Here is a 115,343-nt window from a genome sequence, read left to right as displayed (position 1 = left end):
GCGCTCGCCGTCCAGGCGACGCCGAGCGACGGCACCCACAGTTCGCGGGGGAGCGCCGGGAGGGTGCGCAGAACGGCGTTCGGGGCGGTGGCCGCGTGGACCAGCATGACGCCGTTGCCGTGGCCGTAGTCGAGATAGTGGTGGGTGGCGGCCCGTACCAGCGCGGCGAGCTGCTCGCGGGCCTCGTCGGGGTTCTGCGGCGCGCGCAGCGACTCGGCCGCGGCCAGCCAACCCTCCGTGCCGGGCAGCTGGGCCAGCCCGTCGATGACCGTCGGCTGCTCGTTGGGGACGCGTGGGAGGGCGGCCAGTGCGTCGGCGGGGGCGGTGGTGCCGCTGGGGCGCACGGACATCGGCAGGGTGGCGTGACGCGCCGCCCAGTAGCCGAGGGCGTGCGCCAACTCCGCGATCCGCGGCTCCTCTTCGCCCTGCTCCATGAGGGTGCGCACGGCGTGGCCGACGCGGATCACCGGGTGGGTGGCGGCGCCCGCGATGCCGGGCAGCAGCCGCGGCCACCACTCCACGAGCACCTCGCGCCAGGGGCGTTCGGCCACCTGGCGGGTCATGTACGCGGTCCAGTCGGTGACCCGGCGCGGATCGCCCAGCGCCTCCTGCCAGTTGGCGTCGGTGATCGTCGTCCGGCTGCTCGGTACGTCCTCCAGGCGGGTGGCGTAGTCGTCGAGCCAGCGGTGCACGGTCGCCGCCTGGCCGTGCCGGATCAGGGCCTCGACGGCCATCGGGGCGTGGTTGCTGAGGTATCCGTTGAACTCGGGGCCGGTGGTGTGGAGGCGTTCCAGGGCTTCGTCGAGGGTGCCGCTCGTCGTATCCATGCCCCGAGGCTAGGTACGCGCTCAGGGGCCGGGTAACGGACCGCGGGCGGATCCTGAACGGGCCTGTGGGACTACGGCGGTGGTCCTACCGGCCGGGGGCGGTTGCCGGGTGGTCGCGGGCCCGGAGGCGGGCGTACGGGCGCGGCTGTGGGACGTGCGCAGGGGCGTGCGGCGGGACGCGCGACGGGACGCGCGGTGGGCGTGCGGCGGGGCGTTGTCAGTGGCGGGTGGCACGCTGAAGTCGAGGGATTCGGAGGGTGGTTGGACGGAGCCACGGAGTCACGAAACCGCAGAACCGCAGAACCGCAGAACCGCGGAACCGCGGAGTCACGGATTCACGGAACCAAGGAATCGGAATACCGGACAGGAGGTGTCGGATATGGGCGGGAGCCTGGTCGCCATGACGAGCGACAGTGCGCATCGGAACGGGTGCAGGGACGGGCAGGAGAACGGGTGCGGGAACGGGCCTGACGGCGGGCGCGGGAACGGCGCGGCCGGGTGGGCCGCAGTGGAGGCGGCGGTACCGGAGTTCGCGGCGGCGGTGCGGGCGCGGTTCGGGGCGTATCGGCATCACGTCCTGGCCACGTTGCGCAAGGACGGCGCGCCGCGGCTGAGCGGACTGGAGGCGGATTTCCGGTACGGCGAGCTATGGCTGGGCGTGATGATCGACTCGCGCAAGGCGCTGGATCTACGGCGGGACCCACGGTTCGCCCTGCACGCCAACCCGGGCGGCGGGACGGACCTGGCCGACAGCGATGTACGGGTCGCCGGCCGGGCGGTCGAGGTGACCGACCCCGGACCGAAGGCGCGGTACGCGGCGGCGGTGAAGCCACCGGAGCCGTTCCACCTCTACCGGGCGCTGCTGACGGAGGTGGTGCGGACGTCCACCGAGCCGCCGTTCATCAAGCTGGAGATATGGCGGCCGGGCCGGCCCCTGCGGACGATACGACGGACGTCGGACGGGGCCCCGCCGAAGTATCCGGAGGCCCTGGAGGAGCGGGAGTAGCCGGGGGCGGGAGTGGTGGGGCGCAGGAGGCCCCGCCGCGCCCTCCCACCCCGTCCGGGCAATCGACCGTGCGGGGCGTGGGAGCGGCAGTGGCCGTCGTCCGGGCGCGGTGCGCGGTACGAGGCGTGTCGCCTCCGTGCGCGGCGCGCGGCATGCCGGTTCAGCGCCCATGCCCGTGCCCGTGCCGCTGCCGGCGTCAGTGCGCGGCGTGCGGAACGTGGGGCCGTCGGGCCGTGTGTGCCTGGCGGGGGCGGTGCAGGCCGTGGGGCTCGCGGTCGCGGTGGGTGCGGAAGACGTAGAGCGAGGCGATGAACATCACCCCGAACATCATCAGTCCCCAGATCGTCGACTTCAGGACCGAGGGGGTGCTGCCGCCGAGGGAGTAGAGCCAGCCCATCGACGCGCCGAAGAGCGCGCCGTACGCCAGGGCCCGTGTCTCGGTGATCATCGTCGCCTGGAAGTGCACCAGCGTCACCCCCAGTACCCCGGTGACCACCGCCGCGATCAGCCCGAGGAGCGCGGCCTGGCCGCCCTTGGCGCCGTTGGTGTGGTCCATCCAGATCGTGTAGCAGCCGAAACAGAGCGCCGCGACGATCGGGAGCACCAGGGCGGGCCGCATACGGGGGCCGGCCGCCTCGGGGGCGGTGCGCTCCACGGGGCCGGAGAGTGTTGCGCCGTGTTCCGGCTCGACGGTGCCGTGCGAGCGGGCGGCCCGGGCCTCGGGCCGCCGTTCCCCGCCGGTGCGCGGGTCGCGGTGCGCGTGCGGGTCCATGACGGGCTCCTCTCGTTCGCCCTTTCCTGTCCAGGCGACACCCGGGTGTGGGCGGCGTCAACTGGATCAGCGCGTGCCCCGACGGGATCGGCCATGCCCGACGCGATCAGCCCGTACCCCGTCGGGATCGGCCCGGGCTCCTCCCGTCATCGCCCCGGGCCCTCCCGTCGGTGCTGTCGCAGGTCCTTGTCCTTGTCGGTGCTACCGCAGGTCCTTCTGGTACCAGGCGACGTCCCAGTAGCGGTCGAACTTCCGGCCCACCTCCGTGAACGTGCCGATGTGACGGAAGCCGAAGCGCGCGTGGAGGCGGACGGACGCCTCGTTGGGCTGGGCGATCCCGGCGTAGGCGCGGTGCACGTCCTCCTCGGCGAGCGCCGCGAAGAGCGCAGAGTAGAGCAGCGTGCCGACGCCGCGGCCGGCGGCGTCCGGCGCGCAGTAGACCGTCGTCTCCACGGAGGTCGCATACGCGCCCTTGGGGCGGAACGGGCTACTGGTGACATACCCGAGCAGGTGGTCCTCGGCGTCCCGCGCAACCAGAAGGCGGTGCGGGCCGTCTTTGGGGTGGGAGAGCAACCACGGGCGACGTCGCTCGGAGCTGAAGGGCTCCGTGTCGAATGTGATGGGTGTCTCGCGGACGTAGTGATTGTAAAGATCCGTAAGGGCTGTGAGGTCCGTCTCTGCGCCCGCTCTGACCTGCACGTCCCCCTGCTCAGGTGCCATCTGTCCTCCTTCGTGGCGGCGCAGGGTACTGCATGATCAGAAAAATAGGGGCGCGGCATGGGAATTCTGTCCGGATTCCAGCCGTTGTTTCCTTCGGACGGGTCAGCTGGTCGCCACTGGAAGTCCACAGAGACAGAGCCAGAGGCAGTCACCGACCGATGATCCGCTCCACTGTCCCGCGACCGACTCAGCGCAAAGGGAGCATCCGCATGGCAACCCGTGCCGTCGCCCGTCGTCAGGCCAGCACCACCGGCTCTGGCGAGGCCAACAGCGTTCGCGCAGCAGGCGGAGACATCGCCGACCGCGACCTGGTGGGCATGTATCTCGACGAGATCGCGCGCACGCCACTGCTGGACGCCGCCAAGGAGGTGGAGCTGTCGCAGACCATCGAGGCCGGGGTCTATGCCCAGCAGATCCTGGACGGCGAGATCACCGACACCGACGCCGCCGGCGCGAGCCGCGCGGAGCTCGAAGCGCTCGCCGCCGAGGGTGAGCGGGCCAAGGACGTCTTCATCCGGTCCAACCTCCGCCTGGTCGTCGCCGTGGCCCGCCGGTATCCGCGCTCCGGCCTGCCCCTGCTGGATCTGATCCAGGAGGGCAACGCCGGCCTGGTGCGCGCCGTCGAGAAGTTCGACTACGCCAAGGGCTTCAAGTTCTCGACGTATGCGACGTGGTGGATCCGCCAGGCCATCACGCGTTCCATCGCCGACCAGTCGCGCACGATCCGGCTCCCCGTCCACCTCGTCGAGGAGCTGGGCCGGATCCGTCGGGTCCAGCGCGAGTTCAACCGCGAGAACGGCCGCGACCCGGAGCCCGAGGAGGTGGCCGGCGAGCTGGGTTCCACGGCGGCCCGCGTCACCGACGTCCTGGACTGGGCCCGCGACCCGGTCAGCCTCAACATGTCGGTGGACGACGACGGCGACACCCAGTTCGGCGACCTGCTGGAGGACACCTCCGCCGCCTCTCCCGAGCAGTCCGTGCTCACGCTGCTGCGCAGCGAGGAGCTGGAGGATCTGATCGACCGCCTCGACCAGCGCACCGCGTCGATCATCAAGGCGCGCTACGGCATCGAGGACGGCCGCGAGCGCACGCTGACGGAGGTCGGCAAGCAGCACGGCCTGACCCGTGAGCGGATCCGCCAGATCGAGAAGCACGCACTGCTGGAGCTGAAGCGGATGGCGCGCGACACCGGGTTCGACGCGGCGGCCTGAGCCGCCGCGCCCCCCGGGCGGAGCCGGCCGTGTACGGCAGCCGTACGCGGGCGGGCGAGCCGGGGCGCGCCGTACGGCGGTGAGGCGTGCCGCGAGCGCGCGCGGTGACGTGGCGCGCGGCGGCGTGCCCTGAGCGTGCGGTGCGGGTGCCGGCGTGGGATGTCGGCGGAACGTTGTGGCCGGAATGTTGTGGATGGGGCGAGCCCCGATGCCGTGGTGGCGTCGGGGCTCTTGTGCGTGCGGACGGGCACCCACCGCGACTCGGACGGGCACCCATGGCGACGTAGCCGCTCACGCACAGCTGACCACCCACCGACAGGTGACCACTCACTCCCAGGTAACCACCCACAAATTAGTGGGTACTTGTCCGGAACTGCGCCCCCGCCAAGACTGATCACCAAGAGCTCGACAAGAGACCGGCTCAGGCCGGCAAGAGGTCAGCAAGACCTCGGTCGGACCTCGGCAAGAGATCAGTACGAGAAAGAGGCGGGAGCGCAGTTCCGTTATGGCGGCGGGGAATTCGATGGAGCACTCGGTGGGGAATGCGGCGCGGACGAACGTCAGCGTGCTGGGCCTGGGAGACATGGGTACGGCCCTGGCGGCGGCGCTTCTCGCGGCCGGTCACCGGGTGACGGTGTGGAACCGTACGGCGCGCAAGGCCGACGCGCTGGTGGAAAAGGGCGCCCGGCGTGCGCTCACTCCGGCCGAGGCGATCGCCGCGGGCGAAGTGGTGATCGTCTGCATTCTGGACTACGCCGCCGTCGGCCCGCTGCTGGCCGACGACGGTGCAGGTGAGGCGCTCAAGGGCCGGGTCGTGGTCAATGTGACCAACGGTTCGCCGGCCGAGGCGCGGGAGCTCGCGGAGCGGGTTTCCGGGCTCGGCGCGGATTATCTGGACGGCGGCATCATGGCCGTCCCGGAAATCATCGGGCAGCCGCAGGCATTCGTGCTCTACAGCGGTGCCGAGGTAGCTTTCCGGGCGTATCGCGAGGTGCTGGACGCCTTCGCCCGCAGCGTTTATCTGGGGGCGGACCCGGGCCTGGCGCCGCTCAACGACCTGGCGTTGCTGAGCGGAATGTACGGCATGTTCGGCGGTTTTCTGCACGCGGCCGGCCTGGTGCGTTCGGCGGGCGGCAACGTCGCGGAATTCACCCGGGAACTCCTGGTGCCGTGGCTGCGGGCGATGGCCGACAGCCAACTTCCCGCGATGGCGGAGCAGGCGGACTCCGGGGATTACGGCGCCACCGGTTCCAACCTCGCCATGCAGGTCTCGCACGATGCCATCGGCGACGTCAGCCGGGCGCAGGGCGTCAGTACGGAGCTGTTCGGCCCGCTGTGGGAGCTGATGAAGCGGCGGGTGGCGGACGGCCATGGCGCGGAGAGCGTCGGGGGAGTGCTCGAACTGGTCCACCCCCGCGGCGGCGGGGCGTGAAGCCGGCCCGATAGGCGAGCCCCCTGCCTCCGGCCCCCGTAGGCAGCCCCGGCCCGCAAGCACAAGAGGCGGTGACCGCCCCTCCCGGAAGGAGAAGCGGTCACCGCCTCGTATGCGTCAGCGCCAGCGGGGCCGGCCGTCAGGAGTCGCTGCCCGCCGTCCACGCCGACCACGACATGTTCCAGCCGTTGAGGCCGTTGTCGGGCTGGACGGTCTTGTCCTTGGAGTTCTTCACGATGACCACGTCGCCGATCAGCGAGTTGTCGTAGAACCACTTGGCCGGGGTGTCGCCACCGCCGCCCTTGTTGTCCTCCAGGCCCACACAGCCGTGGCTGGTGCCGGTGCGGCCGAAGATCGACGAGTTGCCCCAGTAGTTGCCGTGTATGAAGGTGCCGGACGACGACAGCCGCATGGCGTGCGGCACGTCCTTGATGTCGTACTCGCCGCCGAAGCCGACCGTCGAGCCGTCCATCCGGGTCTGCTCGAACTTCTCCGAGATCACCATCTGGCCGTTGTAGGTCGGGTGGTCGGGGCTGCCGCCGGAGATCGGGATGGACTTGATGACCTTCCCGTCCTGCTTGACGGTCATGGTCTGGGTGTCCATGTCGACCGTGGAGACCTGCGAGCGCCCGATGGTGAACGACACCGTCTTGGACTGCACGCCGGTGATGCCCGGGCCGCCCTTCACGCCGTCCAGCGCGATCTTCATGGTGACCTTGGAGCCGGCCTTCCAGTAGTCCTCCGGCCGGAAGTCCAGGCGCTGGTTGCCGAACCAGTGGCCGACGACCTTCTGGCCGCTGCTGGAGGTCACCGTGATGTGGGAGCGGACGTCCTTCTGGTTGGTGATCGGCTTGTCGAAGTTGAACGACACCGGCATGCCGACGCCGACCGTCCTGCCGTTGTCGGGCGTGAACGAGCCGATGAAGCTGTGCGCCGACGAGACCGTGGTGAAGGTCGCGTTCTCCGTCGCCGGACGGCCCTTGGCGTCCTTGGCGTTCGCCACGAGCTTGTACTTGGCGCCGCGGTCCAGCTGCGCGCCGGGCTTCCAGGACGTGCCGTCCGGCGATATGGCACCGGCGACGTCCTTGCCGCTGTCGACGGCGGTGAGCTTGACGTCCGTCAACTTGCCGCCGGTGACCTTCACCCCGGTGTCGTTGATGCTGGCGTTGGTGGCGCCGTCCTTCGACGAGACCTGGATCTTGGCGTCGGAGGCGTCCTTGGCGGCCGCGGCGTCCGCTCCGGCCTGCCCGTTCTTGCCGTCGCCCTGGCCCGCCTCGGCGTCGCCGCCGCAGGCCGTCAGCGACAGCGCACCCGCGGCGAGCAGCGCGGTGAGCGCCAGGGCGCGGCGGGTACGGCGGGTGCGACGGGGCGCGGCGGAATCGCGTGACTCGGTCTGAAGCTGCTGGTGGGGGGTGCGGGACGGGGCGGGCGGGGGGTTGTCCAGCGATGTCACGAGCTGCTCCATACAGGGGTGTTGTGATTCCGTGCTGGTAAACAGCACCTACGGGTGGATTTGGTTGCGGGTACGACCACGTTGTGACGAAGGTCACATTCGTGGCGGCAGGGGTCGGTCGCCCGGCCCTGATAGCCAGGTTCGCAGTGCCGTGCCGTCTTCGTCCAGGCCGGGTGGCGCCGTCGGTTGTACCACCGGCGTGCCCGACAGGCGCAGCGGGCTGGCGACTTGGGGGATCCGGTCCGCGCCGACCGGGACGACCGGGTCCAGCCCCAGCCGCGCCGCCAACTCCAGCGCCTCGGAGAGGCTGTTGACCGGGCCGCACGGCACCGACACCGCCGTCAGCCGCTCCGTCCAGCCCCGCGGGGTGTCGGCGGCGAGCCGATCCTCCAGCGCTCTGACCAGGTCTGTGCGGTTCCGCACCCGATCCTGGTTCCGCCGGAACCGTATGTCCTCCGCCAGCTCCGGCACCCCCAGCGCCTCGGCCAGCGCCCGGAACTGACGGTCGTTCCCCACCGCCACGGCCAGCAGCCCGCCCCGGCAGGCGAGCGTCTCGTACGGGGCGATGCTCGGGTGCCGGTTGCCCATCGGCCCCGGGTCCCGGCCGGTCGCCAGGTGGGCGGACACCTGGTTCACCAGCGATCCCAGGAGCGAGGAGAGCAGATTGACCTCCACCGCCTGGCCCGCGCCGGTCCGGTCGCGGTGCCGCAGCGCGGCCAGGATCCCGGTGGCGGCGTCCTTGGCCGTCAGCACGTCCACCAGCGCCACCCCCGCCTTCAGTGGCGTCCCGCCGGGTTCCCCGGTGATGCTCATCAGTCCACCCACCGCCTGCACCACGAAGTCGTAACCGGGCAGCGCGGCGCCCGCGCCGGAGCCGAAACCGGTGATCGTGCAGTGCACCAGCCCCGGGTTGGCGGCCCGTGTGGCGGCCGGGTCCAGGCCGTACTTCGCCAGCGCGCCGGGCCGGAAGTTCTCGATCAGGACGTCCGCCCGGCGCGCCAGCTCCCGGGCCGCCGCCGCGTCCCCGGGGTCCGCGAGGTCCAGCGCCAGGCCCCGTTTGGAGCGGTTGGCGGCGTCGAAGTACGCGGCGGTCCCGTCGGCGGCGAACGGCGGCCCCCAGGAGCGGGTGTCGTCACCGGAGCCCGGCCGCTCGACCTTGATCACGTCGGCGCCGAGGTCGGCGAGTGTGGCGGCGGCGAGCGGACCGGCCAGCACCCGGCTGAAGTCGGCCACGAGGATGCCGTCGAGGGCGCGCGGGGCGGTCCGGTGGTCCTGTTGGGGCACGGGCGTACTCCTCACGTCGCGGACGAGGTGCCGTCATCGTTCGCGACGGCCGGCGGCGGAGGGAAGGTGCCGGGGTGTCCAACGCCGGCCGCGGCAGTGCGCCGGTGCGGCCGGTGGTGCGCCGCCGCCGGCCGGGCCCGGAGGGCTCACATCCGGACCGCGACACACAAGGGACATACGCAAAGGACACACACAAGGGGCACACGTGTGGTGTCGGGAATGCGGGGAAATGTCATAGGAGATGTGTCACTTCGGGATTTGTGGCCCAAGATCCCCTGTTGGAAGGCCAGACGTGTGGTGTCTACTGGACCTAGGTGTTCTGTCCACGGAGATCCGTCAGAAGCGCCCTAGCCCAGCGCCCACTTGTTCGGGAGGAACAGCATGCTCCCCTCCGTTTCGATTCTCCAGCAGATCGGCCTCGGCGTACTGCTGGTCATCGTCGTCCTCTGGGCGGTCGGCCTGATCAGACTGACCCGCCGCGGGCACTACGGCGCCGGCGCACCGTTCTCCTTCCGGAGGCGGCCGCCCCGCGCCCGGATCCGGCTCGACGCCGTACCGCGCCAGACGGGGCCCGGCGGGCCCGCCTCGGAGAACGTCGACCTCACCCCCGCCGAACGGCAGGCGTTCGACGACCTCGTGCGGCAGCTCAGCAGCCGCAGTTGATCCTCCGTCAGCCGGGTGGTGCGCCGGACCTCCGGCGCGCCCGGCTCACCGCACCGGCCCCAGCTTGAGCAGCGCCAGCGCCGCCAGCATCTGCACCGACACCGCCGCCGCCGACTTCCGCGTCGACAGATGGTGCTGACCACGTATGAGCAGCACCGCGAGGAAGTAGCCGAACCCCCAGGTCGTCCATGTCGCGGCCTGTACGAACGTGGAACTCGCCGGCAGCCATGCCGCGATGAGCAGCCGCGGCAGGTCCGTCACCCAGAAGAGCACCACGAACAGGCTCGCCGTCGGCGCGAACCGCCCGTTGCCGCCGAGCGTCCGCGCTATCGCGTGGGTGACCGCCCCCAGCCCCAGACTGGCCAGCAGCAGCACCGCCTCGGCCATCCCGACCAACTGCAGCGCCGCCGTGGGGCCGGCCGCCCACTGGGCGCGGAACGCGTCCACCGACACGATCCCGATCCCGCCGCTGATCAGGCACAGCAGCACCGCCGCACTCCACGCGCTGCGGTCCCGCGCCTCGTCGAAGACGTCCACCGGCCGGTACCAGAGCCCGAATATCAGCCGGTGCCACCACAGCCGCCGGTGCGGCACGGGCTCCCGGCGGGCCGGCGCGGGCGCGGGCGGCGGCTGCACCAACGTGGGCGGCGGCGGGGGCGGCTGGGCACCCGCGGGCGGGGCGGCGCGCCGGCCGCGCCGCGGGGGCGGAGGTGTGGGGGGCGGCGATGCGGACATACGGCCGTTTCTACCACCGGCCGCGCCGGCCCGACGCGCGGGCGTCGGGCAGAACATGAGACCGGTCGCGGCACCCGGATGAGACGCTCGACCGGTGACGCTTCAGACACCGGAGCACGACGAGGCACACGGCGGCGGTCTCGGCAGCCGCCTCAACTGGCTGCGCGCGGCGGTCCTCGGCGCCAACGACGGGGTGGTCTCGACCGCCGGACTCGTCGTCGGCGTCGCCGGCGCCACCGACTCCCGCAGCACCCTGCTGACGGCCGGACTCGCCGGACTGCTGGCCGGCTCGATGTCCATGGCGGCCGGCGAATACGTCTCGGTCTCCACCCAGCGCGACTCCGAGAAGGCCGCACTGGCCCTGGAGAAGCGCGAATTGGCCACCGAACCGCAGGCCGAACTCCTGGAACTGACCGCACTTCTGGAGGGCAAGGGCCTCAGCGGCGAACTGGCGCGGGAAGTGGCCGAGCAGCTGACGGCCCATGACGCGCTGCGCGCCCACGCCGAGGTGGAGCTCGGCATCGACCCCGACGAGCTCACCAACCCCTGGCACGCCGCGGGCGCCAGCTTCCTCGCCTTCACCGCGGGCGCGCTGCTCCCGCTCCTGGCGATCGTGCTGCCGCCGGCCGCCCAGCGCCTGTGGATCACCGTCCTGGCGGTCCTCGGGGCGCTGACCCTGTGCGGCTGGACCAGCGCCCGCCTGGGCACCGCCCCCGTCGCCCCGGCGGTCCTGCGCAACGTGGCCGGCGGCGCCCTGGCCATGGCCGTCACCTACGTGGCGGGGACCGTCCTGGGGGCGGTGGGGGCGTAGACCTTTCGTCCCGTCAGAAGCGCCCTAGCCGTCGCGCGGCTCGGTCGCCCCGTACAGCTCGGTGTACGACGGGAAGCGGCCGCCGGGGCCGTCCACCGGGGTGGCGGCGCGGGCGGCCTTGACGATGGCGCGGGCCAGGACGTCGGCGCCGGTGGCCAGGAGGTCGTTCAGGGCGCCCGCTTCCAGGTGGACGGCGAAGACGGGGTTGGCCAGGGCCTCCGCCTCGGCGAGCGGGCGGGCGCCGGTGGCCAGCGTGAAGACCGTGTCGCCGTCGTTGAGGAGGTGGACGGGGCGCAGCGCGCGGGCCAGGCCGTCGTGGGCGGTGCCGGCGAGCTTGTGGGCCTGTGCCCGGGTGAGGACGGCGTCGGTGGCCACCACCGCGAGGGTGGTGTTGAGTGGCGGGTGGACGGAGGCGGCCGACCGGGCCGCGGAGATCTCCCGGGCCTCGGCGAGGCGGCGCCGGGCGGCGGCGTGGACCTCCGGTGCGGGCAGCGGGCCGGGCGCGCCGTAGAGGGCGCCGGTCCGCGGGTCGGCGAAGGAGCCGGCGGAGTTGACGGCGGCCAGTGCGGCGACGGTTATCCCGGAGGGCAGGACGGCGCTGGCGGTGCCCACGGCGCCCTTGAAGCCGCCCGCGACCGCGCCGGTGCCGGCGCCGACGACGCCCTGGCGGACGGGCGCACCGGGCGCCGTCCGGGCGGCCTCCTCGACGGCGGCGCGCCCCAGGGCGGCGTCCGGACGGGCCCGCCAGTCGCCGCCGCGCCCCAGGTCGAAGAGGGCGGCGGCGGGGACGACGGGGACGACCTGGGCCGGGTCAGGGCCGACCCGGAAGCCGCGGCCGTGCTCCTCCAGCCAGCCGACGACACCGGACGCGGCGTCAAGTCCGAACGCCGAGCCGCCGGTCAGCACGACCGCCTCGACACGCTGGACGAGGTTGCGGGGGTCGAGGGCGTCGGTCTCCCGGGTGCCCGGGCCGCCGCCGCGCACGTCGACCGCCGCGACGGCGCCGCCCTCGGGGGCCAGGACGACGGTGGTGCCGGTGAGCCAGCCGCCGCCGATGCGCTGGGCGTGGCCGACCCGCAGGCCGGGGACGTCGGTCAGGGCGTCGTGCGGGCCCGGGGGGTGGGGGGCGTCCCACCCCCCGGGATGCCGCTGGTGCTGCCGCGTGTCGGTCATGGGGCATGCGTACCACGCGGGCCCCGCCCGGTGCGGCCCTGAGCGGCCTAGTGGCCGACCGGGCCCATCACGATGACCGGGTGGAGGGCCGGGTCGAGGGTGCGCAGCAGTGCGCGCATCACGTCGGGCTTGAGGCTGACGCAGCCCTGGGTGGGGCCGTCGTGGTCGACGTGCAGCCAGACGCCGCCGCCCTTGGCGTCGCCCAGGGGCCGCCGGCCGTCCAGTGGGGAGGAGCCGGGGACGCGGTTGTAGTTGATGGCGATGACGTAGTCGAAGGCGCCGGCCAGCGGCTCGCCCTCGACGCCGGTGCCGTGCGCGACGAAGCTGCTGTTGTGGTCGTAGGGGAGCTTGGTGCCCTCGGGTGCGGGCAGCCGGCCGCCGGCGTCGGTCAGGGTGTAGACGCCCTGGGGGGAGCGCAGGTCGCCGTAGCGGTGCTGGGTGGTCCATCCGTGGGCGGCGTTGTGCGCGGACCAGGCGGGCCCGGCCTCCCAGTAGTCCGAGCCCTCCGCGCGGGTGTAGAGGACGACCCGCGAGTCGTACGAGTCGGCGCCCTTGCCGGTGACGACGAGGACCTGGCGGGCGTTGGCCGGTATGCGCTTGCGGGCGGCGTAGCTGAGATCCGGGATGGCGCGCAGTCCGCGGGCGGCGTCCGGCGCGGCCTGATGGGGCGCCGGGGTGTTCGGGCCGGCGACCGTCCGGGCCGCACCGCTCTTGGCGTCCGGCCGGCCGTTGTGGTCGTCGCCCGAAGCCGGCCAGGCCCACAGGGCGGTGCCGACCAGCGTGGAGAGCGCGAGGCCGCCGACGGCCTTGCTGCGCCGGGACAGTCTCCTGCGCGCACGGGACTGGGCGTGGCGGGCTGCCATGTCTGGCGTCTCCTCAGGTACGGACGGGTGGACGGCCCGTGGGCCGCTGCGGGACCGCAGAGCCCCCAGGCATAAAAAGGGCAATCTGCACCCTACCGCGTTCCCGTGGGACCGCTTCCGCGGGCCGTGGTGAACGGTAGAGGGCATGAGGATGACGCCGCACGCCGCGTGGACCTTTGGTAGGGGAATGCGGGGATTGGTCGCGAGCGAGGGCTATGTGACGTGCCGCGGAGGGCGTGGCGGGGTGCCCCAAAGTTGGCCGGAAGGCGACCCAAGTCCGCTCTGTGAAGGGTGAGTTGACGGGAGGGGCCGCCGGGCGTGCCGGGGGCTTTCCGGCCGCTCGGGCGGTTGGTCCGGCGGACGGGCGCGGCGGGTGCGCGTACGGCCGTTCGGCACGCTTACGGGGGACGGCGCGCCGGGCCGGTGCCGCTCACACCCGTAGCCGGGATGGGCCGACCGGCGGCCGCTACTCCTCCTCCAGAGCGGTGCCCTGGCGGGCCGTCAGGGTGACGCCCACCGCCACCGCGGCGGCCGCCACCAGACCCGCCAGCGGGACCGCGACACGCCCGGCGGGCGTACACGCCAGGACCAGAGCGGCGGACACCGGCAGGACCAGTTGCTGGGCGAGCCCGCGCTTCTGGTGGCGGGAGTGGATCAGCCACACCGTGAACAGGTAGAGCGCGCCCGGCACCGTGACACAGGCCGCCGCCCCGTACGCCGGGAGGCGCGTGCCGCCGGCCGACTCCTCCACCGCGATCTCGATCCCCGCGCCGATCGCCGCGGCCGAGCAGAACACCAGGTAGTGGCCGTAGCCCCACAGGAACGCCTGGCGGTTGGAGCGCAGGTGGAGGTGGATGGGGACCGCGAAGTAGATCCAGTACGCCGCGAAGACCAGCAGCAGGCCGCCGGCGGCGATCGGCAGCAGCGTGCCCAGGTCGTGGTGCTCGTCGAGCGCCGACTGCACGGCCACGGTCGCCGCGGCGACCGTCTCGCCCAGCACGATGAGGGTGAACAGGCCGTAGCGCTCGGCGATGTGGTGCGGGTGCCAGCTCGTCCGCCGCCGGCGTTCGGCGAGCATCGGGACCGACAGCTCCAGCAGGCCCATCACGACGAACACCCACGGCGCGTCGCCCGGGGGCAGGAACAGCAGCGCCAGCCAGCCGACCTGGCAGAGCGTCACCCCGAGCGCGTAGTGGAGCGCGGTGCGCCGCTCGACGCCCCGGGCGCCGTGCGCGGCCCGCAGCCACTGGCTGACCAGCGCCAGCCGCATCACCAGATAGCCGAACCACACCACCCGGAAGTCGCCGTCGTCGAAGGCCCGCGGGACGCCCGCGGCGAGGATGAGGACACCGGCGATCTGAACGAGCGTCACCACCCGGTACAGCACGTCGTCGGTGTCGTACGCCGACGAGAACCAGCTGAAGTTGACCCACGCCCACCAGATGGCGAAGAACAGCATCAGATAGCCGACCACGCCGTGCCCCGTATGCCCCTCGGCGAGGGCGTGCACCAGTTGGCGGCCGGCCTGGGCTACCGCCACCACGAAGCACAGGTCGAAGAACAGCTCCAGTGGGGTGGCGGCGCGATGCGCCTCGCCGCGGCTGCGTGCCTGCATCAGAACCGTCACGTCGTCCCAGCCCCTCTCGTCGGCCGCCGGTGGAGTGGCCCTCAGTAGAGCGCGGGGCCGGCGGCGACGGGGGCAACGGGGGCGCGGCGTGTCGGGGGGCCGGGGCGGGCCGGGCGGTCCTAGTCGGCCACCGCCTCCACGATCGAGGCGAAGCCCGGCGTCGGGAGCACCCGCGTCAGCCGGAAGTCGGCGGCCGCCAGCAGCGCCGCGAACTCGTCCGCGTTGCGCTCCCGGCCGTCGAAGACCGTCAGCATGGCGATGTCCATGGTCTTGCCGAAGTGCGGGGCGTTCCCCGGCGGCAGTACGCAGTCGACGACCAGGAGGCGGCAGCCGGGCGCCATCGCCGTACGGCAGCTGCGCAGGATGCGGCGGCAGGCGTCGTCCGGCCAGTCGTGCAGCACGTGTTTGAGGACGTAGAGGTCGCCGCCCTCCGGGACCGCGGTGAAGAAGTCGCCCTCCTGGGTGCGCCAGCGGCCCTTGAGCTCGTCGGCGTCCAGCAGGTGGTGGGCCAGCGGCGGCGCCAGGTCGAAGAGGACGCCGGTCAGCTGCGGGTGGCGGCCCAGCACCGCACGCAGCAGACCGCCGCGGCCGCCGCCCACGTCCACGACGGTGCCGGTCTCGGGGAAGGGATAGACGGCGGCCACCGCGTCGTCCACCGGGGCGGCCAGCGACGCCGTCCCGTCGTCGAAGAGCGTGCGCCTGGCCGGATCCGACTCCAGATGGGCGAAGAGCGGCGCGCCGAAGAGCCGCTCGAAGGCCGCGCCGCCGTGCCGTACCGCCTCGGTCAGGCCGGCGGAGGTCCGCAGGAACAGGTCGTCGGTGAGCATCATGACGGCCGGGTGCAGCGAGTCGGGCACGTCGGTGCGCAACTGCCGGGCGGCCGGCGTCAGTTGGTAGGCGCCCGCGGTGTCCTCGCGGAAGATGCCGCGGGCGGCGAGGTAGCGCAGGACGCGGCGCAGGTGCGGGGCGTGGGTGTCGGTGGCGGCGGCCAGTTGCTCGGGGGTGCGCGGGCCCGCGGTGAGCCGGTCGGCGATGCGGTAGTGGGCGGCGGTGCGCAGCGCGGCGGAGAAGAGATGGCCCATGGCCTGGTCCATGAGGTGGGTCGCGAGATCGGCCGGCTCGTCCGCCGGTCGGATGGGAGAAGTGGCCAACGTCAGCCTCCGGTCGTCGGCTTGGGGATGCGCTGCGCCACGTCGCAGCCATGGTGATCCACGGTTGCAGGCGGGGGCGGTGGTGTCACGGGGGGCCGGGCGCCGACCCGCTGCGTACCGGCCAGCTCAGGACGGCCCGGCCGGCGGGAACGGAACCGGGCGCGCCACGGGAACGCGCCTGCCCGAGCGGCGGACGGCGGCGTCCGCACATGGTCGAATGCGCGTATGAGCGACCGTGACCAAGCCCTCCCCTCCGCCGTCCTGGCACCGCTCGACGCCCGCCTCGCGGACCTCGTGGCCCTCTACGAAGACCTGCACCGCCACCCCGAACTCGCCTTCCAGGAGACCCGTACGGCCGCCGAGGCGGCCCGCCGGCTGACCGCGTACGGCTACGACGTGACGACCGGCATCGGCGGTACCGGCGTCACCGGGGTGCTGCGCAACGGCCCCGGCCCGGTGGTCCTGCTGCGCGCCGACATGGACGCACTCCCGGTCACCGAGAACTCCGGGGTGCCGTACGCCTCCACCCTCCCGGGACGGATGCACGCCTGCGGGCACGACGTCCACGTGACCTGTCTGCTCGGGGCCGCCGACCTGCTGGCCGCGGGCCGCGCGCACTGGTCGGGGACGCTGGTGGTGCTGTTCCAGCCGGCCGAGGAGGCCGGCAACGGCGCCCGCGCCATGCTCGACGACGGCCTGTACGGCAAGGGCCTGGTGCCCACGCCCGACGTGGTGCTGGCGCAGCACGTCGCCCCGTTCGGCGCGGGGCTGATCGCGTACTGCCCGGGGGCCTGCATGGCCGCCGCCGACACGCTGGAGATCACCTTCCACGGGACCGGCGGCCACGGGTCGCGGCCGGAGACGACGGTGGACCCGATCCTGATGGCGGCGGCGTTCGTGCAGCGGGTGCAGTCGGTGGTGGCGCGGGAGATCGCCGCGAAGGAGCAGGCGGTGGTCACGGTCGGCTCGTTCCACGCCGGGGACACCGCCAACGTGATCCCGGACCGGGCCGTCGTCCGGCTCAGCGTCCGCAGCTTCGACCAGAACGTGCGGACCGCCGTACTGGCCGCCGTCGACCGGATCGCGCGGGCCGAGGCGGCCGCGTCCGGCGCGCCGCGGGAGCCGGAGATCAAGGCGCTGGACGCGTTCCCGGTGACGGTCAACGACACGGCGGTGCTGGCGGAGGTCAACGAGAGCTTCACCCGGCTCTTCGGTGAGCAGCGGGTGTTCGCGTACGAGCCGGCGACCGGCAGCGAGGACGCGGGGCTGCTGGCGAGCGCCGCCGAGGCGCCGCTCTACTACTGGTGGCTGGGCGGCTGGGACCCGGACGAGTTCCGCACCGCGCTGGCCGCCGGGCGGCTGGCCCAGGACATCCCCTCCAACCACTCGCCGCAGTTCGTCCCCGTGCCCCGGCCGACGCTGGAGACGGGCGTGCAGGCGCTGACGGCCGCGGCGCTGAACCGGCTGGACGGGGTGTAACCGGGACGGTCCCCGCACCCGGGGAAGAGGACCGTTGACCTTGTCCCTGGGGGAAGGCCCAGCATCGGCGGGGCCGGGCGAGGTGCCCGGCACGAGGAGGACGGCCGCCGCCCGCCGGCGGCGACGGCGCGTGGAGGAGCACCAAGTGGACGGGGCACACCGCAGAGACGGGGAACTGCTGACGATCGGGGCGTTCGCACGGGCGTCCCGGCTCTCGCCGAAGGCACTGCGCCTCTACGACGAGTTGGGTCTGCTGACCCCCGTCCACGTCGACCCCTGCAGCGGCTACCGCCACTACGCCCCGGCCCAACTGGAGCGCGCCCGGCTGGTCGCCTGGCTGCGCCGGCTCGGCATGCCGCTGGCCCGCATCCGCGAGGTGTGCGCGCTGGCGCCGGGCGCCGCGGCCGGGGCGGTCGCCGCGTACTGGGCGCAGGTCGAGGCCGATGTCGCCGACCGCCGGGACCTGGCCGCCTTCCTCGTGGACCAGCTGAAGCGGAAGGACACCGCGATGACCCGACCCCTGGACCCCGCGACCCCGTTGACGATGCGCTGCGCCGCCCTCACGGACCGCGGGCTGGTGCGCACCGCCCAACAGGACGCCGCCTACGCCGGCCCGCACCTACTGGCGGTCGCCGACGGCTACGGCCCCCTCGGCGGCCCGGCCGCCACCGCCGCCATCGAGGCGCTGAAGCCCCTGGCGGACCAGGTTCTGACCGCCGCCGACCTGCTCACCGTCCTGGAGGAGGCGGCCCGGGACGCCCACCGCACCGCGCCGACGGCCGACGAGCCGACCGGCAGCACCCTCACCGCGCTGCTGCGCTCCGGCCCCCGGCTGGCGCTGCTGCACATCGGGGACTCCCGGGCCTACGTCCTCCGGGACACCGGGCTCGTCCGCCTCACCCACGACCACAGCCTGGTGCAGTCCCTCATCGACGAGGGCCGGCTCACGCCCGAGGAGGCGCCGTCGCATCCGCAGCGCGCCCAGCTGCTGCGGGCCCTGGACGCCGGCGCCGACTTCGCCCCGGACCTCCAACTCCTCGACGCCCGGCCCGGCGAGCGCTATCTGCTCTGCACCGACGGCCTGACCGGCGTCGTCCCGCCCGAGGCGATCCGCGAGACCCTCGCCGGCGCCGCCACCCCGCAACAGGCCGTCGCCGAACTGGTCCGCCGCACCCACGAGGCCGGCGCGCCGGACAACGTGGGGTGCGTGGTGGCGGATGTGGTGGTGACGGGGGAGGAGGGGGACGCGGGGGCGTAGTGGGGCGGCCCTGGGGCCTGTCCCTTCGGGGCGGCCCCAGTCGTGCGGCGTTCCGCCCTGGTCGCGGTCGGCGCCGCACCGGCCGCGGGCCAGGGCGGCGACCGCCAGGCCCCTACGCGCGCCCCTTCAGCATCCCCTGGAAGTAGAGCTGCGGCAGGCCGTAGCGCTTGAGGAACCACATGTCGGTGCGTTCCCGGGTGGTGTCGAGGAAGGGGATCGAGGGCGTGGGGCGCAGGTCGTAGTCGAACTCGGCCAGCAGCATCTTGTGCCGGGCCGTGACGAGCGGGCAGGAGGTGTACCCGTCGTAGCGGCCGGTGGCCGGGCGCCCGCGGAGCCCGGCGAGGAGGTTGGCGACGAGCACCGGGGCCTGTTTGCGGATCGCCGCGCCCGTCTTGGACGTGGGGAGGTTGGCGACGTCCCCCAGGGCGAACACCTCCGGGAAGTCAGGGTTCTGGAGCGTGTGCCGGTCCGCCTTGACGTACCCGTAGGGGGACTCGGGGTCGGCCAGCGGGCCGTCGGCGAGCCACTGGGGCGCGCGCTGCGGCGGTACCGCGTGCAGCAGGTCGTAGTGGACGGTCTCGGTGCGGCCGGTGGCGTGGTCGGTCAGCACGGCCGCGCGCTCCGCGCCGTCCACACGCGTCAACTCGCTCTGGAGGCGCACCTCGATGCCGTACCGGCGCGCCGTCTGCTCCAGGGCCCGCGCGAAGACCGGCACCTTGAAGAGCGTGGGTTCGGGGAGGACGAGAAGGGTCCGGATGGCGCCCAGGACCCCGCGCTTGCGCCAGTGGTCCGCCGCCAGATACGCGATCTTCTGCGGCGCGCCACCGCACTTGACCGGCCCGGACGGCATGGTGAACACGGCCGTGCCGCGCCGCATCCGCCGGATCAACTCCCAGGTGTACGGGGCGAGATCGGCCCGGTAGTTGCTGCTCACCCCGTCGTGGCCGACGGCCGACGCCAGCCCCGGCACGCCGCCCCAGTCGAGGCTCAGCCCGGGCGCCAGAACCAGCCGCCCGTAGGAGAACACCCGACCCGTGGCGGTGGTGACCGTACGGGCCACCGGGTCGACGGCGGTGGCACGCTCGCGCAGCCACCGCACTCCGGGCGGGATGACCTCGGCCTCGGGGCGCAGCGCGGCCCGCAGCGGCGCCTGGCCACCGCCGACGAGCGTCCACAGCGGCTGGTACCAGTGCGTCTCGGCGGGCTCCAGCAGGGCGATGTCCCGAAGGCCGGCACGGCGTAACCGGGCGGCGACCGTGATGCCCGCGGTACCGCCGCCGACGATCAGTATCTGGTGGTGGACGGGGGCGGGCGCGGGCGTGGACGCGGAGTCCGCGTCGGCTGCGGACCGGGTCATGTCTTTCTCCTGACTTCGGGATGGGTTAGGGGTGTTGGGGGTCGGTTGGGGTTGGGGCTCGAGGGGCGGGGCAGGCGGGAGTTCGGACTCGCTCATCTAGAGGTCGGGCAGTGTGGCAGCCGCCATGGCCAGGGCCAGGACGGTGACGAGGGCGGCGAAGGACGTCGTGAGGGTCCGCGGGCGCAGGCGGCCGGCGAGGCGGTTGCCGAGGTGGCTGCCGACCGCGGCGCAGGCCGCGAGGGTGGCCAGCAGGGGCCAGTCCAGCGACCCGGTACCGGCCCGGGTCGCCAGCGCGGCCCCGGAGTTGATCAGTATCACCAGCAGCGAGGTACCGACGGCGACCGGCATCTCCAGCCCCAGGACGAGGGTGAGCGCCGGCACGACGACGAAGCCGCCGCCCACCCCGAAGAACCCGGTGAGCAGCCCGACGGACGCGGCGGTCACGGCGGTACGCAGCGGCCGCGGGCGCCGGGGCTGTTGGGGCCGCTGAGCCCGTTGAGCCCGCTGCTCCCCAACGCACCCCCCTAAGGACTTGCACACCACATCCCCTAAGGACGCCACCCGGGCCAGCCCCTTCGGCCCCGGCCGCATCAGCCGCCCCTTCGGCCCCGTTCGCGTAGTCGCCGCCCGCTCGTTCCCCCGAGCGCCGCGCACCACCATCCCCACCGCCACCACCAGCATCAACCCCGAGAACGCCACCATCAGCACCCCCGGGTCCAGGGACGCGCTCCAGCGGGAGCCGGCGAAGCTGCCGGCCGTCCCCAGGGCGCCGAACGCCGTGCCCGCGCCCCACCGGACCCGGCCCGCGCGGGCGTGGCAGACCAGTCCGCTGACCGCGCCGACCGCGACCACCACCAGGGCCCCCGCCGTCGCCGCGTGCGGGGACTGGCCCAGCAGATAGACCAGGGCCGGCACCGCCAGCACCGAACCGCCGCCGCCGAGGGCACCGAGCAGCAGGCCGATCAGCAACCCGCAGGGCAGCGCCGTCGCGGCTATGAGAACGGACACGGCGGCCGGCTACGCGGACGGCGCCGCGGCGCGCGGCGCGAGCGCGACCGCCCGGCTGGCGTCGGACCACTCGGCGACGAACGCGAAGCGGTCGCCGCGGACCACCGTCTCGCGCCACTCCACCGCCCGCTCCCCGGCCCGCCCGACGCGTTCGATGGCGAACGCCGCCTCCCGGTCGGCCAGCCCGAGCAGCCACGCCTGCCGGATGTCGGGCAGGAACGGAGCGATCCGCTCCCGCCCCCCGGTGACCCGTACCCCGCAGCGCCGGGCCAGCTCGCCGTAGAGCGACGTGTGCCCGAAGTCGGCCTCCACCAGGGGCTCGGCAAGGTCGGCCGGGACGTAGGCGGTGTCGTGGGCGAGCGGTTCGCCGTCCGCGAGCCGCAGTCGCTCCAGCACGACCAGGGGCGCGTCCGGCACGAGCCCCAGGTGGCCGGCGACCGTCGCGTCCGCGGTCCGCTCCAGCCGCAGTACCTCGCTGCGCTGCTCCACGCCCTGGGCCTCCAGGTCGCGGAAGAGGCTGTAGAGGGAGCCGAGCGGCTGCTGTATGCGACGGGTGTCGAGGCGGCTGGCGCGGCCGCGTTCGGCGATCACCAGGCCGTCGGCGCGCAGCTTGCGCAACGCCTCCCGGACGGTGTGCCGGCTGACCTCGTACTCGCTCGTCAGCCGGTGCTCGGCCGGGAACTCCTCGGTGAACGCGCCGGCGTGCATCCGGCGCCGCAGATCGTCCAGGAGCTGCGCCCAGAGGGGCAGCGGGGAGCCGCGGTCCAACGGGCGGGGCCCGTAAGGGGCGTGGTCGCCGGCGTGCGGGGCCGGTCGGCGGTGCGCGCCCGGGTGTTCGGGCTGGGGCGGCGTCATCTCGGTCCGGTCCTCTCGTTCCGTCGTCCGGCCCGCGGGGGAGGGGCTCGGCTTGTCCCCCCGCCAACCGGGTACCTAATGTACGTACATCCGTGCATCCGCACAACGGAGCGGCATACACGGCGCAGTCAGCCGCCCACGCCGCCGGCCCGAACAGGCCGACCGCCGCGCCCGGGCGCCGCACCCCTGGAGGCCCGACCGTGCACTTCGCGCAGTACTACCTCGACTGCCTGTCCCAGGCGTCGTACCTGATCGGTGATCAGAACACCGGGCGCGCCGTCCTCGTAGACCCGCGCCGCGACATCGACGAGTACCTGGCCGACGCCGAGGCGGCCGGCCTGCGCATCGAACTCGTCATCGAGACCCACATCCACGCCGACTTCCTCTCCGGACACCTGGAGGCGGCCCGGGCGACCGGCGCCGAGATCGCCTTCGGCGCGGCCGCTGAAACCGGCTTCCCCATCAGGCGGTTACGCGATGGCGAACGCATCTTCCTGGGCCGCTCGGGCTCCGATCCGCAGCCCCGCCCTGGGGCGCAATCCGGCTCGGAGTCAGGGACGGAGCCCGGGGCCGAGTCAGGGGCGGAGCCCGGGGCCGAGTCAGGGGCGGAATCGGGGGCCGCGTCAGGGACCGAATCGGGCTCGGACCCCGCTCCGCGATCCGGTGTGACCCTCACGGTCCTCGCCACCCCCGGCCACACCCTGGAATCCATCTGCCTCGTCATCCGGGAAAACCCCGATGACGACGTCCCGTTCGGCGTCCTGACCGGCGACACCCTCTTCATCGGCGACGTCGGCCGCCCCGACCTGCTGTCCGCCGCCGGGCACTCCCCGCAGGACATGGCCGCCCGCCTCTACCGCTCCCTGCACACCAAACTGCTGGCCCTCCCGGACGCGACCCGGATCTTCCCCGCACACGGCGCCGGCTCGGCGTGCGGCCGCAGCATCTCCACCGAGACCAGCTCCACCCTCGGCGACCAGCGTCGCCTCAACTACGCCCTCCAGCCCATGCCGCAGGACGCCTTCGTCCGGCTGGTCACCGCCGAACAGCCCGCCACACCCGGGTACTTCGCGCACGACGTGGCCCTCAACCGCGACGGCCACCCCCTACGGGACCCGGCCCCGCCCGCCCCGCTCACCCTGGACGAGGCGCTCACCGCCCGCGACACACAGGGCGCCGCACTGCTCGACTGCCGTCCGGCCGCCGACTACGCCCGCGCCCACCTCGCCGGTTCCCTGCACACGAGCCTGGACACCCGGTTCGCGGAGTACGCGGGCAGCGTGGTGGCCCCCGGCACCCCGCTCGTCCTCCTCGCCGCCTCGGGCAAGGAGCACGAGGCTCGCCTCCGGCTCGCCCGCATCGGCTACGACCGGGTCCTCGGCCATCTGCCCGACCCGGCCGGCGTCCTGGCCGCCGCCCCCGAACTCACCCGCCGCAGCAACCGCCTTGGCATGGCCGACCTGCTCGACCGGCTGCCCCTGGACCCCGTGGACGGCCTCCAGGTGATCGACGTCCGCAACCCGGCCGAGTACGCCGCGGGCGCCCTGCCCGGCGCCCGCAACATCCCGCTGGCCGCCCTCGCCGACCGGCTCGACGAACTGGACCCGGCGCGCCCGGTCATCCTCTACTGCCGCAGCGGCAACCGCTCGCTGATCGCGGCGGCACTCCTGGAGGCCCACGGCTTCACCGACGTCAGCGACATCTCAGGCGGCTACACCGACCCGGCCAACCCCGCCTGACCCCTAGGGAGGGCCGGGAGCGCATCCCCGGCCCACCAACCGGCCCTCCCCTCACTCCTCACCTGACACTCACTCGCCCGCGCTCCCTCTCCCTCTTCCTTCCCATCCCCCTCGTATCGCCACCAGCGCGACCAGTACCGCCCCCACCAAGCACCCCACCGCCGGCACCACCAGCGACGGCAACGGCGCCAACGACGCCAAAGGGGCCGACGGCGCCAATGACGCATCCGAGGACACCGCCCCGCCACCCACAGGCACCGCCCCACCGCCTCCCGGACCCGTAAGGGCCAACCCCAACCCCGCCGTAACCGTCAGAACCGCCTTCGTGACGCCCGAAGCCTCCCCGGCCCGTTCCCGACGCACCACGGCCTGCGTCCCCGTAAGGGTCAGCCCGCCGGCCACACCCAGCGCCGTCGCGGCCCCCGTCGAGGCCACCAACAGCCCGGCCACCGCCCCTGTGAGCGTCCCCGTAAAAGCCCTCGTGGCCCACAACGCGCCACCGGCAGCCGCCAGGCACAGCGCCATCACCGGCACCCCCGCCCCGGGCCGCACCCGCCCGGCCACCGGACCTCCGACCGCCAGCGCGGCCGCCGGCGCGAGAAACCCCAGCCCCGCCTCCCCCACCGTCCACCCGCGCCCCTGTTGGAGCGTCAACGGGACCACATACAGCAGCGCCACCGTCGCCGCGTTGGCCACCGCCCCGGCCGCGGTCAGCGTCACATACGGCAGATTCCGGAACAGCGCGAGATCCACCAGCGGCGCCGACGCCCGCCGCTCGGCCCGTACGAACAGCGCGCCCAGTAACGCCGCACCCACCGCCCAGCCCCAGGCACCGACATGTTCCAGCCACCACGCAAGGCACACCAGTGCGCCGGTCGCGGTCACCGCACCGGCCACGTCGAGGGGGTGCTCCGCGGCGGCCGGATCGCGGGACTCGTCCGCCCGGCCGGCACACCACACCGTGGCCGCGGCACACGGCACCGTCAGCCAGAACACCGCCCGCCAGGACGCCGATTGGGCCAGCGCCCCACCGACGAACGGGCCGCAGACGGTGGCGAGCCCGGCCAGACCCAGCGCGCGCCCGGTCGCCCGGCGCGTCTCGCCGGGCGGGCAGGCGTTGGTGAGCAGCGCCAATCCGGCAGGCATGATCAGCGCCCCACCCGCGCCCTGTGCCACCCGCGCCGCCACCAGGAACGGCAACGACGGCGCCAGCGCGCAGAGCACGGCGCTCACCCCGAACACCGCCGCCCCGACGACCAGCATCCGCCGCCGTCCCCAGAGATCGGCCAGCCGCCCGGCCACCGGCATCAACGCGCCAGCGGCAAGCAGATAGCCACCGACCACCCACGGCACCGCGGCCGGCGGCCCGGCCAACTCGGCCCGGACGACCGGCAACACTGCGTTCAATGCGAACGAGTCCAACTGGACGCAGAACGCCCCGACAGCCAACGCCCACCGCGCCCAACGACCTTGCGACGTAGGCCCGTTCGTTGCCCACACAGCCGTGATCACGCCAATCCGCCCCTCTTTCACGCACGCAAACGGAAACCACTGAACGAAGAAGTAGGAAGTAAGGAGAAGCAGAGAGAGGGAGGGGTGAAGCGCACCGGACCGGGGCAGGAAGAGACGAGGACGTTCCGCGCTGCCGTGCGGGGTGCGAGAAGGGTCCGGCGCCGACCCCGTGGAGCCGCGTGCGGCGCCGAGCGGGCCGTACAGCGGACGTTCAGCGATCGTTGATCGCCGATCTCCATGCTGAAGCGCATGTTGCGCCGTGTGATCTCAGAGCATGCCGATGACGCCCGGGAAGTGCAAGGGCCCGAAGCGTCGCAGATCGCCCTTACGTGGAACGGAGAACCGGGTCGCGTGGAGGAGCTGACGCACGGCGCGCTCCTGCAGCAGGCCGAACGGGCGGCTACCGCACTCGCCCGCTTCGGGGTGCGCGCGGGGGACCGGGTCGCGGTGCACCTGCCGCTGGTGCCCGAATCGGTGATCGCCACCCTCGCCTGCGGCCGGCTGGACGCGATACGGACCACGCTGCCGGTCTCGCTGACCGTCCCCGAACTGGCCGCGCGCCTGGGGGAGTCGAGAACCGGCGTGCTGATCACGGCGGACGCGGCGTTCTGGGACGGTTCCGTGCGGCCGGTGAAGCCGGTGCTGGACCACGCCCTGGCGCGGAGCACCGCCACTGCCACCGGCGCCGGCCACCTGCCGCACACCGTCCTGGTCGTGAACCGCTGCTCACGCCCCGTCTCCTGGAAGCCCGGCCGCGACAAGTGGTGGCACGAGGCCCTCGCCACCGACTGACCACACCGCGGCCCGACCACTCCGGGGACTGGCCACGGCCAAGACTGGCCGCCGCGAGGTTCGATCCCGGTGAGAACCGGCATCCGGGAGGACTGGCCACTGCGAGGACCGATCCCCGGTGAGGACCGACCCTGCGAGGACCGATCACCTGCGGGGACTGGCTACGGCCAGGACCGGCCGCTGCGGGGACTGGCCACGGCGAGAATCGGCCGCCGCCATGACCGGCCGCTGCGACGACCGGCCCGCCGAGAGGGCTGGCCCCTGCAAGGCCCGCCCCTGGCGCGGACTGATCGTCGTCCGCCCCGCCCCCCGCCCCCTCCCCTCCCCTCCCCCCACCACCCCGATGGCGCAACCGACGGGCCACGCGCCGCAGGCGCTCCTAGCGTGGGAATTCCCGCCCCCGCAACGGAAGCCCGATAGCCATGCCGCACCGCACAACCCGTGGGCACTCCCCCCACCCCCACCCCCTCCCCGGTTCCGAACGCGACCGGCCGCTTGGCCGTGGGCGCGGTCACGCCGAGCACGGACCTCCCACCCGCCCGCACGGCACCCACCGCCCCCACCCCACCCCCACCCACGACACCGCCACCTGGAACCCTTAGCCCCACTTCGAACCGACCACCCAGCTGCCCTGGACCACTCGCACTCGCCGGCCCGTCGCCCGCAGCACCATCGGTCACCGCCCCCGGGGCTCCCTGAGGACAGCCCGGCCCGCCCGACGGCGCCGCCGCCCCGCCCCGCGCTCTCCATGGAAGCCGGGGCCTGCCCCTCTCCCATTGGCTTCCACCCAGACCCAGCCCCCGCGCGGGACGCCCCCGCCTCCCCCTACCGCTCCCCCGTACCCTGAAGACGTGAGCACCGAGTCCCAGCCGCAGCAGCCCCAGCCCGAGCCGCCCGCCCGGGCCGGTCAGGAGACCCCCGCCCCGGACGCGGCGAACACCGCCCCGGACACCGCGGATGCCACCCCGGCGGCCGAGGCCGACGTTGCGGCGGTGCCCGCCCCGACCACGTCGACGGCCCCCACGACGTCGACCGCCGCCACCGCGTCCACCACATCCACCGCCGCCAAGCGGGCCGGCGGGAAGGCCGCGGCCCTGATCTTCGACGACCCGCTGAGCCAGCGGTCCTCGGATGACACCGATCGCGGCTGGGGCGAGCGTCCCACCGCTTCGGGCAGTGCGGCCGACCTCGCGCGCTTCCTCGACGAAAAACCGCCCCACCACCTCTGAGCGAGGCGACGGGGCGGCGAGGGCCGACCGTGGTGCCCGCTCCTACTTCTGGGCCTTCTGCGCAATGATCGTCGCGGCAGCCGCCCCCGGAACCGCTCCCGTCCCCGGGACTGCTGCGGCTCCTGGAACTGCGGAGTTGCCGTCGCGCTGGGCGATCAGGGCATCGCGGATCTCGGTGAGCAGTTCGATCTCGGTCGGCCCCGCCGGAGTCTCGTCGACCGGCTTCTTCGCGTCCTGGCGGGCCTTCCACTTGTTCATCGGCAGGATCATGAGGAAGTAGACGACGGCCGCCGTGATCAGGAACGTCAGCGCCGCGCTGAGCACCGAGCCCCACAGGATGTAGATCCCGTCCACGTACTGGCCGGTCTTCTTGTCCACCGAGCAGGTGGTGAGGCAGGTCTGGTAGTTGTCGAGGTTCTGCGAGCCGAGGGCACCGACGATCGGGTTGATGACGCCCTTCACGACCGCGTTGACGATGCTCGTGAACGCCGCGCCGACGACGACCGCCACCGCGAGTTCGATGACATTGCCGCGCATCAGGAATTCCTTGAATCCCTGGAGGACGCTCTTGTGCTCGCTCACCTGACAGCCTCTTTCCACGCTTGCTCTGGACGGTGCACCGACAATCAGCACCGCAACTTACGGCAGGGCGGGGCAGCGGTGTCCAATCGCGCCACACGGACCGGCGAGCGACCGGCGCACCCCTACGGATACCGGTGCGGAGACCCGTACGGGGGCGGCGGATCCCGGAGGCCGGGACCGTGACCGGGCCGTGCGGAGGTCGGCTCGCAGGAGACGGAGGGATGGCCGGACGGAAGCGGGGAGCCGCGGGGCAGCGGCGGATCCGTCCGCTCGGCAGGGCCCTCGCGGCGGCGATCGGTGCGGCGGTGCCGATAGCGGCATCGGTATCGGTGGTGCGGGCGCGCCCTCGTAACGGGCGCGCGGCAGGTGCCCCGCCACTCGGAGAAGTCTCGCGTCCCCGGACGAGGGACGCCACTCGATCTTGACGCGGTCCCGGCACCGTCACCACCCCCCGCAGGGTGCCGCGGCGGGACGGGCGGAGGGAGCGGACGCGGTGTGGATCGGGTCGTGCGACAGGCCGGTGGCCAGTGCTGCGGCGGTTGCGGCGAGGGCGGCGGCGAGCAGGCGCCGGCGGGCCGGCCCGCGCCATCGGGTGCGGATGCCGCCCACGCGGACCGGGGCGAAGTGCGGCACTTCACACCGCGGGGGAGTGGGCAGGGGCGGGGTCGGGGTGGGCGAGGGCATGGTCATCACCGCCTGGGGTGCGGAAGCGGGCCCGCGGTTCGGACCCGGCGATCACCACCGTGCCGCACTCCGCCGCCGCCCGCTCCGGCCTGTGGACGGCCCCGCAGCTGTGGACAACTCCGTCACCCGTCAGGGTGAACCTGCCCTAACCCTGGCCCCGCACCGAACGGACAACCGCCCACCGCTACGGCAGCTCGATCCCCAGATCCCACCCCTGGTGCGCGTCCGTGCACGGGCAGGCGCGGTCGGCGGTGGCGGGCAGTGCGGCGACGGTGTCGAAGAGCACCTCGCGCAGCCGGCCGATGTTCTCGCCGAAGACCTTGAGGACCTCCTCGTGGGAGACGCCCTCGCCGGCCTCGGCGCCCGCGTCCAGGTCCGTGACCAGCGTCAGCGAGGTGTAGCACAGGCTCAGTTCGCGGGCCAGGACGGCTTCGGGGTGGCCGGTCATGCCCACCACCGACCAGCCCTGGGCGGCGTGCCAGCGCGACTCGGCGCGGGTGGAGAAGCGCGGGCCCTCGATCACCACGAGGGTGCCGCCGTCGACCGGCTCCCAGTCGCGGCCGCGCGCGGCACCGAGGGCGGCCCGGCGGCCGGCGGGGCAGTACGGGTCGGCGAAGGTGAGGTGGACGACGTTGGGCACGCTGCCGTCCGGGAGCGGCTCGCCGTCGAAGTACGTCTGGACGCGGGCCTTGGTGCGGTCCACGAGCTGGTCGGGGACGAGCAGCGTGCCGGGGCCGTATTCGGGCCGCAGACCGCCGACCGCGCACGGGCCGAGGACCTGGCGGACGCCGAGGGACCGCAGCGCCCAGAGGTTGGCGCGGTAGTTGATGCGGTGCGGCGGGAGGTGGTGGCCGCGGCCGTGCCGGGGCAGGAACGCGACCGAGCGGCCGGCGATCTCGCCGAGGAAGAGCGAGTCGCTGGGGTGCCCGTAGGGGGTGTCCACAGTGACCTCGGTCACGTCGTCCAGGAAGGAGTAGAACCCGGACCCGCCGATAACGCCAATCTCCGCGTCAGCCATGCGGTCACACTATCGGGGCACGGCGGTGGCCCGTAGGCCGGTGGCGGAACGGGCGGTGGACCCGGGGACGCGACGGGCCCCGCCGCTCCCCGTTGGGGGAGTGGCGGGGCCCGGAGGTCCGTTTGCCGGCGTCGGTGGGCGGAGCCGGAGCGCTGCCGCGGGTCAGGCGGCGGAGCCGGCGCCCGCGGGGGCCGTGGACTTGCTGCCCGAAGACGAGGACGAGGACGAAGCCGAGGACGACGACGAGGAGTCCGACGAGGTCGTCGAGGACGACGACGAGTTCGAGCTGCTCGACGAGGAGGAGCTGCCGGCCGGGCTGCTGCTGGACGACGAGCCGCGGCTGTCGTTGCGGTAGAAGCCGGAGCCCTTGAAGACGATGCCGACCGCCGAGAACACCTTCTTGAGGCGTCCGTTGCAGCTGGGGCACTCGGTGAGCGCGTCGTCGGTGAACTTCTGCACGGCCTCAAGGCCCTCGCCGCACGCGGTGCACTGGTACTGGTAGGTCGGCACTTGACTTCCTCCTGGCACTCTCACTCATTGAGTGCTAACGACGCTCCATATTGCAGTATTCCGGCGCGCCCGTCCACCGTGAACGCCCTACGGTGACCGACCCCACGCCCGGCCGCCCGCCCGGCGCAGGGCCCGCTGCGCGGCCCGGTCAGGCCCGGCTCAGCTCGCGTTCCCGCTCGTCGTCGGCGGTGTCCGCAGGGGCATCGGTGCCGGCGGTGGCCGCCGACCCGGCGACGACCTTCGACGACCGGGGCGCCAGGTGGGCCCGCAGGGACAGCAGCACCACCAGGGCCAGCGCCGTGCCGGCCAGCGGCACCAGGAAGCCGGAGCTCGGACCGAAGCGGTCCGCCAGCTGGCCGGCGGAGGTGGCCGCGGCCGCCTGGCCCAGCGCGACCGCGCCGGTCAGCCAGGTGAACGCCTCGGTCCGGGCGCCGGCCGGGACCAGGGACTCCACGAGGGTGTAGCCGGTGATCAGGGCCGGGGCGATGCACAGGCCGACGACCAGGCCGACGGCGCCCAGCAGCGGCACCGCGGTGATCGTCCACAGTGGGGTGGTGGCCAGCGCCAGCAGCCCGTAGGCGACCAGCAGGCGGCGGCGCGGGCCGACCTTCCAGGCGATCGCGCCGCAGGCGACGCCGGCGAGCATGTTGCCGCAGGCGAAGATCCCGTAGAGGACGCCGTTGATGCCGGGCTGGCCGATGTGCTCGGTGAGCGCGGTCAGCGAGACCTGCATGCCGCCGAAGACGGAGCCGATGCCCAGGAAGGCCACGATCAGGACGCGCACACCGGGGACGGACAGCGCGGAGACGCGCGGCCGGTCGTCGCCGCGCCCGTGGTGGACCGGCGGCTGGGTGCGCCGCTGGGAGGCGAACAGCAGGCCGCCGGCCAGCGTCAGCGCGGCCTCGGCGACCAGGCCGGCCGCCGGATGGACGCCGGTGCACAGCGCGGTCGCCAGCACCGGGCCGACGACGAAGGTGAACTCGTCGGTCACCGACTCGAAGGCGGCGGCGGTGGGCATCAGCGGGCTGCCGCCCAGCTTCGCCGCCCAGCGGGCCCGCACCATCGGGCCGACCTGCGGTGTCGAGGCGCCCGTGGGGACGGCGACGGCGATCAGCGCCCACAGGGGGGCGTGGGCCAGGGCCAGGGCGATGAGCGTCGAGACACCGGCGACGTGCACCAGGACGCCGGGGATCAGTACCGCGCGCTGGCCGAAGCGGTCGGCGAGCTTGCCGCTCTGCGGGGCGAAGAGCGCCATCGCGACACCGGTGGCGGCGGAGACCGTGCCGGCGCTGCCGTAGGAGCCGGTGGTGGACTGGACGAGCAGGACGATGCCGATGGTCAGCATCGCGAACGGCTGCCGGGCCAGGAACCCGGGCAGCAAGAAGGTCCACGCACCGGGCGTGCGCAACAGTTGTCCGTATCCGGGACGGGAGTCCTTGACCGCGGATGCCACGGCCGGGCCTTTCTGCCGCCTGGTAGCGCGCCGCCCCGCGAGGTCGTCACGGGTGCGCGCCGAGAGCTGTCCTCTCGCGCAGGACCGAGTGATACCGCGTGGTCCGCACCATGGAGGGTGGCTGCGTGTGGCAGGGGACCGCGGCCGCCGAGCGGTCGCGCCAGCTCTGCGTCAGGCAGAGTTGGTTCGTGATCCGTACAAAATTCCTTTTCGATTGTACAGGTCCATGGCCGTGAAGTCCTGGGATAGACCAGGGCTTCACGGCCGTTTTCCTTGGTATCCGTGGAGAGATAGCGCACATTCGGAGCCTGGCCGGGCAAGTCGGCCGTACTCGGGGGCCCGGGGGAGAGGGGGTCGGGTCGGGCCCCGGCTCACCCGGCCTCGCGTCGGCGGACGTGCCGCTCCTCGGTCCGCGGTGGCGCGCCGGTGCCGAGCCAGCCGGCCAGCTTGCCGCCCTGGGACACGGCCTGGAGTCGCCGCTCTGCCGCGTCCCGCACCGGGTCGGTGGCGACCACCAGCAGCTCGTCGCCGCGCCGCAGCACGGTCGTCGGGGAGGGCACGAAGCTGGTGCCGTCCCGGACGACGAGGGTGACCGCGGCGCCCGCCGGCATCCGCAGCTCGCCGACCTCCACGCCGTGCATCAGGGAGGTGGGGCCTATGGACGTGGACAGCAGGTGCCCGCGCAGCCGCTCCAGCGGCGCCGACTCGATGCCGAGGTCGGCGGCCTCCTCGCCCTCGCCCAGCCGCAGCCGGCGGGCCAGCCAGGGCAGCGTCGGTCCCTGGATGAGGGTGTAGACCACGACGAGAACGAAGACGATGTTGAAGACCGTCTCGCTGCCGGGGACGTCGCTCACCATCGGGATGGTGGCCAGCACGATCGGTACCGCGCCGCGCAGTCCGGCCCAGGACAGCAGGGTCTTCTCCTGCCAGGGCACCCGGAAGGGCAGCAGGGAGGCGAAGACGGACAGCGGGCGGGCGACCAGCGTGAGGATCATGCCGATGAGCAGCGCGGGCATGATGTCGTCGAGCAGGTTGTGCGGGGTGACCAGCAGGCCCAGCAGGACGAACATGCCGATCTGGCCGATCCAGCCGACCCCTTCGGCGAACCCGCGGGTGGCCGGGGCGTGCGGCAGCTTGGCGTTGCCCAGGACGACCGCGGCCAGATAGACGGCGAGGAAGCCGGAGCCGTGCGCCAGCGCGCCGGCCGCGTACGCGGAGACCGCGATGGCCATCACCGCGATCGGGTAGAGGCCGGAGGCGGGCAGTGCCACGTGCCGCATGCCGTACGCGCCTAGCCAGCCGATGGCCAGGCCGACGGCGGCGCCGATCGCCAGCTCCAGCGCTATCTCGCCGAGCAGGACGTACCAGTGCTCCACCGGGCCGGCGGTGGAGAAGGCCACGACGAGGATGACCACCGGGGCGTCGTTGAAGCCGGATTCGGCCTCCAGAACGCCCGTCAGACGGGCCGGCAACGGGACGCTGCGCAGTACGGAGAACACGGCCGCGGCGTCCGTGGACGACACCACCGCGCCGATCAGCAGCGCCTGCTTCCAGCCGAGTCCGGCGAGGTAGTGCGCGCCGGCCGCGGTGACCCCCACGCTCACCGCGACGCCGACCGTCGAGAGCACCGCGGCCCGCGGCAGGGCTGGTTTGATCTCTTTCCACTTGGTGCCGAGGCCGCCCTCGGCGAGGATCACCACCAGGGCGGCGTAGCCGAGGAGTTGGGTCAGTTCGGCGTTGTCGAAGACGACGCCGCCGATGCCGTCCTGCCCTATCGCGATGCCTATCCCCAGGTAGATGAGCAGGCTGGGGAGCCCGCTGCGCGAGGAGAGCCGTACCGCGGCGACTGCGACCAGCAGTACGAGCGAGCAGATCAGCAGGAGTTCGTTGAGGTGTTCGACAGTCAGGAGCTGATCCTTCCTCGCGCCTTGGTGGGGATGAGCCGGTTGTCCTTACCGTATCTAGTTACTGACCCTAACAATTTACCATTGCTTGAAAGTTTGATGTGCCCGCCGGTGACTCCGCGTAGGGGTCGCCAAACCGGTGCGCCTATGGTTGCTCCAGCACTCCCACCCTGCCCCTCGAAGGACAGAGATGCCCGCCAACAAGACCGGTCCTGCCCCCAAAAAGAAGAAAGGGCGGCGCGGCCGCCTCGTCGCGCTCACGGTCGTGCTGCTGCTCGTGGCGGGCATCGGCTTCGGCGCGTACTGGGGCGTCAGCACCGTCCGCGCCTCCTTCCCGGAGACCACGGGATCGCTCAAACTCCCGGGCCTGACCGACCCGGTGGACGTCGTCCGTGACGGCAACGGCATCCCGCAGATCTACGCCGACACCGACGAGGACCTCTTCCGCGCCCAGGGCTACGTCCAGGCCCAGGACCGCTTCTGGGAGATGGACGTCCGCCGCCACATGACGGCCGGCCGGCTCTCCGAGATGTTCGGCAAGGGCCAGATCAAGACCGACGAGTTCCTGCGCACCCTCGGATGGCACGAGGTCGCGCAGAAGGAATACGACACCAAGCTCTCGCCGGCCACGAAGAAGTACCTCCAGGCGTACTCCGCCGGTGTCAATGCCTACCTCAAGGACCACCAGGGTTCCGCGCTCTCCCTGGAGTACGCCGCGCTCGGCTTCACCAACGACTACAAGCCCGAGCCCTGGACCCCGGTCGACTCGGTCGCCTGGCTCAAGGCGATGGCCTGGGACCTGCGCGGCAACATGAAGGACGAGATCGACCGGGCCCTGATGACCAGCCGGTTCACCCCGCAGCAGATCGCCCAGCTCTACCCGCAGTACCCGTCCCAGCGGAACCGGCCGATCGTCGACGGGGGCAGCGTCGACCCGGCCACCAAGGAGTTCGACCCCAAGGGCGGCGGCACCACCGGTACGGGCACGGGCACCGGTACGGGCGCCGGCACCGGCAACCGCACCGCGCGCGGCGCCGCCGGCGGCCTCCAGAAGCAGCTCTCCTCGCTGTCCACCACGCTCGAACAGGTCCCGGCGCTGCTCGGCCCCAACGGCAACGGCATCGGCTCCAATTCCTGGGTCGTCTCCGGTGAGCACACCACCACCGGCAAGCCGCTGCTCGCCAACGACCCGCACCTGGCACCGCAGATGCCCTCGCTCTGGTACCAGATGGGCCTGCACTGCCGCACCACCGGCCCCAAGTGCAACTACGACGTGGCCGGCTTCACCTTCTCCGGGATGCCCGGCGTCGTCATCGGCCACAACCAGAACATCTCCTGGGGCATGACCAACCTGGGCGCCGACGTCACCGACCTCTACCTGGAGAAGATCAACGCCGACGGCTACCTCTACGACGGCCGGCAGCGCCCCTTCGCCACCCGCCAGGAGACCATCAAGGTCGCCGGCGGCGAGAGCCGCAAGATCACCGTCCGGTCCACCAACAACGGCCCGATCGTCTCCGACCGCGACGACGAACTGACCAACGTCGGCAAGGACGCCCCCGTCGTCAACGGCTCGCCCGACCGCGGCGACGGCTACGCCGTCTCCCTGCGCTGGACCGCGCTGACCCCCGGCAAGTCCATGGACGCCGTCTTCGAGCTCAACCGCGCCAAGGACTGGACCGGCTTCCGCAAGGCCGCGGCCGACTTCGAGGTCCCTTCGCAGAACCTCATCTACGCCGACACCAAGGGCAACATCGGCTACCAGGCCCCCGGCACCATCCCGGTCCGCGGCAAGGGCGACGGCACCTACCCGGCGCCCGGCTGGGACCCCGCCTACCAGTGGAAGGGCGCCATCCCGCAGAGCGCGCTGCCGTACGAGTACAACCCCAAGCGCGGCTTCATCGTCACCGCCAACCAGGCCGTCGTCGACGAGAAGTACCCGTACATGATCACCAAGGACTGGGGCTACGGCGCCCGCAGCCAGCGGATCAACGACCTGATCGAGTCCAAGATCAAGGACGGCGGCAAGGTCTCCACCGACGACATGCAGACCTTCCAGAAGGACAACAGCAGTGAGATCGCCCGGCTGCTCACGCCCTACCTGACGAAGATCGACATCAAGGACAAGTACGTCCGCGACGCCCAGCAGCTGCTCAACGGCTGGGACTTCACCCAGGAGCCCGACTCCGCCGCGGCCGCCTACTTCAACGCCGTCTGGCGCAACACCCTCAAGCTCGCCTTCGGCAACAAGATGCCCAAGGAGCTGCGCGTCCAGGGCCAGTGCCTCTACGTCCGCCCGGCCGGCGACACCGGCCCGGCCGACGCCCAGAACAAGCTGGTTCGCGAGTGCGGCGAGCGGGCCGGCGACACCGCCCAGCCCGACGGCGGCGACCGCTGGTACGAGGTCGTCCGGAACATCCTCGACGACCCCAAGAACGCCTGGTGGCAGACCGAGGACCGGCCCGGCCACCCCGGCCTGAAGAACCGCGACGAGCTCCTCGCCCAGGCCATGAAGGACGCCCGCTACGAGCTGACCTCCAAGCTCGGCAAGAACATCGACAACTGGACCTGGGGCCGTCTGCACCAGATGGACCTCACGAACCAGACCCTCGGCAAGGACGGGCCGGGCTTCCTCCAGGACCTGCTCAACCGCGGGCCGTGGAACCTCGGCGGCGGTGAGGCCGCCGTCGACGCCACCGGCTGGAACGCCTCCGGCGGCTACAAGGTCACCTGGGTCCCGTCCATGCGGATGGTGGTCAACCTCGCCGACCTCGACAAGTCCCGCTGGATCAACCTCACCGGCGCCTCCGGGCACGCCTACCACGCCCACTACTACGACCAGACCGACAAGTGGGCCAAGGGCGAACTGCTGCCCTGGGCGTTCAGCGAGGAGGCCGTGAAGAAGGCCGGGAAGGACACCCTGACCCTGTCGCCGTGACGGCGGCGGACACCTCACCGCGTCGGGCGGGCCGGACTCCACCGGCCCGCCCGACGCCGTTTCACGTGAAACATCCGGCCAATCTGCGGCGGATCAGGGCGGGATCACGGCGGATCACAACGGATCACGGTGGAGGCGTCAGCGCCGGAAGCGGTGCACCCCCGACGGCGTCACCGCGGCATGCACCCGGCGGTCGTGCGGCTCGGCCGGCACCCGCTCCAGCACCTCGTCGTCGTAGAGCAGCACCACCAGCGACGTGGGCCGCCCGGACCGCTCCAGCCGGGCCAGCACCCGGTCGTACGAGCCGCCGCCGCGGCCCAGCCGCAGCCCTGTCCGGTCCACCGCCAGCCCCGGCAGCAGCACCACGTCCGCCTCTACGACGGCCTCCGGCGTCAGCCGCGGCCCGTCCGGCTCCCGCAGCCCCCAGCTCGCCGGGACCAGGTGCTCGGGGCCTTCGTATACCGCCCAGTCCAGGTCGTTGTCCGGCAGCAGCACCGGCAGCAGCACCCGCACCCCGGCCGCCCGTAGCGCGTCGATCAGGGCATGGGTGTCCGGTTCGCCGCCGATCGAGACGTACGCGGCCACGGTCGGCGCGGTGACCTCGACGTTCCCGGTGCCCCCGGTGCCCCCGGCGCCCGTCACGGGAGCCGTCCGCAGCTCGTCCAGCTCCCGCACCCGGCCGGCCAGCGCCCTCCCCCGGGCCGCCACGACCTCGGCCGGCAACCCCCTCCTCACCTCCCGGAGATCCCGCCGCAACCTGCGCTTTTCCTCGTGCTCAACGCTCATCGTGGGCCTCGCTCGGGCTCTCATGATCTCTTAACCGGACGCTCATCACCGGCCCGTCCGGGCCGGTTAGGGTGTCGCGCATGACCCCATCGCATGCACGGATCAGCAAGGCTGTCATCCCGGCAGCAGGGCTCGGCACCCGGTTCCTGCCGGCGACCAAGGCGACGCCGAAGGAAATGCTGCCGGTCGTCGACAAGCCCGCCATCCAGTACGTGGTGGAGGAGGCGTCGGCGGCCGGGCTCACCGACGTCCTCATGGTGACGGGTCGCAACAAGCGTCCCCTGGAAGACCACTTCGACCGCAACTACGAACTCGAAGAAGCCCTGCACCGCAAGGGCGACGGATCCCGGCTCGCCAAGGTCCAGGAGTCCAGCGACCTGGCGACCATCCACTACGTCCGCCAGGGCAACCCCAAGGGCCTCGGCCACGCCGTGCTGTGCGCCGCGCCGCACGTGGGCGACCAGCCCTTCGCTGTCCTCCTGGGCGACGACCTCATCGACCCCCGCGACCCCCTGCTGCGCCGGATGATAGAGGTCCGCGAGGAGTACGGCGGCTCGGTCATCGCCCTCATGGAGGTCGACCCCGCCAACATCCACCTCTACGGCTGCGCGGCCGCCGCCCCCACCGCCGACGACGACGTGGTCACCGTCTCCGACCTGGTCGAGAAGCCCGAACCTGCCGAGGCGCCCAGCAACCTCGCCATCATCGGCCGCTACATCCTCGACCCGGCCGTCTTCGAGGTGCTGCGCAAGACCGACCCCGGCCGCGGCGGCGAGATCCAGCTCACCGACGCCCTCCAGGTGCTGGCCGCCCACCCCGAGCTCGGCGGCCCGGTGCACGGCGTCGTCTTCAAGGGCCGCCGCTATGACACCGGCGACCGCGGAGACTATCTGCGTGCCATCGTCAGACTGGCATGCGAACGTGAGGACCTGGGCCCCGACTTCCGGGCCTGGCTGCGCAGTTACGTCACCGAGGAGATGTAGGACGTTGAACGGCTCCACCGACCGGACCTCCCACCCTGACCGCGTCTGGTCGGTGGCCGAACACCTCGACGACATCCTGGCCCGGCTCAGCCCGCCGGCCCCGGTCACCCGGCAACTCCTCGACGCCCAGGGCTGCGTCCTCGCCGACGACCTCACCGTCCCGCTGCCGCTGCCGCCGTTCGACAACAGCTCCATGGACGGCTACGCGGTCCGCGCCGCCGACGTCGCGGACGCCGCCGAGGACGCCCCGGCCACCCTCACCGTCCTCGGCGACGTCGCCGCCGGCAGCGGCGAGCCGCCCACCGTCGGGCCCGGACAGGCCGCCCGCATCATGACCGGCGCCCCGGTGCCGCCCGGCGCCGACGCGGTGGTCCCCGTCGAGTGGACCGACGGCGGCACCGGCCGGGGACCGGCCGCCACCATGCGCGCCCACAGTGCCGCCCCGCAGGACGCCGGCGGCGAGGTCCGGGTGCACCGCCCGGCCGCCGCCGGCGCCCACATCCGCCGCACCGGCAGCGACGCGAAGGCCGGCGAGCCGGCCCTGCCGGCCGGCACCGTCCTCGGCCCCACCCAGCTCGGCCTGCTCGCCGCCCTCGGCCTGGACACCGTCACGGTCCGCCGCCGCCCCCGGGTCGTCGTGCTCTCCACCGGCAGCGAACTCGTCCCGCCCGGCGAGCCGTTGGGCCCCGGCCAGATCCACGACTCCAACAGCTTCCAGCTCACCGCCGCCGCCCGCGCGGCCGGCGCGCTCGCCTACCGCGTCGGCGCCGTCGCCGACGACGCGAAGACCCTCCGCGCCGCCCTGGAGGACCAGTACCCCCGCGCCGACGTCCTCGTCACCAGCGGCGGCGTCAGCGTCGGCGCGTACGACGTCGTCAAGGAGACCCTGAGCGGGCTCGCCGCCGACGAGGGCCGGGTCGAGTTCCGCCGGCTCGCGATGCAGCCCGGCAAGCCCCAGGGCTTCGGCCTGATCGGCCCCGACCGCATCCCGCTGCTCGCCCTGCCCGGCAATCCCGTCAGCTCCTACGTCTCCTTCGAGCTCTTCGTCCGCCCCGTCATCCGCACGCTCATGGGCCACCCCGAGGTGCACCGTCGCACCGCCCGTGCCCGCCTCACCGAGCCGCTCGGCTCCTCGCCCCGCGGCAGACGGCAGTTCCTCCGCGGCACCCACGACCCGGTGGCCGGCACGGTCACCCCCGTCGGCGGCAGCGGCTCCCACCTCATCCGGGCCATGGCCCGGGCCGACGCCCTGATCGTCGTCCCCGAGGACACCACCGACCTCCCCGCCGACGCCACCGTCGAGGTCATCCCGCTCGATCCCTGCTGACGCCCGACGGGAGCACCGGCAGCGCACCGCCCGCATCGGGTGCGCTGCGCCGACCGGGGGTACGGTGTCGTCCCACAGGCGGCAGTACGACCGGGAGAACGATGAGCAGCGGCCAGCAACACCTCACCCATGTCGACGCGGCCGGCGCGGCCCGCATGGTCGACGTCTCGGACAAGGACGTCACCGCCCGGACCGCCCGCGCCAGCGGCCGCGTCCTGGTCGCCCCGCGCGTCGTCGAGCTGCTGCGCGGCGAGGGCGTCCCCAAGGGCGACGCCCTGGCCACCGCCCGTATCGCCGGCATCATGGGCGCCAAGCGCACCCCCGACCTCATCCCGCTGTGCCACCCGCTGGCCGTCTCCGGGGTGAAGGTGGACCTCTCCGTCACCGACGAGGCCGTCGAGATCACCGCCACCGTGAAGACCACCGACCGCACCGGCGTCGAGATGGAGGCCCTGACCGCCGTCTCGGTCGCCGCGCTCACCGTCGTCGACATGGTCAAGGCGGTCGACAAGGCCGCGGTGATCTCCGACATCCGCGTTGAGGAGAAGACCGGCGGCAAGTCCGGCGACTGGAGCCGGCCGTGAGCCCCGCCCGCGCCCTGGTCGTCACCGCCTCCAACCGCGCCGCCGCAGGCGTCTACGAGGACAAGGGCGGCCCGCTGCTCGCCGACGGCCTGACCGCCATGGGCTTCGCCGTCGACGGCCCCCGGGTGGTCCCCGACGGCGGCCCGGTCGAGGCCGCCCTGCGCGAGGCCGTGACCGCCGGCTACGACGTGGTGCTCACCACCGGCGGCACCGGCATCTCGCCCACCGACCGCACCCCCGAGGCCACCGGCCGGGTCCTGGACTACGAGGTCCCCGGCATCCCCGAGGCGATCCGCGCCGCCGGCCGCGCCAAGGTCCCCACCGCCGCCCTCTCCCGCGGCCTGGCGGGCGTCGCCGGCCGCACCCTGATCGTCAACCTCCCGGGCTCGACCGGCGGGGTGCGCGACGGCCTGGCCGTCCTCGCCGACCTCCTCCCGCACGCCGTCGACCAGATCCGCGGCGGCGACCACCCCAGACCCTCCGGGAGCCCCAGCTGAACACGCCCTGGCCGGTGGTCCTGACGGACGGAGAGATCTCCCTCCGCCCCATAAGGCTGCGCGACCAGCGCCCCTGGCGCGAGGTCAACCGCCGCAACCGCGACTGGCTGCGCCCCTGGGAGGCGACCGTGCCGCCGGCCCCGCCCGGCGTCCCGGTGCCGCACCGCCCCACCTTCCGGCAGATGGTCCGGCATCTGCGGGCCGAGGCGCACGCCGGCCGGATGCTGCCGTTCGTCGTCGAATACCGCGGCCGGCTGGTCGGGCAGCTCACCGTCGCCGGTATCACCTGGGGCTCGATGTGCTCGGGCCATATCGGTTACTGGGTCGACCAGGAAGTCGCCGGGCGGGGCGTCATGCCGACCGCGGTGGCGCTCGCCGTCGACCACTGTTTCCGCACCGTCGGACTGCACCGCATCGAGGTCTGCATTCGGCCGGAAAACACCCCCAGCCGTCGCGTGGTGGAGAAACTCGGCTTCCGCGAGGAAGGCATCCGTCCGCGCTACCTCCACATCGACGGCGCCTGGCGCGACCACGCGGTTTTCGCGCTGACCGCCGAGGAAGTGCCCGAAGGGCTCCTCAACCGCTGGCGGAGCCGACACCCCGGCGCATCCAACCGCACCGACACATCCCACAAATAAAAAACCTGTTCGAATTAGGGCCCTGTTACCCCGCCCTCGGTGCCCCATTCACCACAACTCCATCGCAACAATCACAAAAAAAGTTCGAGATATCAGCCAGATCGTGCGACACACCGGCCCAATTGGCGGATGGCCCCACGCAAACCCCTCTACCGTGTGAGTTGTGAGAAGCAGCGGCCTCATCTATGCAGTCATCGTCGGGGCCTGGGCCGCCTATTTGGTGCCGATGTGGCTCCGTAGACAGGACGAGCTCAACGAAGCCCGTCCCACCGAGCGCTTCAGCACGGCCATCCGGCTCCTGTCCGGACGCGCGGCCATGCAGCGCCGCTACGACAAGGAGCACGGGGCGTCCCCCGCCGACGAGACGGGCGAGGAGCCCGAACCGGACGCCGCGGACGACCCGGCCGGCGACCGGTCCTTCGGCGACCCCGCACCCGCCCCGGCGCCCGACAACATCTCCACCCGCGCCCACACCGCCCCGCCGCGCTCCTCGCTCGCCGAGCGCACCAAGCGCGCCAAGGTCCTGGCCCGCCGCCGGCGCACCATCTCCGTCCTGTTCCTCACCTTCACCTCCGGCGCCGTCGCCGCGGCCGTCGGCGGCCTGCCCCTCCTCTGGGCCCCCGCCCTGCCCGCCGTGCTCCTGACCGCCTACATCGTCTATCTGCGTGCCCAGGAGCGCCGCCGCTTCGTCTTCACCATGGACCAGCGCAAGGCGGAGGCGGCAGCACGACGGCTGCGTGAGGGCCGACCCCGCCCTCACGAGGCGGCCGACCAGCCGCCCGCCGACGACCACCGGCCCGACGCCCGCGCTGACGCCGCCGAGGCCGCCCCCGAGCCCTCCCGCCCTGCCCCGCCCCCGCACACCGCCGGCGCCCGCGCCCTCGTCGAGGAGACCGACCACGCCGAGTGGGTCGACCAGCAGCGCGAACGGGAGCGCCCGCGCCCCGCCGCCGGCAGCTGGGAGCCCGTCCCGGTCCCGCTGCCCACCTACGTCACCGCGCCGGTCGCCCCCCGCGCCACCAGCCACGTCGACCTGGACGCCGACGACGCCTGGAGCTCCGCCCGCTCCAGCTCCGTCCCCGAGCGCCCGCAGCCCGACCCCGCGCAGGACCGCCCCACCCACCCGGGCCGCCGCGCCCGCGGCCGCACCCCTCTCTTCGACCAGTACGAGGACGAGGACCGCCCACGCGCGGCGAACGAGTGACGGGCGCCCCACTGACCAGCACCGGAAGCGATTTCCGAGCACGGCGAACGGGATGCTAGAGTTTCACTCGTCGCAAGGGCCTGTGGCGCAGCTGGTAGCGCACCTCGTTCGCAACGAGGGGGTCAGGGGTTCGAGTCCCCTCAGGTCCACTTTGCGTTGAAGCCCCCACCGGGAATTTCCGGTGGGGGCTTTTTGGTGTGCGTGGGGAGTGGGGTCAGCGGGGCACGTGGAGGAGGGTGTTGAGGACGGGGGTGGGGCCGTCTTCGGTGGAGAGGTGGTGGGCGGCGGACTGGGCTTGGGTGCGTAGGGATGCGGTGGTGGTGGCTTCGGTGAGGGCGGTGGCCAGGCGGGTTGCGGCTTCGTCCAGGGGGAGCTTGGTGAGGGTGGGGAAGGGGAGGGCGGGGGTGGCGGCGCCCAGGGAGGTCAGGCGGGCGGCCCAGAAGGGCTGGTCGGCGGTGAACGGGACGGGGACGGAGGGGATGCCGGCGCGGAGTGCGGCGGCGGAGGTGCCGGCGCCGCAGTGGTGGACGGCGGCGGCCACGCGGGGGAAGAGGAGGGCGTGGGGGACGGGGGTGGGCACGGTGAGGATGTCGTCGGAGGGTGAGTCGGCGGCGGTCAGGGCGGCGTTGCCGGAGAGCAGGACGCCGCGGAGGCCGGCGCGGCGCAGGGCGCGGACGGCCAGCGCGCTGAGGCGTTCGGCGTCGTCGGCGGCCATGCTGCCGAAGCCGAGGGAGACCGGCGGCGGGCCGGCGTTGAGGAAGTCCTCCAGGGCGGGCGGGAGTTGGGCGTCCGGGGCGAGGTGCGGCCACCAGTAGCCGGTGATGTCCAGGCCGGGGCGCCAGTCGGCGGGGCGCGGGACGAGAAGTTCGCTGAAGCCGTGCAGGACGGGCCAGTTGGCGGCCTCGACGCGGCGGCGGACCGCGCCGGGGGTGGCCGGCGGCAGGCCCAGGCGGGTGCGCAGGGCCCGTGCGGCGCCGGTGTAGAGGCGGTCGACGACGCGGAGGGAGAGGCGGCCGGCGGCGCGGTTGCCCCAGCCGCCGAGTGAGCGGCCGCCGCTGACGACGGGGGAGAAGGCGCGGGTGGGGGCGGTGGGTTGGAGGTAGGCGCCGACGGACGGGATGTCCAGGGCCTCGGTGAGGTGCCAGCCGAGCGGGGCCGTGGTGGTGGAGAGGAGGAGCAGCTCGGTGTCGGGGGCGACGGCGTCGGCCATGCCGGTGCCGAGCTGTTCGATGAAGGCGGCGGCGCGGCGCATCAGGGCGCGGCGGGTGGTGGGCGTGCCGGCGGTGTCCGGGTCCGCGGGGTGGGCGGCGCGCGGGTCGGCGGGGAGGCTGCGGAACTCCAGGCCGGCGGCGCGGACGACGGGGGCGAAGCCGTCGTGGGTGGCGAGGGCGACCTCGTGGCCGGCGGCCCGGAGGCGGGCGCCGAGGCCGGTGTACGGGGCGATGTCGCCGTAGGAGCCGGCGGCGGTGATGAGGATGTTCACGGTTCGGCCTTGGGTCGGGGGGCGGTGGTGCCGGTCGCCGGGTCGGCGGTGGGTGCCGGGGGCGACTGGCGGACCGCGTTGGCATGGATGGCGGTGCGTAGATACGGGGCGAGGCCCGGGCGTTGTTCGGTGGGCGGGACGATCAGGGCGAAGGCGCGCGGATCGGTGGCGAAGTCGTCGGCGATCCGGCCGTGCATGTCGGTGGCGCACGGGGCGAACCACCGGGTGAGGTGCCGGCGGTGCTCTTCGGCGAGGTCCATGGCGACTTCGCCGTCGGCCGGTTCGCCGGCGTCGAAGGCGGCGGTCAGGCGGGCCCGCCAGTCGGCGGCCTCGGCCATGATCTGCGCCCAGTCGTCCTTGGAGTGCGCGGCGGCCCGGGCCATCGAGCGCCGGTAGCCGTCGCTGTCGCGCCACTTGCGGTCGGCGTCGGTGGCGTAGGTCAGGTCGAACGCGATCTCGCCGAAGACCTCGAAGCGCTCCTCCGGGGTGAGCCGGACGCCGGTCTGCTGGACCTCCATGGCCTGCTCGGCGACCTCGACCAGGCGCTGCAGCCGGTTGATCTCCTCGGTGAGCCGGCGGTGCCGGGCGCGCAGCTGGTCCAGGGCGTTGGCCTGGGGGTCCGCCAGGATCGCGGCGATCTCGTCGAGCGGGAAGCCGAGTTCCCGGTAGAAGAGGATCTGCTGGAGCCGGGCGAGGTCGGCGTCGCTGTAGAGGCGGTAGCCGGCGGGGCTGCGGTCGCTGGGCCGGAGCAGGCCCGTCTTGTCGTAGTGGTGCAGGGTGCGGACGGTGACCCCGGCGAAGGCGGAGACCTGGCCTACCGGGTATCCCATGGGGGTGCCTTTCTGGTGCGGGAGCGGGTGGAGCGCAGTGGGTGGGGCGTGGGTGTGCGGTGGGGCGCGCGCCGGGTGTGGTGCGTGCCCTGTGGCACATGCCCTGTGCCGTGCACAAGGGTGGAGCCTGACGTGACGTGAGGGTCAAGGGAGGGACGGCGGTGGCGCGGGTGGCGGGCGGTGTCGGTGGTGCGGTCGGACGCCGGTTTCGCGGGGACCCCGTTACATTTGTCGGGAAACAGGTATTCGCTCGTGTGTACGCATCTGTACATTCTCGTGTACGCAGGGTGCGTTCGCCTGATGGGCAGGGTGCACCTGAGGTGCGGGGTGTGCCCGGTGCGCAGGCCCGTCCGCCGTTCCCCGTCCCGAAGGAATCCGTGAGACCAGCAATCGCCACCGCCCGGGCCCTTCGGGCCGCCGGGGCCGCGCTGCTCGTGGTGCTGCTCTCCGCGGTGGTCGCCGGGTGCGGCGGGCCGGATCCGCTGCTGCGGGACGAGGGGCCGGCCGTCGCGCCGACCGCGCGCACCGGCCCCGTCTACGCGGCGGGCGACGCCGGCCGCCCGCTGCAGCGCCCGTCCTCCCTCCCGTTGGGCGGCTCGGCGCGGCTGACCGGGCTGCGCTGGGAGTCGTGGGGCGGGGCGACCGCGGTGGCCGGCGGCGGGCTGGTCGGGGACTGGTGCGCGCCGGCGTGCGTGCGCCGGCCGTACCAGGTGAAGGTCACGCTGAGCGGGCTGCAGCGGCAGGAGGGCTTCGCGTACTACTCCAGCGCCGGGGTGGTCGCGCCCGAGGTGCACGGTGCGAAGGCCGCCGAGCTGGGGCGGGTGAGTCTGCACCTTCCTGACGTCGAGTAGGCGGGCGGCCCCGGGGTCCGCAGACGCGGGCGGCGGGGCGGGATGCCGACGGCGACGAGTCGGCGACGGCAGGAGCGGAAGAGACGGCAGGAACAGAAGAGACGCGGGAACAGAAGAGACGGCAGAGACGGCAGAGACGGAAGAAGGGAACGGATGGGGCTGCGCGCCAAGATCGGCATCGCGATCTCCGCCACCGCGGCGGTGGTCGCGGTCCTCGTCGGCGTCCTCGTCCACCAGCACACCGTCAACGCCCAGCTCGACCTGGCCGGGGGCACTCTCGACAGCCGGCTGCAGACCACCGTCCAGGACCGGGCCGCCGGGATCGACACCGGGCGCGGGCTGATCAACCCCCCGGATCTGCCGGGCCCGTTGAGGGCACTGGTCGACGGCGGCCGGCGGGGCGTCTATCTGGAGCAGGGCGGCCGCACGCCGTATCTGTGGGCGGCCACCCGGCAGGGCTCGGACATCGTCGCGCTGAAGCGGCCCTACGACCGGGAGCAGCAGACCGTCGAGGCGCTGGACCGGATCCTGTGGGTGGCCGGGGCGGCCGGTACGACGCTGGGCTGCGTCGTCGGGCTGCTGGTCGCGCACCGGCTCGGGCGGCGGCTGACGGCGTCCGCGGCGACCGCCCAGCGGATCGCCGAGGGGGATCTGGGCGCGCGGCTGCCGCTGTCCGGCAACGACGAGGTCGCACAGCTCACCGCGGCCGTGAACACCATGGCGGAGGCGCTCGCCGGGCGGCTCCGGGCCGAGCGCGATGTCACCGCGAACATCGCGCACGAGTTGCGGACCCCGGTCGCCGGGCTGGTCGCCGCGGCCGGGCTGCTGCCGCCGTCCCGGCCCGCCGAGATGGTCCGGGAGCGGGCCGAGCGGGTGCGCGGGCTGATGGAGGACGTGGTGGAGGTGGCCCGGCTGGACGCCCGTACCGAGGAGGCGGACCGGGAGGTGCGGCCGCTGGGGGAGCTGGTGCGGCGCGCGGTGGCGGCGGCCGGCCACCCGGGCACGGGCGGGCCGTCGATGGGCACCGCGTCCGGGAGTGCGGCCGCCGGCGCCGAACGGGCGCCCGCCGACGGGGAGATACGGGTGCGGGTGGGCGCGGACGGGCTGGTGGAGACCGATCCGCGGCGGGTGGAGCGCATCGTGGTCAATCTGATCAGCAACGCCCGGCGGCACGGTGCGGCGCCGGTGACCGTGGAGGCCGACGGCGGGGTGATACGGGTGCGGGACGCCGGCCCCGGCTTCCCCGAGGAGCTGCTGGCGCACGGCCCGCAGCGGTTCCGCAGTGGCGGCGGCCGCGGTGGGCCCGGGCTGGGTCTGGGGCTGACCATCGCGGCCGGGCAGGCGCGGGTGCTGGGCGCCGGGCTGCGGTTCACCAATCCGCCCGGGGGCGGGGCGCTGGCCACCGTCGATCTGCGGGCGGCACTGTGCCCGGGGGCGGACGGCGAGGAGCCGCACCCCGGAGGGGAAGGCGAGCCGGGCGGGGAAGGCCACGGCCCGGCCCACGGCGTGCCCGACGGGCCGGGGCCGGACACCCCCTGACCGCCGCGCCCTCACCCCCCGAACTCACCCCTCCGAAAAGCGGTCCTCCAGCACGGAGTTCAGCAGCGCCCGGACGTCCTCGCGGTCCAGGCCCTCGGCGCGGGCGCGGTCCATCCAGCCGCGCAGCTCCTCGCGCAGCACGGCGTCGGCGGCCGAGTCGGGCCGGGCCAGGGTGCGGCTGACGAACGTGCCGAGACCGGGCCGCGGCTCGACCAGGCCCTCGCGCTCCAGCTCGCGGTACGCCTTGAGCGTGGTGTTGGGGTTGACCTTGGTGCTGGCGGCGACCTGCGCGGCGGTGGGCAGCCGGTCGCCCTCCACCAGGATGCCCAGCCGCAGCGCCTGCTGGACCTGCTGGACGATCTGGAGGTAGGTGGCGACGCCACTGCGGCGGTCGATCCGGAACTCCACGGCGCTCACCGCCTCTCTGCCTCTGTGCGTGGTGCGGCCCCGGCCGGGCTCGCCGACCGATTGATCATCGGGCTGCCCGCGGTGGGTGTCAAAGCGTCGCCGGGCCGGTGCCGGGCGCCCGTTCAGAGCGGCCGCCGGTGGGCCCGCCACACCACGAACGCCAGCACCACGGCGGTCAGCGCCAGCAGGATGCCCGCGCCGAGCCACTGCATCCCCGGCATCTGGTCGTAGGAGAAGTACTGGGTGACGTTGTTGACGATGCCCAGCTTTGCCCGGCAGGCGTCGGGGTGGGCGTTGTGGACGCAGGTGCCGAAGCCGAAGAGCCGGCCGTCGGCGGTGGCCACCCAGTCGTCCATCCGGACCGTGTCGGCGGCCAGGTGCGGGCCGTCGCCGTGGTACGGGTAGGTGGTGCTGCGCAGGGTGCCCAGGACCGGCCGCACCTTGGCGCCCCAGACCACGCTGACCGCCGCCGCGGCGACCGCGGTGGCCAGCATCGCCGGCACCACCCGCTTGATCAGCTTGCCCAGGGCGACGCCGCAGGCGGTGAGGAAGAGGGTCTTGGCGACCAGCATCGGGCCGGTGACGTCGAACGGGCCGCTGGTGAGCCAGTCGCCGCTCACCACCAGGGAGTGCGCGGGCGACCAGAGCCACTGGAAGACCGCCGACAGCAGGACGGTGCACACCGTGACGACGGTCAGCGGGAGGGCGAGCGTCGCGGCCAGCCAGCGGCCGCGGCTGACGGACTGGGTGGTGACCAGCCGCAGGGTGCCGCGCTCCAGCTCGGACGAGATCAGCGGTGCGCCCAGGAAGACGGCGACCAGCACCGGCACCATCTCCAGGAACTGCAGATCCCTGCCGAACGCCGAACCGAAGCGGCTGCGGAACTCCTCGTCGAGCGTCGTCCCGCCGGCGTCGTGGCCACCGAGGAAGCCCATCAGCCCGATCCGCTGGTACGAGAACAGCGCGCAGGCGGCGAGGGTGACCAGGATGCCGGTGAGCAGCGCCGTGCGGTGCCGGCGCCAGACCAGCCAGAGGGTCCCGCGCAGCGGTCCGGAGGTGGTGCCGCCGACCGCCGCGGCCTCGTGGGTGGTGGCAGTGCTCATGCCGCGGTCTCCTTCCGGGACTCGTCCACGATCAGGGCGGGTGCCTCCGGGGCGCGCATGCAGGCCAGCAGGATCTCCTCCAGGCTCGGCGTCAGGGTGTCCCAGGCGGCGTCGGGGGCGGCTTCCGGGCGGTCGGCGAGCGGTCCGGCCGGCCGGACCATGGCGCTGAACTGCCGTCCGCTGACGCGGGATTCGACGACGGTGTGCCGCTCGGCCAGCTCCCCGGGGACCCGGCCGTCGACGGTCCGCCCGGTCACCAGGGTGTGCGCGGGCACCAGTGCCTCGGTCGGGCCGGCCATCCGCAGCCGGCCGCCGGCCACGACGAGGAGGTGGTCGCACATCTCCTCGACCTCGGTCAGCATGTGGGACGACATCAGGACAGTGGTGCCGTGCTCGGCGGCCTCCGCCATCAGCAGCCCGGACAGCTCGTCGCGGGCCAGCGGGTCCAGGTCGGACATCGGCTCGTCGAGCAGCAGCAGCTCCGGGCGTTTGCCGAAGGCGAGCGCGAAGGCGACCCGGGTGCGCTGGCCGCCGGAGAGGGTGCCGATCCGCGCGGCCATCGGTATCGCGCCGCCGCGGACGATGCGTTCGGCCAGCGCCTGGTCCCAGCGCGGGTTCAGCTCGCGGCCGAGCCGGAGCGTCTCGGCGACCGTGAAGCGCGGGTAGAGGGGCTTGTCCTGCGCGAGGTAGGCGACGCGTTCCCGGGCGGCGGGGTCGCCGACCGGGACGCCGCACAGCCGCAGCGTGCCGGTGGACGGCTCGACCAACCGGGCCGCGATGCCCAGGAAGGTGCTCTTGCCGGCGCCGTTGGGCCCGACCATGGCGCAGACGCGGCCGGCCGGCAGCCGGAAGGAGAACTCCTGGAGCGCCCACCGGCCACGGAATCGCTTCCCCAGGTCGTCGGCCTCGATCGCCCAGGGGCCCGAGCTCGGGTCGTGCACGCTGATCCCCCCTTTAACTAGTTAATTAGTGGAATGAGTATGGGGAGTGGCGCGGGAGGTGTCAAAGGCGGGATCGCCCCAGGCTGCCGCCGCGGGGGGCCAGGCGGCGGGCGTGCGGCGGATCAGGCGGCGCTGACCAGCTGCTTTGCCATGCAGCGACTGGACTCGTAGGTCCGGTAGTAGCCGAACTTCTCGACCGTCGCATATCCGCTGGAGGCGTACAGGGAGAGCGCCTCGGGCTGCTCGGTGCCGGTCTCCAGCACCATCCGGGTGCGGCCCGCGGCCCGGGCGTCCGACTCCAGCGCGGCCAGGATTCGCCGGGCCAGCCCGCGGCCGCGGGCCTGCGGCACCACGAACATCCGCTTTATCTCGGCGTCCCCGACGGCGTACCCCTCGGCGACGTCCTCCTGGACCCGCCAGCCGCCGGTGGCCAGCGGTGCACCGTCCTCGTACGCGATCAGGTACAGGCCGCGCGGCGGCACGAACATCTCCGGTGCCAGCGGCGTCAGGTCGCCGTCGCCGTACCGCCGGACGTACTCCTGCTGCACCTGCTCGGTGAGCCGGGCCGCGTCGGGGTGGTCGTAGCGGACGGGACGTATCTCCATGAGGCGAAGGGTACGGAAGCGCCGCCCGTGACCGAAGGGCAGGGCGGGCCCGGTGGGGGTGAGGTGGACCACCCCCTGATGGACCGCCTCACTTGCTGATGGAGTTGGAGCAGCCGATGATCGGGAGCAGGTTGGTGGACTGGAGGCCGCTGCCGACCCCGACGGCGCCGACGGCGTCGACGGGGAGGACTGTCCTGAGGCACGAACTGGACTGCCTGATGCCGAGCAGGTCGCTGTCGGCGTGGGCGGTGCCGGTGCCCAGGAGGGCGGCGCCGCACAGGAGGGCGGCGGCGGTGGTGGTCCGGCGAAGGTTGCGCATGGTCGTCTCCAAGGGGTGCTTTGGTGCGCTCTGATGTCGGTTGACTTCATAGAGTGACGAAAGGGTAATCGGAGGAGCGGTGGCTCGGCCGGTGCCGCGCCGTGGGGCGCCCGCACGCCCGCCCGTCTCGTCGTATGCGGGGTGGGCCCGGCCGGCGGGCGCCGGGTTAGGGTGCCGGGATGCTGACCGTGACCTCTGTGAACGTGAACGGGCTGCGGGCCGCGGCCAAGAAGGGCTTCGTGCCGTGGCTGGCCGGGACCGATGCCGATGTGCTGTGCCTCCAGGAATTGCGGGCCGAGACCGTCCAGCTGCCGGAGGAGGTGCGGGAGCCGGCCGGCTGGCACACCGTGCACGCGCCGGCCGCCGCCAAGGGCCGGGCCGGGGTCGCGCTCTACACGCGGCGGGAGCCGGACCGGGTGCGGGTCGGCTTCGGGTCGGCGGAGTTCGACGGCAGCGGGCGGTACGTCGAGGCCGACCTGCCCGGGGTGACGGTGGCCAGCCTCTATCTGCCGTCCGGCGAGGTCGGCACCGAGCGGCAGGACGAGAAGGAACGCTTCATGGCGGAGTTCCTGCCGTATCTGGTCGGGCTGCGCGAGCGGGCCGCGGCGGACGGCCGCGAGGTGGTGGTCTGCGGTGACTGGAACATCGCTCACCGGGAGGCCGACCTGAAGAACTGGAAGGCCAACCAGAAGAAGTCCGGCTTCCTGCCGGAGGAGCGGGCCTGGCTGTCCGACGTGCTGGACGCGGAACGGGGCGGCTATGTGGACGCCGTCCGCGCGCTGCACCCGGACGCCGAGGGGCCGTACTCGTGGTGGTCCTACCGCGGTCGGGCCTTCGACAACGACGCGGGGTGGCGCATCGACTACCACATGTGCACGCCCGGTCTGGCGGCCCGGGCCGTCAAGGCGTACGTGGAGCGGGCGGAGTCGTACGACCAGCGCTGGAGCGATCATGCGCCGGTGACGGTGGTGTACGAGGCGTAGCCGCGCCACCCGCGTCCGCTCCGTCCGGTGTGCTCCGGCCGCCGGCCAGCAGGTGCTCCAGTTCGGTGCGGATGCGGCGGTCCATGGCCATGGAGAGTTCGGCCTCGACGACGCCCTTGGCGAGCGGGCGGAGGTTCTCCACCGCCTCGGTGGCCCGGGGGAGGTCGTGGAGCGTGGTGACGAGGTGGCTGCGGATGAGGGTGGTGAAGAGGTCGGCGAGGGCGTCCGCGTGCGCGCGGACCCGGCCGCCGGCCTCCAGTACGGCGGCGAGCGGGATGCCCTGGGCGACGAGGCTGGTGGAGGCGTCCAGCAGGCGCCGGCTGATGTGCACGAACTCGTCGCCGTCCACGGCCAGATAGCCGAGCGCGAGCGAGGCGGTGAGGTTCGCCGGGGTGACCTCGCCGCTGAAGTGGTCGGCCAGCTCCTCGGGGGTGAGGCGGACCGGGGTCTCCTCGGACCAGGGGGTCAGCAGCGGGCTGGGGAGGCCGAGGAGTTCGCCGACGTCGCGGCCGGTCTCGAAGGCGGTGAGGAGTTCGGCGATCCCGCCGAGGGTGTGGCCGCGCTCCAGGAGGGCGGCGATGGTGCGCAGGCGGGCGAGGTGGTGTTCGTTGTACCAGGCGATCCGGCCCTCCCGGCGGGGTGGCGGGATGAGCTTGCGCTCGCGGTAGAAGCGCAGGGTGCGGACGGTGATGCCGGCCTCCCGGGCCAGGTCGCCCATGCGGAACTCGCGCTCCTTCGGGGCGCTTTGGGGATGCGGGTCCCCTTGGGGGGTGCGGGTGTCCGCGTCCCGGGGGCCCTGGGGGGTCGGTGCTGCCGCCTGGTCTGCCACGGGGCCAGCCTATGCGGGGCGGTGCCGGAGGGCCTCGGGTGTGACCAGAGGTAACTTCCCCTCGTTCGACCCCTACCGCTCGGTACGTGACTGTCCTACGCTCCAATCGTGCCAATCGCGCCAGTGATTGCTGGCGCGATTGGGAGACGGTGAAGCGTCGACTCGGGAGGTGGCGGCGGCATGGCCGACGACGGGCAGCGGCATGTGCGGGTGGCGGTGATCGGATCGGGGTTCGGCGGACTGGGGGCCGCCGTGCGGCTGCGGCGCGCGGGGATCACCGACTTCGTGGTCCTGGAGCGGGCGGACTCGGTGGGCGGCACCTGGCGGGACAACAGCTATCCGGGGTGCGCCTGCGACGTGCCCTCGCACCTGTACTCGTTCTCGTTCGCGCCCCATCCGCAGTGGCCGCGCAACTTCAGCGGGCAGCCGCACATCCGGGCGTACCTGGAGCGGGTGACGGACACCTTCGGGCTGCGGCCGCATCTGCGCCTCGGCGCCGAGGTGCGCGCACTGCACTGGGACGGCCGGGAGCTGCGGTGGGAGATCGACACCGCCCAGGGGCCGTTCACCGCGGAGGTGGTGGTGTCGGCCACCGGGCCGCTCTCCGACCCGCAGATCCCCGACATCCCGGGGCTGGCGGACTTCCCCGGCAAGGTCTTCCACTCGGCGCGCTGGGACCACGACTACGACCTGCGGGGCAAGCGGGTCGCCATGGTCGGCACCGGCGCCTCGGCGATCCAGATCGTGCCGGCGATCCAGCCCGAGGTCGGCCGGCTGACGGTGTTCCAGCGGACCCCGCCGTGGGTGATGCCGCGGGCCGACCGGCGGATCACCGGGCCGGAGCGGTGGCTGCACACCAAGGTGCCGGCCACCCGCCAGCTGCGTCGCCAACTCCTGTGGGGCATCCGGGAGATGCAGGTCGGCGCGTTCACCAAGCGGCCCGGCCGGCTGGGACTCGTCGAGGCCCTCGCCAAGTCGCACCTGCACAAGGCGATCAAGGACCCGGAGCTGCGCGCCCGGCTGACGCCGGACTACCGCATCGGCTGCAAGCGGATCCTGCTGTCCAACACCTGGTACCCGGCGCTGACCCGGCCCAACGTGGACGTGGTGACCTCCGGGCTGCGCGAGATCCGGGGCAACGTCCTGGTCGCGGCGGACGGCACCGAGACCGCGGCGGACGCGATCGTCTTCGGCACCGGCTTCCACGTCACGGACATGCCGATCGCCCACCGGGTCACCGGGGCCCGCGGCACCACCCTCGCCGAGGAGTGGAAGGACGGCATGGCGGCGCTCCGCGGCACCAGCGCGGCCGGTTTCCCCAACTTCCTCACCATCATCGGGCCCAACACCGGCCTGGGGAACAGCTCGATGATCCTGATGATCGAGTCGCAGCTGAACTACCTCGTCGACTTCATGCGCCAACTGGACGTCCTCGGCGACGGGATCGCGCTGGACGCCCGGCGGTCCGCGGTCGACGAGTGGACCCGCACCATCCAGCAGCGGATGCAGCGCACGGTGTGGAACACCGGCGGCTGCGACAGCTGGTACCTGGACGCCAACGGGCGCAACACCACCGCCTGGCCGGGCACCACCGCCGAGTTCCGCCGGGCGACACGGCAGGTGGACCTCGCTGAGTACGAGGTGATCCGGCCGCCGCGGCGGCGACCGGACGACGAGCCGACACCGGCCGCCGCGGGCCGGACGACCGCGGAGGAGGTGGCAGCGTGAAGCGGCCGGCACACCTCACCCGGGGCCGCTACGCCCCGCCGGTGCCCCGCAGGACGCTGGAGGTCACCTCCGCCGACGGGTCCCGGCTCCACGCCGAGGTCCACGGCCCCGAGGGCGCCCCGGCGGTGGTCCTGGCGCACGGCTGGACCTGCTCGACCGCGTTCTGGGCGGCGGTCGTCCGGGAACTGGCCGACGACCACAAGGTGATCGTCTACGACCAGCGGGGCCACGGGCGCAGCCCGGCCGCACCGCCCGCCGGCCACAGCACCCGCGCGCTCGCCGACGACCTCGTCGCCGTCCTGGAGCAGAGCCTCGCCCCCGGTGAACGGGCGGTCGTCGGCGGCCACTCCATGGGCGGGATGACGATCATGGCCGCCGCCGAGCGGCCGGAGCTGCGCGAACGGGCCGCGGCCGTCCTGCTGTGCAGCACCGGCTGCGCCGACCTGGCCGCCGAGTCCCGGGTGTTCCCGCTGCCCACCCCCGGCGGCCGCCGGCGGGCGCACCGGCTCCTGCTCGGCTCGCGCGCCCCGCTCGGCCCGGTCTCCCCGGTGGCCAGGCACGCCCTGCGGTACGCCACGATGGGCCCCGGGTCGAGCGCCGAGCAGATCGAGGCGTGCGCGCGCATCGTCCACGCCTGCCCGACCGGCGTCCGCGCCCGCTGGGGCATGGTGCTCTACCACCTCCAACTGACCCGTGGCGTCGCCCGGTTGGAGGTACCGACCGCGGTCCTCGCGGGCACTGCGGACCGGCTCACCCCGTTCGTGCACGCCCGGCGGCTGGCCTCGGTCCTGCCGCAGTGCGTGGGGCTCACCGAGCTGCCCGGCCTGGGCCATATGACCCCCGTCGAGGACCCGGACGCGGTCGCCGGACGGCTGCGGGAACTCGTCCGCGACCACCTGGCCGACGCCGCCGCCCCGCGCGGCGAGCGCCCGGCCGCAGGGCAGCAGACCGAGCGGCAGCAATCCGAGCAGCAGAAGCAGGAACGGCCGAAGCAGGAACGGCAGAAGAGGGAGGAGGCGGCGTGAACGGAAGCAAGCTCGACGGGCAGGTCGTGGTCGTCACCGGCGCGGCGCGCGGGGTCGGGGCGCTGCTGGCGCGCAAGCTGTCGGCGCGCGGGGCGACCCTCGCGCTGGTCGGCCTGGAGCCGGACGAACTGCGCGCGGTCGCCGCCTCGTTGCACGGCCCGGCCCACCACTGGCACGCCGACGTCACCGACCACGAGGCGATGTCCCGGGTCGCCGAGGAGGTGCGGCTCCGCTTCGGGAAGACCGACGTGGTCGTCGCCAACGCCGGGGTGGCGACCGGCGGCCCGTTCACGGACTCCGACCCGGTGGCCTGGCGGCGCGTCATCGAGGTCAATCTGATCGGCAGCGCGGTCACCGGCCGGGCGTTCCTGCCGGCGCTGGCGGCGTCCCGTGGCTACTTCCTCCAGATCGCCTCGCTCGCCGCGCTCACGCCGGCGCCGATGCTGAGCGCGTACTGCGCCTCCAAGTCGGGCGTGGAGGCGTTCGCGCACAGCCTGCGGGCCGAGGTCGGGCACAAGGGCATCCGGGTCGGGGTCGGCTATCTGAGCTGGACCGACACCGACATGGTGCGCGGCGCCGACCGCGAGGACCTGATGCGGGAGTTGCGCGCCCGGCTGCCCTGGCCGTCCAACAAGACCTATCCGCTCGGCCCGGCCGTGGACCGCCTGGTGGCCGGCATCGAGCGCCGCTCCGCGCATGTCTACGGGCAGTGGTGGCTGCGCGGGATGCAGTCGGTGCGCGGCTACCTTCCCGGCGTCATCGGGACGGTGGGGCAGCGCGAGATGCGGCGGTTCGGGAACCGGCTCGACGGGTTCCGGGCCGGGCTCGTCGGCGCGGGCGGCGAGGCGGACGAGAAGGCCCGGATGAACGGCTAGGACCGGCCGGGGTGGTGGGTTCCGGGCCGGTCCGGGCCCCGGGAGCCGGCCACGGAGCGTGCCCGATTGTGATCGAAATGCGACGGATGTCGGTTCGTGTCACGCTTATCGAGCCCGATCCCCAACCCCCACAGGAGTGAACAGCATGGGCATCGAAGACCAGTTCAAGGACAAGGCGCAGCAGCTCAAGGACGAGGCCAAGCGACGGGCCCAGCAGGGTCAGGAGCGGGGCCGGCAGCAGGGGCAGGAGCGCAGCCGGCAGGCCCAGGAGCGCGGCCAGCAGTCCCGCGAGCGCGGCCAGCAGTCGCTGGACGACGTCGCGGACCGCTCCGAGAGCTGACGCCTGGACGTCCGCAGTGACGGGCGTCTGACGTCCTGAACGAGGGTCGTTCGTCTCTGGAGGGGCGCATCTGCAATCCGGGTGCGCCCCTTCAGTCTGTCTTCTTCAGGCCGGCGGTAGCCGCCTCAACGGGGCGTGGATTCCGGCTGGTTGGGCCGGTCCGGCCGGCCGGTCAGTCGGCGGTGCGCGGCGGGAGCGGGGGCCGTCGCCGGTCCGGGACGTCGGAGAGGTCCGGCGGGGTCGCCGAGGGGTGGCGCTCCAGCAGCTCCAGCGCGGTGCGCACCGCGACACCGAGCTGCGGATGCCGGCCCTCCGCCCAGTGCAGCGGCGAGCGCAGCGCCTCGATGTCCACCTCGACGCCGTGGTTCTCCACGCCCCAGCCGTAGAGGCGGAACCACGCGGCGTTCATCGGGACGGTGATCTCGGTGCCGTCCGCGAGCCGGTGCCGGCCGGTCATGCCGACCACCCCGCCCCACGTCCGGGTGCCCACCACCGGCCCGATGCCCTGGAGTTTGAACGCCGCGGTGATCATGTCGCCGTCGGACGAGGTCATCTCGTCGGCGACCGCGACCACCGGACCGCGCGGCGCGTTGCTGGTGTACGACACCGGCTCGGCGTCCCGGGTCAGGTCCCAGCCCATGATGGCCCGGGTCAGCTTCTCGATGACCAGCTCGGAGATGTTGCCGCCGGCGTTGCCGCGGACGTCCACGATCAGCGCGGGCATCGCGACCTCCCGCCGCAGGTCCCGGTTGAACTGCGCCCAGCCGGAGCCGCCCATGTCCGGGATGTGCAGATAGCCGCACCGGCCGCCGCTCAACTCCCGCACCACGGCCCGGCGTTTGGCCACCCAGTCCTGGTAGCGCAGCGGCCGCTCGTCGATCAGCGGGACCACCGCGACCCGGCGGGCGTGGCCGTTGCCGTTGCCCTCGCCCTCCGGCGGCGTGAAGGTCAGCTCCACGGTCGTGCCGCCGGCCGCGGCCAGCAGCGGGTACGGGCCGGCCACCGGGTCCACCGGCCGCCCGTCGACGTGGGTGAGCGCGCTGCCCGCACGGACGCCCGTACCGGCCAGCGGTGAGCGGGCCTTGGAGTCGGAGGACTCGCCGGGCAGGATGCGCTTGAGTACCCAGCGGCCGTCCCGGCGCACGAAGTTGGCGCCGAGCAGGCCGATGGGGCGCTGGTAGTGCGGCGGCCCCTCGTTGCGCCGGGCGCCGGCGACATAGGCGTGCGAGGTGCCCAGCTCGCCCAGCACCTCGCGCAGCAGATCGGCGAACTCGTCGGGGCTGGCGACCCGTTCGAGCAGCGGCCGGTACTGCGCGAGCACGCCCTCCCAGTCGATCCCGCACAGCTTCGGGTCCCAGAAGTACGCCCGGACGATCCGGCCCGCCTCGTCGAACGCCTGCCGCCACTCCGCGCCGGGATCGACGTCGTGCAGGATGCGCCGCAGGTCCAGGTAGACCGTGCTGTCGCTGTCCGCGGGCTCGGCCGCGGGCACCGCGCGCAGCTCGCCCTCGTCGTTGACGACCAGCCGGGTGCCGTCGCCGCTGAGCGCGAACCCGTCCAGGGAGCTGGTGAGTTCGGTGCGCCGCGCCTTGGTCAGGTCGAAGTGCTCCAGGGTGGGGCGGCCGGAGGTGTCGGCCGGGTTGGCGAAGGTCTCGCCCAGCGCGCCGGAGATCGGCCAGCGCAGCCACACCAGCCCACCGCCGTCGACCGGCCGCAGCGAGGAGTACTTGGACGCCGCGACCGGGAACGGCGTGACGCGGTTGGCCAGCCCCTCCACCTCCACCAGCACCGGGCCCTCGCCGCTCGGCTGAGGGTTCTCGTCCGGGTCCAGCCCGCCGGCCGCCGGCCGCCCCTCCGGGGACAGCGCGAACGGGGACGGCGTCGCCGATGACAGCGGGACGAGGTAGGGGCGGCAGCCCAGCGGGAACGACAGATCGCCGGTGTGCACGTCGTAGACCGGGTCGAAGCCGCGCCAGGACAGGAACGCGAGATAGCGGCCGTCCCGGGTGAAGACCGGTTGCTCGTCCTCGAAGCGGCCGTTGGTGACGTCGACGAGGTGCCCGTCGGACAGCCGGGCCATGCAGATCTTGCGCAGCGAGCGGCCGATGCCCGGGTGCGACCAGGTCAGCCAGCGGGAGTCGGGGGAGAAGGCCAGATCGCGGACCGGGCCGTTGGCGGACCGGGTCAGCTCGGTGACCACCGGGGCCGGGCCACCGTCCGGACCGACGCCCGGACCACCGCCCTCGCCCCCTTCCGCCTCGGCCGCCTCTTCCGGCGCTCCGGTCTCCACCAGCAGCAGCCGCCCGTCGTGGGTGGCCACCGCCAGCCGCTCACCGTCCGGCGCGGAGACCAGCTCGTGCACCCGGCCCAGCGCCCCGGCCGCCACCCGGCGCGGGGTGCCCGGCCCGCTGGCCCGCGGCAGATCCGCGATCTCGACGGCGTCCTCGCCCTCGGCGTCCGTCACATACGCGATCCGCCCGGTGGCGCCCAGCATCACCGGCAGCCGGACCCGCACGCCCGGGACGTCGTGGATCGTCCGGGCCGGGCCGTCGCGGTGGGTGAGCCAGTACAGGCTGCCGCGCACCCCGACCGCGCTGGCCCGCCCGGTGGCGTCCACCGCCAGGCCGGTGACGTGCGAGGCGGCCGGGACCTGGTAGACCCGGCGGCCGGCCCGCGGACCGCCCAGCCGCACCGCGAGCCGCCGCGGTGCCGCGTCCGGGGACAGGTCGTCGATCAGCCACAGGTCGCCGGCGCACTGGTAGACGATCCGGGAACCGTCCGTCGAGGCGTGCCGGGCGTAGAAGTCCGCGTGGTCGCTGTGCCGGCGCAGCCCGGTGCCGTCCGGCAGGCAGGAGTAGACGTTGCCGACGCCCTCGTGGTCGGAGAGGAAGGCGATCCGCCCGCCGGTGAACATCACCGAGTCCAGGTGCCCGTGCAGATCCGGCAGCAGCCGGGTGCCGTGCAGCCACATCCGGCCCATCGCCCCGCCCCGGTAGCGCTTCCAGGACGCCGGCTCGTGCGGCGGTTTGCCGCTGAGCAGCAGGGTGCGGCGCTCCCCGCCGATGTCGGCCAGCGCGATGTCGGCGACCGGCCCCCACGGCAGCTGCCCGCCGGGGCTGCCGTCGGTGGCCAGGCAGTACGCCCAGGAGTAGTACGAGAACGGCTGGCCGTGCGAGGACACCGCCAGGATCTGCGACCGGCCCTCGTGGTCCGGCGGCGTCCAGCCGCAGACCCGGGCGTCGGTGCCGCCCCAGTACGTCAGCCGCCGCGCCGGGCCGCCGGCCACCGGCGCCAGGTGGATCTCCGGGTCGAGGCTGCGCCAGCTGGTGAACGCGATCCGGGTGCCGTCGGGGGAGAAGCGCGGCGGGCCGACCCGGGTCCGGTCCACGGTCAGCCGCCAGGCCCGGCCCGGCTCCGCGCCGGGCGGCGCGAGCGGCGCCAGCCACAGGTCGTCCTCGGCGGCGAAGCAGAGCAGATCGCCGTGGAGGTGCGGAAACCGCAGATACGCCTCGGGTGCATCGCTCACGCCCCCATGGTTTCGGCGCCACGGGCGGGCGGCAACTCGGCCGCGGGCGCGGGGCGGTTCCCACGTTGTCGGGTGCCCCGCCGTGGGGGCGCTTGTTTTCCGCCTTCGGCGGTAGGGGGCTGTGGGGCGGGGCATGGCCGCGGGGGTCGGGCGCCGGATGTGAGGAAGGCCACGCCCCGTGGCCCTGGCGGTCCCCCTGGTCATGAGCATGGATCCCGGCGTTGCACCATTGATGGGTCATCTAACGCGACGGAAGAGTGGGAAGCGAGTCAGTGGTGGACGTCCAGGGCACGGTGGAGGACGGCTACGAGCCGGTCCGGGACGCCTTCGAAGCCAACTTCGCCCGGCGTGGCGAGCGCGGCGCCGCGGTCACCGTGTACAAGGACGGCCGCAAGGTCGTGGACCTCTGGGGCGGCACCAAGGACGGCGACGCCGCACCCGACGACGCCGTGGCCGCCCGCTGGGAGCCCGGCACCGCCCAGATCGTCCGCTCCGCCACCAAGGGCATCGCCGCCACCGTCCCGCTTCTGCTGCACCAGCGCGGCCAGCTCGACCTGGACGCCCCGGTCGGCACGTACTGGCCCGAGTTCAAGGCCGCCGGCAAGGACCGCGTCCTGGTCCGCCACCTCCTCGCGCACCGCGCCGGCCTGCCCGTGCTGGACACCCCGCTCACCCCCGCCCAGGCCGTCGACGGCGTCAGCGGCCCGGCCGCGGTCGCCGCCCAGGCCCCCTCCTGGACACCGGGCACCGACCACGGCTACCACGCCCAGACCTACAGCTGGCTGCTGGGCGAACTGGTGCTGCGGGTCACCGGCCGCACCCTCGGCGCCTGGGTCGCCGAGGAGATATCCCAGCCGCTCGGCCTCGACCTGTGGATCGGCCTCCCCGACGAGGCCCGCCCCCGCGTCGGCCGCCTCGCGCCCGTCGAGGCCGCGCCGCGCCCCGCCTCCGCCGGCCTGCGGGTCCGCCCCAAGCAGTCGGTCGCCGACGCGTACGCCGACCCGTCGTCCCTCACCAGCCGCGCCTTCGCCGCGATCTCCCCGGCCCCCGACGAGAACGACGACGCCTACCGCGCCGGCGAACTCCCCGCCTCGGCGGGCATCGCCACGGCGGCCGCGCTGGCCCGCGCCTATGCGGCGCTCATCGGGCCGGTCGACGGCCACCCCCGGCTCTTCGCGCCGGCCACCCTCACCCTCGCCCGCACCGAGGAGTCCGCCGGCCCCGACCGCACCCTCCTCGTCAACACCCGCTTCGGCCTGGGCTTCATGCTCCACGGCCCGGCCTCGCCGCTCCTCGGCCCCGGCTCGTTCGGCCACCCCGGCCGCGGCGGCGCGCTCGCCTTCGCCGACCCGGAGAGCGGAGTCGCCTTCGGCTACGTCACGAATGGGATGCAGCGGAACGTTACGGCGGACCCGAGGGCGCAAGCGCTCGTCCGCGCCGTCGCCGCCGTGGGCGGCTGAGCTTCCCACGTTGTCGGGTGCCCCGCCGTGGGGCGTCTGTTGTTTCCGCCTTCGGCGGAGGGGGTTTGTGGGGCGGGGGCCCGCGTCGTCCGTGGTGGCGGTGCCGGGGGCTCCGGGGCGGGTTGTCGGACTGCTTCGCTTTACGTCCGACAACCCGCCCCTCCGCCCCCGGCCCCTCCCGTCGTGGGTCGGCCCCACCCCGGTGGGGGTGGAGAAGACCCGGGTGGGGCGGAGGCAGCCTCGGACGGTCATACGTCGTGCAGGGCTTGGCGGAGGGCGGTGTTGGCCACGAGGATGCCGCCGTCTACGGGGAGGGTGATGCCGGTGACCCAGGAGGCGTCGGGGGAGGCGAGGTAGGCGACGGCGGCGGCGATGTCCTCGGGGCGGCCGACCCGGCCCAACGGGTAGGCGGACGCGGCACGTTGGAGCTTTTCCTCGCGGCCCGCCCAGTTGGGGGTGTGGACGGTGCCCGGGGCGACGAGGTTGACGCGGACGCCGCGCGGGGCGGCGTGGCCGGAGAGGGTGCGGGTCAGGCTGGCCAGGCCCGCCTTGGCGGCGCTGTAGGCGTGGTTGCCGAAGTCCTGGATGCCGTTGACCGAACCGATGTTGACGATCGAGCCGCGCCCGTCGGCGGTGGCCAGCCGCGGCAGGGCGGCCCGGGCGCAGCGCATGGCACCGGTCAGGGTGAGGTCTAGGTCGGCGGCCCATTCGTCGTCGGGGGTGTCCTCGAAGAGCGGGGCGTCGGGGTGGCAGCCGAAGGCGTTGTTGACGAGGGTCTCCAGGCCGCCGAAGCGTTCCACGGCGTGGGCGACCGCCGCCTCGACCGCGGTCCGGTCACCGACGTCGCAGGCCCGCGCCTCGGCGGTGCCGCCGACCGCCCGGATCGCGTCGGCGGCCCGCTCCGCGCGCGCCCCGTCGAGGTCGGTGACCAGCACCCGCGCCCCCTCATCGGCCAACCGCCGGGCCGTGGCCTCCCCGATGCCCCGGCCGGCCCCCGTGATCAGTACCCGGTACCCCTCGAATCGCCTCATGGACCGGTCCTACCCCGCCGGGCCATCGGCGTCCCGCGCGCCGGCCGATCAGGCGGCACCGTCTCTTCCCTCACCCCCACCGGGGTGGGGCCCGCCCCCTACGGGAGGGGCCGGGGGCGGAGGGGCGGGTTGTCGGACGTAAAGCGAAGCAGTCCGACAACCCGCCCCGGAGCCCCCGGCCCCGGCACTACGGACGAACGCGGGCCCCCGCCCCACAAACCCCTCCCGCCGAAGGCGGAAAACAAACCACGGCGGGGCACCCGACAACGTGGGAAGCCCCCCGGCGTCAGCCGGCCAGCATCAGACCGATCCCCACCACCATCACCCCCGCCGCCGCCACCCGCGGAAACCCGAACCGTTCCTTGAAGAACAGCGCCCCGATCGCGGCCCCGACGATGATCGACGATTCGCGCAGTGCCGCGATCGGCGCCAGTGGGGCGCGGGTCTGGGCCCACAGCACCAGGCCGTAGGCGAACACCGACAGCACCCCGCCGGCCAGCCCGCGCAGCGCGAGCGGCCGTAGTTCGGCGGCGAGTCGGCCGCGCCGGGTGGCCAGCGCGTAGGCGGGGATGGCGAGCCCTTCGAGGATCATCAGCCAGGCGATGTAGCCGAGGGGGGTCCCCGAGGCGCGGACGCCGAGGCCGTCGACGGTGGTGTACGAGGCGATGGACAGGCCGGTGGCGACCGCGGCCGCGATCGCCGGCCAGTGCGGACGCGAGCCGGAGCCCCGGATGCCCCACAGGGCCATTCCCACCAGGCCGGCCGAGGCGAGCGCCACTCCGGCCAGCACCCAGCCGTCCGGGACCTCGTGCACGAAGACCGCGGCGAGGACGGTGACGACCAGCGGCGCGGTGCCGCGGGCGATCGGATACATCTGCCCGAAGTCACCCAGCCGGAACGACTGCATCAGCAGGGTCTGGTAGACGACGTGCAGCACCGCGGAGACCAGCAGGTACGGCCAGGCGCCGGCCGCGGGCAGCGGGGTGAAGCCGGCCAGGGCGGCGCCGCATATCGCGCCGCCCCCGCCGACGAGGGTGAAGGCCAGCAGCTGGTCGCGTATGCCGTGGGCCAGGGCGTTCCAGCCGGCGTGGGTGACCGCGGCCAGCAGGACGGCCGCGACGACCAGCGGCGTCACGAGGTCTGCTCGCGGACGTCCACGAGCCGGGCCCCGGCGTGCGCGACCAGGGACCGCGGGTCGAGGGGGAAGACGGTGTGCGGGGTGCCCGCGGCGGCCCAGACGGTGGGGTGCGCGAGGATGCCGCGGTCGGCGAGGACGGGGGTGCGGGTGCGGTGGCCGAAGGGCGGGACGCCGCCGATGGCGTAGCCGGTGGTCTCCCGGACGAGGTCGGCGTCGGCCCGGCGGACCTTGGTCGCGCCCAGCTCGGCCCGGACCCGCTCCATGTCGACCCGGGAGGCGCCGTCCATCAGCACCAGCACCGGCGCCCCGTCGACAGTGAAGATCAGCGACTTCACGATCTGGGCGAGGTCGCAGCCGATCGCGGCGGCGGCCTCCGCGGCGGTCCGGGTGGCCTCGGGGAACCGGCGCACCTCGACGCTCAGGCCGAGGCCGGCGAGCGCCTCGGCGAAGCGCGGATGGGGCTGGGAGGCGGTGGCGGCAGGGGAGTTGTCGGTCGCGGAATCGCTCATGGCCCGCACGCTAGCGAAAGCTGTACGGGCCATGCGAACGACTTCCGGCCGGTGGACACCCCGTGACGACGGGGTGCCCGCGGGCCGTCGGGGCGGTTACTCGGCGGTGAGGATGGCGCGGACCAGCGGGCCGGCGTTGGTGCCGCCGTGACCGCTGGCGGGGACGACCGCGGCGGCCGCCAGGTCGTTGCGGTAGGCGGCGAACCAGGCGTTGGGCTTGTCCTGGTTGTCGACCTCGGCGGAACCGGTCTTGGCGCCGATGTCCCCGCTGAGCCCCTGCATCGCCTCGGCGCCCGTGCCGGACGTCGCGGTCAGCTTCATCAGGGCCTTGAGGTTGCTGGCGGTGTCCGGCTTCATGGTGCCGGCGGCCTTGGCGAACGTCCGGTTGTCCAGCGACGCGGCGACGATGTACGGCTGGCGGAACGAGCCGGACTGGGCGGTGGCGGCGATCGAGGCGACGTTCAGCGGGTTCATCCGGACCCCGCCCTGGCCGATCAGCGAGGCCGCCATCTGGGCGTCGTGCTGGACGGGGACGGTGCCGTCGAAGGTGGGGATGCCGGTCGCCCAGTTCAGCCCGATGCCGAAGACGTTCCGGGCCTCCTTCGTCAGGTCGTCGTCGGCGAGGTCCTTGGCGTGCCCGATGAAGGCGTTGTTGCAGGACGCCGCGAAGCTCTGCGCGAAGGTGCCGTCGGGGATCTCGGACTTGTTGAGGTTCTGGAACTTCCAGCCGCCGACGGTGACGAACTTCGGGCACGGGTTCTTCTTGTCCGGCGCCGTCAGGCCCTTGTCCATCAGCAGCGCGGAGGTGACGATCTTCATCGTCGAACCGGGCGCCAGCGACCCCTGGGCGGCCATGTTGAAGCCGCCGGCGGGGGAGTTGGCGAGCGCAAGGATCTCGCCGGTGCTGGGCTTGACGGCCGCCGCGGCCGCCGACGCCTTGCCCTTGACCGCGTTCTCGGCGGCCGTCTGCAGCTTGGCGTCCAGCGTCGTGTGCAGCGTGCCGGGGGTGCCCTTGGCGAGCACCTTCAGGGTCTTGTCGGGCTGCTGCTGGTTGCTGTCGGCGGACTTGGCGCGGTGGATGTACAGCTCCGCGCCCGGCTTGCCGTCGGTCTTGTTGCCGTACTTGGTGCGCAGGCTGTCCAGCACCCCGGCGAGCGACGGGTGGTCCTGGGCGGTCAGCTCGACGCCGTTGCGGTCCACGGCCTTGATCGGGGGCGCCTCGGCCTCGCCGGTGCGCAGCTCGTCGCCCTTGGCCAGGCCCGGGTAGAGCGCCGACGGCTGCCAGGCGACCTTCGGCTTCCCGGTGGTCTTGTCCCGCTTGAGGGTCACGGTGCTGCCGTACGAGAACGGGGCCTTCACGGACTTGTAGGCGACCTCGGTGGTGGCCGTGTACGGCACCTTGTCGCCGGCCGGGGCGCCCGGCTTCAGCGCCACCTTCGTGAACTTCGCCTGCTGGGCGAAGGAGGTGAGCGCGGTGCGGGCGGCGCCCGGGTCGTCGGTCACCGAGGCGGCCTTCTCGATGTCGCCGGACTGCCAGGCGGTCAGGAAGGTCTGTGCGGTGGTGTTGACTTCCTGGGCCGACAGCGGGCCGGTGGGCACCGAGGGACCGCCGTCGCCCGGTTTGGCGTCGGCCGCCCTGACGGCCTGGGGCGACGACCCGTCCGAGCCGCCGAACAGCGTGAAGCCGCCGACGACCCCGGCCACCAGGGCCGCCGAACCGCCGATCAGTCCGTATTTCACCTCGCGGCGCATGCCACCGATCCCCTCCCAGGAGCCCGAGTCCTTGAGTACGCACCCAAGAACGCCCATCGCACTCTAAGGGACACGGGCAGGCGCTGAGTCTCGATCAGGGCACGGTCCGGTGACGCACCGTCGAAGCGCCGTGACAGTTTCGTCACATCCCCGCAGCTCCTGGCCGCGCGGGCTCTAGACCCAGCTGTCGAACCACATCCGGTTCTGCCATGCGCTCCGGGGAATCGGCAGACCGGTGTAGAGCGGATAGAAGTAGACGAAATTCCACACGATCAGCAGAACGAGGACACCCGCGCCGACCGCCCCGATGGTGCGCCGCCGCTCGTCCGCCCGCGGCGGCCCGATGATCGCGCCGATCATCATCGCCAGCGCCAGGCACAGGAACGGCACGAAGACCACCGCGTAGAAGAGGAAGATGGTCCGCTCCTGGTAGAGGAACCACGGCAGATAGCCCGCCGCGACGCCACACGCGATCGCCCCGGCCCGCCAGTCCCGCCGGAACAGCCACCGCCACAGCACGTACAGCAGCGCGAAGCAGGCCGCCCACCACAGCAGCGGGGTGCCCAGCGCCAGCACCTCGCGGGCGCAGCCCTCGGCGGCCGTGCAGCCGTCGTGCCCGGCCTTGGGGTCCTCGTAGAAGTACGAGACCGGGCGGCCCAGCACCAGCCAGCTCCACGGGTTGGACTGGTAGGTGTGCGGAGTGGTCAGGCCGGTGTGGAAGGCGTAGACCTCGGTCTGGTAGTGCCACAGGCTGCGCAGCCAGTCCGGCAGCCAGGTCCAGCCGGCCTGCACGCCCTCGGGGGTGGTGGCCCAGTCGCGGTAGTAGCCGCCCTTGGTGACGATCCAGCCCGTCCAGGACGCCAGGTACGTGGCGAGCGCGACGACGACGGTGGAGACGAACGCGGGCAGCGCGTCGCGCCGCAGCACCGACCGGAACGGGCGCCGGGCGCCGGCCGTGCGCCGCGCCCCCATGTCCCACAGCACCGACATCAGCGCGAACGCCGCCAGGAAGTACAGGCCGTTCCACTTCGTCGCCGCCGACAGGCCCAGGCACAGCCCGGCCGCCAGCCGCCACGGCCGCCACCCCAGCCGCAGCCGGTCGCCGGCCTGCCCGTCCGGCCGGGCCGTGCCCTCGGGGCCGGTGGGCAGCGCCGCCGCCAGCCGGGCCCGGGTGCGGTCCCGGTCCACCAGCAGGCAGCCGAAGCCGGCCAGCACCCAGAACATCACGATCAGGTCGAGCAGCGCGGTGCGGCTCATCACGAAGTGCAGCCCGTCCACCGCCAGCAGCGCGCCGGCCAGGCAGCCCAGCGCCGTCGAGCGCAGCAGCCGTCGCCCGATCCGGCAGACCAGCAGCACCGACAGGGTGCCCAGCAGCGCGGTCATGAACCGCCAGCCGAAGGGGTTCATCCCGAACGCCCACTCGCCCAGCGCGATCAGCCACTTGCCCATCGGCGGATGGACGACGTACGAGTGCTCCGGCGAGAGCAGGATCTGCGGCGGATGGGCCAGCAGCGCGTCGTTGGCGTTCTTCGCCCAGGTGCCCTCGTAGCCGTACTGGAGCAGCGACCAGGCGTCCTTGGGGTAGTAGGTCTCGTCGAATATGACCTTGCGCGGGCTGCCGAGGTTCCAGAACGTCAGCACGCCCGCGCACAGCGTCACCAGTAGCGGGCCGAGCCAGCCCGACCAGCGGGCCAGCCGCTGCGCCAGGTGCGGGCCGGCGCCGAGCAGCGCCCACACCCGCCCGTCCGGCTCGGGGAACGGCGCCACCAGCCGCGTCCGGACGTCGGCCGCGGGCCGCCCGGTGTACCCGAAGCGGCGCAGCCGCCGCTGCCACACGGGGGGCCGGTCGGTCGGCTCCGGGGTGCGCGGGGCGGCCGCGTGCGTCGCGGTGGTGTCACTCGTCACCCGGCCCATCGTAGGGAAGCGGTCTGTGCGGCGGCGGTCCGCGCCGCCGGGCGGTGCCGCGCGTCGCCGGCACGGGCCCGGCCGGGGCGCGGCGCGGGGCTGGGAGGATGGGAGGGTGACTGGAACGCTGGTACTTGCAGGGACGCCCATCGGCGAGGTCGCGGACGCCCCGCCGCGGCTCGCCGCCGAACTCGCCGCGGCCGACGTGATCGCCGCCGAGGACACCCGGCGGCTGCGCCGGCTCACCCAGGCGCTGGAGGTGACGCCCGCCGGCCGGATCGTGTCGTACTTCGAGGGCAACGAGGCGGCCCGGACACCGGAGTTGGCGGACGCGCTGGCCGGCGGGGCGCGGGTGCTGCTGGTCACCGACGCCGGGATGCCGTCGGTCTCCGACCCCGGCTACCGGCTGGTCGCGGCGGCCGTCGAGCGCGGCATCAAGGTCACCGCGGTCCCCGGCCCGAGCGCGGTGCTCACCGCGCTGGCGGTCTCCGGGCTGCCGGTGGACCGCTTCTGCTTCGAGGGCTTCCTGCCCCGCAAGGCGGGGGAGCGGCTCTCCCGGCTCCGCGAGGTCGAGGGCGAGCGCCGCACCCTGGTCTACTTCGAGGCGCCGCACCGCCTGGCCGACACCCTCGCGGCGATGGCCGAGGTCTTCGGCGCGGACCGCCGCGCCGCGGTCTGCCGGGAGCTGACCAAGACCTACGAGGAGGTCCGGCGCGGCGGGCTGGGCGAGCTGGCGGCGTGGGCCGCCGAGGGCGTCCGCGGGGAGATCACGATCGTGGTCGAGGGGGCCCCGGAGAGCGGCCCGGCGGAGCTGGACGCCGATGAGCTGGTGCGCCGGGTGCGGATTCGCGAGGAGGCCGGGGAGCGCCGCAAGGAGGCGATCGCGGCGGTGGCGGCGGACGCCGGGCTGCCCAAGCGGGAGGTCTTCGACGCGGTCGTGGCGGCGAAGAACTCCGAACGGGAGGCGGGAAAGGGCGCGGCCGGCCCGCGGTGAAGGCCCGCCCCGCTGAGCGTGGGCGCGCTCGGTAGAGCGTAAAAGCCCAGGCCACAGCCCTGAACCGACCCACAGGGAGGTAAATGGCGGGCATCGAAGGTAAAGCGATCGACCGCCTTGTGGTGCGTTTTTCCTACGACCTGCCAAATCTGGGCCAACAGGTAGCAGCTCGGCTGCGCTCCGGCCGCGAAAGGCGTTCCCTGGGTACCGGGACGTCCGGTCCCCGGAGAGCTTGTCCAGCGGACAAGAGGAGCGCACATGAGCGACATCACGAAGACCACCGGCATCACAGGTGCGGCGCCCGCCAGTCCCGTTCCGCCCCGCCCCCGACCGTCCGAGCCCGCGGCCCGCGAGGCATACGCCTTCTGCTGCATGAGCTGCGGCCACGGCTGGGAGCAGGCGTACGAGATCGAGCACCAGGTCGATGCCAAGGGCGTCACGCACGCCGTCTACTACGCGGACGGCGAGCGCGTCCCGTCCCCGCTGACCCATCCCACGTGCCGCAGCTGCGGCGGCAACGTCGTCCGCATCATGCGCTCCGGACAGGTCTCGATGGTCTCCGACGCGATCGCGAACATGCACCAGCCGCACCACCGCAAGAACTCCCGCCACGGGGACGGCGGCAGCACCGCCGAACCGCGGCGGCACCACTGGCACCTCTCCGACCTGCTGCACCCCTTCCAGCACCACCGCAAGTGAGGCGCCGGCCGCGGTCCTCGTAGGATCGCGGCCATGGCCAAGCAGGACAAGGACACCCCGCCCCCGCTGCCCGAACCGCTCCGGGTACCGGTCGCGGACTCGCACACCCACCTGGACATGCAGGGCACCACCGTCGAAGCGGCCCTGGCCGCGGCCGCCTCGGTCGGCGTCACCACCCTCGTCCAGGTGGGCTGCGACCTGAACGGCTCCCGCTGGGCCGCGGACACCGCCGCCGCCCACGACGCCGTGCACGCCACCGTCGCCCTCCACCCCAACGAGGCGCCGCGGATCGTCCTCGGGGACCCCGACGGATGGTCCCGGCAAGGGGCTCGCCAGGCCGGCGGCGACGCTGCGCTGGACGCCGCACTCGACGAGATCGACGCGCTGGCCGCCCGCCCCGAGGTCCGCGGCATCGGCGAGACCGGCCTCGACTACTTCCGCACCGGCCCCGACGGCATCGCCGCCCAGGAACGGTCCTTCCGCGCCCACATCGAGATCGCCAAACGGCACGGCAAGGCCCTGGTCATCCACGACCGCGAGGCCCACGACGACGTGCTGCGCGTCCTGCGCGAAGAGGGCGCACCCGACCGCGTCGTCTTCCACTGCTACTCCGGCGACGCCGCGATGGCCGAGATCTGCGCCGCCGCCGGCTACTTCATGTCCTTCGCCGGCAACGTCACCTTCAAGAACGCCCAGCCGCTGCGCGACGCCCTCGCCGTCGCCCCGCCCGAACTCCTCCTCGTCGAGACCGACGCCCCCTTCCTCACCCCCGCGCCGTACCGCGGACGGGCCAACGCCCCCTACCTCATCCCGCTCACCCTGCGTGCCATGGCCGACGTCAAGAACATGACCGAAGACGCCCTGGCCTCGGCCGTCGCCGCCAACACCGCCCGCGCGTTCGACTACTGACGGTCACCCGGCCCCGTCCGGCGCACCCGCCCCGCGGGAAGGCGAGTTGGGTCCGCCGCCCACCCTCCGCTACATTCCGCGGTTGACCGGTTACCGGACGACACCCGTGGCAGGTGCAGTGTGAGTCCTCCACCCAGTGGCCACCGAGCGGGCCGCGGCCGCGGCCGCCGCCGGCGCGCCCCCGAGAATCCCGCACAGCTGCGCCGGCTACTGCCCCGCGCCCTGGTCGTCGCCTTCCTCGCCGGCGGCACCACCGCCTTCGTCGCGCACGACAAGGCCGTCAAGCTCAGCGTCGACGGCGACCCCCGCACGCTGCACACCTTCGCCGACGACGTCGACGAGCTGCTGGCCGACCAGGACCTCGCCGTCGGCGACCACGACATCGTCGCCCCCGCCCCCGGCACCGGCCTCGCCAGCGGCGACCAGGTCGTGGTCCGGCACGGCCGGCCGGTCATGCTCACCCTGGACGGGCAGCGCCGCCAGGTGTGGACCACCGCCGACACCGTCGCCGGGGCCCTGCACCAGCTCGGCGTCCGCGCCGAGGGCGCCTACCTCTCCGCCGCCCGCTCCCAGCCCATCGGCCGGCACGGCCTGGAGCTGGCGGTCCGCACCGAACGCGCGCTGGTCTTCGTCGCCGACGGCCGCGAGTACCACATCCGCACCAACGCCGCCACGGTCCGCGAGGCCCTCGCCGAGGCCGGCCTGGCGCTGCGCGACCACGACACCACCTCGGTGCCGCCGGACAGCTTCCCCCGCGAGGGCCAGACCGTCTCCGTGCTGCGGATCAGCGGCACCACCGAGGTCCGCGAGGAGACCGTCCCGTTCCGCACCGTCAAGCGGCCCGACCCGAACCTGACGGTGGGCACCGAGGCCGTCGTCCGGCCCGGTGTCCCCGGGGTGCGGCGCGTCACCTACCGCCTGGAGACCGTCAACGGCGTCCGCCGCAAACCACGCAAGATCGCCGTCGAGACCGTCCGCCGCCCCCGCCCGCAGATCGTCCACGTCGGCACCCGGGCCCTGCCCACCTCCGTCCGCGGTGCCGACCAGCTCGCCTGGGAGGCGCTCGCCCAGTGCGAGGCCGGCGGCCGGCCGGACGCCGTCGACGCCTCCGGCACCTACGGCGGGCTCTACCAGTTCGACGTCGGCACCTGGCAGCGCCTCGGCGGCTCCGGCCGCCCCCAGGACGCCCCCGCCGACGAGCAGACCTACCGGGCCAAGAAGCTCTACCTCACCCGGGGTGCGAGCCCCTGGCCCGTCTGCGGCCGTAAGCTTCACGGGTGAGCGACCGCAAGACCACTGACGAAACCGGCCCCCTGCTGGGCCCCGCCGATGTCCGGGAACTGGCCGCAGCGCTGGGCGTACGCCCCACCAAGCAGCGCGGCCAGAACTTCGTCATCGACGCCAACACCGTCCGCCGGATCGTCCGGACCGCCGAGGTCCGCCCCGACGACGTGGTCGTCGAGGTCGGCCCCGGACTGGGCTCGCTGACCCTGGCCCTGCTGGAGGTCGCCGATCGCGTCACCGCCGTCGAGATCGACGACGTGCTCGCCGCGGCGCTGCCCGCCACCGTCGCCGCCCGCCTCCCCGAACGCGCCGACCGCTTCGCGCTCGTCCACCGCGACGCCCTGCACGTCACCGAGCTGCCCGGCCCGGCCCCCACCGCCCTGGTCGCCAACCTCCCGTACAACGTCGCCGTCCCCGTCCTCCTGCACATGCTGGAGCGGTTCCCGACCATCGAGCGGACCCTGGTCATGGTCCAGGCCGAGGTCGCCGACCGGCTCGCCGCCGGCCCCGGCAACAAGGTCTACGGCGTCCCCTCCGTCAAGGCCAACTGGTACGCCGAGGTCAAGCGGGCCGGCGCCATCGGCCGCAACGTCTTCTGGCCCGCGCCGAACGTCGAGTCCGGCCTGGTCTCCCTCGTCCGCCGCGCCGAACCGCTGCCGTGCAAGGTCTCCCGGGAGGAGGTCTTCGCTGTCGTCGACGCGGCCTTCGCCCAGCGCCGCAAGACCCTGCGGGCCGCCCTCGCCGGCTGGGCGGGCTCGGCCGCCGCGGCCGAAGCGGCCCTGGTCGCGGCCGGTGTCTCCCCCCAGGCCCGCGGCGAGTCGCTGACCGTCGAGTCCTTCATCGCCATCGCCGAGAACAAGGCCGCGGCCGCGGACCAGGAGGCCACCCGATGACCCGCGACACCTCCGTCACCGTCCGCGTCCCCGCCAAGGTCAACGTCCAGCTCGCGGTCGGCGGCCGCCGCCCCGACGGCTTCCACGACCTGGCCAACGTCTTCCTCGCCGTCGGCCTGTACGACGAGGTGACGGCGACCCCTGCCGACACACTGAAGATCACCTGCACCGGCCCGGACGCCGACCAGGTCCCGCTGGACGGCACCAACCTCGCCGCCCGCGCCGCCCGCGCCCTGGCAGCCCGCCACGGCCTGGAGCCCGACGTCCACCTCCACATCGCCAAGGACATCCCCGTCGCCGGCGGCATGGCCGGCGGCAGCGCGGACGCCGCCGGCGCCCTGCTGGCCTGCGCCACCCTCTGGGAAACCGGCAGCACCCAGGACGAACTCCTCGCCCTCTGCGCCGAGTTGGGCAGCGACGTCCCCTTCAGCCTGGTCGGCGGCGCCGCGCTGGGCCGCGGCCGCGGCGAACTGCTGGAGCCGCTCGCCGTCGGCGGCACCTTCCACTGGGTCTTCGCGGTCGCCGACGGCGGCCTGTCCACCCCCGCCGTCTACAAGGAGTGCGACCGCCTGCGGGACGCCACCGGCCGCGGCGCCACCACCGCCGACATCCCGGACCCCGAGCCGTCCCCGACCCTCCTGGACGCCCTGCGCACCGGCGACCCGGCCGCCCTGGCCGCGTCGCTGAGCAACGACCTCCAGGCCGCCGCGGTCTCCCTCCGCCCGTCCCTGGCCGCCACCCTCGCCGCCGGCACGGAAGCCGGGGCACTGGCCGCCCTGGTCTCCGGCTCCGGCCCGACCACCGCGTTCCTGGCATCCGACGCCGAGGACGCCGAACGGGTCGCGGCAGCGCTCCGCGCCTCGGGTACCTGCCGCACGGCCCGCGTCACCTCCGGCCCGGCAATGGGCGCGACGGTCGTCGGCAACGGCTAGCTCCGCCACGGCCGTTCGGCTGCCGTTATCCGGGAAGCGTGTGGACGCTGCGTTCCGCCACATCGGACAGGAGGCGTCCGGCGGTCCGGAAGTCGTTGTCGTCGTGGAGGATGACGAGTCCGTGGTGAACGGCCGTCGCGCACACGAGCCAGTCGACTGCTGACAGGCTCTGGTGCTGTCCTCGCTGGGCCAACCGGTACTGAGCGGTCTCGACCCAGCGCCAGGCGGTCTTCGGTACGGGGACGTCCGGGTACAGGTCGCAGAACATCTCGGTCATCTGGTCGTACTCGTCAAGGCTGCGGGCTGATTGCCGGAACTCCACCCGCTGCGCTGCGCACGAGCCGATCACCCCGTCGTCCAGCTCGTGTCCCCACGCGTCGTTCAGCTTGCGGTCGCGCTGAAGCCGCCAGACGGCCGTGGAATCGGCGAGATAGCGAATCACGGTCACGCGGCTCCCGGCTGCTGCATTCCTGGCGCGTGCCGCGCGGCCTTCTCTGCCGCGTGACGCTGCTGGAACCCTTCCTCGTCCCAGCTCTGCGCATTCTCCAGGTGTCGCAGCCGCTGTTCCGTGCGGCGGCGCCGCTCGGCGTACTCACGCAGCGCGATGTTGACCATCTCCTTCTTGGTCCTGGCGCCGGACAGTCTCATGGCTTCCGCCAGAGCGTCGTCGTCGATGTCGATCTGAGTGGCGGACATCGCGTACCTCCGTCTCGTATGCCTCATACAAAGTTACCCGATAGTGCATACATGACGGCAGTCGCGGCATACCCCCGGCTCCGGTGCGCGGAAGGCGCGCTCGCAGCCGTCGCAGGTCTGGAGGGGGTCCGGGCGCGGGGGCGCCGGTGCGCTGGCTGGGAGGGGCGGCGGCAGCGACGCCATGAGGCGGTGGGCGAGGAAGGCGGCTGGACTGCGGAGGTCGGGCGGCAGATCGGCGGTGAGGGTGCGGCGTACGGCGTCGGGCGGCGCCTCGCGTTCGAGCCAGGTGGCCACGGCCGGGGCGAGGCGCGCCACGTCCCGTTCGGAGAGCAGCAGCTGCGGATCGTCGCGCCGCAGCTCCACGAGGATGCGGTGGGCCAGACGGGTCCCGTCTGGGCCGGGGCGGCTTGGCGCGGGAAGCGGCGCACGTGCCGGTTTCGGTGCCGGTTTCGGTGTGGCTTTCGGCGTCGGCTTCGCCTCGTGTTCTCGTTCCGGTTCCCGATCCTGTTTCGGCCTCGGGGCCCGTTGGGCGGGTCGGGCCACGGGGCACGGGGTCGCGCCCGGCTGGTTGTACGAGACCGTGCGCGTCACGACCCGCCCGCTCGGCAGTCGCTCCCGCGTGCGCTTCAGGTACCCTGCCGCTTCCAACTCCCGCAGCGCGGAAGCGATCCGTGCCTCGCTCTCGGGGAAGCGGGCGGCCAGGCACTTGATGCCGATGCGGGCCCCGGCGGGCAGCGACTGGATGTGCAGGGCGAGCCCGATCGCGACGAGCGTCAGTCCACGGTGCTGGGCGAGGTGATTTCCGACTACCGTGAAGTGGCTGGTGTGACGGGAGTTGGCGTGAATGACGCCGGACGAGGGAGTCGGCACGGGAACGCGGGACGCGGGGCGCGAGGGCGCGCTAGGGTTCTTGGAAGCCATCGGGGAAAGCTGCTTTCTAAGCCATTGGGAGAAGCGGCTTTGCTTGTTGGTCAGGCCCTCGTTCGGGATTGCCGTCCCGGCCGGGGGCCGAAGCATGTGTGCGGTGGTGCACTTGTCGCGGCGAGCATATGCCGCTCAACCCTCCCCAAATCCAGTTGAGTTGCCTCAAGTCACCCGTGTGGGTGGCGGAGGTGCCGGGGAGGTCGGAGGGGTTGGGGGAGGTGCTTTCCCCGGTCTTTGAGTCTTTACGTCGCGCCGGGCCGCGACGTGGCCCACCGGGTCGTGGGAACGTACGATCCGGTGGCGCCCGAGTGAGCCACCCACATGTGCGCATTGCGGCGGATTGCCCACGCGATGGCACCGGGCGCGCGTAGCGTGCCGGGGAATCGGGTTGTACCGGGCAACCAGCAAGCAGCGGTGGTGAGTTATGCCCCCTCGTAAGGACGCCGACCCCTCAGCCAGTGTCCCGTGCTTCTACGGCGCCGAGCTGCGCTTCCTACGGGAACAGGCCGGTCTCACGTTGGAACAGTTGGCGGAGGGCACGTATCGCGGCATCTCGCTCCTCAGCCAGATCGAGCGCGGTGAGCGCAGCATGCCGTTGGACCTGGCCCTCCACGTGGACGAGAAGCTCAACACGAACGGATTCTTCGAGCGCCGCTGTGAAGCGGTGGCGAAGGCCCGCCGGGCCGGTCACGCGGAGTACTTCGCGGACGCGCTGGAGATGGAGCAGCGCGCGGAGACCATCGAGGAGTGGGCGCCGTTGCTCGTACCGGGACTGCTTCAGACGCCGGACTACACACGGGCGGTTGTGCGGGCGGCTATGCCCCGTGCCTCGGCCGAAGAGGTTGAGGAAAAGGTGACGGCCAGGATGTCCCGGGCGGCGATCTTCGACGCGGAAACGCCCCCGAAGTTCTGGGTGATCCTGAGCGATTCGCTGGTTCGTCGGCCAGCTCTCCCGAACGAGCCGATGGCTGAACTGCTGGACCACATTGCGAAGGTGGTCAGGTCCACCCACTCGGTTCTGCAGTTCCTTCCGGAAGATGATGGTCTGGGGCCGTTCGCGATGGGGATGGCCAAGTTCATGACCTTCGAGGATGCGCCACCCGTGCTGTACGTGGAGAGCCTGCACAGCGGCCAACTCATCGACTATCCGCCGCTCGTGAAGCAGTACCGCGAGTCGTACGATCTGCTCAGGGCCGCCGCACTGTCGCCCGCGGCGTCTCTGTCCGTGATCGAGACAGCGGCAGGGGACTACCGAAATGGCAAGCAGAGCGCTCGACTTGAGTAACGCTTCGTGGCGTAAGAGCAGCTACAGCAACGGCACCGGTGGGGACTGTGTCGAGGTGGGCGAGGGCTTCCCTGGGGCAGCGACTTGGCGCAAGAGCAGCTACAGCAACGGCACCGGCGGCGAATGCATCGAGGTCGCCGACGGCCTCCCCGGCATCGTCCCCGTCCGGGACAGCAAGGATCCGCAGGGGCCTGCGCTGATCTTCTCCGCCGCTGGGTGGTCGTCGTTCGTGTCGGCCCTCAAGGGCGACGCCTAGAGTTCGTCGATCCCGGCGGCGGCGTACTTCCACGGCTTGGTTGTGCGATCGCGTGACGCTGATGCCCGGGTGACGACCTCGATGGCGAGGAGTACGTCCCTGCCCTGGAAACTCATCTGGTCCCGTCCGGTGACCGCTGCTGCCCGGATCACGCTCACGTCGGGCTCGGAGCCGTTGCGCCGGTCCAGGATGACGGTCATGTCGCGGCTGATCTTGAACTCGGCCGGTCGACTCGTGCGCAGGCCACTCATCAGCAGGTCTACGGCCGTGCAATGGAAGTTGGTCTGCGGGCTCGCGAAGACCAGGCTCCCGTCGATCAGTTCTGTGTGCCGTGGGAGATCCGGCAGGGTGAACAGGTCGTCCACCGTGTACCCGTCCACTGGGGGCCTCGGCCAGTGTCGTTCCATGGGTGGGATTCTTCGGCCTGCTCGTCCGCAGGGCGGCCGTATCCCCGCGGGTCATCACAACGGGTGACCGTCTCAGCGCGTGGCCGCCCAGGTAGCCGCCCCCCTCCTCGCCCGAAGCCCCCCGCCCCGCGCCGACTACGCTTGGAGGTCGACCGAGCCCCGACCCGGGGATGCACAGAGCAGGAGTGAGATGGCCGCCAACCTCGTCAATCTGGAAGCCGTCGACAAGGTGTACGGGACGCGTGCGCTGCTCGACGGTGTCTCCCTCGGGGTCAATGAGGGGGACCGGATCGGCGTCGTGGGTCGTAACGGCGACGGCAAGACCACGCTGATCCGGATTCTGGCCAAGCTGGAGTCCGCCGACACCGGCCGGGTCACGCACGCCGGTGACCTGCGGCTGGGCGTGCTGACCCAGCACGATTCGCTGGACCCGGCGGCGACCATCCGGCACGAGGTGATCGGTGATCTCGCCGACCACGAGTGGGCGGGGAACGCCAAGATCCGCGATGTGCTGACCGGGTTGTTCGGGGATCTGCACCTGCCGGGGTTCACGCAGGGGCTGGACACCGTCATCGGGCCGCTGTCCGGTGGTGAGCGGCGGCGGATCGCGCTGGCCAAGCTGCTGATCGCCGAGCAGGATCTGATCGTTCTCGATGAGCCGACCAACCACCTCGATGTGGAGGGGATCTCCTGGCTGGCGCGGCATCTGGCGGCGCGGCGGTCCGCGCTCGTCGTCGTCACCCACGACCGGTGGTTCCTGGACCAGGTCGCGACGCGGATGTGGGACGTGCAGCGCGGCACCGTCCACGAGTACGAGGGCGGGTACAGCGACTACGTCTTCGCGCGGGCCGAGCGGGAGCGGATCGCCGCCTCCGAGGAGGCCAAGCGGCAGAACCTGATGCGCAAGGAGCTGGCGTGGCTGCGGCGCGGGGCGCCGGCGCGCACCAGCAAGCCGCGGTTCCGGATCGAGGCGGCCAACGAGCTGATCGCGGATGTGCCGCCGCCGCGGGACACCGCAGAGCTGATGAAGTTCGCCAGCTCGCGGCTGGGCAAGACGGTCTTCGAGCTGGAGGGCGTGACCGTCCAGGCCGGGCCGAAGGTGTTGCTGAAGCATCTGACGTGGCAGTTGGGGCCGGGGGACCGGATCGGTCTGGTGGGCGTCAATGGGGCCGGCAAGACCTCGCTGCTGCGGACGCTGGAGGCGGCCGCCCGTAGCGGTGGCGAGCAGCAGCCGGCGGCCGGGAAGGTCGTGGTCGGCAAGACCGTCAAGCTGGCCTACCTCTCGCAGGAGGTCGCCGAGCTCAATCCGGCGCTGCGGGTGCTGGAGGCCGTCCAGCAGGTCCGCGACCGGGTCGACCTCGGCAAGGGCCGGGAGATGACGGCCGGGCAGCTGTGCGAGAAGTTCGGGTTCACGAAGGAGAAGCAGTGGACGCCGGTGGGGGACCTCTCCGGCGGTGAGCGGCGGCGGCTGCAGATCCTGCGGCTGCTGATGGACGAGCCGAATGTGCTGTTCCTGGACGAGCCGACGAACGATCTCGACATCGAGACGCTGACGCAGCTGGAGGATCTGCTCGACGGCTGGCCGGGGTCGATGATCGTCATCAGCCACGACCGGTACTTCGTCGAGCGGACGACGGACCGGGTCTTCGCGCTGCTCGGCGACGCCGCGCTGCGGATGCTGCCGCGTGGCCTGGACGAGTACCTGGAGCGGCGGCAGAAGGTGATCGAGGCGGCGACGCCGGCGCCCGCCCAGCCGGCTGCCGCCGCCCCGAAGAAGCCGGCCGCGGTGAACCGCGCCGCACAGAAGGAACTCCAGCGGATCGAGCGCCAGCTGGACAAGATCGGCGACAAGGAGTCGGCGCTGCACGCGCAGATGGCCGAGCACGCCACCGACTTCGAGAAGATCGCCGGCCTCGATGCCGAGCTGCGCGAACTGGGCGCCCAGCGCGAGGAGTTGGAGCTGCGGTGGCTGGAGCTGGCCGAGGACGCGTAGAGCCCGTCGGGTCGGTCGGAGCGGGGGCGGCAATCGGCCCCGAATGGCCTGGATTCCCGCGTTCCGGTGGTCTTCTCCTGCCTAGGGGGCGCGCATCGGCAGCCGAGCGTGTAGCTTCCCGGGGACACCTAGATGAGTGAGTCCGGAGTCCCGCCTGCCTCGCGGCGTCTGGCACGGCACCTCGCGGCGTTGCCGAAACGTCCCGATAGCTCCGCTATCAAGACGCTCCGGCGCCTTGCGATGCACCGCACCAGACGCCGCGAGGCCCGCCCTTCGGGCGGACGACGGGACTCCGGACTCACTCATCTAGCGGGGTAGGGGAGTGGAGGGGGTTCGCTCGATGGGCGTGCGGCTCATGGTCGTCGACGATCATCGTCTGCTCGCCGAGGCGCTGGCCTCGGCCCTGAAGCTGCGCGGGCACCGTGTGCTGGCGGCCGCCGCGCCCAGCGCCGGGGCGGCGGAGCTGGTGGTGAGCCGGGCGCCGGAGGTGTGCCTGCTGGGCACCTCGGGCCCGGCCGAGCCGGGGGCGTTCGACCCGGTCGCCCGGATCAAGAAGGAGCGGCCGCAGATCGCGGTGGTGGTGCTCGGGCCGGTGCCCAGCCCGCGCGGGATCGCCGCCGCCTTCGCCGCCGGGGCCTCCGGCTACGTCCGCAACGACGAGCGCATCGAGGGCGTCGAACGGGCGATGCTGAAGGCGCGGGCGGGTGAGGCGGCGGTCGCCCCGCAACTGCTCCAGCAGGCGTTCGGGGAGCTGCTGCACCCCGCCGCCCAGCCCGACGACGAGGGGGCGCGGCTGCTGCAACTGCTCACCCCGCGTGAAGTGGAGGTGCTGATCCGGGTCGCCGAGGGCGAGGACACCCGGGCGATCGCGGCGGGCATGGACATCGCCCCGAGCACCGCCCGCACCCACGTCCAGCGGGTGCTGATGAAGCTGGAGGTGGGCTCCCGGCTGGAGGCGGCCGCGCTGGCCGCCCGCACCGGCCTGCTGGAGCGCGTCCAGCGGTCTTAGGGCGTGTCCGATGGGGCATGGGCGTCCGGCGCCGTCGGCGGGACGGTGGGCCGCAGCTTCAGCCAGACCAGGAAGAACAGGCCGAGCGCGAGCATGCCCAGGCCCGTCCACAGGTTGATGTTGATGCCCTGGGCCTTGCGCAGGTCCGCGTCGGAGGCGGTGAGACCGGCGACGGTGACGATCACGCCGTAGACGGCGAACAGTCCGCCGATGACGCGCCGGATGTCGAAGAGCCGGGCGGCGGTGGCCGAGGAGCGCTCCAACTCGCTGACTTCTTCGTGCAGTTCGGACATGGCGGGGCCTCCGGTCAGGGCGGGTTCAGAGCGAGTAGGGCAGGTAGCACAGCGCGGCGAGGGCGACCGCGCCCCAGCCGAGCAGCGCGGGCTTGCGGTACCAGGCGTCGTCGCCCTCGGCGGGGGGCTCCGCGAGGTCCGGCGCGGCCGCCTCGCCGCCGGTGGCCCGGCGGGAGCGGGCGGACTCCCAGACCAGACCGGCGAGTTCGGCCTGCGGCTTGGGCTCGGTGAAGAGCGTGACGACGACCATCACCAGCGCGCCCGCGACGAAGCCGACGATCGCCGAGACGAAGTTGGCGCCCTGGTCGGTCGGGATGGAGATCACATGCTGCTTGTAGATCCAGAAGTAGTTGACCATCGCGGCGGTGGTGCCGGCGAGCAGGCCCCAGACACCGGACTTCATCGAGGCCCGCTTCCAGAACATGCCGATGACGAAGACCACGAACATCGGCACGTTGAAGAAGGAGAACAGGGTCTGGAGGTAGCCCATGATGTTGGAGAACGAGGAGGCGATGAACGCTGTACCGATCGAGGCGAGTACGCCGATCGCGGTGATGAGCCGGCCGAAGCGCAGGTAGTAGGCGTCGGGCCGGCCGCGCTTCACGTACTTGGCCCAGATGTCGTACGTGAAGACGGTGTTGAAGGACGAGACGTTGGCGGCCATGCCGGCCATGAAGGCGGCGAGCAGTCCGGTGACGGCGATGCCGAGCACGCCGTTGGGCAGCAGCTCCTGCATCAGGTAGGGGATCGCGTCGTTGTACTGCAGGCCGCCCGGGGCGCCGATCTTCGGGACGAGCACGGCGGCGACCAGGCCCGGGATCATCACCAGGAAGACGATGAACATCTTCGGGAAGGCGCCGATGAGCGGGGTGCGCTGGGCGGCGGAGAGGTTCTTCGCGGACAGCGCGCGCTGCACCTCGGCGAAGTTGGTGGTCCAGTAGCCGAAGGAGAGCACGAAGCCCAGGCCGAGGACGATGGTCAGCCAGTTGGCGCCCAGCGGGTTGGCCTGGCCGATGCCGGTGCCGCCCCAGGCCGTCAGGAAGTCGTGGCCGTGCGACGCCGTCAGCGAGTGGGACAGCCCGCTCCAGCCGCCGACCCGCTTGAGGCCGAGGACGGCCAGCGGGATCAGCGCGGCGAGGATGACGAAGAACTGCAGCACCTCGTTGTAGATCGCCGAGGAGAGCCCGCCGATGGTGATGTAGGCGAGGACGAAGAGCCCGGCGACGACGATGGCGACCCACTGCGGCCAGCCGAGCAGCGCCTCGACGACGATCGACAGGGCGTAGAGGTTCACCCCGGCGATCAGGACGGCGGCGAACGCGAACAGGGCCGAACTGAGCAGGTGGGCCGACCTGTCGAAGCGCTGGAGCAGGAACTCTGGTACGGAGCGGACCTTCGAGCGGTAGTAGAAGGGCATCATGACCAGGCCGAGGAAGACCATGGCCGGGATGGCGCCGATCCAGTACCAGTGGACGACCGCGACGCCGTACTGCGCGCCGGTCGCCGCCATGCCGAGGATCTCGGTGGCACCGAGGTTGGCGGCGACGAAGGCGAGGCCGGTGACCCAGGCGGGCAGCGACCGCCCGGAGAGGAAGAAGTCCAGGCTGGTGCGCACGCTGCGTCTGGCGGCGAAGCCGATGCCGAGGACGACGACGAAGTAGAGGGCGAGGATCGCGTAGTCGAGCCCGTTGGTCGGGAGGCGTAGCCCTTCGGCCAGAGTGATCATGGGCCCTCTTTTCGGGAGGTGCAGCCTTTTCGGGGAGCACAGCGGTGTGCGAAGCGAACGCACAAAAACGTACGCACGGTCGACCGAAAACTGAATAGTTTTGTTTGATTCAGTTGTTGGATCATGAGCGATGGTCGTCGGATGTGTCGGTGTTTTTCCGTTATGGACGTTCTGTGGGCCCGAGGTGGAGTCAATGAGGCGTGCACGGGCGCGCGTTGACGCCGCTGTTTGGTTGTGCTTCATTGTGTTTGTTTGTGTTCGTCTGGCGTGGCCGTCGTGTGCGTCCGGCGTGGCCGCCATGGTGAGGAGCTCCCCGGTGAAGAAGACGACGACCCGGCTCGCGGACGGCCGGGAGCTGATCTACTACGACGCGTCCGACGCCACCGACCGCACCGCCACCGACCCCCGGCCCCTCGACCCGGTCACCACCGCCGCCGAGATCCGCGCCGATCCCCTCCTCGGCGACACCGTCGCCATCGCCTCGCACCGCCAGGGCCGCACCTACCACCCGCCCGTCGACGAGTGCCCGCTGTGCCCCTCCCGCGACGGCCAGCACACCGAGATCCCCGCCGCCGACTACGACGTCGCCGTCTTCGAGAACCGCTTCCCCTCCCTGGCCGGCCCGCACGGCCGCTGCGAGGTGGTCTGCTTCACCCCCGACCACGACGCCTCGTTCGCCGACCTCACCGACGACCAGGCCGCCCTCGTCCTCGACGCCTGGACCGACCGCACCGCCGCCCTCTCCCGACTCCCCGGCGTCGCCCAGGTCTTCTGCTTCGAGAACCGCGGCGCCGAGATCGGCGTCACCCTCGGCCACCCGCACGGCCAGATCTACGCCTACCCCTTCGTCACCCCGCGCACCGAACGGATGCTGGCCTCCCTCGCCGCCCACCGCGAGCGGACCGGCCGCAACCTCTTCGACGACGTCGTCGCCCGCGAACGCGCCGACGGCCGCCGCGTCGTCCTCGACGGCGAGCACTGGACCGCCTTCGTCCCCTACGCCGCCCACTGGCCCTACGAGGTGCACCTCTACCCCAAGCGCCGGGTCCCCGACCTGCTCGCCCTCGACGGCCCCGCCCGCACCGAGTTCCCACAGATCTACCTGGAAGTCCTGCGCCGGTTCGACCGGCTCTTCGGCCCGGAAGCGCCCCCGACGCCGTACATCTCCGCCTGGCACCAGGCACCCGTACACGCCGCGGAACGCTCCGAGTTCGCGCTCCACCTCGAGCTTTTCACCGTCCGCAGGACTTCCGGCAAGCTGAAGTTCCTCGCGGGTTCCGAGTCCGGCATGAACGTGTTCATCAACGACGTGCCGCCGGAGACCGCGGCCGACCGACTCCGAGAGGCGGCGAGCAAGCCATGAGCAAGTACCTGGTGACGGGCGGGGCGGGCTACGTGGGCAGTGTGGTGGCCCAGCACCTGCTGACGGCCGGCCACACCGTCACGGTCCTGGACAACCTCTCCACCGGCTTCCGCGCCGCCGTCCCGGCCGGCGCCGACTTCATCGAGGGCGACATCCACGACGCCCACCGCTGGCTGGACCGCTCCTACGACGCCGTCCTCCACTTCGCCGCGTACTCCCAGGTCGGCGAGTCCGTCGTCAAGCCCGAGAAGTACTGGCACAACAACGTCGGCGGCAGCATGGCGCTGCTCGCCGCGATGCGCACCGCGGGCGTGCGCACCCTCGTCTTCTCCTCCACCGCCGCCACCTACGGCGAACCCGTCGGCACCCCGATCACCGAGACCGACCCGACCGCCCCCACCTCCCCCTACGGCGCGAGCAAGCTCGCCGTCGACCACATGATCAGCGGCGAGGCGGCCGCCCACGGGCTCGCTGCCGTGTCGCTTCGATACTTCAACGTCGCGGGCGCGTATGGAAGTTATGGCGAACGCCACGACCCCGAGTCGCACCTGATCCCGCTCGTCCTCCAGGTCGCCCAGGGCCGCCGCGAGGCCATCTCCGTCTACGGCGACGACTACCCCACCCCCGACGGCACCTGCGTCCGCGACTACCTCCACGTCGCCGACCTCGCCGAGGCCCATCTGCTGGCCCTGAAGGCCGCGCGGCCCGGCGAACACCTCATCTGCAACCTCGGCAACGGCAACGGCTTCTCGGTCCGCGAGGTCATCGAGACCGCCCGCAAGGTCACCGGCCACCCCATCCCCGAGATCGCCGCCCCCCGCCGCCCCGGCGACCCCGCCGTCCTCGTCGCCTCCGCCCGCACCGCCACCACCCGCCTCGGCTGGCGCCCCACCCGCCCCGACCTCACCGAAATCATCACCGACGCCTGGCAGTTCGCGAACGCGGGCACCTCCAGCCAGGCCGACAAATCCAGCCCGGCTAAATCCAGCCCGTCCGGCGTTTGAGGACCGGGGTCCGGGGCGGAGCCCCGGCACACAGCACGAGGAACCCACGTGACAGACACGAAGCACGGCGCAGCCCACACCGCGACGGCCTTCCACGCCGTGTACGGGACGCGGCCCACCGGAATCTGGGCCGCCCCCGGCCGCGTCAACCTCATCGGTGAACACACCGACTACAACGACGGCTTCGTGATGCCACTGGCCCTCCCGCACACCACCCTCGCCGCCGCCGCACCCCGCACCGACGGCGTACTGCGGCTGCACTCCGCCGGCGCCGACGGCGGCATCGTCGAACTGCGCCTCGACGACCTCCGCCCGCCGGCCGCCGCCGGCGGCGACTGGGCCGCCTACCCCGCGGGCGTGGCCTGGGCGATGCGGGAGGCCGGCCTGCCCGTCGGCGGCGCCGACCTGCACTACACCAGCACCGTCCCGCTCGGCGCCGGCCTCTCCTCCTCCGCCGCCCTGGAGGTCGCCACCGCCCTCGCCCTCGACGACCTGTACGGCCTCGGCCTGCCCCGCGACGAACTGGCCCGGCTCGCGCAGCGCGCCGAGAACGCCTTCGTCGGCGTGCCCTGCGGAATCATGGACCAGACCGCCGCCGCCTGCTGCACCGCCGGCCACGCCCTCTTCCTCGACACCCGCGACCTCACCCGCCGCCACGTCCCGTTCGACCTGGCCGCCGCGGGCCTGTGCCTCCTCGTCGTCGACACCCGCGTCCGGCACCGCCTCGGCGACGGCGCGTATGCCGAGCGGCGCGCCGGATGCGAACGCGGCGCGCGGGCGCTCGGCGTGCACGCGCTGCGCGACATTCCGCACGCGCATCTGTCCGCGGCCCTCGACGAACTCGCCGGCGACCCCGTCGTCCAGGCGCTGGTGCGCCACATCGTCACCGAGAACCACCGCGTGGAACAGGTCGTCGCCCATCTCGAAGCCGGTCGCCCCCGCGCCATCGGCCCCGTGCTCACCGCCGGACACGCCTCCCTCCGCGACGACTTCAGGATCTCCTGCCCCGAACTCGACCTCGCCGTCGACACCGCCCGCGCCGCCGGGGCCCTCGGCGCCCGGATGACCGGCGGCGGCTTCGGCGGCTCCGCCCTCGTCCTCGTCGAGGAGGCCGCGGCACCGGACGTCACCGACGCCCTGCACACCGCCTTCGCCACCGCCGGCCACACCGCCCCGCGGATCTTCCCCGCCGTGCCCGGCCCCGGCGCCCACCGCCTCGACGCCTAGCGCCCGCGACCCCGCCCCGCCACTTTCGTCAACCGCCCTCCCGTCCCGCCCCCCCGTCCGTACGCTGTCACCAGTGCCGGTGGGGGCCGGCGCCGATCAGGGGGCGAGACCGTGCCGGTGCCGCGCCCCGGGCGGGTGGCCAGGTCCGCGGCGGCGGCCGCGCGGCGGAGGCGATCTTCAATCCGGGCGCCGTGCCCGCTATGGTCCGTTCACCGAGACAGGGGGTCTCTGTGCAACGAATCCGGGTTCTGGTGGTCGACGACCACCGCATCTTCGCCGAATCCCTGGCGGCCGCACTGGCCGCGGAGGTGGACGTGGACGTCGCCGCGGCGGGCAGCGCCCCGGCGGCGCTGCGCACACTCGACCGGGCCGGCGCCGACGGCCGCCGCTTCGATGTCGTGCTCGTCGACGCCGACCTGGCCGCACCACTGCTCGCGGTGCCGCCCCAGGGCTCCGCCCGCGACGGCACCGCGCGCGACGGCACCGTCCGCGAGAGCCCGCCCCGCGGCGGCCCACTGGACGGCATCGCACTCGTCCTCGGTCTGCGCACCAGCCACCCGTACCTGCGGACCGTGGTCCTCGCCGACCGCGACGACCCGCGCCGGGCCGCCGCCGCCCTCCAGGCGGGCGCCTCCGGCTGGGTCGCCAAGGACTCCTCGCTCTCCCGGCTCCTGGCCGTCGTCCGCGGCGTCCTGCGCGACGAGACACACCTGCCGCCCGCCCTCCTCACCGGCGTCCTGCGGGAGCTGACCGCGGCCCGCAGGCACCGCACCGAGAGCGAACGGCTGGTGGAGTCCCTGACCCCGCGCGAACGCGAGGTACTGCGCTGCATGGTCGCCGGCCTGGGCCGCAAGGCCGTCGCCGAACGGCTCTTCCTCTCCCCGCACACCGTCCGCACCCACATGCAGAACGTGCTGGGCAAGCTCGGCGTGCACTCCACCCTCGCCGCGGTCGCCCTGGCCCGCCGGGCCGGCGTCGGCCCCGCCGAACTCGAACCGGCCGCGGCGGGCCCCCTCACCGTGCCCTGACCCCGCACCCACCCCGAGGACGGCCCGAACGGCCCGGACGCATCACCCCGCGGCGCCCCCACCGCCCCCCGGTCCCGGCCCGGTCAGCACGGCCACGCCCCGGGCGGCCAGCCCCACCCGCGTCATCGCCGCCGCCCGGGGCAGCAGCGCGTTCGCCATCGGCTCCGGCAGCGCCACCTCCACCGCCCGGCTCCCGTGGTTCAGCAGGAACAGATACCGGCCCGCGGCGCCCTCCCGCACCGCCGCCTGCACCCCCGCCGGCAGCCCCGGCAGCACCGGCGCCACCCCCGCCGCCGCCCGCACCTCGTCCAACAGTGCCCGCAGCAGCGCCGGTTCGAGCCGGGTCCCCACGTACCAGGCCGTGCCCCGCCCGCAGCCGTGCCGGGTCACCGCGGGCCGCCCCGCCAACTCCCCGTCCAGGAACCGCGCCACCACCTCCGCGCCGGCCGGCACGATCTCCTCCGACCACAGATCCGCCCGCCCCGCATACGCCCCGCCCCCCACCGCCACCGACGCGCCCTCCGCCAGCGGCCAGAACTCCGCCACCCGCAGCCCCAAAAGCTCCCGCAGCGGCCCCGGACAGCCCCCCGGATGCACCCGGTCGTGCGCGTCGACGATCCCCGAGAAGAACGACACCACCAGATGCCCGCCGTCCCGGACGTACGCCGCCAGCCGCGCCGCGTCCCCGGCCGTCAGCAGATACAGGTTCGGCACCACCACCATCCGGTACCCCGACAACTCCCGCCCCGGCGGCACCACGTCGCACGCCACCCCCGCCTCGAACAGCGGCCGGTAGTGCTCCAGCGCCGTCCGGGAATGGTCCAGCGCGGTGGACGGTTTGGAGTCCAGCTCCAGCGCCCACCAGCTCTGCCAGTCCGCCAGCAGCGCCACCGACGCCCGCGACCGGGCCCCCTCGATCCCCGGCACCGCCGCCAACTCCCGGCCCAGCTCGCACACTTCACGGAAGATCCGGGTGTCCGTCCCGCCGTGCGGCACCATCGCCGAGTGGAACTTCTCCGCCCCGCCCAGCGACTGCCGCCACTGGAAGAACAGCACCGCGTCCGCGCCCTGCGCCACCGCCTGCCAGCTCCACAACCGCATCGCCCCCGGCGGCTTGGGGCCGTTGCGGGGCCGCCAGTTGACCGCCCCCGCCGCCTGCTCCAGCAGCAGCCACGGCTGCCCGCTCCGCGCCGACCGCATCAGGTCGAAGACATAGCCCGCCCGGACATGGTCGTCCGCCACGTGCGGGTCCTGGTAGAAGTCCAGCGCCATCACGTCCATCGACGGCGCCCAGCCGAACGCGTCCACCGGCTTGTGCTGCGGCATCAGGTTGGTCGTCACCGGCACCCCAGGCGTCAGCCGCGCCAGCACCGCCCGTTCGGCCAGATAGCACTCCCGCAGCGCATGGTCACCGAACCGCAGGAAGTCCAGCTGCTGCGCCGGATTGGCGAACGTCGGCGCCGTCCGCGGCGGCAGCACCTCCGCGAAGTCCCCGTACGCCTGCGACCAGAACGACGTCGACCAGGCGTCGTTGAGCGCCGCCACGCTCCCGTAGCGCTCCCGCAGCCACCGCCGGAAGTCCTCCGCCGACACCTCGCAGAAGCACTGCCGGGTGTGGCACCCGAACTCGTTGCCGACATGCCACATGGCCAGCGCCGGGTGGTCCGCGTACCGGGCCGCCAGGCGCTCCACCAGCCGCACCGCGTACGCCCGGAACACCGGGCTGGACGGGCAGAAGTGCTGCCGGGCCCCCGGCCAGCGCCGCCGCCCGTCCGGCCCCTCCGGCAGGACCTCCGGGTGCGCGTGGGTCAGCCACGGCGGCGGCGACGCGGTCATCGTCGCCACGCACACCTCGATCCCCGCGCCCGCCAGCCCGTCCAGCACCCGGTCGAACCACCCGAAGTCCCATTCCCCCGGCCGGGGTTCGACCTTCGCCCAGGAGAAGATCCCGGCCGTGACCATGGTGACGCGGGCCGCCCTCATCAGCGCAAGGTCCTCGGCCCACACCTCCTCCGGCCACTGCTCGGGGTTGTAGTCGCCGCCGAATCGGATGCCCATCGGACCTCCTGGCTCGCATACCGGATTCCGGCACCGCGCGGCCCCGGAGCGCACCGCGGCGCCACGTCACGGGCACCGCCCCCGCACCCGACCGCTCCCGGAGCGCCGCCCCCCACAGGTCTGCCTCACGAGGAGTTCTTGTACACACTCCACCCGCCGTCGACCACCAGGCTCGCCCCCGTCACATACGACGCCTCACCCGACAGCAGGAACGCGATGGCGGCCGCCACCTCCTCGGGCCGGCCCAGCCGCCGGGCCGCGGTCTCCGCCGCGCTGGCCCGCCGTCCCTCCTCGTCGACGCCGTCCCACGCGGCGGTCAGCACCGGCCCCGGCAGCACGCAGTTCACCCGCACCTGCGGCCCGTACTCCACCGCCAACTGCCGCCCCAGCCCGGTCAGTCCGGCCTTCGACGCGGCATACGCCGGCCGCCCCGGCAGCCCCACCAGCGCGTGCACCGACGACGTCAGCACCACCGCGCCCCCGCGCGTCCGAAGATCCGGCAGGGCCGCCTTCACGCCCAGGAACGCGCCGGTCAGATTCACCGCCAGCTGCCGGTCCCACTCCGCCGGCGACGTCTGGTCGGCCGGCGCCACATGCGGCAGATAGGCGTTGCTGACCAGCCCGTCCACCGGCCCGTACCGGCCGTGCGCGGCCGCCACGGCCCGCCGCCAGTCGTCCTCGCCGGCCACGTCGCAGTGCTCGTACGAGGCCCGCCCGCCGGCCGCGCGGATACGCCGCGCGGTGCGCTCCCCGCGGTCGTCGTCGACGTCCAGCAGCAGCACCGCGGCTCCCTCGGCCGCCAGCCGGTCCGCGGTGGCCGCGCCGATGCCCCCGGCCGCCCCGGTGACCAGCACCGTCTGCCCCGCGAACCGCCGTCTGCGCCTGCCGCCGCCGTAGTACGGACCTCCGGGCGCCGAGTCCGTCCCCTCCTGGCTCATGCAGTGATCCAAGCCCACCGCGGGGCACTCCGGCAAGAGCACCCAAAACGACGCCGAACCGTGGGCCTAACCCGGCACGTTGTCAAACGGTCCGGTCAACCGACGGAGCAGACCGGCCAATTCGTGGCGCTGCTGCCGCGACAGCTCGGCCAGGATGGCCCGTTCCTGCGTCAGCAGTCCGGCCAGCGACTCGTCGGCCTTGTCACGGCCCTTGGCGGTCAGCCGGACCAGCACCCCGCGCCGGTCGCTGGGGTCCGGCAGCCGCTCCACCAACTCCTTCTTGGCGAGCCGGTCGATGCGGTTGGTCATCGTGCCGGAGGTGACCAGCGTCTGGGTGAGCAGTGCGCCGGGGGAGAGCTGGTAGGGCGCGCCGGCGCGCCGCAGGGCGGTCAGTACGTCGAATTCCCAGGGTTCCAGGCCCACCTCGGAGAACGCGAGACGGCGGGCCCGGTCGAGGTGCCTGGCCAGCCGGGAGACGCGGCTGAGGACCTCAAGCGGCTCCACGTCGAGGTCCGGGCGCTCGCGGCGCCATGCTGCGACCAGTCGATCGACCTCGTCCTCCATGGCGATCAGTGTAAAGGGTCTGTCGACATAAAGTCTCTTGATGACAAGTATCTCGACGTCGAGATATATTTTCCTGGACTACTGGGCATCGTGGCCGCGAGCCCGGAATCCCTCGGAGTTGGCCAGAACTCGACCGAGCGGAGTCCGGCGCGACCCTCTACTGAAGTGTCGACCCTGCACCGGCAAAGGGGTTACCGAACATGCACGACGCACCGACCTGGGATCCGCAGCAGTACCTCCACCACTCGGCCCACCGCACCCGCCCCTTCCACGACCTCCTCGCCCGGATACCGCAACTCCCCCGCCCCGGCCGCCCCGCCCGCATTGCCGACCTCGGCTGCGGCCCCGGCAACGTCACCGCCCAGCTCGCCGACCGCTGGCCGGACGCCCACATCACCGGCTTCGACAACTCCCCCGAGATGCTCAAGGAGGCCGAGTCCTACGCCGGCCCCACCCCCGGCGGCGGCCACCTCGACTTCGCCCCCGCCGACGCCGCCACCTGGACCCCCGAAGAGCCCTTCGACCTGATCGTCTCCAACGCCGCCCTGCAATGGGTCCCCAACCACCCGGACTCCTTCGCCCGCTGGATCGACGCCCTCACCCCCGGCGGCGTCCTCGCCTTCCAGGTCCCCGGCAACTTCACCTCGCCCAGCCACGCCCTCCTCGGCGAACTGTGCGACGCCCCCCACTGGCGCCACCGCCTCGACGACCACGGCCGCCGCTTCGTCCACATCCTCGAACCCGCCGGCTACCTGGCCCGCCTCACCGACCTCGGCTGCACCACCGACGCATGGGAGACCACCTACGTGCAACTGCTCCAGGGCGACGACCCCGTCCTCGACTGGGTCAAGGGCACGGCCCTCCGCCCCGTCCTCACCGCCCTCGAAGACGACCCGGACGCCCGCGACGCCTTCCTCGCCGAATACCGCGACGCCCTCCGCCGCGCCTACCCGACCGGCCGCCACGGCACCGTCTTCCCGTTCCGCCGCATCTTCGCGGTAGCCCAGAAACCCACCGGCGGCCCCGCCGCCTGACCGGGCGCTCCGCGACGAGCACCGGCCTCGACCACATCCAGCTCGCCGCCGGCCTGGGGAGGCAGGAGAAGGCTGCTGGTTCGAGGCCGGCGCGGCCCAGCGCGCCCGCCCGGCAGAACAGACCCAGCTCAGCTCTTGCGGTGCCCTATCAGCCTCGGCTTCGGCTCCAGGTTGCCCAGGCCGTGCCACGCGAGGTTCACCAGATGCGCCGCCACCTCCGCCTTCTTCGGCTTGCGGGTGTCGACCCACCACTGGCCCGTCAGCGCCACCATCCCGACCAGCGCCTGGGCATACAGCGGCGCCAGCTTTGGATCAAAGCCGCGCGCCTTGAACTCCAGCCCCAGGATGTCCTCCACCTGCGTGGCGATATCGCTGATCAGCGACGCGAAGGTGCCCGTCGACTGGGCGACGGGAGAGTCCCGGACCAAGATCCGGAAACCGTCCGTGAACGTCTCGATGTAGTCGAGCAGCGCGAACGCCGCCTGCTCCAGCAGCTCCCGCGGATGCCCCGCGGTCAGCGCACCGGTCACCATGTCCAGCAGCTGCCGCATCTCGCGGTCCACGACCACCGCGTACAGCCCCTCCTTGCCGCCGAAGTGCTCGTACACCACCGGCTTGGAGACCCCGGCCTTCGCCGCGATCTCCTCCACCGACGTGCCCTCGTACCCCCGCTCGGCGAAGAGCGTGCGGCCGATGTCCAGCAACTGCTCACGGCGCTCCGCGCCCGTCATCCGCACCCGGCGGGTCCGCCGGCCCCCCGAAGAAGCGGACCCCGAGGCAGCCGCCCTTGAGGCAGCAGTCCTTGAAGACGCGGAGGACTTTCCCTTGCTGCCGTTGTTCGCACTGCTGTCGATCGCCACCCGTCAATCATGCCCCCACCGGGGACTTCTCCTCCCCATCGGTGCCGCCGCTGCGCCGGGAGTCCAGCCGCGAGGCGTTCGGCCACCGCACGTCGTGCGCCCAGCCCGCCAGCTCGAACCAGCGGATCAGCCGCGCACTGGAATCCACCTGCCCCTTCAGCACCCCGTGCCGGGCACACGTCGGGTCGGCGTGGTGCAGGTTGTGCCAGGACTCGCCGCAGGAGAGCACCGCCAGCCACCAGACGTTCCCGGAACGGTCCCGGGACTTGAACGGGCGCTTGCCCACCGCGTGGCAGATGGAGTTGATCGACCACGTCACGTGATGCAGCAGCGCCACCCGCACCAGCGAACCCCAGAAGAACGCCGTCAGCGCCCCCTGCCACGACCACGTCACCAGCCCGCCCACCAGCGGCGGGATCAGCAGCGAGACGACCGTCCAGAGCACGAACTGCCGGGAGATCCGCCGGATCGCCGCATCCTTGATCAGATCGGGCGCGTACCTGTGCTGCGGCGTCTGCTCCTCGTCGAACATCCAGCCGATGTGCGCCCACCACAGGCCCTTCAACAGCGCCGGAACCGTCTCGCCGTACCGCCACGGCGAATGCGGATCACCCTCCGCGTCGGAGAACTTGTGATGCTTGCGGTGATCGGCCACCCACCGCACCAGCGGCCCCTCGACCGCCAGCGAACCCATGATCGCCAGCGCGACCCGCAGCGGCCGCTTGGCCTTGAACGCACCATGCGTGAAGTAACGGTGGTAACCGATCGTGATGCCGTGACAGCCGATGAAATACATCACCGTCAGCAGCCCCAGATCCAGCCAGCTCACCCCCCAGCCCCACGCCAGCGGCACCGCCGCGACCAAAGCCAGAAACGGCACGGTGATGAACAACACCAGGGTGATCTGTTCCAGAGATCTGCGCTGCTCGCCACCCAGCGTCGCGGACGGCAGAGCGGAAGCGGCAGAAGAACCTGCGGACGCATCGAGCGGCATCGTCGACTCTTCCACGGCATTGCGGCCAGGGGTCATGTGGTGTCCCTCGTCGGGGGCTCGGGGGCACGGCTACGGACTTACGAGACCGTAACCTACGGTCTCGTAAGTATGGCAGCGACGCCGCTCCGAGCAAGGCCGTGACAGGCCCCCGCCCACCCCGCCCCGCGCCCCCGCCCCCCGCCGCCCACCCTGTGGACGGTGTGACCCCCCGCTGACCGGGACACCTATCCTGGGGACTTCGGACAGCGCGGTCCGCCACCCGCCCAGACGTGCTCGATGACTGCACCATCCCTGCAAGGAGCCGCACCTGTGAGCAGTGCCGACAACGCCCACGCCGAGCCCGCCACCACCGGAACCCAGGGCACCACCGGCGACAACGGCGCCCTGCGCGCCGACATCCGCCGCCTCGGCGACCTCCTCGGCGAAACCCTCGTCCGGCAGGAAGGCCAGGACCTCCTCGACCTCGTCGAACAGGTCCGCGCCCTGACCCGCACCGACGGCGAGGCCGCCGCCCGGCTCCTCGGCGAGACCGACCTCGCCACCGCCGCCAAGCTGGTCCGCGCCTTCTCCACCTACTTCCACCTGGCCAACGTCACCGAGCAGGTCCACCGCGGCCGCGAACTGCGCAACCGCCGCGCCGCCGAAGGCGGCATCCTCGCCCGCACCGCCGACATGCTCAAGGACGCCGACCCCGAACACCTGCGGGAAACCGCCCGCAACCTCGGCGTCCGCCCCGTCTTCACCGCCCACCCCACCGAGGCCGCCCGCCGCTCCGTCCTCACCAAGCTCCGCAAGATCGCCGAACTCCTGGACCGCCTCGACCCCGCCGAGCGCCGCCGCGTCGACCTCCGCCTCGCCGAGAACATCGACCTCATCTGGCAGACCGACGAACTCCGCGTGGCCCGCCCCGAACCCACCGACGAGGCCCGCAACGCCATCTACTACCTCGACGAACTCGGCCGCGGCGCCGTCGGCGACGTCCTCGAAGACCTCGCCGCAGAACTGGAGCGCGCCGGCACCAAGCTCCCCGCCGGCACCCGCCCCCTCACCTTCGGCACCTGGATCGGCGGCGACCGCGACGGCAACCCCAACGTCACCCCCCAGGTCACCTGGGACGTCCTGATCCTCCAGCACGAACACGGCATCACCGACGCCCTCGAACACGTCGACGAACTCCGCGGCGCCCTCTCCAACTCCATCCGCAACAGCGGCGCCACCGAAGAACTCCTCACCTCCCTCCAGCACGACCTCGACCTCCTCCCCGAGATCAGCCCCCGCTACAAGCGCCTCAACAGCGAAGAGCCCTACCGCCTCAAGGCCACCTGCATCCGCCAGAAGCTCCTCAACACCCGCGACCGCCTCGCCAACGACACCCCCCACGTCCCCGGCCACGACTACCTCGGCACCAGCGAACTCCTCGACGACCTCACCCTCATCCAGACCTCGCTGCGCGCCCACCGCGGCGGCCTCGTCGCCGACGGCCGCCTGGAGCGCACCCTCCGCACCATCGGCGCCTTCGGCCTCCAGCTCGCCACCATGGACGTCCGCGAACACGCCGACGCCCACCACCACGCCCTCGGCCAGCTCTTCGACCGCCTCGGCGAGGAATCCTGGCGCTACGTCGACATGCCCCGCGACTACCGCCGCAAGCTCCTCGCCAAGGAACTCCGCTCCCGCCGCCCCCTCGCCCCCAGCCCCGCACCCCTGGACGAGGCCGGCGCCAAGACCCTCGGCGTCTTCCGCACCATCCGCAAGGCCAAGCAGACCTTCGGCCCCGAAGTCATCGAGTCCTACATCATCTCCATGTGCCAGGGCTCCGACGACGTCTTCGCCGCCGCCGTCCTCGCCCGCGAAGCCGGCCTCATCGACCTCCACGCCGGCTGGGCCAAGATCGGCATCGTCCCCCTCCTGGAGACCACCGACGAGCTGAAGATCGCCGACCAGCTCCTCGACGACATGCTCTCCGACCCCTCCTACCGCCGCCTCGTCGCCCTGCGCGGCGACGTCCAGGAGGTCATGCTCGGTTACTCCGACTCCTCCAAGTTCGGCGGCATCACCACCAGCCAATGGGAGATCCACCGCGCCCAGCGCCTGCTGCGCGACGTCGCCCACCGCCACGGCGTCCGCCTCCGCCTCTTCCACGGCCGCGGCGGCACCGTCGGCCGCGGCGGCGGCCCCTCCCACGACGCCATCCTCGCCCAGCCCTACGGCACCCTCGAAGGCGAGATCAAGGTCACCGAACAGGGCGAGGTCATCTCCGACAAGTACCTCGTCCCCTCACTGGCCCGCGAAAACCTCGAACTCACCGTCGCCGCCACCCTCCAGGCATCCGCCCTGCACACCGCCCCCCGCCAGTCCGACGAAGCCCTCGCCCGCTGGGACGCCGCCATGGAGACCGTCTCCGAAGCCGCCCACGGCGCCTACCGCCGCCTCGTCGAAGACCCCGACCTCCCCGCCTACTTCTTCGCCTCCACCCCCGTCGACCAACTCGCCGAACTCCACCTCGGCTCCCGCCCCTCCCGCCGCCCCGACTCCGGCGCCGGCCTCGACGGCCTCCGCGCCATCCCCTGGGTCTTCGGCTGGACCCAGTCCCGCCAGATCGTCCCCGGCTGGTACGGCGTCGGCACCGGCCTCAAGGCCGCCCGCGAAGCCGGCCTCGACACCGTCCTCGACGAAATGCACGAACACTGGCACTTCTTCCGCAACTTCCTCTCCAACGTCGAAATGACGCTGGCCAAGACCGACCTGCGGATCGCCCAGCACTACGTCGACACCCTCGTCCCCGACGACCTCAAGCACGTCTTCGACACCATCAAGGCCGAACACGCCCGCACCGTCGAAGAAGTCCTCCGCGTCACCGGCGAAACCGCACTCCTCGACTCAAACCCCGTCCTCCAGCAGACCTTCCACGTCCGCGACGCCTACCTCGACCCCATCTCCTACCTCCAGGTCTCCCTCCTCAAGCGCCAGCGCGACGCTGCCGACGCCGGCCAGGAACCCGACCCGCTGCTCTCCCGAGCCCTCCTCCTCACCGTCAACGGCGTCGCCGCCGGCCTCCGCAACACCGGCTGACCGACCCCGGCACACACAAACGGCGGGCCCGCCCGGAGCAACCTCCGGACGGGCCCGCCGCGCCGATCCCACCACCTCACGAGTTGTACGTCGACTGCGCCCGCTCCAACCCCTCGATGACCAGGGCCTCCACCGCATCCGCCGCCCGGTCCACGAAGTAGTCCAGCTCCCTGCGCTCCGCCGACGAGAAATCCCTGAGCACAAAGTCCGCCACCGGCATCCGCCCCGGCGGCCGCCCGATCCCGAACCGCACCCGGTGATACTCCGCACCCAGCGACTTCGTGATCGACTTCAGCCCGTTGTGCCCGTTGTCACCGCCCCCCAGCTTCAACCGCAACGCACCGAAGTCGATGTCCAACTCGTCATGCACCGCAACGACGTTGGCCACCGGCACCTTGAAGAAATCCCGCAACGCCGTCGTCGGCCCACCCGACAGATTCATGAACGACGACGGCTTCGCCACCACCACCCGACGGCTCAACGGACCCGGCGGACCGATCCGCCCCTCCACCACCTGCGCCCGCGCCCGGTGCGCCTTGAAACGGCCACCCATCCGCTCCGCCAGCAGGTCCGCCACCATGAACCCCACGTTGTGGCGGTTGCCCGCATACTCCGGGCCCGGATTGCCCAGCCCCACGATGAGCCAGGGGCTCGCCGCATCCGTCATGTCCACGTCTCCTCGAAAACGACCCAACCGCCGCCCCGGCGCCGCCCGGCGCCGCGACAGCGGTTGGGAAGAAAACTACCGCGGAACTACCGCGAGAAGGGTCAGCCCTCCTCGCCCTCGCCCTCGGCACCCTCGGCCGGAGCCTCCACCTGCGCGGCGACGACCTGCAGCACCGGGGTGTCCTCCTCGACCGTCAGCGACGCACCGGCCGGCAGCACGATGTCCTTCGCCAGCACGGTGTGACCGGCGTCCAGGCCCGCGATCGACACGGTCACCGACTCCGGGATGTGCGTCGCCTCGGCCTCGACCGGCAGCGTGTTCAGCAGGTGCTCCAGCAGGTTGCCGCCCGGCGCCAGGTCACCCTCGGTCTGGATCGGCAGCTCGACGGAGACCTTCTCGCCCTTCTTCACGGCCAGGAAGTCCACGTGCACCAGGAAGCGACGGATCGCCTCACGCTGCACGGCCTTCGGGATCACCAGCTCGTTGGTGCCCTCGCCCTCCAGGCGGATCAGCGCGTTCGGGGTCTTCAGGGCCATCATCAGCGCGTGGCTGTCCACCGCCACGTGCTGCGGCTCCGCACCGTGACCGTAGACGACCGCCGGAACCTTCGCCTCACGGCGCAGACGGCGCGCGGCGCCCTTACCGAAGTCGTTCCGGGCCTCAACGGCGAGCTTGATCTCGGCCATGTCGCACTCCTCGTATCTGAGAGAAAACTCTGCGGGGCGTCACCCGGCCCACGACAGACCTGCTACGAAGAGCGCGTCGATAACGGACCGCCGCACCACATGAGTGCGGCCTCCCTCGCCGAGCAACTCACAGAGTCTACCCGGCGGGGAGGCCACCCCGAAAATCGATCTAGCGAACCCCGAAACTCACTGCTCGTCGAACAGGCTCGTCACCGAACCGTCCTCGAACACCTCACGGAGCGCCCGCGCGATCGTCGGCGCCATCGACAGCACCGTGATCTTGTCCAGCTCCAGCTCCGAAGGCGTCGGCAGCGTGTTCGTGAACACGAACTCACTCACCTTCGAATTCTTCAACCGGTCCGCCGCCGGACCCGACAGCACACCATGCGTCGCCGTCACGATCACATCCGCCGCACCATTGGCATACAGCGCCTCGGCCGCCGCACAGATCGTGCCACCGGTGTCGATCATGTCGTCCACCAGGACACACACCCGGCCCTTGACGTCACCCACGACCTCATGAACCGTGACCTGATTCGCCACGTCCTTGTCCCGGCGCTTGTGCACGATCGCCAGCGGCGCACCCAGCCGGTCGCACCAGCGGTCCGCCACCCGCACCCGACCCGCGTCCGGCGAAACCACCGTCAGCTTGTCCCGGTCCACCTTGGCGCCCACATAGTCCGCCAGCACCGGCAGCGCGAAGAGATGGTCCACCGGGCCGTCGAAGAAGCCCATGATCTGATCCGTGTGCAGATCCACCGTGACGATACGGTCCGCACCCGCCGTCTTCATCAGATCCGCGATCAGCCGCGCCGAGATCGGCTCCCGCCCACGGTGCTTCTTGTCCTGACGCGCATACCCGTAGAACGGCACGACCACGGTGATGCTCCGGGCCGAAGCCCGCTTCAGCGCATCGATCATGATCAGCTGCTCCATGATCCACTTGTTGATCGGAGCCGTGTGGCTCTGGATCAAGAAGCAGTCCGCGCCACGCGCCGACTCCTGATAGCGGACATAGATCTCGCCGTTGGCGAAGTCAAAAGCCTTCGTCGGGACCAGGCCCACACCCAGCTGGTGCGCGACCTCCTCAGCAAGCTCGGGGTGGGCGCGGCCGGAGAAGAGCATCAGCTTCTTCTCGCCGGTCGTCTTGATCCCGGTCACAGCAAATCTCCTTGCATCACAGTTTGCGTGCGCTCATCACGGTACGCCCCGCACGGCATACCCCTCGGCACAGTCACCGCTCACCCTCGGACGCCAGGTCAGACCCCTGACCCGACTCCGACTCACGAGCGGACGAAGCGGCCTGCGCGGCGGCGCTCCCGGGCCGCTTGCGCGCGACCCACCCCTCGATGTTCCGCTGCTGGCCACGCGCGACCGCCAGCGAACCCGGGGGCACATCCTTGGTAATGACCGAACCGGCCGCGGTATACGCGCCATCCCCGATCGTGACAGGCGCCACGAACATGTTGTCCGAGCCCGTCTTGCAATGCGACCCGACCGTCGTGTGGTGCTTCGCCTCACCGTCGTAGTTCACGAACACACTCGCCGCACCGATGTTGGTGTGGTCACCGATCGTCGCATCCCCCACATACGACAGATGCGGAACCTTCGTCCCCACACCGATCTGCGAGTTCTTCATCTCCACGAACGTCCCGGCCTTCGACTTCAGCCCCAGCACCGCCCCCGGACGCAGATACGCATACGGACCCACCGAAGCCTCCGGCCCGATCTCCGCACCGTCCGCCACCGTGAACGACACCGACGCCCCGGCACCCACGGCCGTGTCCTTCAGCCGCGACTGCGGCCCCACCTCGGCACCCGACGCCACATGCGTGGCACCCAGCAACTGCGTCCCCGGGTGCACCGTCGCATCCTGCTCGAACGTCACCGACACATCCACCCACGTGGACGCCGGATCCACCACCGTCACACCGGCCAACATCGCCCGCTCCAGCAGCCGCCCGTTCAGCAGCCGACGCGCCTCCGCCAACTGCACCCGGTTGTTGATCCCCAGAATCTCCCGGTGATCGTCCGCCACCGCGGCCCCCACCCGGTGCCCGGCCTCCCGCACGATGCCCAGCACATCCGTCAGGTACTCCTCGCCCTGACTGTTGTCCGTACGCACCTTGCCCAGCGCATCCACCAGCAGCCGCGCATCGAACGCGAACACCCCGGAGTTGATCTCCCGGACCGCCCGCTGCGCCTCGCTCGCGTCCTTGTGCTCGACGATCTCGGTCACCGCACCGGTCGCGCTGTCCCGCACGATCCGCCCGTAACCCGTCGCGTCCGGCACCTCGGCCGACAGCACGGTCACGGCGTTCTTGTCCACGGAATGCGTCTCGCTCAGCTTCCGCAGCGTCTCGCCGGTCAGCAGCGGGGTGTCACCGCACACCACGACGACCGTGCCGTCCAGCGTCACACCGTCGGCGCTCAGCTCCTCCAGGGCGGTGCGGACGGCGTGGCCGGTGCCGTTCTGCTCGTACTGCACGGCGGTGCGCACGGCGGGATCGATCGCGGCGAGGTGCTCCCGCACCTGCTCGCGGGCGTGGCCGACGACCACGACGAGGTGTTCGGGGTCCAGCTCACGGGACGCGGCGACGACGTGGCCGACGAGGGATCGGCCGCAGATCGCGTGCAGGACCTTGGGGGTCGTCGACTTCATGCGGGTTCCCTCACCCGCTGCGAGAACGACGACGGCGGCCGGGCGGTTGGCGCTCACGGGATGCCCTTCGGCTTCTTGGCTACTTCGGGTGGTGGTCATCCGAAGGATACCGGGGCGTTTCGCGGAGAAAACGAGGGCGGGTCCTGACCTTGCGGTCAGGACCCGAACTTTGCTTGCTCCCCTGCCAGGACTCGAACCCGGAACGATCGGACCAAAACCGACAGTGTTGCCCATTACACCACAGGGGAGTGTAGAGCGGGTCAAACCGGACATTCCGTCAGGCTGCCCGCTCGGCACCCAACACTATGCCGTACCACCAGCCTTCAATGCGACGGTATAGCTCAGTGCATTGCAGTACACGGACCGTCAGGCAGCCGTGATACCCCTCTCCCACGTTCTTGCGCACCGTCTTCGGGTTGTGCTTTTTGAGCGTCGTCTTGCCCAGGGTGGTCACTTCGACGCCGACCAGGTCAGCCCAATATCGCTCGGCGGCCGCAACGTCGGCAGACTCGTGGATCATCACCGTGAAGCGGAGCTGCCAGTCCTCCACGCCCAGCAGTCTCAGCCAGGCGAGGTAGACCTGGATCATGCCCGGGTCGCTGTTGACGAAGACGACCTTCTCTCTTCTGTCGTACGGCTTGCTCTTGCCGCCCTCCGCCCAGTACAGCCCCACGCCGACCAGGAACAACTCCCGGTCCGTGAGCGTGCCGATCTCCTTCTTCGCCGCCGCCTTGGTCTCGGCGATCTGGCGATCCCGCGCCTCCCGGTACGGCGCCCACCGGGCCTCGCGCATCTGATGCATGGCCTCCGGGGACTTCGTCGGCTTGGGGAGGTCGCGGACCCAGAGGGAGACCGAGCTCTTGGAGACGCCCAGCTCCGCGACGATCTCGTCGTACGTCCGCCCTGCGCGGCGCAGAGCGCGGGCCTGCTCCCGGACGTCGTCCTTGGCGTTCGGCCGCTTCGTCCACTCGGGAGGTGGCTCGCCTTCCAGGAGGTCGGTCAGGGCGCCGTCGCCGAGCGGGCCGAGCCGGTCGCGGATCTGGCGGCGGCTGAGGCCGGCACGGCGGAGGGCGACGGCGTGGGGGCGTAAGGCTTCGTAGTCGGGGTGGGGGTGATGGGGGTGTGTCCGTGTCATGGGGAACAGGCTGGCTCGGTTCGGGCGGACCGTGGGGCGAAAGTGCGAGCGATTCAACAGTTCGAGGGATATCTGGTCGTAACGGTTGGTAATGGGCTGGAAGCGTGCTGGGAGTGGGCCCGGGGGAGGCGGGGCGGCGCCCGTACGCTGGTCGGTATGACCGCAACGGGGGCAAGTGAGAGCGTGGCCGCGCGAGGGAGGCCGGGGGGCGGTCCCTGGTGGTGGGCGCGGCGGCGCAGTGTCGTGCTGGATGTGCTGTTGGCGGTGGCGTCGACGGTGGAGTGCATGGCGGAGGGGGTTCCGTTCGCGCACTCGTCGGGGGCTCCGGTGGCGTTGGGGGTGCTGCTGGGGCTGGTGGTCGGGCCGGTGCTGTTGGTGCGTCGGCGGTGGCCGGTCTTGGTGGTGCTGACGTCGATCGCGGTGATTCCGGCGGAGATGGGCGGGCTGCTGAGTGTGGTGGGGCTGTACTCGCTGGCGGTGTCGCAGGTGCCGCGGCGGGTCATCGGGCTGCTGGCGGGGATGACGGCGGCGGGCACGGTGGTGTCGACGTTCTTCAGCATGCGGCAGGACGTGGCGGGGCAGCCGGACTTCAATCCGCCGGTGTGGTTCCTGGTGCTGATGGCGTTGGCGGTGGGGTTGGTGCTGACGGCTCCGCCGGTGTTGTGGGGGTTGTATGTGGGTGCGCGGCGGCGGCTGGTGGAGAGTCTGCGGGAGCGGGCGGACGGTCTGGAGCGGGAGCTGTCGTTGCTGGCGGACCGGGCCGAGGAGCGTGCGGAGTGGGCGCGTAACGAGGAGCGGACGCGGATCGCGCGGGAGATGCACGACGTGGTGGCGCACCGGGTGAGTCTGATGGTGGTGCATGCGGCGGCGTTGCAGGCGGTGGCGTTGAAGGATCCGGAGAAGGCGTCGCGGAATGCGGCTTTGGTGGGGGATATGGGGCGGCAGGCGCTGACGGAGTTGCGGGAGATGTTGGGGGTGTTGCGGACGGCCGAGGGGGCGGGGGGTTCGGACGAGCCGGAGCGGTTGGCGGCGGTGGCGTCGCGGGTGTCGCGGAAGGCTGCGGACGGTGCCGGGGACGCCGGGGACGCCGGGGAGGGTGTGGCGGTGGTGCCGGCGGAGGTGGCCGGGGGGCCGGTGGGTGGTGTGGAGCCGGAGGGGGACGGTCCGTGGCTGGCGGAGTTGGGGGAGTTGGTGGAGCAGTCCCGGGTGGCCGGGATGGTGGTGGAGTTGTCGGTGCTGGACGGTGCGGGGGAGCCGGTGTCGGTGGACGGGGGTGGGCCGCGGTATGGGGCGCGGGTGGAGCAGACGGTGTTCCGGGTGGTGCAGGAGGCGCTGACGAACGTGCACAAGCATGCGCCGGGGGCGCGGGCGCGGGTGCGGTTGGCGCATCGGGCCGGTGAGGTGGCGGTGCAGGTGGAGAACGGTCCGTCGGAGCGGGGGGCGGCGGGTGCCGGGCTGCCGAGTGGGGGGAACGGTCTGGTGGGGATGCGGGAGCGGGTGGCGGCGTTGGGTGGGGTGTTCGTGTCGGGTCCGACGGAGGCGGGGGGTTTCCGGGTGTCGGCGGTGGTGCCGGTGGGGGCGGCCGGCTGAGGCCGGTGGTGGGCCGGGCCGGGGCTCGTTCGTCCTGTGGCCGGTTCGTCCTGTGAGGGCGGGGTGTCAGTCGCCGGAGAGGGTGAGGCGGCTGGGGCGGGTGCCGAGGACGAGGGTGCCGAGGGCCTGGTCGAGGTCGGGGCCGAGGTACCAGTCGCCGGTGTGGTCGAGGCTGTAGACGCGGCCCTGGGTGTCGATGGCGAGGGTGGCCTGGGGGTGGGTGGTGCCGCGGGTGGCCTTGGTGTCGGGGAGTTGTTCCTGGCCGAGGGGGGCGACGTCGGTGTCGAGGGCGCGGCCGAGGTCGCCGAGGGTGCGGGCGAGGTGGAGGCCGAGGAGGGGGTCGATGACGAAGGGGGTGGGGGCGATGTGGCGGCCGGGGCCGGGGCCGGTGATGCGCAGGCCGCCGAATTCGGCCCAGGCTTCGACGGCGGCGGGGAAGACGGCGTGGCGGTGGCCGGCGGGGGAGGTGTGGTTGCGGAGGGTGTCGGCCCAGTGTTCGGCCTGCTGTATGTCCCAGCGGCCGGGTTGCCAGCCGGCTTGCTGGAGGGCGGTGTCGACGGCGGCGGGGAAGCGGGTGGTTGCGGGGCCGTCGGGGGCGGGGGTGGCGGGGGTGGTCGGCATGGTGGCGGTCAGCTCCCTTGGGGCGTCGTGGCCCCGATGGGCATGACGCCGAAGTGGGCGAGGAGGGCGTCGCAGGAGCGGCAGGGTGGTGCGTAGCTGCCGTGCTGGGGGTCGCCGTCCTCGCGGATGTGACGTGCGGTGATCTTGGAGTGTTTCAGGGAGCGGCGGGCTTCGCCTTTGGTGAGGGGTTTGCGGGAGGCGCGTTTGCCGCGGTTGGTCTCGACGGCGGTGAGGTGGCGGGAGAGCAGGACGGCTTCGGGGCAGCGGCCGGTGAAGCGGTCGCGTTGTGCGGTGGTGAGGGTGTCGAGGAAGTCCTGGATGAGCGGGTGGAGGGTGGGGGGTTGTTCGGCTTTGCTGGCCGTGCAGGTGAGGGTTTGTCCGCGTACGGACAATGCGGCGCCGATGGTGGGGAGGATGCCGTCGCGGCGGTGGCGGAGGACCGGGGTGCGGTCGGTGTCCGCGGTGCCGCTCCAGCCGATGCGGGGATCGCCGCCGGCTCGGGGGTCGGCGGTGGTCGTGTGGTGTGCGGTGGTGCTCATGGTGGTGCTTCCCTCCCTGCAATCCCCCGGTTTGCGGAGGTCAGATTGCCAAATGTGCTGGGTGTTGCGGTAGTCGGACGCGCTGTCGGGGATGTCACTGGGGTGTGACGGTTCGTCGGTTGTCCGGTAACGGGGCTGGTGGGCGGGGTGTGGCCGGGTGGTGCCGGGGGGTGCCGGGCGGGGGGTGAAGCGGGGGTGGCGTGGGGCTGACGGTGCGGTGCGGGCACGGTGCGGGCGGTGTCGTTGCGGAGCGGTGACGGTGGGGTCGTGTGGTCGGGCGACGGGCGAGTGGGAGGTGTCGCCGCGGAGCGGCGGCGGTGAGGGGTGGTGGTCGGGCGACGGGTGGGCCGTTGCGGCACCGCATAGGCTGTGCCCCAAAGCCAGCTTCAGCCAGGGGGCAACCGCGATGACGACAGGTCGGCAAGGGCTGGGGGCGCACCCCGGCCTCCAGGCCGGAGGACGTCCCGTGCCACCGAACTCGGCCTACGCCGGGCAGGTCGTGCATTTCCCGGATCCGGTGCGGGCCGCGCGGTATCCGGCCGGGGTGCGGATGGACGGGAACGGCTTCCCGGACTTCTCGCCGTATGCCCGGGCGGCGGCGGAGATCGCCGAGCCGCCGGAGGGTTTCGGCGTCGACGAGTTGCGGCTGACGGACTTCGTGTCGGCGAACGCGGCGCTGCACGCGCAGGGGCACGAGCTGTGGATAGATGTGCCGGCGGTGGCGACGCCGCACGGCTGGACGTGGCATCACGTGGCGGGGACGCGGCGGATGGAGCTGGTCCCGGTCGAGGTGAAGGCGCTGCTGCGGCATCACGCGGGGCTGGCGACGGCGGCGGTGGCGCACGACAAGCGGGGTACCCGGCCGTTGCAGGAGACGCGTCCGGTGCACTTCGGGCTGCCGCGGCGGGAGCTGGCGGTGGGCGAGGAGCAGGTGGTGCAGGCCGAGGAGGCGCTGGGGTACCGGCTGCCGGGGGCGTACCGGTCGTTTTTGAAGGCGGCGGGCGGGTGTGCGCCGGTGGGGGCGGCGCTCGACGCGGAGCTGGGTCTGCTGGTGGACCAGCCGTTCTTCGCGGTGCGTGACGACGCCGCGGTCAACGATCTCGTCTATGTGAACAAGTGCCTGCGCGACCATTTCACCAAGGACTACCTGGGGGTGGCGTTCGTGCAGGGCGGTGTGGTCGCGGTGAAGGTGCGCGGTGAGGCGCTGGGCTCGGTGTGGTTCTGTCCGTACGACGACGCGCGGGACCGGGACGGATGGTCGGTGCAGGAGCGGGTGGAGCGGCTGATGTTGCCGTGTGGTGCGGATTTCGATGACTTCCTGTTGCGGCTGGCGGGTAATCCGCCGGAGCTGGAGACGGTGGCGAACCTGATGGTGGACGGCGGCTTCGCGTACGCCGTGCCGGTGGGGGGCTGATCGCGGTGGTGACGTTCGCGCAGGCGCAGGAGCGCGCGGAGCGGTGGGTGAACGGCGAGGTGCCGTCGGAGCTCCACCGCGAGGTGCGGGTACGGGAGTTCACGCTGGGCTTCGTGGCCTGGGCGGAGGACCGCGAGGGCGGTCCGGTCGGCGAGGGCGGCCGCGGCCGGCTGGTGATCGCCCGGGACAGCGGTGAGACGACGCTGTGGCCGGGGTTGCCGGTGGGTGAGGTGATCCGTCGCTACGAGGAGGAGTACGGCGCGCCGGCGGACGGCGGCTACGGGGCGGCGGAGCCGCCGCAGCGGATCGATCTGGAGGCCACGTCGTTCCTGCTGACGCCGCCGGAGTGGTTGCAGGAGGCGGCGGACGCGATGGGGATCGGCGCGGGGAAGGGGAGTGCCGGGTCCGCTTCTGGCTCCGCTTCTGGCTCGGGGGCCGGCTCCGGGTCCGGTTCTCGTTCCGCTTCTGGCTCCGGGGTCGGTTCCGGTTCCGGTTCTGGCTCGGCTTCCTCCGACGGGGGTTCGGCTTCCTCTGACGGGAGTCCGTCTTCCGACGACACGTCGTGGGCGGCCGCGGACACCACCGCGGGCGGGGACGACGAGGACCGTTCGGTGGCGCCGCCGCAGACGGTGTTCGCGCCGCCGCTCGCCGGTTCCGACGACGAGGACGCCCCGTCGACGCCGCGAGTGCGGCCCGACGCCAAGACCGAACTGCTGCGGGGCGGCAGCCAGTTGCCGCCTACGCGGGTCTCGTCCGTGGAGCCGTCGCCGATCGGCGACGGGGCCGGGCAGCCGGGCGCGGGCGTTCCCGGGGGGCTGCCCCCGATGCCGCCCGCGCCGCCGCCGATGCCGCCCGCGCCGCCCGTTGTACCGCCGCCGGCTCCGCCTGCGTCGTCCGCGCCTTCCGGGGCGCCGGGTGCGCTGCGGGATCTGCCGCCGCCGACCGGGGCGCCGATCGCCGATGTGCCGCCGCCGCCCGGTGCGGGCTGGGACGGCGGGCGGCCGGACGTGGAGGAGGGCGCGGCCGCCGGGACGCAGAAGGCGGACGCGCGTCCCGGGGACGGGCCTGCGGCTCCGGGGCCGGGGATTGGCCCGGCTTCGTCGGGGCCGGGTGCGGCCGGGACGCCGGCCGGGGGGTACGTGCCGACGCAGCTCGTTTCCCAACTGGACGCCTCTGACGTGGACTTGAGCGCCGTGGACGGGACCGGCGCGGGTGCGGCCGGTGGCTCCGGTGATGCCGGTTCAGGTTCCGGTTCCGGGTCCGGGTCGGCTTCCGGTTCTGGTTCCGCTTCCGGGGCCGGTGGTGGCGCGGGCGGTGCCCGCGGTGGGGTGCACGCTGCCGCGACGATGCTCGCGGATGGTGCGGCGCTTCAGTCGGCCGTGCCGGGGCCGGGCGGAGCGGTGGGTGCCCCCGTCGCTTCCGGTGGTCCTGGCGGTCCCGGTGGTGCCGGTCCCGGTGTGCCGCCGCCTCCTGGGCCGCTCGGTGCGCCCAAGCCGCTGGGGGCGTCCGGCGAGCCCGGTGCGGCCGCGGGCGGTCATGGTCCTGGTGGGCCGGACGGGCCGCCTCCGCCGCCCGCGCCGCCGCCGGGTGCTGCCGGCGCCGGTCCGGGTGCCGGTTCTGGTGCCGGTGCCGGTGCCGGGGGCGGGGTGCATGCTGCGGCGACGATGCTCGCGGAGGGTGCCGCGATGTCCGGTGGCCCGGGCGGGCCCGGTGGTCCCGGCATGCCGCCGGCCGCCGGTCCGGGGATGCCGCCTGCGCCGCCGATGGCTCCGCCGGCGCAGGCCGGTCCGCCGCCGGCTCCGGCTCCGGGCCCGCCGCCGGTCCCGGGTCCCGGTCCGGCTCCGGCCCCGGCTCAGCACGGTGTGCCGGCTCCCGGTGTACCGGGGCCCGGCGGCGGTGGCCCGGGTGCCCCCGGTGCGTACGGCTATCCGCCGGCGCCCAGTGGGCAGCCGACCGTCGGTCCCGGCTACATGGCCGTCCTGAGCTACCGCGCGCCGGACGGCAGCGAGCAGAAGATCGTGCGCCGGTCGGCGCCGGGCACGCCGCACCCGGAGTGGCAACTGCTGCACGAGCTGCGGGCGATGAACGTGCCGCCGCAGCAGGTGGTGGAGCTGCACACCGAGCTGGAGTGCTGCGAGCTGCCCGGTGGCTACTGCGCCCGGATGGTCCGGGAGAACTGGCCGCAGGTGCGGATCAGCCACACCGCCGCGTACGGCAGGGACCACGCCTCGCGGCAGCAGGGCGTACGGCACCTGATCGAGCATCAGGGTGAGCTGCACCAGGTCGCCGACGGGCCGGCGCGGCCCGCGCCGGTGCGGGCGCCGCTGCCGCATCCGTCGCAGGTGCAGCCGGTGCCTCCGGTGCCGCCGCAGGCGATCGGGCACGAGCTGGAGCAGGCGTTCGGGCCGCAGGGGATCTTCCGTTTCGACCAGCGGGCGGTCTCCCGGCAGGGCGTGCCGGACGTCGTCGCGCAGACGCTGGTGTGGGCCGGGCTGCCGGTCGACTTCGGGCCGTTCTTCTGGGCGCAGGCGCAGCCGGGGCGTCCGGTGCCGACGCTGGCGGAGCTGGCGGCGGAACGGATGGTTCAGCCGGCGCCGGATGCGGGTTCGTATCTGGTGATGGGCAACGACTTCGGCCGTCAGCTGTGTGTCCAGTACGGGACCGCGAACATCGTGGCGGTCCCGTTGGACGGGGGGCCGGGCGGGCAGTCCGTCGCGCCGCAGTTCGTGAACACCGGGCTGCCGGAGTTCGTGCGGTGCCTGGCGATGCTGGGGCGGATGTGGCGCCTGCGGTACGGGCTGACGCCCGAGCAGGCCGGTCGCTGGACGGTGGACTTCCAGGCGCAGCTGGTGGCGTTGGATCCGGCGGCGTTGGGGTCGCCGGAGACGTGGTGGGCGGTGCTGCTGGAGCAGATGTGGGACGGGCTGTTGTAGGCATCCCACGTTGGGGTTTCGGTGGTTGTGAATTCCGCCGGACCCGGGCGGTGGGTGGTTGCTCGCCGTGGCGGCGGTAGGTGGTTTGTGGCCGCCCCACGTTGTTGGCTGCGCGCGCCGTGGTGGCTGGTGTGGCCTCGCCTACGGCCTGTGGGTGGGGTCGGAGGGGCTGCCCCGGAACCCGTCCTCGGTGCGGGCGCATCTGGTCCGTAGATGAGGAATGCCCCGGCGTTCGCTCCAGATCCTGCGGGCGGGCTCCGGGACATCCCCTCCGACCCGGCCGGCACGCGGCTTTCCCGCCGTCTGGGTAGCGGTCGGTCGCGGGGGCGTTCCCCTTGTGGGACTCGTGGGGGCCTCGTCGCCGGTGTGCCGTTCGTGTGGCTTTTGTGACGGCCCGTTCCTCGGGGCTGTGTGGGTCGGTGTACGGGGAGGTGAGGCGGGCCGGTTGCCGGGGCCGGCAACGTGGAAGTGGGCAAAACCCTCGCGCGGGCGAAGATCCAATTCCGGCTTCTGGTGGCAAATGGCGCATCCTTGGGGGAAGGAATGGGCGGAGTGTCGTGTTGGAGCCGCTTCGGGCCGATCCAGAAAGATGTGCGCGGGACTGTGCGGAGGTTTACGGGTCCGCGCGATTGCTGTGCGCAGGGAGAGGGGCTTGAGGGATGAGTACTTCGGTTTCGCCGCACGGGTTCGAGACCGTACGGGGGCGCGGCTATCGCCCGGAGGACGTGGACCGGCGCGTCGAGGGGCTCTCGATCGACCGCGACTCGTGCTGGGAGCGGGCCGCCCGGCTGACCGTCCTGTGCAACGAGATGGAGGACGAACTCGCGGAACTGCGCGACTATGTGGCGCAGTTGCCGGAGCAGACGTACGAGTCGCTCGGTGAGCAGGCCCGGCTGATCCTGACGACGGCGGAGTCGGAGTCGGTGCGGCTGCGGTCCGCGGCCGAGCGGTACGCGGAGCAGGCGCACGACGACGCGGCCGAGTACGCGCAGAAGGTCCAGGGCGCGGCGGACAAGGCGGCGCAGCGGCTGCGGGCGGAGGCGGCGGAGGACGCGCGGCGCACGGGGAAGGCGGCGGGCGAGGAGGCGGCGGGGCTGGTGGCGGCGGCCGTCCAGGAGGCCGAGGAGGTCCGGGCGGAGGCGGCCGAGGAGCTGGCGGAGACCCGGCGCCGGGCCGAGAAGCTGCTGAAGGACCAGGAGACCCGGCACGCTGAGGAGTGGGACTCCCTGGAGCGGGAACTGGCGCGCCTGGAGGCCGAGATGGACCAGCGGGTCGCCCAGCTGGACGCCCATGGGGAGGCGGTGATGACGGAGCGGCGGCGGCTGACGGCGGAGGTCGAGGAGTCGGCGCGGCACCGGTTGGAGGACGCCGAGGCGCAGGCGGCGGAGCTGCTGGCGCAGGCCCGGGTCGAGGCGGAGCGGATCGAGCGGACCACCGAGCGGGTGGTGCGGGAGCACGACGAGGCGCGGGAGGAGGTCCGGATCCATATGACGCATGTGCGCAACAGCCTGGCGGCGCTGACGGGGAAGGACCCGGCGGAGTTCGCCGGTTCCGGTGCTGCCGCGGATTCCGGTTCTGCTTCCGGGACGGATTCCGGTTCCGGTGCTGGGGAGCCGGAGGTGGCGGGGGATCCGGACAACGAGCAGACGGTGGAGACGGAGTTGCCGCGGGTGGATCGGGGCGGGCCCGGGGGACGGCGGCAGACCGGGCGGTGAGCGCGCGGGGCGGGCCGGTCAGCCGGTGGGGCGGTGGCCTCCCGGTGGCTGGGTGTCCGCGCCGTCGGTCGTTCCGGTGGCGTCCTGTGCGGTGGTGGCGTCGGTCGGGCCGGTGTCCGTCGCGGTCTCGGGCGGGTGGGCGTCGGTGTGGACGGGGAAGCGGCGGGGGGCGAGGAGGAGGACGGTGAGGAAGGCGAGGGCGGCGGCTGCCGCGGCGCCCAGGTAGACGTGTTCGACGGTGGTGTCGACGGCGCGGCGCAGGTAGTCGGCGGTGCGGGCGGTGAGGGCGCCGGCGTGCTGGAGGGCGCGGGAGACGGCGTCGAGGTCGTGGGGCAGGCCGGTGCGGATGGCGGCGGGGGCGTGGGTGAGGCGGTCGTTGAGGGTGGCGTTGGCGACGGCGCCGAAGAGGGCCGCGCCGAGGGACTGGCCGACCTGGCGGCAGAAGAGGATCGAGGCGGTGGCGGTGCCGCGTTCGGCGTAGCCGACGGAGGACTGGACGCCGATGATCAGCGGGAGTTGGAAGAGGCCGAGGGCGGCGCCGAGGGCGAGCATGAGCAGGGCGGGCTGCCAGGCGGCGCCGGGGTAGGGGAGCAGGGGGAAGGCGAGCAGGACGAGGGCGGCGGCGCCGATGCCGAGGAGGGCGCAGTTGCGGATGCCGACGCGGGTGTAGACGCGGCTGCTGAAGGCGGCGGATATCGGCCAGCTGAGCGTCATGACGGAGAGGACGAAGCCGGCGGCGATCGGGCCGAGGCCGAGGACGGCCTGGGCGTAGGTGGGCAGGAAGACGGTCGGCGCGACCATCAGCAGGCCCAGGGCGCCGAGGGCGAGGTTGACGGCGGAGATGGTGCGGCGGCGCCAGACCCAGCCGGGGATGATCGGCTCGGCGGCGCGGCGTTCGATCAGGACGGTGGCCGTGGCGGCCAGGGCGCTGCCGGCGAGCAGGAGCAGGGACGGGGCGGAGAGCCAGGGCCAGGCGGTGCCGCCCTGGACGAGGGCGGTGAGCAGCAGGCCGCCGGTGGCGAAGACGGCGAGGGCGCCGGGCCAGTCGACGCGGGTGCGTCCGGTGGTGGCGGGCCGGTCGCGGTGGGTGTCGTGGAAGTGGCGGAGGATCAGCCAGAGGGCCAGGGCGCCGACGGGCAGGTTGATCAGGAAGATCCAGCGCCAGTCGCCGTAGCTGGTGAGCGGGCCGCCCAGTGCGGGGCCGGCGACCGCGGAGGCGGCCCAGACGCTGGAGAGCTTGGACTGGATCTTGGGGCGTTCCTTCATCGGGTAGAGGTCGGCGGCGATGGTCTGGACGGTGCCCTGGAGGGCGCCGCCGCCCAGGCCCTGCAGAACGCGGAAGGCGATCAGGGAGGCCATGTTCCAGGCGCCGGCGCAGGCCAGGGAGCCGAGGAGGAAGAGGGCGATGCCGGTGAGCAGGATCGGCTTGCGGCCGTAGGTGTCGGAGAGCTTGCCGTAGACGGGGAGGGTGACGGTGACGGCGAGGAGGTAGCCGGAGAAGAGCCAGGAGAAGACGGCGAAGCCGCCGAGGTCGCCGACGATCTGGGGGACGGCGGTGGCGATGATCGTCGAGTCCAGGGCGGCCAGCGCCATGCCGAGCATGAGGGCGGCGACGACGGGGCCGCGCCGGGCGGCGGGGGCGTCGGGCGGCTGGTTCGCGGTGCCGTTCCGGTCGGCGCTGTGGCTGTGCTGGGTGGTGCGGCTCACCGGGCCCCCTCCTGCGGTGCTGCGCTGCGGCCGACCCCGCGACGGGTTTACGTGTAGTCGGCACGGTTCCGTGTCCACCCTTGCACGGGCGGTGGCCCGGCGGAATGGGGTTTCTCGCAGGGTGGGACGGCGGTGGCGCGGCCGCCGGGCGGTCGGTTGTCGGTGGTCCGGCGTAAGGTGGGCAGCCCTGGTCCGTGTGCGCCGTCGGCGCTGCCGAGGGGGTGTCGGGCCGGTCGCGTTGTTCGCCTCGCTGGGACGGAACCTTTTCATGAGCCTGAGTGGTCTGCTCGACGCCGTCGTACGGGACCCGGCCCTCGCCGAAGCGGTCAAGGCCGCGGCCGACGGGCACCGGCCGCATGTCGATCTGGTCGGGCCGCCGGCCGCCCGCCCGTTCGCGGTGGCGGCGCTGGCGCGGCGGGCCGGCCGCCCGGTGCTGGCGGTGACGGCCACCGGCCGGGAGGCCGAGGATCTGGCCGCCGCGCTGCGTTCGCTGATGCCGGCCGGCGAGGAGAACTCCGTCGTGGAGTTCCCGTCCTGGGAGACGCTGCCGCACGAGCGCCTGTCGCCGCGGTCGGACACCGTCGGACGGCGCCTGGCGGTGCTGCGCCGGCTGGCCCACCCGAGCGCGGACGATCCGACGGCGGGCCCGGTGTCGGTCGTCGTCGCGCCGATCCGCTCGGTGCTCCAGCCGCAGGTCAAGGGGCTGGGCGAGCTGGTGCCGGTGAGTCTGCGGACGGGGCAGTCGGCCGATCTGGAAGAGGTCGTGGACGGCCTGGCGGCGGCCGCCTACGCACGCGTCGAACTGGTCGAGAAACGCGGCGAGTTCGCGGTCCGCGGCGGCATCCTGGACGTCTTCCCGCCCACGGAGGAGCACCCGCTGCGGGTGGAGTTCTGGGGCGACGACGTCGAGGAGATCCGGTACTTCAAGGTCGCCGACCAGCGCTCCCTGGAGGTGGCCGAGCACGGGCTGTGGGCGCCGCCCTGCCGTGAGCTGCTGCTGACCGACGAGGTGCGGGCGCGGGCCGCGGAGCTGGCCGAGCGCCATCCGGAGCTGGGCGAGCTGCTGGGGAAGATCGCCGAGGGGATCGCCGTCGAGGGCATGGAGTCGCTGGCCCCGGTGCTGGTCGACGACATGGAGCTGCTGCTGGACGTGCTGCCCGAGGGCAGTATGGCGGTGGTGTGCGACCCGGAGCGGGTGCGGACCCGGGCGGCGGACCTGGTGGCGACGAGCCAGGAGTTCCTCCAGGCGTCCTGGGCGGCCAGCGCCGGTGGGGGCGCGGCCCCGATCGACGTGGGGGCGGCGTCCCTGTGGGGCATCGCGGACGTCCGGGACCGGGCGCGCGAGCTGGGCATGATGTGGTGGTCGGTGTCGCAGTTCACCTCTGGTGACATCGGGCACAGTGCCGCGGGCGAGGAGGACGAGGGCGACGGGGACACCCTCAAGCTGGGGATGCACGCCCCGGAGACGTACCGCGGGGACACCCAGCGGGCGCTGGCGGACACCAAGGGGTGGCTGGCGGACGGCTGGCGGACGGTGTTCGTCACCGAGGGCCACGGCCCGGCGGCGCGCACGGTCGAGGTGCTGGGCGGCGAGGGCATCGCCGCCCGCCTGGAGGCCGACCTCGGCGAGATCGCGCCGTCCGTCGTCCACGTGGCCTGCGGCTCGATCGACAACGGCTTCGTCGACCCGGGCCTGAAGATCGCGGTGCTGACGGAGACGGACCTTTCGGGGCAGAAGGCCGCGGGCAAGGACGCGGCCCGGATGCCGGCCCGCCGCCGCAAGCAGATCGACCCGCTGACCCTCCAGGCCGGCGACTTCATCGTCCACGAGCAGCACGGTGTCGGCCGCTACATCGAGATGGTGCAGCGCACGGTCCAGGGCGCCACCCGCGAGTATCTGCTGGTGGAGTACGCGCCGGCCAAGCGCGGCCAGCCCGGCGACCGGCTCTACATCCCCACCGACCAGCTGGAGCAGGTCACCAAGTACGTGGGTGGCGAGGCGCCGACGCTGCACCGGCTCGGCGGCGCGGACTGGACGAAGACCAAGGCGCGCGCCAAGAAGGCGGTCAAGGAGATCGCCGCCGACCTCATCAAGCTGTACTCCGCCCGGATGGCGGCGCCCGGCCACTGCTTCGGCCCGGACACCCCCTGGCAGCGCGAACTGGAGGACGCCTTCCCGTACGCGGAGACGCCCGACCAGCTCACCACCATCGCCGAGGTCAAGGAGGACATGGAGAAGTCCGTCCCCATGGATCGCCTGATCTGCGGTGACGTCGGCTACGGCAAGACCGAGATCGCGGTCCGCGCGGCCTTCAAGGCCGTCCAGGACGGCAAGCAGGTGGCGGTGCTGGTGCCCACCACCCTCCTCGTCCAGCAGCACTACGGCACCTTCACCGAGCGCTACGGCCAGTTCCCGGTCAAGGTCCGGGCGCTGTCCCGGTTCCAGACCGACACCGAGGCGAAGGCGGTCCTGGAGGGCCTGCGGGAGGGCTCGGTGGACATCGTCATCGGCACCCACCGCCTCTTCTCCTCCGAGACCAAGTTCAAGGACCTCGGCCTGGTCATCGTCGACGAGGAGCAGCGGTTCGGCGTCGAGCACAAGGAGCAGCTGAAGAAGCTCCGCGCCAACGTCGACGTCCTGACGATGTCCGCGACCCCGATCCCCCGGACCCTCGAAATGGCGGTCACCGGCATCCGCGAGATGTCCACGATCACCACCCCGCCCGAGGAGCGGCACCCGGTCCTGACCTTCGTCGGCCCCTACGAGCAGAAGCAGATCGGCGCCGCCATCCGCCGCGAACTGCTCCGCGAGGGCCAGGTCTTCTACATCCACAACCGCGTCGAGTCCATCGACCGGGCCGCGGCCCGGCTGCGCGAGATCGTCCCCGAGGCCCGCATCCAGACCGCCCACGGGCAGATGGGCGAATCCCAACTGGAGCAGGTCGTCGTCGACTTCTGGGAGAAGAAGTTCGACGTGCTGGTCTCCACCACGATCGTCGAGTCGGGCATCGACATCTCCAACGCCAACACCCTGATCGTCGAGCGCGGCGACAACTTCGGCCTCTCCCAGCTGCACCAGCTGCGCGGCCGTGTCGGCCGTGGCCGCGAGCGCGGCTACGCGTACTTCCTCTACCCGCCGGAGAAGCCGCTGACGGAGACCGCCCACGAGCGGCTCGCCACCATCGCCCAGCACACCGAGATGGGCGCGGGCATGTACGTCGCGATGAAGGACCTGGAGATCCGGGGCGCCGGAAACCTCCTCGGCGGCGAGCAGTCCGGCCACATCGCCGGCGTCGGCTTCGACCTGTACGTCCGGATGGTCGGCGAGGCGGTGGCGGACTACCGGGCGTCCCTGGAGGGCGGCGCGGAGGAGCCGCCGCTGGAGGTCAAGATCGAGCTGCCGGTGGACGCGCACGTTCCGCACGACTACGCGCCGGGCGAGCGGCTGCGCCTCCAGGCGTACCGGGCCATTGCCTCCGCGGCCAGCGAAGCCGACGTCACCGCCGTCCGCGAGGAGCTCACCGACCGCTACGGCAAGCTGCCCGAGCCGGTGGAGAACCTCCTCCTGGTCGCCGGTCTGCGGATGCTCGCCCGCTCCTGCGGTGTCTCCGACATCACCCTCCAGGGCTCCAACATCCGCTTCGGCCCGGTGGAGTTGCGGGAGTCCCAGGAACTCCGCCTCAAGCGGCTGCACCCGCGGACGGTCCTCAAGCCGGCGACCCGCCAGATCCTGGTTCCCCGCCCGACGACGGGCCGCATCGGCGGCAAGCCGCTGGTCGGCCGCGAACTGCTCGCCTGGGTCGGCGAGTTCCTCACGACGATCTTGTCCTGACCGTACGTTGTCGGGTGCGTCGCCGTGGGGGTTCGCCGTTGGCGGGGGGTTTGTTGGGCGGGGGCGCCCCTGTCTGTCTGTGGGTGGTGGGTGCGGGTGCCTGTGGGGCGGGCCTCCGGGGGTGGGTTGTCGGACTGCTTCGCTTTACGTCCGAC

99 protein-coding genes, 2 tRNA genes and 1 pseudogene (1 of these 102 running past the window's edge) are annotated in these 115,343 nt (G+C 72.9%); 47 read left to right on the top strand and 55 right to left on the bottom strand.

From position 1 onward, the window contains the following. On the bottom strand, positions 1-827 hold the 5' portion of the coding sequence (locus B073_RS0113525) for a questin oxidase family protein (protein WP_018538635.1). 229 nt of this gene lie to the left of the window's left edge; 827 of the gene's 1,056 nt are visible here — the first part of the coding sequence; it begins with the start codon at positions 825-827; its stop codon lies beyond the left edge, outside the window. A 508-nt stretch (positions 828-1,335) separates the two neighbouring features. On the opposite strand from B073_RS0113525, the gene B073_RS0113520 reads away from it, so the two are divergent. Further along, the gene (locus B073_RS0113520) at positions 1,336-1,833 is read left to right on the top strand and encodes a pyridoxamine 5'-phosphate oxidase family protein (RefSeq protein WP_018538634.1); all 498 of its coding nucleotides are present in this window, start codon (positions 1,336-1,338) and stop codon (positions 1,831-1,833) included. Positions 1,834-2,029: 196 nt separating this feature from the next. Here the strand turns inward: B073_RS0113520 and B073_RS0113515 are convergent, their stop codons facing one another. Continuing rightward, positions 2,030-2,605: a hypothetical protein gene (locus B073_RS0113515; protein WP_018538633.1), complete on the bottom strand. Its 576-nt coding sequence runs from the start codon at positions 2,603-2,605 to the stop codon at positions 2,030-2,032. 201 nt (positions 2,606-2,806) lie between these two features. Further along, positions 2,807-3,325 (bottom strand): GNAT family N-acetyltransferase, encoded by a 519-nt coding sequence (locus B073_RS0113510; RefSeq protein ID WP_018538632.1) that lies wholly within the window; start codon positions 3,323-3,325, stop codon positions 2,807-2,809. A gap of 209 nt (positions 3,326-3,534) precedes the next feature. Between B073_RS0113510 and B073_RS0113505 the strand changes: the two genes are divergently transcribed. Both B073_RS0113505 and B073_RS0113500 read left to right on the top strand, forming a co-directional pair. After that, on the top strand, positions 3,535-4,536 hold the full coding sequence (locus B073_RS0113505; protein ID WP_018538631.1) for a sigma-70 family RNA polymerase sigma factor: 1,002 nt from the start codon (positions 3,535-3,537) through the stop codon (positions 4,534-4,536). Between the two features lie 523 nt (positions 4,537-5,059). Next, positions 5,060-5,968 (top strand): NAD(P)-binding domain-containing protein, encoded by a 909-nt coding sequence (locus B073_RS0113500; protein ID WP_018538630.1) that lies wholly within the window; start codon positions 5,060-5,062, stop codon positions 5,966-5,968. Positions 5,969-6,107: 139 nt separating this feature from the next. On the opposite strand, the gene B073_RS0113495 is transcribed toward B073_RS0113500, so the two are convergent. Both B073_RS0113495 and B073_RS0113490 read right to left on the bottom strand, forming a co-directional pair. Next, entirely contained in the window at positions 6,108-7,433 is a 1,326-nt protein-coding gene (locus B073_RS0113495; protein WP_018538629.1) for a L,D-transpeptidase, read from the bottom strand. An 81-nt stretch (positions 7,434-7,514) separates the two neighbouring features. Further along, a complete protein-coding gene (locus B073_RS0113490; protein ID WP_018538628.1) occupies positions 7,515-8,705 on the bottom strand; it encodes a CaiB/BaiF CoA transferase family protein in 1,191 nt (396 codons plus the stop codon). Positions 8,706-9,086: 381 nt separating this feature from the next. Here B073_RS0113490 and B073_RS0113485 point away from each other — a divergent pair, with 381 nt between their 5' ends. Further along, positions 9,087-9,368: a hypothetical protein gene (locus B073_RS0113485; RefSeq protein WP_018538627.1), complete on the top strand. Its 282-nt coding sequence runs from the start codon at positions 9,087-9,089 to the stop codon at positions 9,366-9,368. A gap of 45 nt (positions 9,369-9,413) precedes the next feature. On the opposite strand, the gene B073_RS0113480 is transcribed toward B073_RS0113485, so the two are convergent. Next, positions 9,414-10,103, bottom strand: coding sequence for a YIP1 family protein (locus B073_RS0113480; RefSeq protein ID WP_234025073.1), 690 nt, complete (start codon positions 10,101-10,103; stop codon positions 9,414-9,416). 94 nt (positions 10,104-10,197) lie between these two features. On the opposite strand from B073_RS0113480, the gene B073_RS0113475 reads away from it, so the two are divergent. Next, positions 10,198-10,914 (top strand): VIT1/CCC1 transporter family protein, encoded by a 717-nt coding sequence (locus B073_RS0113475; RefSeq protein WP_018538625.1) that lies wholly within the window; start codon positions 10,198-10,200, stop codon positions 10,912-10,914. A 24-nt stretch (positions 10,915-10,938) separates the two neighbouring features. On the opposite strand, the gene B073_RS0113470 is transcribed toward B073_RS0113475, so the two are convergent. The 4 genes from B073_RS0113470 to B073_RS0113455 form a co-directional block, all read right to left on the bottom strand. Continuing rightward, entirely contained in the window at positions 10,939-12,087 is a 1,149-nt protein-coding gene (locus tag B073_RS0113470; RefSeq protein WP_018538624.1) for a P1 family peptidase, read from the bottom strand. 47 nt (positions 12,088-12,134) lie between these two features. Beyond that, the gene (locus B073_RS0113465) at positions 12,135-12,950 is read right to left on the bottom strand and encodes a L,D-transpeptidase family protein (protein ID WP_018538623.1); all 816 of its coding nucleotides are present in this window, start codon (positions 12,948-12,950) and stop codon (positions 12,135-12,137) included. Positions 12,951-13,416: 466 nt separating this feature from the next. After that, entirely contained in the window at positions 13,417-14,577 is a 1,161-nt protein-coding gene (locus B073_RS0113460) for a low temperature requirement protein A (RefSeq protein WP_018538622.1), read from the bottom strand. Positions 14,578-14,696: 119 nt separating this feature from the next. Then, entirely contained in the window at positions 14,697-15,728 is a 1,032-nt protein-coding gene (locus B073_RS0113455; RefSeq protein WP_018538621.1) for a methyltransferase, read from the bottom strand. Between the two features lie 225 nt (positions 15,729-15,953). Between B073_RS0113455 and B073_RS0113450 the strand changes: the two genes are divergently transcribed. Then, positions 15,954-17,207, top strand: coding sequence for an amidohydrolase (locus tag B073_RS0113450; RefSeq protein ID WP_018538620.1), 1,254 nt, complete (start codon positions 15,954-15,956; stop codon positions 17,205-17,207). 145 nt (positions 17,208-17,352) lie between these two features. After that, on the top strand, positions 17,353-18,465 hold the full coding sequence (locus B073_RS0113445; protein ID WP_018538619.1) for a MerR family transcriptional regulator: 1,113 nt from the start codon (positions 17,353-17,355) through the stop codon (positions 18,463-18,465). 112 nt (positions 18,466-18,577) lie between these two features. Here B073_RS0113445 and B073_RS0113440 read toward each other — a convergent pair whose 3' ends face one another. From B073_RS0113440 to B073_RS0113430, 3 genes are all read right to left on the bottom strand, one after another. Next, positions 18,578-19,822 (bottom strand): NAD(P)/FAD-dependent oxidoreductase, encoded by a 1,245-nt coding sequence (locus tag B073_RS0113440; protein WP_018538618.1) that lies wholly within the window; start codon positions 19,820-19,822, stop codon positions 18,578-18,580. Between the two features lie 96 nt (positions 19,823-19,918). Next, complete coding sequence (locus tag B073_RS0113435) at positions 19,919-20,830, bottom strand: sulfite exporter TauE/SafE family protein (protein WP_026247343.1); 912 nt, start codon at positions 20,828-20,830, stop codon at positions 19,919-19,921. A 9-nt stretch (positions 20,831-20,839) separates the two neighbouring features. Beyond that, positions 20,840-21,685, bottom strand: coding sequence for a GntR family transcriptional regulator (locus B073_RS0113430; RefSeq protein ID WP_018538616.1), 846 nt, complete (start codon positions 21,683-21,685; stop codon positions 20,840-20,842). Between the two features lie 200 nt (positions 21,686-21,885). Between B073_RS0113430 and B073_RS0113425 the strand changes: the two genes are divergently transcribed. After that, positions 21,886-23,424 (top strand): MBL fold metallo-hydrolase, encoded by a 1,539-nt coding sequence (locus B073_RS0113425; RefSeq protein WP_018538615.1) that lies wholly within the window; start codon positions 21,886-21,888, stop codon positions 23,422-23,424. A 69-nt stretch (positions 23,425-23,493) separates the two neighbouring features. Here the strand turns inward: B073_RS0113425 and B073_RS0113420 are convergent, their stop codons facing one another. Next, positions 23,494-24,822: an MFS transporter gene (locus tag B073_RS0113420; protein ID WP_234025079.1), complete on the bottom strand. Its 1,329-nt coding sequence runs from the start codon at positions 24,820-24,822 to the stop codon at positions 23,494-23,496. Positions 24,823-25,230: 408 nt separating this feature from the next. Between B073_RS0113420 and B073_RS0113415 the strand changes: the two genes are divergently transcribed. Both B073_RS0113415 and B073_RS47805 read left to right on the top strand, forming a co-directional pair. Next, positions 25,231-25,728: an AMP-binding protein gene (locus tag B073_RS0113415; protein ID WP_106731850.1), complete on the top strand. Its 498-nt coding sequence runs from the start codon at positions 25,231-25,233 to the stop codon at positions 25,726-25,728. Positions 25,729-26,579: 851 nt separating this feature from the next. Continuing rightward, entirely contained in the window at positions 26,580-26,957 is a 378-nt protein-coding gene (locus tag B073_RS47805) for a hypothetical protein (RefSeq protein WP_018538612.1), read from the top strand. A gap of 42 nt (positions 26,958-26,999) precedes the next feature. Here the strand turns inward: B073_RS47805 and mscL are convergent, their stop codons facing one another. The 6 genes from mscL to B073_RS0113380 all read right to left on the bottom strand — a co-directional run bounded on the left by mscL (position 27,000) and on the right by B073_RS0113380 (position 33,111). Then, positions 27,000-27,539, bottom strand: a complete 540-nt coding sequence (gene mscL, locus B073_RS0113405; RefSeq protein ID WP_018538611.1) for a large conductance mechanosensitive channel protein MscL — start codon at positions 27,537-27,539, stop codon at positions 27,000-27,002. 441 nt (positions 27,540-27,980) lie between these two features. Beyond that, positions 27,981-28,223 (bottom strand): hypothetical protein, encoded by a 243-nt coding sequence (locus B073_RS0113400; RefSeq protein WP_158690124.1) that lies wholly within the window; start codon positions 28,221-28,223, stop codon positions 27,981-27,983. Between the two features lie 184 nt (positions 28,224-28,407). Beyond that, positions 28,408-29,241, bottom strand: coding sequence for an S-methyl-5'-thioadenosine phosphorylase (locus B073_RS0113395; protein WP_018538609.1), 834 nt, complete (start codon positions 29,239-29,241; stop codon positions 28,408-28,410). Between the two features lie 162 nt (positions 29,242-29,403). Continuing rightward, on the bottom strand, positions 29,404-29,751 hold the full coding sequence (locus B073_RS43935; RefSeq protein ID WP_026247339.1) for an FmdB family zinc ribbon protein: 348 nt from the start codon (positions 29,749-29,751) through the stop codon (positions 29,404-29,406). A gap of 148 nt (positions 29,752-29,899) precedes the next feature. Further along, positions 29,900-31,204, bottom strand: coding sequence for an MFS transporter (locus B073_RS0113385; RefSeq protein WP_026247338.1), 1,305 nt, complete (start codon positions 31,202-31,204; stop codon positions 29,900-29,902). A gap of 371 nt (positions 31,205-31,575) precedes the next feature. Beyond that, positions 31,576-33,111, bottom strand: a complete 1,536-nt coding sequence (locus tag B073_RS0113380) for a potassium/proton antiporter (RefSeq protein WP_026247337.1) — start codon at positions 33,109-33,111, stop codon at positions 31,576-31,578. A 187-nt stretch (positions 33,112-33,298) separates the two neighbouring features. Between B073_RS0113380 and B073_RS0113375 the strand changes: the two genes are divergently transcribed. Further along, positions 33,299-36,046: a penicillin acylase family protein gene (locus B073_RS0113375; protein ID WP_018538604.1), complete on the top strand. Its 2,748-nt coding sequence runs from the start codon at positions 33,299-33,301 to the stop codon at positions 36,044-36,046. Positions 36,047-36,184: 138 nt separating this feature from the next. On the opposite strand, the gene B073_RS0113370 is transcribed toward B073_RS0113375, so the two are convergent. Continuing rightward, on the bottom strand, positions 36,185-36,832 hold the full coding sequence (locus tag B073_RS0113370; RefSeq protein ID WP_037811619.1) for a 5-formyltetrahydrofolate cyclo-ligase: 648 nt from the start codon (positions 36,830-36,832) through the stop codon (positions 36,185-36,187). Positions 36,833-36,912: 80 nt separating this feature from the next. Between B073_RS0113370 and galU the strand changes: the two genes are divergently transcribed. The 7 genes from galU to B073_RS0113335 all read left to right on the top strand — a co-directional run bounded on the left by galU (position 36,913) and on the right by B073_RS0113335 (position 42,214). Next, a complete protein-coding gene (gene galU, locus B073_RS0113365; RefSeq protein WP_018538602.1) occupies positions 36,913-37,815 on the top strand; it encodes a UTP--glucose-1-phosphate uridylyltransferase GalU in 903 nt (300 codons plus the stop codon). Positions 37,816-37,819: 4 nt separating this feature from the next. Further along, on the top strand, positions 37,820-39,142 hold the full coding sequence (gene glp / locus B073_RS0113360; protein WP_018538601.1) for a gephyrin-like molybdotransferase Glp: 1,323 nt from the start codon (positions 37,820-37,822) through the stop codon (positions 39,140-39,142). A 101-nt stretch (positions 39,143-39,243) separates the two neighbouring features. Continuing rightward, a complete protein-coding gene (moaC, locus tag B073_RS0113355) occupies positions 39,244-39,726 on the top strand; it encodes a cyclic pyranopterin monophosphate synthase MoaC (protein WP_018538600.1) in 483 nt (160 codons plus the stop codon). Further along, the gene (locus tag B073_RS0113350; RefSeq protein ID WP_018538599.1) at positions 39,723-40,223 is read left to right on the top strand and encodes a MogA/MoaB family molybdenum cofactor biosynthesis protein; all 501 of its coding nucleotides are present in this window, start codon (positions 39,723-39,725) and stop codon (positions 40,221-40,223) included. The genes moaC and B073_RS0113350 overlap by 4 nt, the downstream gene beginning before the upstream one ends. Positions 40,224-40,237: 14 nt before the next feature. Next, on the top strand, positions 40,238-40,861 hold the full coding sequence (locus tag B073_RS0113345) for a GNAT family N-acetyltransferase (RefSeq protein ID WP_018538598.1): 624 nt from the start codon (positions 40,238-40,240) through the stop codon (positions 40,859-40,861). Between the two features lie 163 nt (positions 40,862-41,024). Beyond that, entirely contained in the window at positions 41,025-42,065 is a 1,041-nt protein-coding gene (locus B073_RS0113340) for a hypothetical protein (RefSeq protein ID WP_018538597.1), read from the top strand. A gap of 76 nt (positions 42,066-42,141) precedes the next feature. Continuing rightward, positions 42,142-42,214: transfer RNA gene (locus B073_RS0113335), tRNA-Ala, on the top strand. Positions 42,215-42,279: 65 nt separating this feature from the next. Here the strand turns inward: B073_RS0113335 and B073_RS0113330 are convergent. Beyond that, positions 42,280-43,548, bottom strand: a complete 1,269-nt coding sequence (locus tag B073_RS0113330) for a glycosyltransferase (RefSeq protein WP_018538596.1) — start codon at positions 43,546-43,548, stop codon at positions 42,280-42,282. Continuing rightward, entirely contained in the window at positions 43,545-44,378 is an 834-nt protein-coding gene (locus tag B073_RS0113325) for a MerR family transcriptional regulator (RefSeq protein ID WP_018538595.1), read from the bottom strand. Before B073_RS0113325 ends, B073_RS0113330 begins: the two co-directional genes overlap by 4 nt. Before the next feature lie 377 nt (positions 44,379-44,755). Here B073_RS0113325 and B073_RS0113320 point away from each other — a divergent pair, with 377 nt between their 5' ends. Together B073_RS0113320 and B073_RS0113315 are read left to right on the top strand one after the other, a co-directional pair. Further along, positions 44,756-45,229: a hypothetical protein gene (locus tag B073_RS0113320; RefSeq protein ID WP_018538594.1), complete on the top strand. Its 474-nt coding sequence runs from the start codon at positions 44,756-44,758 to the stop codon at positions 45,227-45,229. 153 nt (positions 45,230-45,382) lie between these two features. Then, on the top strand, positions 45,383-46,768 hold the full coding sequence (locus B073_RS0113315; protein ID WP_018538593.1) for a sensor histidine kinase: 1,386 nt from the start codon (positions 45,383-45,385) through the stop codon (positions 46,766-46,768). Positions 46,769-46,792: 24 nt separating this feature from the next. Here B073_RS0113315 and B073_RS0113310 read toward each other — a convergent pair whose 3' ends face one another. From B073_RS0113310 to B073_RS42770, 5 genes are all read right to left on the bottom strand, one after another. Beyond that, complete coding sequence (locus B073_RS0113310; protein ID WP_018538592.1) at positions 46,793-47,185, bottom strand: GntR family transcriptional regulator; 393 nt, start codon at positions 47,183-47,185, stop codon at positions 46,793-46,795. Positions 47,186-47,298: 113 nt separating this feature from the next. Next, positions 47,299-48,279, bottom strand: a complete 981-nt coding sequence (locus B073_RS0113305) for an ABC transporter permease subunit (RefSeq protein WP_018538591.1) — start codon at positions 48,277-48,279, stop codon at positions 47,299-47,301. Further along, a complete protein-coding gene (locus B073_RS0113300) occupies positions 48,276-49,220 on the bottom strand; it encodes an ABC transporter ATP-binding protein (RefSeq protein WP_018538590.1) in 945 nt (314 codons plus the stop codon). Before B073_RS0113300 ends, B073_RS0113305 begins: the two co-directional genes overlap by 4 nt. Positions 49,221-49,342: 122 nt before the next feature. Then, complete coding sequence (locus tag B073_RS0113295) at positions 49,343-49,825, bottom strand: GNAT family N-acetyltransferase (protein ID WP_026247336.1); 483 nt, start codon at positions 49,823-49,825, stop codon at positions 49,343-49,345. 88 nt (positions 49,826-49,913) lie between these two features. Continuing rightward, positions 49,914-50,144 (bottom strand): hypothetical protein, encoded by a 231-nt coding sequence (locus B073_RS42770; protein ID WP_018538588.1) that lies wholly within the window; start codon positions 50,142-50,144, stop codon positions 49,914-49,916. A 179-nt stretch (positions 50,145-50,323) separates the two neighbouring features. Here B073_RS42770 and B073_RS0113285 point away from each other — a divergent pair, with 179 nt between their 5' ends. Then, a complete protein-coding gene (locus B073_RS0113285) occupies positions 50,324-51,127 on the top strand; it encodes an exodeoxyribonuclease III (protein WP_018538587.1) in 804 nt (267 codons plus the stop codon). On the opposite strand, the gene B073_RS39945 is transcribed toward B073_RS0113285, so the two are convergent. Beyond that, a complete protein-coding gene (locus B073_RS39945; protein WP_018538586.1) occupies positions 51,045-51,845 on the bottom strand; it encodes a MerR family transcriptional regulator in 801 nt (266 codons plus the stop codon). The genes B073_RS0113285 and B073_RS39945 overlap by 83 nt on opposite strands. Positions 51,846-52,136: 291 nt before the next feature. Between B073_RS39945 and B073_RS0113275 the strand changes: the two genes are divergently transcribed. From B073_RS0113275 to B073_RS0113260, 4 genes are all read left to right on the top strand, one after another. After that, on the top strand, positions 52,137-53,684 hold the full coding sequence (locus tag B073_RS0113275; RefSeq protein WP_018538585.1) for a flavin-containing monooxygenase: 1,548 nt from the start codon (positions 52,137-52,139) through the stop codon (positions 53,682-53,684). Further along, the gene (locus B073_RS0113270) at positions 53,681-54,709 is read left to right on the top strand and encodes an alpha/beta fold hydrolase (protein ID WP_018538584.1); all 1,029 of its coding nucleotides are present in this window, start codon (positions 53,681-53,683) and stop codon (positions 54,707-54,709) included. The genes B073_RS0113275 and B073_RS0113270 overlap by 4 nt, the downstream gene beginning before the upstream one ends. After that, a complete protein-coding gene (locus B073_RS0113265) occupies positions 54,706-55,584 on the top strand; it encodes an SDR family oxidoreductase (RefSeq protein ID WP_018538583.1) in 879 nt (292 codons plus the stop codon). The genes B073_RS0113270 and B073_RS0113265 overlap by 4 nt, the downstream gene beginning before the upstream one ends. 145 nt (positions 55,585-55,729) lie before the next feature. Next, positions 55,730-55,924: a hypothetical protein gene (locus tag B073_RS0113260; RefSeq protein WP_018538582.1), complete on the top strand. Its 195-nt coding sequence runs from the start codon at positions 55,730-55,732 to the stop codon at positions 55,922-55,924. 172 nt (positions 55,925-56,096) lie between these two features. Here the strand turns inward: B073_RS0113260 and B073_RS0113255 are convergent, their stop codons facing one another. Next, positions 56,097-59,450: a S41 family peptidase gene (locus tag B073_RS0113255; RefSeq protein ID WP_018538581.1), complete on the bottom strand. Its 3,354-nt coding sequence runs from the start codon at positions 59,448-59,450 to the stop codon at positions 56,097-56,099. A 272-nt stretch (positions 59,451-59,722) separates the two neighbouring features. Here B073_RS0113255 and B073_RS0113250 point away from each other — a divergent pair, with 272 nt between their 5' ends. Continuing rightward, the gene (locus B073_RS0113250) at positions 59,723-60,910 is read left to right on the top strand and encodes a serine hydrolase domain-containing protein (RefSeq protein ID WP_018538580.1); all 1,188 of its coding nucleotides are present in this window, start codon (positions 59,723-59,725) and stop codon (positions 60,908-60,910) included. 248 nt (positions 60,911-61,158) lie between these two features. Here B073_RS0113250 and B073_RS0113245 read toward each other — a convergent pair whose 3' ends face one another. The 5 genes from B073_RS0113245 to B073_RS0113225 all read right to left on the bottom strand — a co-directional run bounded on the left by B073_RS0113245 (position 61,159) and on the right by B073_RS0113225 (position 67,254). Beyond that, complete coding sequence (locus B073_RS0113245; protein ID WP_018538579.1) at positions 61,159-61,941, bottom strand: SDR family NAD(P)-dependent oxidoreductase; 783 nt, start codon at positions 61,939-61,941, stop codon at positions 61,159-61,161. 286 nt (positions 61,942-62,227) lie between these two features. Next, on the bottom strand, positions 62,228-63,076 hold the full coding sequence (locus B073_RS0113240; RefSeq protein WP_018538578.1) for an EamA family transporter: 849 nt from the start codon (positions 63,074-63,076) through the stop codon (positions 62,228-62,230). Then, on the bottom strand, positions 63,073-63,588 hold the full coding sequence (locus B073_RS0113235; protein ID WP_037811653.1) for a YbaK/EbsC family protein: 516 nt from the start codon (positions 63,586-63,588) through the stop codon (positions 63,073-63,075). The genes B073_RS0113240 and B073_RS0113235 overlap by 4 nt, the downstream gene beginning before the upstream one ends. Positions 63,589-63,684: 96 nt before the next feature. After that, positions 63,685-65,340 (bottom strand): penicillin-binding transpeptidase domain-containing protein, encoded by a 1,656-nt coding sequence (locus B073_RS0113230; protein WP_018538576.1) that lies wholly within the window; start codon positions 65,338-65,340, stop codon positions 63,685-63,687. 174 nt (positions 65,341-65,514) lie between these two features. Continuing rightward, complete coding sequence (locus tag B073_RS0113225) at positions 65,515-67,254, bottom strand: dolichyl-phosphate-mannose--protein mannosyltransferase (protein WP_018538575.1); 1,740 nt, start codon at positions 67,252-67,254, stop codon at positions 65,515-65,517. 106 nt (positions 67,255-67,360) lie between these two features. Here B073_RS0113225 and rsmI point away from each other — a divergent pair, with 106 nt between their 5' ends. The 6 genes from rsmI (at position 67,361) to B073_RS0113195 (ending at position 72,956) form a co-directional block, all read left to right on the top strand. Then, positions 67,361-68,239 carry a 16S rRNA (cytidine(1402)-2'-O)-methyltransferase gene (rsmI, locus tag B073_RS0113220; protein WP_018538574.1) on the top strand — a complete coding sequence of 293 codons (879 nt, stop codon included), beginning with the start codon at positions 67,361-67,363 and terminating at the stop codon, positions 68,237-68,239. Between the two features lie 258 nt (positions 68,240-68,497). Further along, the gene (locus tag B073_RS0113215) at positions 68,498-68,938 is read left to right on the top strand and encodes a hypothetical protein (RefSeq protein WP_018538573.1); all 441 of its coding nucleotides are present in this window, start codon (positions 68,498-68,500) and stop codon (positions 68,936-68,938) included. 33 nt (positions 68,939-68,971) lie between these two features. Next, entirely contained in the window at positions 68,972-69,847 is an 876-nt protein-coding gene (locus tag B073_RS0113210) for a TatD family hydrolase (RefSeq protein ID WP_018538572.1), read from the top strand. Positions 69,848-69,967: 120 nt separating this feature from the next. Continuing rightward, the gene (locus B073_RS0113205; RefSeq protein ID WP_018538571.1) at positions 69,968-71,128 is read left to right on the top strand and encodes a resuscitation-promoting factor; all 1,161 of its coding nucleotides are present in this window, start codon (positions 69,968-69,970) and stop codon (positions 71,126-71,128) included. Then, the gene (rsmA, locus tag B073_RS0113200) at positions 71,125-72,024 is read left to right on the top strand and encodes a 16S rRNA (adenine(1518)-N(6)/adenine(1519)-N(6))-dimethyltransferase RsmA (RefSeq protein WP_018538570.1); all 900 of its coding nucleotides are present in this window, start codon (positions 71,125-71,127) and stop codon (positions 72,022-72,024) included. The genes B073_RS0113205 and rsmA overlap by 4 nt, the downstream gene beginning before the upstream one ends. Next, positions 72,021-72,956, top strand: a complete 936-nt coding sequence (locus B073_RS0113195; protein ID WP_018538569.1) for a 4-(cytidine 5'-diphospho)-2-C-methyl-D-erythritol kinase — start codon at positions 72,021-72,023, stop codon at positions 72,954-72,956. Before rsmA ends, B073_RS0113195 begins: the two co-directional genes overlap by 4 nt. A 25-nt stretch (positions 72,957-72,981) precedes the next feature. Here B073_RS0113195 and B073_RS0113190 read toward each other — a convergent pair whose 3' ends face one another. The 3 genes from B073_RS0113190 to B073_RS39940 are packed head-to-tail and all read right to left on the bottom strand — an operon-like array spanning position 72,982 to position 74,573. After that, on the bottom strand, positions 72,982-73,398 hold the full coding sequence (locus tag B073_RS0113190; RefSeq protein ID WP_026247335.1) for a PIN domain-containing protein: 417 nt from the start codon (positions 73,396-73,398) through the stop codon (positions 72,982-72,984). A gap of 2 nt (positions 73,399-73,400) precedes the next feature. Beyond that, the gene (locus B073_RS0113185; RefSeq protein WP_018538567.1) at positions 73,401-73,652 is read right to left on the bottom strand and encodes a type II toxin-antitoxin system VapB family antitoxin; all 252 of its coding nucleotides are present in this window, start codon (positions 73,650-73,652) and stop codon (positions 73,401-73,403) included. Between the two features lie 33 nt (positions 73,653-73,685). Then, entirely contained in the window at positions 73,686-74,573 is an 888-nt protein-coding gene (locus tag B073_RS39940) for a DNA-binding protein (protein WP_037811611.1), read from the bottom strand. A gap of 427 nt (positions 74,574-75,000) precedes the next feature. On the opposite strand from B073_RS39940, the gene B073_RS0113175 reads away from it, so the two are divergent. Together B073_RS0113175 and B073_RS0113170 are read left to right on the top strand one after the other, a co-directional pair. Next, entirely contained in the window at positions 75,001-75,861 is an 861-nt protein-coding gene (locus B073_RS0113175) for a helix-turn-helix domain-containing protein (RefSeq protein ID WP_018538565.1), read from the top strand. Continuing rightward, positions 75,833-76,117, top strand: coding sequence for a DUF397 domain-containing protein (locus B073_RS0113170; RefSeq protein ID WP_078508005.1), 285 nt, complete (start codon positions 75,833-75,835; stop codon positions 76,115-76,117). The genes B073_RS0113175 and B073_RS0113170 overlap by 29 nt, the downstream gene beginning before the upstream one ends. An 8-nt stretch (positions 76,118-76,125) precedes the next feature. Here B073_RS0113170 and B073_RS39935 read toward each other — a convergent pair. After that, positions 76,126-76,524: pseudogene (locus B073_RS39935) on the bottom strand (Uma2 family endonuclease); the annotation flags it as partial. A 190-nt stretch (positions 76,525-76,714) separates the two neighbouring features. Here B073_RS39935 and B073_RS0113160 point away from each other — a divergent pair. Together B073_RS0113160 and B073_RS0113155 are read left to right on the top strand one after the other, a co-directional pair. Beyond that, a complete protein-coding gene (locus B073_RS0113160) occupies positions 76,715-78,517 on the top strand; it encodes an ABC-F family ATP-binding cassette domain-containing protein (protein ID WP_018538562.1) in 1,803 nt (600 codons plus the stop codon). Positions 78,518-78,857: 340 nt separating this feature from the next. After that, entirely contained in the window at positions 78,858-79,526 is a 669-nt protein-coding gene (locus tag B073_RS0113155; RefSeq protein ID WP_018538561.1) for a response regulator transcription factor, read from the top strand. Here B073_RS0113155 and B073_RS0113150 read toward each other — a convergent pair. Both B073_RS0113150 and B073_RS0113145 read right to left on the bottom strand, forming a co-directional pair. Then, positions 79,523-79,819: a hypothetical protein gene (locus B073_RS0113150; protein WP_018538560.1), complete on the bottom strand. Its 297-nt coding sequence runs from the start codon at positions 79,817-79,819 to the stop codon at positions 79,523-79,525. The genes B073_RS0113155 and B073_RS0113150 overlap by 4 nt on opposite strands. Before the next feature lie 25 nt (positions 79,820-79,844). Next, positions 79,845-81,545: a sodium:solute symporter family protein gene (locus B073_RS0113145; RefSeq protein WP_018538559.1), complete on the bottom strand. Its 1,701-nt coding sequence runs from the start codon at positions 81,543-81,545 to the stop codon at positions 79,845-79,847. Between the two features lie 316 nt (positions 81,546-81,861). On the opposite strand from B073_RS0113145, the gene galT reads away from it, so the two are divergent. The 4 genes from galT (at position 81,862) to B073_RS0113125 (ending at position 86,167) form a co-directional block, all read left to right on the top strand. Beyond that, entirely contained in the window at positions 81,862-82,908 is a 1,047-nt protein-coding gene (galT, locus tag B073_RS0113140; RefSeq protein ID WP_018538558.1) for a galactose-1-phosphate uridylyltransferase, read from the top strand. Then, entirely contained in the window at positions 82,905-83,912 is a 1,008-nt protein-coding gene (galE, locus tag B073_RS0113135; protein WP_018538557.1) for a UDP-glucose 4-epimerase GalE, read from the top strand. Before galT ends, galE begins: the two co-directional genes overlap by 4 nt. A gap of 48 nt (positions 83,913-83,960) precedes the next feature. After that, positions 83,961-85,139: a galactokinase gene (galK, locus tag B073_RS0113130; protein WP_018538556.1), complete on the top strand. Its 1,179-nt coding sequence runs from the start codon at positions 83,961-83,963 to the stop codon at positions 85,137-85,139. Positions 85,140-85,369: 230 nt separating this feature from the next. Continuing rightward, on the top strand, positions 85,370-86,167 hold the full coding sequence (locus B073_RS0113125; RefSeq protein ID WP_026247334.1) for a response regulator transcription factor: 798 nt from the start codon (positions 85,370-85,372) through the stop codon (positions 86,165-86,167). 42 nt (positions 86,168-86,209) lie between these two features. Here the strand turns inward: B073_RS0113125 and B073_RS0113120 are convergent, their stop codons facing one another. The 3 genes from B073_RS0113120 to B073_RS0113110 all read right to left on the bottom strand — a co-directional run bounded on the left by B073_RS0113120 (position 86,210) and on the right by B073_RS0113110 (position 89,727). Beyond that, a complete protein-coding gene (locus B073_RS0113120; protein ID WP_018538554.1) occupies positions 86,210-88,225 on the bottom strand; it encodes a beta-galactosidase in 2,016 nt (671 codons plus the stop codon). A gap of 125 nt (positions 88,226-88,350) precedes the next feature. Continuing rightward, positions 88,351-89,163 (bottom strand): SDR family NAD(P)-dependent oxidoreductase, encoded by an 813-nt coding sequence (locus B073_RS0113115; protein ID WP_018538553.1) that lies wholly within the window; start codon positions 89,161-89,163, stop codon positions 88,351-88,353. 66 nt (positions 89,164-89,229) lie between these two features. Continuing rightward, positions 89,230-89,727, bottom strand: coding sequence for a MarR family winged helix-turn-helix transcriptional regulator (locus B073_RS0113110; RefSeq protein WP_016573281.1), 498 nt, complete (start codon positions 89,725-89,727; stop codon positions 89,230-89,232). A 200-nt stretch (positions 89,728-89,927) separates the two neighbouring features. On the opposite strand from B073_RS0113110, the gene B073_RS0113105 reads away from it, so the two are divergent. Then, positions 89,928-90,761 (top strand): trans-aconitate 2-methyltransferase, encoded by an 834-nt coding sequence (locus B073_RS0113105; protein WP_018538552.1) that lies wholly within the window; start codon positions 89,928-89,930, stop codon positions 90,759-90,761. Positions 90,762-90,889: 128 nt separating this feature from the next. Here the strand turns inward: B073_RS0113105 and B073_RS0113100 are convergent, their stop codons facing one another. Beyond that, positions 90,890-91,492 carry a TetR/AcrR family transcriptional regulator gene (locus B073_RS0113100; protein WP_018538551.1) on the bottom strand — a complete coding sequence of 201 codons (603 nt, stop codon included), beginning with the start codon at positions 91,490-91,492 and terminating at the stop codon, positions 90,890-90,892. A gap of 136 nt (positions 91,493-91,628) precedes the next feature. Then, a complete protein-coding gene (locus B073_RS0113095; RefSeq protein WP_051093999.1) occupies positions 91,629-92,615 on the bottom strand; it encodes an acyl-CoA desaturase in 987 nt (328 codons plus the stop codon). A 384-nt stretch (positions 92,616-92,999) separates the two neighbouring features. Here B073_RS0113095 and ppc point away from each other — a divergent pair, with 384 nt between their 5' ends. Next, the gene (gene ppc / locus B073_RS0113090) at positions 93,000-95,687 is read left to right on the top strand and encodes a phosphoenolpyruvate carboxylase (protein WP_051094007.1); all 2,688 of its coding nucleotides are present in this window, start codon (positions 93,000-93,002) and stop codon (positions 95,685-95,687) included. A gap of 76 nt (positions 95,688-95,763) precedes the next feature. On the opposite strand, the gene pth is transcribed toward ppc, so the two are convergent. The 6 genes from pth to B073_RS0113060 all read right to left on the bottom strand — a co-directional run bounded on the left by pth (position 95,764) and on the right by B073_RS0113060 (position 100,837). Continuing rightward, positions 95,764-96,354: an aminoacyl-tRNA hydrolase gene (pth, locus tag B073_RS0113085; protein ID WP_018538548.1), complete on the bottom strand. Its 591-nt coding sequence runs from the start codon at positions 96,352-96,354 to the stop codon at positions 95,764-95,766. A 101-nt stretch (positions 96,355-96,455) separates the two neighbouring features. Beyond that, positions 96,456-97,040, bottom strand: a complete 585-nt coding sequence (locus tag B073_RS0113080; protein WP_018538547.1) for a 50S ribosomal protein L25/general stress protein Ctc — start codon at positions 97,038-97,040, stop codon at positions 96,456-96,458. A 186-nt stretch (positions 97,041-97,226) separates the two neighbouring features. Next, entirely contained in the window at positions 97,227-98,201 is a 975-nt protein-coding gene (locus B073_RS0113075) for a ribose-phosphate diphosphokinase (RefSeq protein WP_018538546.1), read from the bottom strand. A 73-nt stretch (positions 98,202-98,274) separates the two neighbouring features. Beyond that, positions 98,275-99,759: a bifunctional UDP-N-acetylglucosamine diphosphorylase/glucosamine-1-phosphate N-acetyltransferase GlmU gene (gene glmU / locus B073_RS0113070; RefSeq protein ID WP_026247330.1), complete on the bottom strand. Its 1,485-nt coding sequence runs from the start codon at positions 99,757-99,759 to the stop codon at positions 98,275-98,277. Between the two features lie 119 nt (positions 99,760-99,878). After that, positions 99,879-99,950 (bottom strand) — tRNA-Gln (locus B073_RS0113065). Positions 99,951-99,979: 29 nt separating this feature from the next. Continuing rightward, positions 99,980-100,837, bottom strand: coding sequence for a hypothetical protein (locus B073_RS0113060; protein WP_018538544.1), 858 nt, complete (start codon positions 100,835-100,837; stop codon positions 99,980-99,982). A gap of 156 nt (positions 100,838-100,993) precedes the next feature. Between B073_RS0113060 and B073_RS0113055 the strand changes: the two genes are divergently transcribed. Further along, on the top strand, positions 100,994-102,427 hold the full coding sequence (locus tag B073_RS0113055; protein WP_078508003.1) for a sensor histidine kinase: 1,434 nt from the start codon (positions 100,994-100,996) through the stop codon (positions 102,425-102,427). 66 nt (positions 102,428-102,493) lie between these two features. Here the strand turns inward: B073_RS0113055 and B073_RS0113050 are convergent, their stop codons facing one another. Then, entirely contained in the window at positions 102,494-103,048 is a 555-nt protein-coding gene (locus B073_RS0113050) for an SUKH-3 domain-containing protein (protein WP_018538542.1), read from the bottom strand. Between the two features lie 8 nt (positions 103,049-103,056). Next, positions 103,057-103,587 carry a YwqJ-related putative deaminase gene (locus B073_RS0113045; protein WP_018538541.1) on the bottom strand — a complete coding sequence of 177 codons (531 nt, stop codon included), beginning with the start codon at positions 103,585-103,587 and terminating at the stop codon, positions 103,057-103,059. Positions 103,588-103,993: 406 nt separating this feature from the next. Between B073_RS0113045 and B073_RS0113040 the strand changes: the two genes are divergently transcribed. The 3 genes from B073_RS0113040 (at position 103,994) to B073_RS0113020 (ending at position 109,649) form a co-directional block, all read left to right on the top strand. After that, positions 103,994-105,001, top strand: coding sequence for an HNH endonuclease (locus B073_RS0113040; RefSeq protein WP_026247329.1), 1,008 nt, complete (start codon positions 103,994-103,996; stop codon positions 104,999-105,001). A gap of 5 nt (positions 105,002-105,006) precedes the next feature. Next, positions 105,007-107,934 (top strand): SUKH-4 family immunity protein, encoded by a 2,928-nt coding sequence (locus B073_RS39930; protein ID WP_078508002.1) that lies wholly within the window; start codon positions 105,007-105,009, stop codon positions 107,932-107,934. A gap of 659 nt (positions 107,935-108,593) precedes the next feature. Beyond that, positions 108,594-109,649: a cellulose-binding protein gene (locus B073_RS0113020; RefSeq protein ID WP_051093998.1), complete on the top strand. Its 1,056-nt coding sequence runs from the start codon at positions 108,594-108,596 to the stop codon at positions 109,647-109,649. An 18-nt stretch (positions 109,650-109,667) separates the two neighbouring features. Here B073_RS0113020 and B073_RS0113015 read toward each other — a convergent pair whose 3' ends face one another. Further along, a complete protein-coding gene (locus B073_RS0113015) occupies positions 109,668-111,251 on the bottom strand; it encodes an MFS transporter (RefSeq protein WP_199788146.1) in 1,584 nt (527 codons plus the stop codon). A gap of 373 nt (positions 111,252-111,624) precedes the next feature. On the opposite strand from B073_RS0113015, the gene mfd reads away from it, so the two are divergent. Beyond that, a complete protein-coding gene (mfd, locus tag B073_RS0113010) occupies positions 111,625-115,188 on the top strand; it encodes a transcription-repair coupling factor (RefSeq protein ID WP_018538535.1) in 3,564 nt (1,187 codons plus the stop codon). The last annotated feature ends 155 nt before the right edge of the window (positions 115,189-115,343 follow it).

It is taken from the genome of Streptomyces sp. MspMP-M5, assembly GCF_000373585.1.
Classification (GTDB): domain Bacteria; phylum Actinomycetota; class Actinomycetes; order Streptomycetales; family Streptomycetaceae; genus Streptomyces.
The sequence above is the reverse complement of the archived record's forward strand: the minus strand, read 5'-3'. Positions and strand labels throughout refer to the sequence as shown.

What these genes read in the sequence shown, in the direction of transcription:
- B073_RS0113515 (WP_018538633.1), bottom strand. Translation starts at nt 2,605, where the DNA reads ATGGACCCGCACGCGCACCGCGACCCGCGCACCGGCGGGGAACGGCGG.
- B073_RS0113510 (WP_018538632.1), bottom strand. Translation starts at nt 3,325, where the DNA reads ATGGCACCTGAGCAGGGGGACGTGCAGGTCAGAGCGGGCGCAGAGACG.
- B073_RS0113505 (WP_018538631.1), top strand. Translation starts at nt 3,535, where the DNA reads ATGGCAACCCGTGCCGTCGCCCGTCGTCAGGCCAGCACCACCGGCTCT.
- B073_RS0113500 (WP_018538630.1), top strand. Translation starts at nt 5,060, where the DNA reads ATGGAGCACTCGGTGGGGAATGCGGCGCGGACGAACGTCAGCGTGCTG.
- B073_RS0113495 (WP_018538629.1), bottom strand. Translation starts at nt 7,433, where the DNA reads ATGGAGCAGCTCGTGACATCGCTGGACAACCCCCCGCCCGCCCCGTCC.
- B073_RS0113485 (WP_018538627.1), top strand. Translation starts at nt 9,087, where the DNA reads ATGCTCCCCTCCGTTTCGATTCTCCAGCAGATCGGCCTCGGCGTACTG.
- B073_RS0113480 (WP_234025073.1), bottom strand. Translation starts at nt 10,103, where the DNA reads ATGTCCGCATCGCCGCCCCCCACACCTCCGCCCCCGCGGCGCGGCCGG.
- B073_RS0113470 (WP_018538624.1), bottom strand. Translation starts at nt 12,087, where the DNA reads ATGACCGACACGCGGCAGCACCAGCGGCATCCCGGGGGGTGGGACGCC.
- B073_RS0113465 (WP_018538623.1), bottom strand. Translation starts at nt 12,950, where the DNA reads ATGGCAGCCCGCCACGCCCAGTCCCGTGCGCGCAGGAGACTGTCCCGG.
- B073_RS0113450 (WP_018538620.1), top strand. Translation starts at nt 15,954, where the DNA reads ATGAGCGACCGTGACCAAGCCCTCCCCTCCGCCGTCCTGGCACCGCTC.
- B073_RS0113440 (WP_018538618.1), bottom strand. Translation starts at nt 19,822, where the DNA reads ATGACCCGGTCCGCAGCCGACGCGGACTCCGCGTCCACGCCCGCGCCC.
- B073_RS0113430 (WP_018538616.1), bottom strand. Translation starts at nt 21,685, where the DNA reads ATGACGCCGCCCCAGCCCGAACACCCGGGCGCGCACCGCCGACCGGCC.
- B073_RS0113400 (WP_158690124.1), bottom strand. Translation starts at nt 28,223, where the DNA reads ATGCCCTCGCCCACCCCGACCCCGCCCCTGCCCACTCCCCCGCGGTGT.
- B073_RS0113395 (WP_018538609.1), bottom strand. Translation starts at nt 29,241, where the DNA reads ATGGCTGACGCGGAGATTGGCGTTATCGGCGGGTCCGGGTTCTACTCC.
- B073_RS0113375 (WP_018538604.1), top strand. Translation starts at nt 33,299, where the DNA reads ATGCCCGCCAACAAGACCGGTCCTGCCCCCAAAAAGAAGAAAGGGCGG.
- B073_RS0113370 (WP_037811619.1), bottom strand. Translation starts at nt 36,832, where the DNA reads ATGAGCGTTGAGCACGAGGAAAAGCGCAGGTTGCGGCGGGATCTCCGG.
- galU (WP_018538602.1), top strand. Translation starts at nt 36,913, where the DNA reads ATGACCCCATCGCATGCACGGATCAGCAAGGCTGTCATCCCGGCAGCA.
- moaC (WP_018538600.1), top strand. Translation starts at nt 39,244, where the DNA reads ATGAGCAGCGGCCAGCAACACCTCACCCATGTCGACGCGGCCGGCGCG.
- B073_RS0113325 (WP_018538595.1), bottom strand. Translation starts at nt 44,378, where the DNA reads ATGGGATACCCGGTAGGCCAGGTCTCCGCCTTCGCCGGGGTCACCGTC.
- B073_RS0113315 (WP_018538593.1), top strand. Translation starts at nt 45,383, where the DNA reads ATGGGGCTGCGCGCCAAGATCGGCATCGCGATCTCCGCCACCGCGGCG.
- B073_RS0113305 (WP_018538591.1), bottom strand. Translation starts at nt 48,279, where the DNA reads ATGAGCACTGCCACCACCCACGAGGCCGCGGCGGTCGGCGGCACCACC.
- B073_RS0113295 (WP_026247336.1), bottom strand. Translation starts at nt 49,825, where the DNA reads ATGGAGATACGTCCCGTCCGCTACGACCACCCCGACGCGGCCCGGCTC.
- B073_RS42770 (WP_018538588.1), bottom strand. Translation starts at nt 50,144, where the DNA reads ATGCGCAACCTTCGCCGGACCACCACCGCCGCCGCCCTCCTGTGCGGC.
- B073_RS0113285 (WP_018538587.1), top strand. Translation starts at nt 50,324, where the DNA reads ATGCTGACCGTGACCTCTGTGAACGTGAACGGGCTGCGGGCCGCGGCC.
- B073_RS39945 (WP_018538586.1), bottom strand. Translation starts at nt 51,845, where the DNA reads ATGGGCGACCTGGCCCGGGAGGCCGGCATCACCGTCCGCACCCTGCGC.
- B073_RS0113275 (WP_018538585.1), top strand. Translation starts at nt 52,137, where the DNA reads ATGGCCGACGACGGGCAGCGGCATGTGCGGGTGGCGGTGATCGGATCG.
- B073_RS0113260 (WP_018538582.1), top strand. Translation starts at nt 55,730, where the DNA reads ATGGGCATCGAAGACCAGTTCAAGGACAAGGCGCAGCAGCTCAAGGAC.
- B073_RS0113245 (WP_018538579.1), bottom strand. Translation starts at nt 61,941, where the DNA reads ATGAGGCGATTCGAGGGGTACCGGGTACTGATCACGGGGGCCGGCCGG.
- B073_RS0113235 (WP_037811653.1), bottom strand. Translation starts at nt 63,588, where the DNA reads ATGAGCGATTCCGCGACCGACAACTCCCCTGCCGCCACCGCCTCCCAG.
- B073_RS0113230 (WP_018538576.1), bottom strand. Translation starts at nt 65,340, where the DNA reads ATGCGCCGCGAGGTGAAATACGGACTGATCGGCGGTTCGGCGGCCCTG.
- B073_RS0113225 (WP_018538575.1), bottom strand. Translation starts at nt 67,254, where the DNA reads ATGGGCCGGGTGACGAGTGACACCACCGCGACGCACGCGGCCGCCCCG.
- B073_RS0113215 (WP_018538573.1), top strand. Translation starts at nt 68,498, where the DNA reads ATGAGCGACATCACGAAGACCACCGGCATCACAGGTGCGGCGCCCGCC.
- B073_RS0113210 (WP_018538572.1), top strand. Translation starts at nt 68,972, where the DNA reads ATGGCCAAGCAGGACAAGGACACCCCGCCCCCGCTGCCCGAACCGCTC.
- B073_RS0113195 (WP_018538569.1), top strand. Translation starts at nt 72,021, where the DNA reads ATGACCCGCGACACCTCCGTCACCGTCCGCGTCCCCGCCAAGGTCAAC.
- B073_RS0113185 (WP_018538567.1), bottom strand. Translation starts at nt 73,652, where the DNA reads ATGTCCGCCACTCAGATCGACATCGACGACGACGCTCTGGCGGAAGCC.
- B073_RS39940 (WP_037811611.1), bottom strand. Translation starts at nt 74,573, where the DNA reads ATGGCTTCCAAGAACCCTAGCGCGCCCTCGCGCCCCGCGTCCCGCGTT.
- B073_RS0113175 (WP_018538565.1), top strand. Translation starts at nt 75,001, where the DNA reads ATGCCCCCTCGTAAGGACGCCGACCCCTCAGCCAGTGTCCCGTGCTTC.
- B073_RS0113170 (WP_078508005.1), top strand. Translation starts at nt 75,833, where the DNA reads ATGGCAAGCAGAGCGCTCGACTTGAGTAACGCTTCGTGGCGTAAGAGC.
- B073_RS0113160 (WP_018538562.1), top strand. Translation starts at nt 76,715, where the DNA reads ATGGCCGCCAACCTCGTCAATCTGGAAGCCGTCGACAAGGTGTACGGG.
- B073_RS0113155 (WP_018538561.1), top strand. Translation starts at nt 78,858, where the DNA reads ATGGGCGTGCGGCTCATGGTCGTCGACGATCATCGTCTGCTCGCCGAG.
- B073_RS0113150 (WP_018538560.1), bottom strand. Translation starts at nt 79,819, where the DNA reads ATGTCCGAACTGCACGAAGAAGTCAGCGAGTTGGAGCGCTCCTCGGCC.
- B073_RS0113145 (WP_018538559.1), bottom strand. Translation starts at nt 81,545, where the DNA reads ATGATCACTCTGGCCGAAGGGCTACGCCTCCCGACCAACGGGCTCGAC.
- galE (WP_018538557.1), top strand. Translation starts at nt 82,905, where the DNA reads ATGAGCAAGTACCTGGTGACGGGCGGGGCGGGCTACGTGGGCAGTGTG.
- B073_RS0113120 (WP_018538554.1), bottom strand. Translation starts at nt 88,225, where the DNA reads ATGGGCATCCGATTCGGCGGCGACTACAACCCCGAGCAGTGGCCGGAG.
- B073_RS0113115 (WP_018538553.1), bottom strand. Translation starts at nt 89,163, where the DNA reads ATGAGCCAGGAGGGGACGGACTCGGCGCCCGGAGGTCCGTACTACGGC.
- B073_RS0113110 (WP_016573281.1), bottom strand. Translation starts at nt 89,727, where the DNA reads ATGGAGGACGAGGTCGATCGACTGGTCGCAGCATGGCGCCGCGAGCGC.
- B073_RS0113105 (WP_018538552.1), top strand. Translation starts at nt 89,928, where the DNA reads ATGCACGACGCACCGACCTGGGATCCGCAGCAGTACCTCCACCACTCG.
- B073_RS0113100 (WP_018538551.1), bottom strand. Translation starts at nt 91,492, where the DNA reads ATGACGGGCGCGGAGCGCCGTGAGCAGTTGCTGGACATCGGCCGCACG.
- B073_RS0113095 (WP_051093999.1), bottom strand. Translation starts at nt 92,615, where the DNA reads ATGCCGCTCGATGCGTCCGCAGGTTCTTCTGCCGCTTCCGCTCTGCCG.
- pth (WP_018538548.1), bottom strand. Translation starts at nt 96,354, where the DNA reads ATGACGGATGCGGCGAGCCCCTGGCTCATCGTGGGGCTGGGCAATCCG.
- B073_RS0113080 (WP_018538547.1), bottom strand. Translation starts at nt 97,040, where the DNA reads ATGGCCGAGATCAAGCTCGCCGTTGAGGCCCGGAACGACTTCGGTAAG.
- B073_RS0113060 (WP_018538544.1), bottom strand. Translation starts at nt 100,837, where the DNA reads ATGACACGGACACACCCCCATCACCCCCACCCCGACTACGAAGCCTTA.
- B073_RS0113055 (WP_078508003.1), top strand. Translation starts at nt 100,994, where the DNA reads ATGACCGCAACGGGGGCAAGTGAGAGCGTGGCCGCGCGAGGGAGGCCG.
- B073_RS0113050 (WP_018538542.1), bottom strand. Translation starts at nt 103,048, where the DNA reads ATGCCGACCACCCCCGCCACCCCCGCCCCCGACGGCCCCGCAACCACC.
- B073_RS0113045 (WP_018538541.1), bottom strand. Translation starts at nt 103,587, where the DNA reads ATGAGCACCACCGCACACCACACGACCACCGCCGACCCCCGAGCCGGC.
- B073_RS0113040 (WP_026247329.1), top strand. Translation starts at nt 103,994, where the DNA reads ATGACGACAGGTCGGCAAGGGCTGGGGGCGCACCCCGGCCTCCAGGCC.
- B073_RS0113020 (WP_051093998.1), top strand. Translation starts at nt 108,594, where the DNA reads ATGAGTACTTCGGTTTCGCCGCACGGGTTCGAGACCGTACGGGGGCGC.
- B073_RS0113015 (WP_199788146.1), bottom strand. Translation starts at nt 111,251, where the DNA reads ATGCTCGGCATGGCGCTGGCCGCCCTGGACTCGACGATCATCGCCACC.
- mfd (WP_018538535.1), top strand. Translation starts at nt 111,625, where the DNA reads ATGAGCCTGAGTGGTCTGCTCGACGCCGTCGTACGGGACCCGGCCCTC.